This is a genomic window from Streptomyces sp. NBC_01481 (assembly GCF_026339995.1).
Classification (GTDB): Bacteria; Actinomycetota; Actinomycetes; order Streptomycetales; family Streptomycetaceae; genus Streptomyces.
In genome coordinates this window covers 807,743-919,873 of sequence record NZ_JAPEPT010000002.1, presented here as the reverse complement: position 1 = coordinate 919,873, position 112,131 = coordinate 807,743, and the positions used below count along the sequence as shown (strand labels likewise).

Sequence of the window (112,131 nt, the reverse complement as noted above, 5' to 3'; positions counted from 1 at the left end):
TAGAGTCTGGAGCACGCCGAGGGGCGAGGCCGCACGGCCCGACCTCACGCAGCGTGCGGGTGTAGTTCAGTAGTAGAACATCCCCCTTCCAGGGGGAAGGCGCAGTGTGCAATTCCTGTCACCCGCTCTGCATCGCTTTACCGGCCACGGTTGTGGATCAGGTAGAGTGGTGGACGCACCGCCCAGTGAGAGCTGAGCGGCAGCAATGCGGACGTGGCTCAGTTGGTAGAGCATCACCTTGCCAAGGTGAGGGTCGCGAGTTCGAATCTCGTCGTCCGCTCAGAGTGAAGGCCCTGGTCGATATGACCGGGGCCTTCTTCGTGTTCGTGTGTGCCCTTCGGATGCGCCCATGTATGCACCGGCCCCGATGACATTTGTCATGGACAGCGGTGACAGCCCGCACTGCCGGGCGGACCCGGCCGGCCCGAGCCTTGAGTCATGACCAGAGACCAGTACGTCATCGAGGCCGAGGAGCTGCGGCGGACCTACGCCGGCGGCTTCGAGGCAGTGACCGGCATCTCCTTCTCCGTGGCGCGCGGCGAGGTCTTCGCCCTGCTCGGGACCAATGGCGCGGGCAAGACCTCCACGGTCGAGCTGCTGGAGGGCCTCGCCGCGCCCGACGGCGGACGGGTGCGGGTCCTCGGTCACGATCCGTACCGCGAGCGAGCCGCCGTCCGGCCCAGGATCGGCGTGATGCTGCAGGAGGGCGGCTTCCCCTCCGACCTGACGGTGGCCGAGACGGCCCGGATGTGGGCGGGGTGCACGAGTGGGGCCCGGCCGACCACTGAGGCGCTGGAGCTCGTGAAGCTCGGCGAGCGGTCCGGCGTACGGGTCAAGCAGCTGTCGGGCGGCGAGCGGCGGCGGCTGGATCTGGCGCTGGCACTGCTCGGGCGGCCCGAGGTGCTCTTTCTCGACGAGCCGACGACCGGCCTGGACGCGGAAGGGCGCTGCGACACCTGGGAGTTGGTGCGGGCGCTGCGCGAGGGTGGCACGACCGTGCTGCTGACGACGCACTATCTGGAGGAGGCCGAGTCCCTGGCCGACCGGCTGGCGATCATGCACCGGGGGCGGATCGTGAGCACGGGCACCCCCGCCGAGGTGACGGCGGCCCGGCCGGCGCGCATCCGGTTCGTCCTGCCCGAGGGGGTGGCGGCGGGACGGCTGCCGCTCTCGCTGCGGGCGGCGGCGGACGGCCGGCGCATCGAGATCCGTACGCACCGGCTGCAGCAGGCGCTCGGTGAACTGCTGCAGTGGGCACGGGAGTCGGACGTACGGCTGGAAGCGCTCGACGCCCGGTCGGCCACGCTCGAAGAGGCCTTCCTCGACATCGCCCAGCAGCAGGAAGGGCTGGTGGACGCCCGATGAGGACCAAAGAGGTGGGTGCCTCCGGACGGCTGAAGGCGCTCGGACGGGCCGAGTTGACCCTGCTCGTACGCAATCACTCGGCGCTGTTCGTGGCGTTGTTCGTGCCCGTGGCGATGATCGGGGCGATCAAGGTCTCGCTCGACCCGTGGGATCCCGAGGAGACCGGGATGAGTGTGGCCGAGGCCGCTATGACCGGCGGCATCGGGATGACGCTGATCTTGGTCGTCTACTCCAACCTCGTCTCGGCGTACACGGCCCGGCGCGAGGCGCTCGTGCTCAAGCGGCTGCGTACCGGCGAGGCTACGGATCCGGAGATCCTCACCGGGATCGCGCTGCCCGCGGCCGTCCTGGCGCTCGCGCAGTGCGCGCTGATGGTCGCCGCCGGGGCCGCGCTGCTCGGGGTGAAGGCGCCCGAGCGGCCCGAACTCCTCCTGGCGGGCGCGCTGTCGGGGACGGTGCTGATGACCGCGCTGGCCGCGGCGACGTCCGCGTACACCAGGACCGTGGAGAGCGCGCAGATCACCACCCTGCCGGTGTTCCTGGTCTCGATGATCGGCTCGGGCCCGTTCATACCGCTGGAGGCGCTGCCGCAGAAGGTGGCCTCCGTGTGCGAACTGCTGCCGCTGACGGGGGTGATGCAGCTGGTACGGGCCGGCTGGCTGGGTGGGGCGCAGACGTCCGACCTCCTCGGTGCCACGCTGAACGCACTGGCCTGGACGGGGCTTGCGGTGTTTGCTGTGCAGCGGTGGTTCCGCTGGGAGCCGAGACGCTAGGGAGTGTCTTCAAAGTAGCGTCGTCCGCCCGCAGGGCGGGCCTGGCGGCGTCTGGTGCGTGCGATCGCAAGGCGGAGGAACGAGTCCACGCGGAGCGTCGGCGACTGACGCAACGCAGCATGGGGGCACCTCCCGTGCCCGTAGGGCTACGGGGGAGTGCGTGCCAGACGCCGCCAGGCAGACGGGACTTTGAAGACACGACCATGGGGGGTGCGGGTGAAGGGGTGGAGCGCTCGCAGCGGGCTGGCCAAAGTCGACCTGTACACACGCGGCACGGTGTATCTGATCGTGTGGGTCGGGGTTCTCGGGCTGGGGTTGCTGCTGATGGCCCGGCCGGTGAGCACGGGCGGGCAACTGCTGGTCGCGGCCGCCATGCTGCTCGCGGTGGCCGAGGGGGTGTTCTGCGGACGCATGGCCCGGCACGCGATGGACGCCTATCTGGGCCAGGGGCAGGTGCCCCGGAGGCTGGTCCTGTGGGCCGCGGCGGTGACGGCCGCGACGACGGCCGCCGTGGTGGTGCTTGCGTCGACGGCCGATCTGACGGGACTGCTGCCGACGATGCTGGCGGCGGCGCTCGCGCCGTTCCTCACCGTCCACTGTCTGCTCGTACGCAATCGGACCACGGGCCTGATCCAGCTGGCGGTGCTGGCCGTGATCTGCGGTCTCGTCCCGCTGACGGGCCGCACGGCCGACGAGGTGCTGCTCACCGTGGTGAGTGTCGGCTTCACGAACGGATGGCTGGCCTTCACGGCCCGCGTGTCCATGTGGGTGCTGGCGGTGATGTGGGAACTGCGGGAGGCCCGTGATGTCCAGGCGCGGCTGGCCGTCGCGGAGGAGCGGCTGCGGTTCGGACGGGACATGCACGACGTCCTCGGCCGGAATCTCGCCGTGATCGCGCTCAAGAGCGAGCTCGCGGTGCAGCTGTCCCGGCGCGGCAGGCCCGAGGCGGCGGACCAGATGGTCGAGGTGCAGCGGATGGCCCGTGAGGCGCAGCAGGAGATACGGGAGCTGGTGCACGGCTATCGCGAGGTCGATCTCGGCGTCGAACTCCAGGGCGCGCAGGGGGTGTTGGAGGCGGCTGGGATCGACTGCCGGATCGAGGGCGGCATGGGCGGGGAGCTGCCGGTCCGGATCCAGTCGGCGCTCGGCTGGGTCGTGCGGGAGGCGACGACCAACGTGCTGCGGCACGGGGACGCGGCGCGCTGTGTGATCCGGCTGGAGGAAGCCGGGGATCACGCGGTGCTGGTCGTGGAGAACGACGGGGCGCCCGAGCCCCGCAGCGGCGCGGGCGGCTCCGGACTCGCCGGGCTGCGGGAGCGGCTCACCGCACTGGACGGCTCGCTCGACGCGGGCCCGGCGGGCGAGGGCCGCTTCCAGCTCACGGCCAAGGTGCCGCTTCCCCGGGAGGAACGATGACGACGACACCCGTACGGGTCCTGCTCGCCGACGACGAACATCTCATCCGGGGCGCGCTCGCCGCGCTGCTCGCCCTCGAAGACGATCTCGTGGTCGTCGCCGAGGCCGCTTCCGGGACCGAGGCCCTGGCCATGGCGCGGGCGCACCGGCCCGATGTCGCGGTCCTCGATCTCCAGATGCCCTCCCCGGACGGTGTGAGCGTGGCCACATCGCTGCGGGCCGAACTGCCCGGGTGCCGGACGATGATCGTGACGAGCCACGGGCGGCCCGGACATCTCAAAAGAGCGCTGGCAGCGGGCGTGCGGGGCTTCGTGCCGAAGACGCTCAGCGCCCGGCGGCTGGCGGAGATCATCCGCAGCGTGCACGCCGGAAACCGCTATGTGGACCCCGAGTTGGCGGCCGACGCGATCTCCGCGGGGGACTCTCCGCTGACCGTCCGGGAGGCCGAGGTGCTGGAGCTGGCGGCGGACGGGGCGCCGATCGCGGAGATCGCGGAGCGGGCCTCGCTGTCGCAGGGCACCGTGCGGAACTACCTCTCGTCGGCCGCCTCCAAGCTGGGGGCCGAGAACCGGCATACCGCGGTGCGTCTCGCTCGCGAGCGAGGTTGGGTATAGTGGTCCCCGCGCGACAGCGCATGCGGACGTAGCTCAGTTGGTAGAGCGCAACCTTGCCAAGGTTGAGGTCGCCAGTTCGAACCTGGTCGTCCGCTCAGAGTGGAGAAGGCCCCGGTCATCGCGACCGGGGCCTTCTTCGTGTCTACGACCAGCTCGTGCCCGTCAGCAGCTCGTACGCCTCGAGGTACTTGGCGCGGGTCGCCTCGACGATCTCCTGGGGGAGGGCCGGCGGCGGCTGCTCGCTCTTGCGGTCCCAGCCGGAGGCGGGCGAGGTCAGCCAGTCGCGGACGTACTGCTTGTCGTACGAGGGCTGGGCGCGGCCCGGCTCCCAGGAGGCCGCCGGCCAGAAGCGGGAGGAGTCGGGGGTCAGCACCTCGTCGGCGATGACGAGCTCGTCGCCCTCGAAGCCGAACTCGAACTTGGTGTCCGCCAGGATGATGCCCCGGTCGCGGGCGATGTCACGGGCCCGGCCGTAGACGGCGAGGGTCGACTGGCGCAGCAGGGCGGCGGTCTCCGCGCCGACCTGGCGGGCCACTTCCTCGTAGCTGACGTTCTCGTCGTGATCGCCCACGGCTGCCTTGGTGGCGGGCGTGAAGATCGGGGCCGGGAGCTCGGAGCCGTCGCTCAGGCCCTCGGGAAGCGCGAGGCCGCAGACCGTGCGGGACTCCTTGTACTCGGCGAGGCCGGAGCCGGTGAGATAGCCGCGGGCCACGCACTCGACCGGGACCATGCGCAGCGACTTGCAGATGAGGGTGCGGCCCGCCCAGTCGGCGGGAGCACCGTCGGGAAGGCCGGTGCTCAGGACGTGGTTGGGGACCAGGTCCTCCAGGCGCTCGAACCACCACAGCGAGAGCTGGGTGAGCACCCGCCCCTTGTCGGGGATCTCGGTGGGCAGCACCCAGTCGTAGGCGGAGATGCGGTCGCTGGCGACCATCACGAGGTCGCCCGCCTCGTTCTGGTACAGGTCGCGCACCTTGCCGGTGTGCAGATGTACCAGGCCCGGCACCTGAAGCGGCTCGGGCTTTTCGACGAATCCGGACACGGTTCCTCCCCGTGGTGACGTCTGACCTGTCCGATTGTCCCGTACGCGGGGTGGACCGGCTCGTACGGGGTCAGTCGCGCTTACCGATGGGGTCAGTCGCGCTTGCAGATGCGGTCGAGGAGGTTCGCCGTCGCCCGCTGGACACGGGTGTCGACATGGCCGGGGCGGTCCAGCGCCGGGGACCAGGCGAAGGTGCCTGCGGCGAAGACGAGCGCGCCCGAGGGTGCGCGGTACAGGGAAGTCTCCTGGTGGCGGGTGGCGCCGTCGCCGTCCCGGTAGGGGGAGTGGGAGAGCAGGATCCGGCCCTGGTGCTCGGGCAGCGCCGTGCGCGGGAAGTACCGGTCGGCCTCGCCCGCGACCAGGCCGGGGAGCTTGTCGCCCTCGTCGGCGCCGGTCGCCTCCCAGAGCCAGTGATCCGCGTTCCGTACGACCAGGGGGTGGGGCTCGGGGACCCGTCCCGCGTACTGGATGCCCAGCAGCTGCTGCTCGGCCCGGTCGATCTCGCGCCACAGGGCCGGTTTTCCGGGGCAGCGGCGCTTGCGGCAGGTCAGCAGGCGGTCGGGGACGCCGGAGGGCGACGGGCCGAGCTCGACCTGCCAGTACATGGTGTTGGCGGAGAGGAAGACGAGCGAGGTGCCGCGGTCGCGGGCGCGCTCGACGGCGCGGCGCATCGGGGCCGACCAGTACTCGTCGTGGCCGGGGAAGACCAGTCCCCGGTAGCGGCCGGGGTCGACGCGGCCGGCGTGGAGGTCGCGGGTATCCGCGTAGGCGAGGTCGTAGCCGTACCGCTCGGCCCAGCGGATGAAGTCATAGGCGTGGCCGACATGGAGGGGAAGGCCCGCGCCCGCGTACGGACGGTCGAAGGAGACCGTGGTGGCGGCGTCCTCCTCGCCGAGGAGGCGGCCCGTCTCGTCCCAGGCGTGGTAGAGGCTGGCGCCCGTGCGGCCGTCCTCCGGATAGAGGTTGTATGCCTGCCAGGTGATGTCCGGGAGGAGAAGCAGGAGGTCGGCGGGCTGGTCGTCGCGAACGGTGAAGGGGATGTGGGAGCGGTAGCCGTCGGCGGTGGTGAGCACGGCGACATACGCGCCGATCGCCCAGTAGGACGGGATCTGCAGCCGCCAGGAGAGCCACCAGTGGTGGCAGGAGACGGTCCGGTCGGCGGCGAGCGGCGGCGGCTGGACGATGCCGGAGAGGCGCGGACTGGTGGTGATCTTGGCCGCTCCGTCGCCCGCGTAGTGCCCGATGCGGTAGACGTCGACCGAAAACTGCTGGGGCGGGTCCACAGTGATGTGGAAATCGATCGCCTCGCCGGGGGCGGCCGCGCCCGTGGACGCGAAGCCCTTGATCTGCCGACGTACGTCGTCGGCGGTGCGGGGTCCGCGGGCGCTCCTGCCGCGGTCGGGATCGGCGTACCAGGGGACGACCTGGCCGGTGTCGTCGAAGTAGTGCTCGCTGCCCCGGAGCCAGGGCAGGGGGCCCTGGCCGAAGGGGTCCGTGACGGCGTGGGCGAGGGCGCCCGATTCCCATCGCCGGATCTGCTCCGCCCCCATGCTGCGCCCTCCCTCGAGGCCCCGGATCATCTGTGATGCGCCACCAGTGTTCAGTGCCGGTCTCCAGCACATCACATAACGCACGCACTCCGTCACCGTTCGTCGCGAATCGACGCGAACGGAAGAGGACTTTTCGGGCGAGATGGGTGTATCGCCCGCGCGGGAGGGCGCGGGGGCCCGTCGTCGTCCGTCGTCTGCCGCGTCGTCTGACGCCGTCAGACCAGGCGGACCGGCTTTTCCGGGCGGACGCCGAGGGTGGAGAGCCAGCTGCGCAGCGGGGCCGCGTCGCCGTCCTCGGTCAGGCTCAGCACGCGGGTGGCCAGATCCGTGCGGCGTTCACCATGGATCATCAGCGCCGGGCCGTCGAGCCAGTCGAGGCCGGGGGCCGCGCCCGCCGTGTCGACGGCGGCGCAGCAGACCATCGCGGTCACATGGTCGGCGAGCAGCTCACGGCCCGTACGGGGCGGCTGCAGCGGGAAGAGCGGAAGCGGGTCGGCTCCCCAGCCGTTCAGCGCGTCACCGGGGCTCTTGGGGGGCGGGGGGACCGCGGCCTCCTCGCGGGCGACCTCCGCGCTGATCCCGGCGGCCAGCAGCTCGCCGACCTCGGCGCCCCGGCCGGACAGATGGTCCATGACCCGGGTCAGCGTCGGCCCGTGCGGGCCCGTCGACGGCGGTACGCCCAGATCGTCGAGCACCCTGTGGAGGCGAGCCGCTTCCGTACGCCACTTACGGTCGACCACCTCTTCCGGATACTGCTGCCAGTCCACCGGCGACCAGTCGGGACCCGCCTCGGCCGGACCGCCGTGGAAAAGGCGGGCGGCCAGCAGCGACGCGGCCTCGTCTATCGCGCCGGGCTCTTCGAGCAGGTCGCAGGCGGGGCGCTCGCCGAGCCGGGAGGCGAAGCCCTCGGCAAGACGGTCGCGCCGGGAGAGCTCGGTCAGGGCCGAGACGACGCCCGCGTCGAGGCGCGAGGGCCAGCGGCCCATGCGCCATGCGGGCAGCGCGACCCGGGTCAGCAGCCGGTCCCAGCCCGCATAGGCGAGGCCGACCTGCTCCTGGGCGACGATCCTCAGGCCGTAGTCCACAGCGTGTGCACGCTCGGACGCGGCCGCCGCGACGCCCCGCTCCATCTCGGAGGCCGGCGCCTGACAGCTGCGCAGCAGCAGCCGGGTGCTCCCGCCGACGAAGCTGAGCGCCACCTTGCGTATCGGTCCCAGACCCGGGGCGGACGCGACCGCGACCGCTGCGTCCAGACCCCGTACGAAGCGGCGGGCCGCAGCTATGTCGGGGTGCGCGGAGGGTGCCGTGCCCGCGACGACCGGGGCCAGCACGGCCCGCAGCTCGGCGACCCGCATCCACCACAGGAAGGGCGAGCCGATCACCAGCACCGGCGCTTCGGTGCCGCGGCGCCTGCTTCCGCCAGGTAGCGCATGGGCGGGGTGCGTACGGTCCTCGAGCCAGCTGTCGCAGTCGGGGGTGAGCGCCAGCGCGGACGGCGCGGGGACCTCCAGGCGCTCGGCCAGGTCCCGCACCAGCCGGTACAGATCCGGGGCCGCGCGCTCCGGGAGCTCGACGGTGGGGCTGAGCGCGGGACTGGCCCGGACTATCACGGCCGCGACCGCCGCGGCGAGCAGCAGCACGATCACCGCGAAGACCGACACGGCCCAGCGCGCCAGGTCCCAACTTCCGCCGCTCATATGCCCCGCGGCATCGCCCGCGAAGAGCACCACGGCCACGGCCGCGGGCAGCAGCGCCACGGCCAGCGCCCTGCTGCGCACCCGCAGCACGGCGAGGGCTCGCGAGCGCGCGGCGTGCGCACCCAGCGACTCACCGAAACCGGTACCGGACACGGTCCGACCTCACCCCCTCTGCCCTGCGACGGTGTTGCTCACTCCCCCACTGTGGCACCCACAACTGACATCGCAATGCCGGTGGGCCAAGTGCCGGAACGCTTGCGCCGCACCCTAGTTGGGGCTTCGGCGGGCGTCATCCGGATGGCTCAGCCGTCACTCGATGGAATGGCGTTGGGCAAAGGTGATGACGGTCCTCAGGGCCTAGAGGTTCACTCCCCGGCGGCCTCGCGTGCGATGTCCGTACGGTGCTGCGAGCCGTCAAGACGGATTCGGGCCACCGCCCGGTACGCGCGCTCACGCGCCTGCGCCAGGTCCTGCCCGGTCGCCGTGACTGAAAGCACCCGGCCGCCGGCGCTCACGATCGCGCCGCCGTCCCGCTTCGTCCCGGCGTGCAGAACGTACGCGTGGGGCGCGTCCTGGGCCGCGACCTCGTCCAAGCCCTCGATCGGGTCGCCGGTGCGCGGGGTGTCCGGGTAGTTGTGCGAGGCGACGACCACGGTCACGGCGGCGTCGTTTCGCCACCGCAGCGGCGGCTCCAGGTCGAGGGTGCCCTGCGCGGCGTGGAGCAGCAGGCCCGCAAGCGGTGTCTGCAGGCGGGCCAGGACCACCTGTGTCTCCGGGTCGCCGAAACGGGCGTTGAACTCGATGACGCGTACGCCGCGCGAGGTGATCGCCAGACCCGCGTACAGCAGCCCGGCGAAGGGCGTGCCGCGGCGGTGCAGTTCGTCGACGGTGGGCTGGAGGACGGTCGCCATGACGTCGTCGACCAGCTTCGGGTCGGCCCACGGGAGCGGAGAGTACGCGCCCATGCCGCCCGTATTGGGGCCCTCGTCGCCGTCGAGGGCGCGCTTGAAGTCCTGGGCAGGGGTGAGCGGGACGACCGTCTCGCCGTCGGTGATCGCGAAGAGGGACACCTCGGGGCCGTCGAGGAACTCCTCGATGACCACGCGGCCGCCGCAGGCCAGGGCGTGCTCGCGGGCCTTGTCGAGGTCGCTCGTCACGACGACGCCCTTGCCGGCCGCGAGGCCGTCGTCCTTGACGACGTACGGAGCGCCGAAGGCGTCGAGGGCCTCGTCGATCTCCTCGGGCGTCGTACAGACATAGCTGCGGCCCGTGGGCACACCGGCGGCCGCCATCACGTCCTTGGCGAAGGCTTTGGAGCCCTCCAGCTCGGCAGCCTCGCGGGAGGGGCCGAAGCAGGGGATGCCCGCGGCTCGTACGGCGTCGGCGACCCCGGCGACGAGCGGTGCCTCCGGGCCGACGACGACAAGCCCGGCCTCCAGCTCGGTGGCGAGCCGCGCCACGGCCTCACCGTCCAGCGCGTCGACCGGGCAGAGCTCGGCGACCTCACCGATGCCTGCGTTTCCGGGCGCGCAGTACAGAGCGGTGACGTCGGGGTCGAGGGAGAGAGAGCGGCACAGGGCGTGTTCGCGGGCGCCGCCGCCGATGACGAGGACCTTCACGGCAGCCAGCCTAGCCGCCGGGGCAGGCTGCTCCTGTACGGGCCTCCGAGACCTTCTCCCCTATTCGTTTGTGTATTCCTCCACGACGGTGGCACCGAGCTCGCGGACGATCACGTCGATGCCGGAGAGCGCGGAGTCCACGAGGTCGGGGTCGTCCTCCTCCGGCACGTCGTCCTCGGGGGCGACCGGGGGCGGGCTGTGCACGGGGGCGGGGCGCGGGGGCTCGGCCGCGGAGGCCTGCGGGCCCGCCGAGTGTGGAGCTGCCTGGGCGGGCCGGGACGCCGGAGCCGTGGGGGCCGGGGCGGGAGCGGAGTTCTGAGGGGCCGTGGCTTGCGCGGCGGGGGCGGACGGGCCGCGGCCGCCGCCGTATCCGCCGCCGCCACCACCGAAGCCGCCACCGCCGGAGCCGCCTGTCCCTGGGCCGCCTGTGCCGAAGCCGCCTCCGCCACCGGACGGGGGCTGGGCGCCTCCGCCCGGGCCGGCCGTGCCGCCCGACGGGTCGATGATCGCCTCGACCTTCCACTGCACATTGAACTGCTCGGAAAGCGCCTGCTTCAGCACTTCCTCGCTGCCGCTGCTGGCGAAGTTGTCCCGGGCACCTGCGTTGATGAAGCCGAGCTGGAGGGTGGTGCCGTCGAAGCCCGCCACCTGGGCGTTCTGGCTGAGCAGGATCCAGGTGAAACGGCGGCGGTTCTTCACCGCCTCCAGGATGTCCGGCCACATGTTCCGTACCTGACCGGCGCCTTGGACCATGCCGGGAGCGGGGGCAGGTGCGGCGGGCGTGGGCGCGGCGGGAGCGGGGGCCGCGGGCACTGGCTGCTGGCCGCCCTGTCCAGGGGCCGACGCGGTGGGCCATCCGCCGGGACGCCGCCCGGCCTCGGGCGCGGTCGCGGCGGGCCAGGCACCGGGGCGCTGCCCGGCGGGCTGCTGCTGCTCGGCGGGGGAAGCGGAAGGAACCGGAGCGGGCGCTTCGGGAGCAGGGGCGGGGGCTTCGGCAGGCGTGGGCGCGGGGGGTGCGGGTGGCACCGGCGCGTGTGCCTGTGCCGCGGGCCCCGGGACGTACCCCATCGCGGGCCCGGGACCGCCGGTCGAGAACGTCACCCCGCGCTCCAGCTTGTCCAGCCTGGCCTGCGTCGAACGCTCGTCGTCGAAGGCGGCGGGCAGCAGCACCCGCGCGCAGATCAGCTCCAGCTGCAGCCGTGGCGAGGTGGCGCCACGCATTTCCGTAAGCCCCGTGTTGACGAGATCCGCGGCCCGGCTCAGCTCGGCCGCGCCGAAGACGGAGGCCTGCGCCTGCATCCGTTCGACCACATCGGCGGGGGCGTCGATGAGCCCGGTCGTCCCCGCGTCGGGCACGGCGGCCAGGATCACCAGGTCCCGCAGCCGCTCGAGGAGATCGGCGACGAAGCGCCGCGGGTCGTTGCCGCCTTCGATGACCGTGTTGACGACCTGGAAGGCCGCGGCCCCGTCACCCGACGCGAAGGCGTCCACGATCGAGTCGAGCAACGACCCGTCCGTGTACCCGAGGAGGGAGGTGGCCATGGCATACGTCACACCCTCCTCGGCGGCGCCCGCGAGCAACTGGTCCATGACGGACATGGAGTCACGCACGGACCCCCCGCCCGCCCGTACGACGAGCGGCAGCACGCCGTCGGCGACCGGGATGTTCTCCTTGCCGCACACCTCGCCCAGGTAGTCGCGCAGAGTCCCGGGGGGCACCAGCCGGAAGGGGTAGTGGTGCGTACGCGACCGGATGGTGCCGATGACCTTCTCGGGCTCGGTGGTCGCGAAGATGAACTTGAGATGCTCCGGCGGCTCCTCGACCACCTTCAGCAGAGCGTTGAAGCCCTGCGGGGTGACCATGTGCGCCTCATCGATGATGTAGATCTTGTACCGGCTGCTCGCCGGGCCGAAGAAGGCCTTCTCCCGAAGATCACGCGCATCGTCCACACCACCGTGGGACGCGGCGTCGATCTCGATGACATCGATCGACCCCGGCCCGTTCCTCGCGAGGTCGCGGCAGGACTGGCACTCACCGCAGGGCGTGGGTGTGGGCCCCTGCTCGCAGTTCAGACAGCGGGCGAGGATGCGCGCACTGGTCGTCTTGCCGCATCCACGCGGCCCGCTGAACAAGTACGCGTGATTGACCCGGTTGTTCCGCAGGGCCTGCTGCAACGGGTCGGTGACATGCTCCTGCCCGATGACCTCGGCGAAGGACTCGGGGCGATAGCGGCGGTACAGCGCAAGGGACGACACGCCTACGAGGTTATCGGGGCCCACCGACAAGCGGCGCCGCCGTCCAGCCCGTCCGCCGTGCGGCCCGTCGGTCCGTACGCCGCGTCCGCCCCGTTCGTCCGCCCCGCCCGTCCGCAAACGCAAGCGCCCCCCACGCACCCGCCAGAGCCGACCTACCCTTGCTGCCTTCCGGCCCTGGGGGAGTTCAGTCAGATAGCGCCACGTGAGGGGCTCCGCACAGGGTACCTGATGGCAGGGGGTGGGAACGAGTTCGCTAGCACTCCTCAACGTCTTGTATTGTTTGCGGCGGAGGATTCGCCTAGTGGCCTAGGGCGCACGCTTGGAAAGCGTGTTGGGGGCAACCCCTCACGAGTTCGAATCTCGTATCCTCCGCCAGTGCCTCACCGGGCACGATGTCGAAGGGCCCCACCGTTCGCGGTGGGGCCCTTCGTCGTTGTCCGTCTCAGTCTCCGTCTCCGCGGCCTCGCCCCTGGCTAGTCGCGACCAGGTGCCGGTGGCCCAGCGCCGCCTCCGTCCCGGCGATGAGCTCGTCGAGGTAGTCGCGGGCGCCGCGCGGCCGGGTGAGCGCTGCCGCCTGTCCGGACCAGAGGTTGACGTACTCGGCCAGACCGCGCTCCCCGGCCGCTGTGCGCAGCGGCCGGGTGAGCGTGTACTGGAGCGGATACGGCGCCAGTTCGTTCTCGTACGCCAGCGCCTCACGCGTGAAGCGGTTGGGGATCGCCCGCGCAAGCCGTCCCGAGAAGGCCCGGGTCAGTACGGTCGTATGCGCGTCGGGGCCGTGCAGCGCGGCCCTGTGGATTGCGCTCGCGCCGGACTCCTCGGTCGCCAGGAAGCCGGTGCCGATCTGCACTCCGTCCGCCCCCAGCGTCAGCGCGGCGGCGATTCCCCGGCCGTCGGCGATGCCGCCGGCGGCCACGACGGGGATCGACACGGCCTGCGCGACCTGCGGGACGAGGGAGAAGGTCCCCACGAGGGATTCGTTCACGGGGCGCAGGAACGAGCCGCGGTGCCCTCCCGCGTCACTGCCCGAGGCGACGACGGCGTCCATGCCTGCCGCCTCGATCGCGAGGGCCTCCTCGACGGTGGTCGCCGTACCGACGGTCCGGATGCCCCTTCGCCGGGCTTCGTCGAGCACGCGGGCCTCGGGAATGCCCATCACGAAGCTGATCACCGGCGGCTCCGCCGCGAGCAGCGCGTCGATCTGCTCCGCAAATTCCGGGGCGGGCGGTGGCTCCTCCAACTGGCCGGACGGCAGCCCGAGTTCCTCGAACCACGGGCGCAGCAGCCCGGCGTACCGGGCCATCCGGTCACGGTCGGGCGGTGCCACGGCTTCCTCGGGATGCGGGACCCAGAGGTTGACTGCGAAGGGCCGGGCGGTGGCCTTTCGCAGCTCGCCCACGAGCTCGCCGATCCCGTCCGGGGTGAGGATGTGTCCTCCGTACGAGCCGAGCCCGCCGCCCTTGGAGACGGCGGAGGCGAGCGCCACGGACGACAGCCCGCCGCCGAACGGACCCTGCACGATGGGGACTTCGAGGCCCAGCAGCTCGGCGAGGCGGCGGCGGGCCCAGGAGCGCTTCCCTTTGGTCATGACGGTCTTCCTTTCAGGACATGGAGAGCTCTCGGGGCATTCAGGGGATTGAGGGCGTTCACAGCGCGAGGGCGAGCGCCGTGCGGCCCGACACCTGCTCGAGTGCGGCCTCGGCCACCCGGCGCCCGAGGTGCTCGGCGGTCCCCAGGTCCGCCCCGGACGGGGCGTCGTCCGGACCGAGGTCGGACGGCGACTGGGCCATCGCGCCAAGGAAGCCGCCGAGGCGGTTGAGGTCCTCGGGGGTTCCGCTCGTGGAGTACTCACCGCCGGGCGGCAGGCCCAGCGAGACCCAGTTCATGCCGTGCTGCGCGGCGAAGAGCGCGAGGCTGACCAAGACGTTCAGCTTGTCGCCGTTGACGCCGGCGGAGTTGGTGAAGCCGGCAGCGAGCTTTCCGGCCCAGCCCTGCTCCATCCAGACCGGGGCGCTGGCCTCGGCGAATGCCTGGAAGACGGCGGACTGGCTGCCCATGTAGGTCGGTGTACCGAAGACGATCGCATCGGCGCCGGCCAGCGTCTCCCACAGCCGGTCGTCCACGACGGCCACGTCGCACAGCTCGGCCTGGGCTCCGGGCACCGACCCGGCGCCGGCAGCGACCGCACGAGCCTGACGGGCGGTGTGGCCGTAGCCGCTGTGGAAGGCAACGGCGATCGTGATGTTTTTGGGCATGTCGAAGTCCTCGCAGGTCATGGTGTCGGCGGGGTTTCCCACCATCTGCCGAGGAGACTAGATGACCGGTCAACTAAAAGCCACCCCTGATAGTTGACCACCCGTATACTCACCGGCATGGGACGGACGAGCACGGCACGGGAACGACTGCTGGAAGCGGCGTGCGGCCTGATCCTGAGCCGCGGTTACGGCACGATCGGCGTCGCCGAGATCTGTGCTCGCGCGGACGTGAGGAAAGGCAGCTTCTACCACTTCTTCGAGTCGAAGCAGGCCCTGACGATCGAGGCGATCAACGCCCACTGGGCGGCCCAGCAGGCCGGCTGGGTGGCGACCCTGCGCAGCGACGGGTCGGCGGAGGGCAGGCTGGAACGGCTCTTCCTCGACCAGGCTGCCGCCCAGCGCACGGCGAAGACAGAGGGCGGCGCGGTCAACGGCTGCCTGTTCGGCAATCTGGCGCTGGAGCTGAGCACCCAGGACGCGGTCGTCCAATCCCGGCTGACGGAGATCTTCGACGAGCAGATCGACCTGGTCCACGCCACGCTCGCGGATGGGGCGGAACAGGGCACGATCCCTGCCCAGGCCGCGACCCGCGCCACCGCCCGCGCGGTACTCGCCCAGCTGGAAGGCATGGTCATGTTCGCGAAGCTGGCGAATGACCCGTCTGTGCTGGACGGGCTTTGGGCACAGACCTCCCGGCTACTGCGGAGCTAGTCCGCCTGCGTCCGGCGTCACGACGCGCGAGCCACCGGGGACTGCTACGCGGCGTTACCGTCCGGGGCACCCGAGGCATCATGCGAGATGTACTTTGCACACCAATCGATATCCAAGGAGGTGCCTCGATGAGCCGCACCGTGATCGATCTCGATGACGACCTGCTTGCCAACGTGGCCCAGGCACTCGGTACGAGCACCAAGAAGGAGACGGTCAACACCGCTCTGCGCGAGGTGCTGGAGAACCGTCGGAGGGCACTCGCACTCGCCCGGCTGCGCGGCGCGGCAGACGACGGCGCCTTCGACCTGAACCTCTTCGAGGACAAGAGGAACTACCGACGGTGAACGCAGCGCAGTTCCTGATCGACACCAGCGCTCTCGCACGGTTCATGCGAAGCGATGCCGAGCAGTACGGGTGGGATCAGGCCGCTTCGGCTGGTCTCATCGCAACGTGCCCGATCACAGAGCTGGAGTTCTTCCACAGCGCCCGATCCGTCGAGGACCGCGCACAGGGCATCGAGGACATGCGGCTGCTCTTCGGCTGGGTGCCGGTCGACGACCGCGCCTACACCCGCGCATGGCAGGTGCAGGAACTGCTCACCCGACGAGGACAGCGCCGCAGCGCCGGCGCTGTGGACCTTGTTGTAGCCGCCACCGCCGAACTACAGGGGCTGACCCTCTTGCACCGTGACCGCGACTTCGAGTGCATCGCCACTGTCACCGGCCAGGCCCTCCAGTGGTACGGCCCCGAAGCCGGCAAGTGAACTCGCGCTGGTCTCATTCGCGCGTGTACAAGCACCGTTCGGTGACTCGCGAGGGAAGAACAGAGTCGTACGGTTCCGTCCTCACGACCCCAGGCCGAGGCAGTGGGGCCCTTCGACGTTGTCCGCCCCTCCGTCACAACCGCGCCTCCTCCACAGCTGCCTTCGGGCCCTTCGGCTGGGCACATACGTGCCCGGCGGCTGCGACCGGCTTGCGGAGCAGGAGCAGCGCCGCGTCGTCGTGGAGGCGGCCGCCGACGTGTGCCTGCAGTTCGTCGTGGAGCCCGGCAAGGGTGCGGGAGGGCTCGTCCGACACGTGATGTGCCACCCGCTCGGCGAGCGGGTAGAACTCACGGCCGTGGTTGCGGGCCTCGGTGACACCGTCGGTGTAGAGGAGCAGTTGGTCGCCCTCGGCGAAGGGCAGCACCTGGAGACTCGGCGTCTCGCCGGAGAGGGCGCGCAGCCCGAGCGGGGGAGCCGGATGCGTCGGCTCGACGGGCAGGACGGCGGAATCGCGGACCAGCAGCGGCGGGGCGTGTCCGCAGTTGACCACCTCCATGCGTCCGGACTCGGGGTGTCCGACGACGACCGCGGTGACGAAGTCGTCGGCACCGAGGTTGCGCGCCAGGCTCCGTTCGATTCTGCCGACGACGTCGAGGAGGTCCGGCTCGTCGTAGGCGGCCTCGCGGAAGACACCGAGGACCAGGGCGGCGGTGCTCACCGCGGGCAGGCCCTTGCCGCGCACGTCGCCGACGATCATCCTCACCCCGTACTCGGTGGGCACCAGCGCGTAGAGGTCCCCGCCGATGCGGGCCTCCGCCGCGGCGGCGCTGTAGCGGACGGCCACCTGGAACTCGCCGACCGTCGCCGGTATGGGCTTGAGTAGCGCGTGCTGGGCGGCCTCGGCGACCGAGCGGACGGCCGCCAGTACCCGTTCGCGGCGTACGCGCAACGCACTGGCCAGGGCGCTCGCCAGCGTCACGGCGCACAGCGAGGACAGCACGATCGCCTGCTCGCGGCCCGGCGCACCGCCCCTGGCGCCGAGTGCGGCGCCCAGCGCCACGGCGAGGAGGCCGATCCGCAGGACTCCCCACGGCCTGCTGGTGGCGGCGGCCAGCGCGGGCCCGACGGCGAGCAGGGGCACCCAGCTCAGTCCGGCTCCGCCGATGAGGCCGACCAGAGCGACGGCACAGACGATCAGTACGGGCGCGACGGCGGCGAGGTGCGCGGCTGTACCTGTGTGCCCCGGCGTCGCCGCCCGCGAATCGGCCGGGCGCTTCGTGAGCCGTTGAGTGAGCCGCTGCGTGCGCTGCCAGATCGGCCGGCGGTCACGCTGATGATCCCGGTCGTGGCTCATATCCTCTGCCGCAACTCTCCTGGTTCACGGCGCGCACGCCTGAATGTCCGTTTCCTCCAGGGAACAGGTAGCCGAGGCCTCGCCGCAAGGACGGGATTTTCAGATAGTGAGCGAAAGACCCCTGGTCACGCGGCTCGCGGTCGGGAGCAGTCGGGCTCGGACCTCTTCGAGCCGCGCCCGGGCCTCTTCGACACGGGGGAGCCGGTCGGCCCGGAGGGAGACGCCGAGCGAGCCAAGGGTGTTCCCGCTGTACACGGGCACCGCGACGCAGACCGTACCGAGGGAGTACTCCTCCATGTCCATGGCGCCGGGGGCGATGGGCGATGTGTCGAGTCGCCGGAGCAGTTCGGAGCGGCTGGTGATGGTGCGGGGCGTGAGGTCGGCGAGCGTGTGCCGGGAGAGGTAGTCGTTGCGGGAGGCGTCGTCCAGCTCGCGCAGCACGCACTTGCCCAGCGCGGTGGCATGCCCGGCGTCCTCGAATCCCACCCAGAGATCGACCCGTGGTGTCCGGGGTCCGTCGACGATGTCGGCTACTCGGATCTCGCCCTCCTCGTAGAAGGTCAGGTACGTGGCGGCCGAGAGTTCGTCGCGCAGAGCGGCCAGCGTGGGACGGACACGGGTGAGCAGCCCCTGCCCGCGGCTTCCGGTGTGCAGCGAGTGCAGCCTGTCCCCGATGACGAACGCGCCGTCGTCCAGTTTCCGCAGATAGCCGTCGTGGGTCAGGGTCCGCAGCAGGTGGTACGTGGTGGCCAGGGGCAGCCCTGCCTCACGTGCCAGCTGCTTCGCCGGGGCGCCGCCCTCGTGGGCCCCTGCGGCCTCCATCAAGCGGAAGGCCCGCTGCACGGATCGGATGAGCGTGGGGCCGTCCTGAGCACCCATGCCACAAGCTTGCGCCCGGCGCCCGGCACCAGCAAGGCACCACCACGGCACGAGCAAGGCAGCTCGCGATCAACGAGGCCGGTCGCCGACGGCACCGCCGGTCTCCTCGGCGTGAGCAACCACTGGGCGTGGCGGGTCGAGCGAGCCCGTTCGCTGGCGGCGGCGGCCGGGCTGCCCGGCTTCGAGGTGCTCCAGTACCACCACAGCTATCTGCGACGCCGCACCGACCGGCCGACGCTGCGCTCCCCCGACGGCGAGGTCGGCGTGGTCTCCGGGGACCTGCTCAGCTATCTGCGGGCCGAGCCCGAGCTGGCGCTGGTCGCGTACTCGCCGCTGCTGGCCGGGAGTTACGTACGCGAGGACAAGCCCCTGGACGCAGGCTTCGACCACGCGGGCACGCCCGCACGGCTCGCGGCGCTGCGCGATGTGGCCAAGGAGACGGGGGCGACGGTCAACCAGGTCGTACTGGCCTGGCTGATCGGCGGCGAGATCCCGGTGATCCCGCTGGTCGGGGCGTCGTCGGTGGCGCAGATTGACGAGAGTCCGGCCGCGGTGGACCTGGAGCTGACGGCGGAGCAGCGGGCGAAGCTCGACGCGGCCGGGTAAGTCGCAGCCGTGTGAGGGGAGGGCCGTCGGACCCGGCCGGGTCCGACGGCCTCCATGAGTCAGACGGCGACCGGCTGTTCCGCCTCGTGCAGCAGGCCGACCAGCGAGCTGCGTGCGCGGGCCACCCGGGAGCGGACGGTGCCCACGGGGCAGCCGCTGACCTGGGCGGCCTCGGCGTAGGGCAATCCCAGCAACTGTGTGAGGACAAAGGCCTCCCGGCGCTCGTCGGGCAGCGTGGCCAGGAGTTCGCCGAGGGCTATGCCGTCGTCGAAGCCGGGCAGGTTGCGGGACTGGGCGCGCTCCGCGGCGGACTGCCAGTCGTCCGTGTCCGCGAGCCGGGGGCGGGCCGCGGTGTGCCGGAGGCTGTCGATCACCGCGCGCCGGGCTATGGAGAGCAGCCAGGTACGGGCCGACGAGCGGCCTTCGAAGCGGTGCAGGCTGCCGAGCGCCCGCAGGAAGGTGTCCTGGGTCAGATCGTCGGCAGCCTGCGGGTCGGCGCTGAGGTAGGCCACGTACCGGCGTACGTCGCGGTGCAGGGCGCGTACGAATCGCTCGACGGCCAGGGGATCACCGCCGCGTGCGTCGAGCGCCCATGCGGTGATCGCGTCGTCGGTCGTACATCGCGTCGTACGGGGCACGGTCGAGGTCAGGGCAGATTTCATTGCCTGATGTCCTTCTCGGAATCCGGGAATCCGGAGCCGCGCGAGGGCGGGTCCGGTGAGTCGTACGGCCGCGCGCACAGAGCGCGGCCGATGCCCGAGCGCCTGGGGTGAGCCCCACGGCGGCGTCGGGGAACCGGCTGTCAGCTGACAGCGGTCCCCGTGGGCGGACCCCGAGTGGTGAGGGCGTGAGCGAGCAGCAACTGCCGTGGCGTACGCGCGCGGCGGCTGCGCCGGACGCGGATACGCGGCGGACGGTGCGGCAGTGCGGGGACGCGGACCGGCAGCCGGAGCGGGGCGACGAGCCGGTCGGCGAGTGCGCGCAGGATCCGGAACGCCGCGCGTTCGCCGTACGCGAGCCAGAGGCCGCTCAGCAGCGCGGCCAGCAGGTGGGCTGCGAGCATTCCGGTCGACGACGCCATGCCGCCGCCAGTCATGTCGTGTGCCGTCGATGCAATGGACTCCATCGACTGCCCCGAGCCCATGGGGTGTTGGTGATGCATCGACGGCATGTGCGGAGCAGTCGGCAGGACCGCCGTCTGGGCAAGCGAGAACGCGGTGTGCAGTGCGGTCTGCGCGGCGACGGCGAACAAGACGACCGGGAGCAGGGTGCGTTCCCGCTCGGCCAGACTCCAGGCCGCGGCCCCGGTGATCACCGCTCCGGCGCCCACCGTCCACCAGGGGACGCCCGTCTCCGACATCAGTACGTGGCCGATGACCGCGAGCAGCACACAGACGGCCGCGAACACCGCAGCCCGTACCGCGCGCACACCCCGTCCGACAGTCATGGCGGGGCTCATCCTCGCATCCGGCTCGCGTTCATCAAGGGTGGGTACGGAAGTTCCCGAGCCGCGCTCAAGCTCCGGCGCGTGATTCAAGCCACAGGAAATCGCGGGAACTTGAAGCCCCTTCCGTACGACTCCTGCCACGACCCGGGGGACTTCCCGGGCGGCGAAGGGACGGAGACGCACGGGTGGGGACGGAGCACAAGGACGCGGCCGCGGCCACGGATGCGGCCCGTCCGGCGCGTGCGCCGACCGCGTTGCTGACCTGCGCGATGGCCTTCTCGATGATGCAGCTGTTCCTGCTCGGGGCGCTGGGTCCGCGGCTCGTGGACGAACTGGACGTCTCGCCGACTCTGCTGGGCCTCACGACGACCGTCGGCTTCGGCGCGGCGGCCGTGCTCTCGCCGGTCGGCGGCCGCGTGGTGGACCGCGTGGGGCCGCGCCGCTGTCTGGTCGCGCTGCTTCTCGTCTCCGCCGTGGCCCTTGCCCTCATCGGATCGGCGCCCGGCGCGGGTCTGCTGCTGGCGGCGGTCGCGCTCGGCGGGCTGCCGCAGGCACTGGCCAACCCGGCCACCAACAAGGCGATCCTGGCCACCGTCCCGCCCGAACGGCGCGGCTCGGTGACCGGGATGAAGCAGTCCGGCGTCCAGCTCGGGGCCTTCGCCGCCGGGCTGCCGCTCGCGGCGCTCGCCGGGGTCGCGGGCTGGCGGGGCGCGGTGTGGACGGCGGCGGGTGCCGCGGTGGTGGCGGCCGCCTGGGCGGCGCGGACACTGCCCCGGGACGTGCCCCGGGTTGGCAGCAGTACGCCGGGGGCGCGCTCCTCGCTCGTACCGCGGGGCGCGATCGCCTGGCTCGCGGCGTTCTCGCTGCTGCTCGGCTGCGGGATCGCCTCGGTCAATACGTATCTCTCGCTGTACGGCACACAACGGCTCGGCCTCGGGCCCACGGCGGCCGGTGCGCTCGTCGCCGTGCTGGGGGTCGCGGGCGTCGCGGGCCGGGTCGGCTGGTCGAAGGTGGCGGGGCAGCCCGCGCGTGCCGTATGGCTGCCCGGCGGGCTGGCCGCGGGGGCGGTGGGAGCTGCCCTGTTGCTGGCCGCCGCGTCCTTCGCCCACCCGCTGGCATGGGTCGCGGCGGTCGCCGTCGGTGTCTTCGCGGTCGCCGCCAACGCGGTGTCGATGGTGCTCGTCATGCAGCGCGCGACGCCGGGGCGGGCGGGGCAGGACTCGGCGCTGGTCTCGGCGGGGTTCTTCGCCGGATTCGCCGTCGGGCCACCGCTGTTCGGGCTGCTGGCGGAGTCGGGGCGGTACGGGACGGGGTGGCTGCTGGTCGCCGTCGAGTTCGCGGGGGCGTGTGCCGTGGCGGTGTGGTGGGCGGTACGGGACCGGGGCGGGGTGAAACGGTGAGTGCAGCGCCGGCGCCGGAGTGGGCCGCGCCCGCGCTTGCCAGGATCCTCGACCGGGTCGCCGTCACGCGGGCCGAAGTCGGCGAGCGCTTCCCGCTGTTCGCGGACCCCGACACCGGGCGATGGAGGACCACCGGGCGCGGTTCCTGGACCGGCGGGTTCTGGGCCGGGCTGCTGTGGCTGCGCGCCCGCCACACCGGTGAGGCCTCCGACCGGTGGGCCGCGGCGGCGTGCACGGCGCGCCTCGCCGACTGGGTGGACGCCGACACCGCCACGCGCGGGCTGATCCTCTGGTACGGGACGGCGCTCGCCGATGACGAGGCGTCTGTACGGCTGCGCGGACGGGCCGCCCGCGCCTGCCTGAAGTCCTTCGACCCCGAACTGGGCCTCGTCCCCTGGGGTTCGGCCTTCGGCGGCCCCCGGCTGCTGGCCCGCGCCGACGCGGTGCCGGGGATGGTGCCGCTGCTCGCGGCGGTGGACGCGGGGGCGGCCGAGAGCCACCTGTGGACGCACCTCGAACTGTGCCGGGGAAACGGGGCGTCGCGCTTCGACTCCGCGGCGGGCGGGTGGGTTCCGCACCCCGAACCGACGCCCGGCTGGAGCAGGGGGCGGGCCTGGCTGCTGCTCGCGGCGGCGGACGCGGCGGGGCGGCTGGATGCGGCCGATCTGCGCGACCTCACCGACGAGTTGACCGACACCCGGCTGGTCCCCCCGGCCGACGACGCCTATCCCGACGGCCCCCTCGACACCTCCGCCGCCGCGATCACGGCGGTGGCGCTGCTCAAACTGGGCCGCCGAGAGCAGGCGGTGGCGGTGCTGGAGGAGCTCGTACGGGTGCACCTGGGGGAGGACGGGGGGCTGCGGGAGGGGTGCTACGACCTGGGCGGGGGTGTGGCGGTGCGGCACGAGCTGGTGTGGGGGGACTTCTTTCTGGCGGTGGGGGTGGGGGTGCTGGTGGGGTTGGTGGGGGTGGGGGAGGTCTAGGGGGTGCGGGGCGCGGGGCGGTGCGCGGGGCGGGTGCGGGGGACCTGTTCCCCGACCCGCCCCCCATGGCGGGGCTCCGCCCCGGACCCCGTATGCGACCTTCGGCCGCCTGTCCTCAATCGCCGGACAGGCTGAATGTGCGGCCCTGCCGCACACCCAGCCCCGCCGGCGTTTGAGGCGCGGTCCCGGACGCGAAATTCAGCCCCGCCGACCATTGAGGCGCGGGAGTCCGGGGGCGAAGCCCCCGTCAAGGCGAACGCAGCACCCGCCGTGCCACCGACACCACGTGAAGCTCGTCCGGGCCGTCCAGGATCCGTGCCATCCTTCCCATCCGGAACAGCCCCGGCAGCGCCGTGTCCGGGCCCAGGCCCGCCGCGCCGTGGATCTGGATCGCCGCGTCCGCGACCTGCTGGAGCATCCTCGCCGCCGCGACCTTCGCGAGGCCCACCTCCACGTGGGCGTCGCGCCCCGAGTCGAGGTGCACCACGGCCTCGTACACCAGCGGGCGGGTCGTGCGCAGTGCGAGCAGCGCGTCGAAGAGGTGTTGCTGGACGAGCTGGAGGTCGGCGAGCGGGCCCCGTGACCGGGTTCGGGTGAGGGCTCTTTCGCGCATCAGGTCGAAGGCGCGGCGGGCCTGGCCGAGCCAGCGCAGGCAGCGCAGGGTGCGGCCGAGTTGCAGTCGTTCGCCCGCGATGGCCAGGGCCCTGCCGGGTTCGCCGAGCAGATGGTCCGCGGGCACCGGGATCTCGTCGAGGGCGATCTCCCACTGGCCGCCCGCGCCCAGGACGCGCAGTTCGCGTACGACCCGGAAGCCGGGTGCGTCCGTCGGGACGAGGAGCAGGGACAGCCCGTCGCGGTCCGGCGGCGCGCCGCCGGTGCGGGCGAGGACGGTGACCACATCGGCGTCGCCGGCGCCGCTCGCGAACCACTTGCGGCCGGTCACCGTCCAGCCGCCGTCCGGCGCGGGCTCGGCGCGGGTCTCGGTGAGAAAGGGGTCGGTGCCGGGGACTTCGGGTTCTGTCATCGCGTACGAGCTGCGCAGCTCCCCGGCGACCAGCCGCCGCGGATAGTTCTCGCGGACCCGGGCACTGCCGTGCCGCCGCAGCATCTGCACATCCAGCAGGGAGGCCGAGCCGAGCGCCGCGGGCCCGTGGTCGCTGGCGCCCTCCGCCTCGGCGATGTGCGCGTACGAGCGAAGGGGAAGTCCCTGGCCGCCGAGTTCGGCGGGCAGGGGCAGCGCCCACAGGCCCTGTTCCTTGGCCTCCTGCCGCAGCCCGCGCAGAACGGCGGCCGCATCCTTCCCGCCGGCATCGAGGACTGGCTCCTGCGGCATGACCTGCCGGCATACGAAGTCGGCAACACGATCTCTCAACTCCCTTATGTCCGACGGACATTCGGGAAGGCCCTCCGTCACCGGCACCTCTGGCTGCACCACTTTCCTCCGGCCTTCCGGGAACCCATGGGAACGTCTGTCCGACTGCCTCTCACACGGAACAGGTCGGGCGCGACAGTCCCCTGGTTCCCACCGCTTCGGGAGAGGAGAGGCATGGCATCACCTGCCACCACGCGGACCGTCCGGCCGCTGGACGGCCTGCGCACGCGGGCCTCGGGGCCGCCGGGTCCCGGCGCCGGGCTCGTCACGGAGCATCTGCGGCTGCTGGGCGCCGGGGCGGATGACGCCGAGGGGTCCGAGATCGTCGTCGACGGCGCCGGGTTCGGGGCTCTCACCGCCCGCACCACCTGGGCGGACACTGCGCGCGACGTGACCGACGAGGCGACCGTGCAGGCCGCCACGGGGATCATGGCGGTGCACGGGCGGCGCGACGGCGGCCCGCGCGGGATCGCCGCCGACTACTCCGCCACCGCCTCCGCCGTACTGACCGTCCAGGGAGTGCTCGCGGGTCTGCTGGCCCAGGCACGCGGCGGCCGGATCGCCGAGGTGTCGACGAGCGCGGACCGGGCGGGGCTGCTGGCCGTCTCGCAGTATCTGGCCGCGGCCGGTGCCGACGAGGGCGAGGCGGCCGAACTCACCCCGGGCGGGCCGCCCTTCACCTCGGCCGACGGGATCGTCTTCGAGCTGGAGACCCTGGATCCGGGGGTGTGGGCGGTCTTCTGGCGTGCGCTCGGCGCTCCGGAGGATGCGATACGGGCGGGCTGGCGGCCCTTCCAGTTCCGTTACGCCACGGCCTGCGCGCCGTTCCCCGGCGCACTGCATTCCACGGTCCGTGACAGCGACTGGGAGCGGATCCGGTACGCGGCCGAGGCTTCCGGCGCGGAAGTGTGCCCGCTGCGTTCCCTGGCAGACCGGGGTATCGAGGACGCTCCCCCGTGGACGCTGGCCCCGCACGCAGCCGCGTACACCACGGGCCGCGCTCCGAGCGGGCTGCCGCTCGCCGGGCTGACCGTCCTGGAGGCGGGCCGCCGTATCCAAGCACCGCTCGCCGCCCATCTGTTGGGACTGCTCGGCGCCGACGTCGTCCGTATCGAACCGCCCGGCGGCGACCCACTGCGCGGCATGCCGCCCGCCTGCTCAGGAATCTCCGCGCGCTGGCTCGCGCTCAACCGGGGCAAGCAGGCCGTCGAGATCGACATCAAAGCGGAAGACGACCGGCGGCGGCTGCGCGAGATGGCGGCCGGGGCGGACGTCTTCCTGCACAACTGGGCCCCCGGCAAGGCCGCCGAACTCGGCCTCGACCACGATCAGCTGGCCGCGGCCAACCCCGCGCTCGTCTACGCGTACACCAGCGGCTGGGCCGGTCGGCTGCCCGGCGCACCCATGGGCACCGACTTCATGGTCCAGGCCCGTACCGGCGTCGGCGAGGCCGTCCGGCCGGACGGTGAACCGCCCGCGCCCTCGCTGATGACCCTGCTCGATGTGCTCGGCGGGCTGCTCGGCGCGGAAGCGGTCCTGGCCGGGCTGCTGCTGCGGGAGCGCACCGGTCACGGCGTGCGGGTGGACTCCTCCCTCCTGGGCGCGGCCGATGTCCTGACCGCGCCCGCCCGCCGCCGGGCAGCGCAGGGTCTCGCCCCGCGCCGTCCGGCCGGATTCCGCCGTCCGCTGCCCACCGCTGACGGCTGGATCGCACCCACCGACTCGTGCGCGGCCGCGGCCGCCGCGTACGACCTGGGCGCACTGCCCACCGCAGACGCCCTCGCGCAGCTGCGCACGCACGGTCTGGCCGCGACCGCGGTCACCACCGACCTGGCCGCACTGCATCACGACCCGCGCTTCTCCGGCTCGATCAGCCGGGACGCGCACGGTGCACCTGCCGTTCCCGACCCCTGGAGCTTCCTGTGACCGTCGCCCTGCACGATCTGCTGCCCGCCGAGCTGCGCCGTTCCTGGACCGTCGACGGCACCTGCCCCGACCTCGACGTCTACAGCCTCTACCGGGCCCGCCAGATCGCCGATCTGCATCGCACGGCGGTGATCGATGCCAAGGGGAAGCTCTGTTTCACGGCGCTGGACCGCAAGGTGCGATGTCTGGCCGCCGGCCTCACCGCTCTGGGCATACGTCCCGGCGACGTGGTCGGCGTCCAGCTCCCCGGCACCCGCAACGCCGTCATCGCCGATCTCGCGCTGGCCGCGATCGGCGCGGTCGCGCTGCCGTTCCCGGTCGGCCGGGGCGGCCGCGAGGCGGCCTCGCTGCTGAGCAGATCCGAGGCGGTCGGCGTGATCGCCGCCATCGAACACCGCGGCCGCGCGCACGCCGCCGATCTGCTCGCCCTGGCCGCCGAACTGCCCGCCCTGCGCACCGTGATCGCCGCCGGCCCGGGCGAGGCGCCCGAAGGGTCCGTGGCGCTGTCGCAGATGCTGCGCACCGACGCCGGCGCCTTCGTCCCGGCCCGCCCCGACCCCGATGCGGCCGTACGCATCCTGGTCTCGTCCGGCTCCGAGTCCGAGCCGAAGATGATCGCGTACTCGCACAACGCGCTGGCCGGCGGCCGCGGCAACTTCCTGGCCTCCCTGATGAAGGACGGACAGCCGCCGCGCTGTCTCTTCCTCGTCCCGCTCGCCTCCGCCTTCGGCAGTAACGCCACCGCGGTCGCCCTCGCCCGGCACGGCGGAACCCTGGTCCTGCTCGACCACTTCACGCCCGAGGCCGCCCTGGACGCCATCGCCGAGCACGAGCCGACGCATGTGCTGGGCGTGCCGACGATGATCCGGATGATGCTCGACGAACTCGCCGAGCGGCCGCGCGAACTCCCGGCGCCCACCGCGCTGGTGCTCGGCGGCTCCGTACTCGACGCGGCCACGGCCGATGAGGCGCGCCACGTCTTTCGCTGCCCGGTCGTCAATCTGTACGGGTCGGCGGACGGCGTCAACTGCCATACGGGACTGGGGGACCGGCCCGCGTCCGCGCCGGGTCCCGGCGTGCTCGCCGGGCATCCCGATCCCCGCGTCGCCGACATCCGTATCGCCGTCCCCGGCACGCGCGAGATGCGGGAGGCACCCGCGGGAGCCGTCGGCGAGATCGTCGCCCGCGGTCCGATGACGCCGCTGTGCTACGTGGGCGCGCCCGAGCTCGACGCGCGCTACCGCACGGCCGACGGATGGGTCCGCACCGGAGATCTGGGGCTCCTGGAGGAGGACGGGGCGCTGCGGATCGTGGGCCGCCTCAAGGACGTGGTGATCCGTGGCGGGGCCAACATCAGCCCGGCGGAGGTCGAGATCGAACTGGCCGCGCATCCGGGGATACGGGACGTGGTGTGCGTCGGCGTGCCCGACCCGCTGATGGGCGAGCGGCTCGCGGCGTGCGTGGTCACGAGGGACGGACAGGCCGCGGTGACACTGGACGAGCTGGGCGCCTATCTGGACGCGAGGGGCGTGGAGCGCCGTAAACACCCGGAGCGGCTGCTGGTCCTGGCATCGGTGCCGCTGACCCCCGCGGGAAAGCCGGACCGTGGGGCGCTGCGGGAGCGGTTCGCCGGTGCGGAGTTGGTCGAGGCGGTCTGACCTCGGGTCCGTCCTCAACCCCCGGACGGGCTGGATTTTCCGGCCCGTCCGGCGATTGAAGTGCGGGTCACCCCGCTGCGGTTCGCCCGCGGTACCACCCACGGACAGCAACCACCAACGCCCCCTGGCCCACGCTCACCACGACCCCGGTGACTTCACGACTTGGCCAGCGCCGCCTTCACCGCTGCCGCGGCGTCCCGGTACACCGGCAGCAGATCCAGGTCCTTCCCGGGGAAGTTGACGATCTTCACCTGCTCCGCACCGGAGTCCGGCAGCACTGTCCCCGTCGACATGTGCGCGTTGTCCAGCACGAGCTCCGGCTTCTTCGCCGACAGCTCCGACAGCTGCTTCGCGCTCACCGCCTCGGGCCCGTACGTCCCCACCACCTGCGCGCCCGCCATCTTCGCCGACCACGCGGTGAACACCTGCGTGACCACGGACGGAGCCTTTCCGCCCGGCCAGGCCGCCTTCAACTCCCGCTGCAGACCTGCGTACTGGGTCCCGAAGCCCTTCTGCCACGTCGCCGCGGCGGACTCGGTCCCGAACAGCTTGCCCAGCCGGGCGACCTCGCCCGTCACCTTGCCCGCGTCGTTGTCGAGGTTCACCTCGACCAGCTTCGCGTCGGAGCCCGCGGCCGCCTTGATCTTCTCCGCGTACGGCTCGAAGGGCGCGTAGAGCACGAAGTCGGCGTCGGCCACCGCCGCGAGGTCGGACGGTTTGGGGTCGTAGTCGGGGGCGTGCTGCACCGACTGCGGGACGATCACCTTGACGTCCTTCGCGCCCGCGGCCTTGGCGAAGGCGCCCTCCCAGGTCGTGGTCGCGACAACCACCGGGGCACCGTCGTGCGGATGCCCGTCGTCTTTGGACGAGGCGTCCGAGCTGCCGCCGCAGCCCGCGGTCAGGGCAAGGACGGTGGTCAGTGCGAGGAGGGAAGCGATGCGGACGCGGTTGCGCGCCATGGGCGGATTCTCCGTTCGGGGACGAGATGGACGCCGAGGGCCACGGCCCCGGCGGTCAGGACAAGGACGGGACCGGGCGGCAGGTCCAGCCGGAGGGCGATCAGGAAGCCGGTCGCGTTGACGGCGACGCCGATGCCGACGGCCCAGGCGGTGATGGACCTCAGCGAAGAACCGAGGCGGCGCGCGGCGAGTGCGGGCAGCAGGGTCAGCGCGTCGACGAGGAGCGCGCCGGTCAGCTTGATCGCACCGGCGACGGCCACCGCGACCAGGACGAGCAGGACGAGGGTGAGGCGTTCGACCCGTACGCCGGAGCAGAGGGCGAGTTCACGGTCGTACAGCAGCAGGGCGATGTCGCGCCGCCGCCACCAGAAGAGGCCGGGCACCACGAAGGCGAGCGCGCCCAGCACCCACAGGTCTGCGGTGCCCACCGAGAGGATCGACCCCCACAGCAGAGCGAACGCACCCGCGGCGTTGACTCCCGAGACCGAGAGCACCAGCAGCGCGGCGGCGATGGCCAGACTCATCAGCAGGCCCATCGCGCCGGAGAGCCCGTCGGGTGTACGGGCGAGCGGCGCGACTCCGGCGCCCGCGAGAGCGCAGGCGAGCAGCGCGCACAGCATGGGGTCGAGGCCGGTGAGCAGCCCGACGGCGATCCCCAGCAGGGCCACATGCATCATCGCGAACCGCACCGGCATGATGTCGAGACCGACGATCACGACGCCGACGACCGGAAGCCCGACGGCGGCCAACAACAGGGCGAAGCCCGCGCGTTGTACGGGGACGAGCTGCAACAGCGCGCCGATGTCGGCGGCGGCGAGTGTCATACGACCTCCCGCAGCCGGCCGGCGGCCATCTCCAGGACGCGCTCGCAGCGGTCTGCCAGGGCACGGTCGTGGGTCACCACGACGAGGGTCGCGGGCAGGGACAGCAGGACGTCGGCGGCCTCCTCCTGGCCGGCGAAGTCGAGCGCGGCGGTGGGCTCGTCGGCAAGCAGCACCCCGGCCCCGGCGGCGACGGCACCGGCGGCCCGGGCCAGATACATACGCTGCAACTGGCCGCCGGACAGGGTGTGCAGCGGACGCCCGGTCAGGTGGCCGACGCCCAGTTTCTCCGCTGCTTCCTCGGCCTCGGCCGCCGCGCCGCTGCTGGTCAGCAACTCCCCGGCCAGCAGCGGAAAGCGCCCGGCCGCGGGCTTCTGCGGAATCCACGCACATGCCCGCCGCCGCCAGGCCCACTCGGCCGGGGTGCGGGCCGGACGCCCGCCGACGAGTATCTCGCCGCCAGCGGTCCGGTGCAGGCCGAGCAGGGCCCGTAGCAGTGTGGTCTTGCCGGAGCCGTTGGTGCCGGTCAGCGCCACCCGCTCGCCGGGCGCGATGTCGAGATCCACGGCGCGTACGGCTTCGACACGGCCGTGCCGGCAGCCGACCCGGCGCATCCGCACGTCAAGCCCGCCCATTCCACCTCCCGTTCGGTCACCCAGGTACGGGAGAGGAGTCGGACGGCGGGGCCGATGAGTTCCCGGGCTGGAGCTGCGTCATCGATCAACTCGCGGACCTGACCGCACGGATGAGCGAACCGGGTCACTAAAGTTGCACCGTGACAGTCGCAGATACGGGGCCGGACAGCCGGAGTGCCGGGCGGTATCTATGGTGGCTGATCACCAGCCAGCGGCGCCGCGTCGCCGCGGGCGCTCTGCTCGGCAGTCTGTGGATGGTGTGCCTGACGCTGCCGCCGTATCTCCTGTCACGGGCCATCGACGAAGGACTCCGGCCGGGCGACTTCGGCGCGCTGACCGGCTGGGTCGCCGCACTGTTCGGCGTCGGGGTGCTCAACGCCTGGCTGGCGATCATGCGCCATCGCACCATGACCCGGATCCGGATGGACGCCGTCTTCCGTACCGTCGAGGTCGTCGTCCGGCAGTCGACGCGCCTGGGCGCCGCGCTGCCGCGGCTGCTCACCGCCGGCGAGGTCGTCACGATCGGCATCAGCGACGTAAGGACCATCAGCCAGACGCTCACCATCACCGGGCCCGGCGTCGGGGCGATCTTCGCCTATCTCGCAGTGGCCGTCCTGCTGCTCACCGTCTCGCCGCTGCTCACCGCCGTGGTCCTGCTCGGTGTGCCGGTGCTCGCCGTGCTGGTGGGGCCGCTGCTCGGACGGCTCCAGGGCGCGGAGTCGACCTACCGCGAGCGGCAGGGCACGCTGGCAGGGCGGATCGGGGATCTCGTGGGCGGGCTGCGCGTACTCAACGGCCTTGGCGGCAAAGGGCTGTACGCCGACCACTACCGCCGCGGATCGCAGAGGCTGCGGGCCGAGGGCTACCGGGTCGGCGTCGTGACCAGCTGGATCCAGGCGCTCGGGGTCGGGCTGCCCGCGGTCTTCCTCGCCGCCGTGACCTGGCTGGCGGCGAGGATGGCGGCTCAAGGGACCATCACCGTCGGGGAGTTGGTGGCGGTCTACGGCTATGTCGCGGTCCTCGTCGTGCCGGTGGCGTTCTTCATCGAGGGCGGCTACGACCTGGGGCGCGGCCTGGTCGCGGCCCGCCAGGTGGTGCGCTTGCTGAATCTCGAATCCTCGGACGCGGACGCCGCCGGGCCGGTCGACGCGCCGGCGTCCCCTGCCGTACTGCACGATCCGGCATCCGGTGTGGAGGTGACGCCCGGGCGGCTGACCGCGCTGGTCAGCGCGCGGCCCGCGCAGTGTGCGGAGGCCGTGGACCGGCTCGCCAGGTTCACCGGGTCGGCGGCTACCTGGGGCGGGATACGGCTCGACGCGATGGCGTCGGCACGGATACGGGAACGGATCCTGGTCGCCGACAACGAGGCCGATCTGTTCTCGGGACCTCTGCGGGAGGTCGTCGCCGGGCGCGCGGACCGGGACGAGGACGCCGTCGCGGCGGCGGTGCACGCGGCCGTCGCACAGGACATCGTCGACGGGCTGCCCGACGGCCTCGACTCGGCGGTCGACGCGCAGGGCCGCAATCTCTCCGGCGGCCAGCGCCAGCGCATACGGCTCGTACGAGCCCTGCTCGCCGAACCCGAGGTACTGATGGCGGTCGAGCCCACATCCGCCGTCGACGCCCATACGGAGGCGTCGCTCGCCTCCCGGCTGCGTGCCGCCCGCGCCGGGCGCACCACCGTGGTCACCAGCACCTCGCCGCTGCTCCTTGAACAGGCGGACACCGTGTACTTCCTGGTCGACGGGACCACGGCCGCGACCGGCAGCCACCGAGAACTGCTCGCGGCCGAGCCCAGGTACCGCGCGCTGGTCTCCCGCAGCGCGGGCGAACAGGAGGGTCAGCGGTGAACCGCCACCTCCCGGTCGCCGAGCCGCATCACGTACGCCGCGCCGCCCTGCGGCTCGTCCGGCTCGACTCACGCGCCTTCGCCGCCGTGATCGCGCTCAACGCGCTCGCCGCCGCAGCCGGGCTCGCGGGGCCATGGCTGGTCGGACGCGTCATCGACCGGATCAGGGACGGCGCGGGCGTCGCCACCGTGGACCGGCTGGCCTTCGCCATCCTCTGTTTCGCCGTCGCCCAGTTGCTGCTCACCCGCTTCGCCCGGTACGTGGGACACCGCTTCGGAGAGCGGACGTCCGCCCGGATACGTGAACAGTTCGTCGAGCGGGCGCTCTCCCTGCCCGCATCCGTCGTGGAACGCGCCGGGACCGGTGATCTCACCGCGCGCGGCACCGCCGATGTCGCAACCGTGGGCACCACGCTTCGCGACGCCGGGCCCGAGGTCTCCATCGCGGTGGCCCAGGCCCTGTTCATCATCGGCGCGGTCTTCGCCCTCCACCCGCTGCTCGGTGCCTGCGGGCTGCTCGGCCTGATCGGCATCTGGTTCGCCGCGCGCTGGTACCTGCGCCGCGCGCACACCGACTATCTCGCCGAGGGCGCCGCCAACTCCGCGCTCGCCGAGGTGCTTTCCGCCACCGCGTCCGGCGCCAGGACCGTCGAGGCACTCGGGCTGCAGGAGCGACGTATCGCGGCCTGCCTTGACGCCGTCGAGGAGTGCAGGCGGACCCGGATGCGGACGCTGTTCCTGCGCAGTGTGCTCTTCCCCGCCGTGGATGTCTCGTACGTCCTGCCGGTCGTCGGCGTCCTGCTGCTCGGCGGCGTACTGCAGGCGCATGGCACGGTCACCCTCGGAGCGGTGGTCACATCGGCCCTGTATCTACGGCAGTTGTCCGAGCCGCTCGACACCGTTCTCCTGTGGCTCGACCAACTGCAGAGCAGCTCCGCCGCGTTCGCCCGGGTCGAAGGTCTCGGGCGTGCCCCGGCAGCGCTGCCGGCCGCAGAGGCCGCTCCCGCCGACGACCGGATCGAGGTCGTCGGCGCGCGGTACTCCTACGACGGCGGGCGCGACGTCCTGCACGGCGTCGACCTCACCGTCCGCCCCGGTGAACGGCTCGCCGTCGTCGGCCCTTCCGGCGCGGGCAAGTCCACCCTGGGCAGACTGCTCGCCGGCATCGACGCCCCGCACACGGGCACGGTCACCGTCGGCGGCATACCGCTTGCCGCGCTCGACGCCGCACAATTGCGCCGCCAGGTCGTCCTCGTCACCCAAGAACACCATGTCTTTCTCGGCTCGATCCGCGACAACCTGCTGATCGCGGCTCCCTCGGCCACCCGCACCGAACTGTCCGCGGCTCTCGCCGCCGTCGGCGCCGACTGGGCGTCCGAGCTCCCTGACGGCCTCGACACCGAACTGGGCGCGGGCGCCCACAGGCTCGACGGAGCCCAAGCTCAGCAACTCGCCCTGGCCCGCGTCGTCCTGGCCGATCCGCACACGCTGATACTCGACGAGGCGACGGCCCTCCTGGACGCGACAACGGCACGCCATACGGAACGGGCACTCGCCGCGGTCCTCAAGGGCCGCACGGTCATCGCCATCGCGCACCGTCTGCATACGGCCCACGCCGCGGACCGGGTGGCGGTCCTGGCGGAGGGGCGACTCACGGAACTGGGGACGCATGAGGAGCTGGTGGGGGGTGGGGGTGCGTATGCGGCACTGTGGCGGTCCTGGCACGGGGGATAGCAGCTCGGCGGCACATCTCAGCCGTCCGGCGCGGGGAAAGCCCGCGCGGCGGAACCCCGTCCCCTCAACCCCCCGCCCGCACCACCACCGCCACCGCCCGCACCTCACCCCCGTCCCGGAACCTGAGCACGAAATCGACCCGCTCACCCAGCCGCAGAGCCGGTGGATTCTCGACCATCACGTCGCCCACCGCCGGGGACATCCGCACCTCCCCGCCCGCCGGCACCTTCAGCTCCCGCAGCGCCTCCATGCGGCCCGCCCCGTCCGACTCGACGTCGCGCGCGAGCATCGTCGGGGAGCCGAGCAGCGGCGCCTCGACCGAGACCAGGGACGCGTCGGCGCCTCCCGTGTTGCGCAGGTCGAAGTAGGCCACGGTGTCGCGGCCCGCGAGCGGCTGGACGACCCGGGCGCGGGTGACTGTGATCCGGGCCGGGGGCTCGCCGGCCGCGCCGCTGGAGACGTAGGCCGTGAGCAGGGCGAGCGTCACGGCGCAGGCGGCGACCGGCACGAGGATCGCCGCGGTCACGGCTGCCCGGCGGCCGGCGGGGTCAGCGGAGGCTGAGGTCATCGGAGCCCCTCCGTACGGCGGAACGGCCGGGCACGCGCCGGGCGGCCTGCGGCCGTCGGCGGGGCCGCGGCCCGTCGGCGCGCAGCCGCAGACTGTTCCCGACGACCAGCACCGAGCTCGCGGACATCGCCAGCGCCGCGAACATCGGGTTGAGCCACCCGGTCGCGGCCAGCGGCACGGTGACCACGTTGTAGCCGAAGGCCCAGACGAGATTGGCCCGGATCGTGGCGAGCGTGCGGCGGGTGAGGAGCACCGCGTCGACGACCGCCGCCATGTCCTCCCGTACGAGAGTGATGTCCGCGGCCCCGATCGCCGCGTCCGTTCCGCTGCCCATGGCGATACCGAGGTCGGCGCTCGCCAGGGCGGCCGCGTCGTTGACTCCGTCGCCGATCACCGCGACCTGGCGTCCCTCGGCGCGCAAGGAGGCGACCAGTTCCGACTTGCCCTCGGGGCTGACGCCCGCGTGCACGGTGGTGATGCCCAGCTCCCGGGCGACGGCCTGCGCCGCGGCGGACCCGTCGCCGGTCACCAGGATCGGCTCGATGCCCAGGCGCTTCAGCTTGGTCACCGCCGCGCCGCTGGAGGGCCGCAGGGTGTCGCCGACGGCGAGCAGGGCGACGGGCCGGGAGTCGATCTCGACGACGACCGCCGTGTGCCCGGCCTCCTCGGCACGCAGCAGGCCCTCGTGCAGGGTGTCCGGGAGCGGGCGCGCGGCCCGCGGACTGCGTACGGAGATCTCCCGGCCCTCGACCCGGCCGTGCACGCCTTCGCCCCGTACGGCCCGGAAGCCCGCCGTCTCGGGCAGCGGTTCGCCGCCCGCCTGCCTGCGCGCGGCCGCCACCAGGGCGCGGCCGACGGGATGTTCGGAGCCGTACTCCACCGCGCCCGCGAGACGCAGCACATCAGTGGCGTCCCGCCCTTCGGCCACGACGGTCTCGACGAGGGTCATACGGCCCGTGGTGAGCGTTCCGGTCTTGTCGAAGACGGCGCTGTCGACCTGGCGCAGCCGCTCCAGCGCGCCCGGATCCTTGATCAGTACGCCGAGCCGCGCACCGTGCCCCGTCGCCGCAAGGAACGCGGTGGGGGTCGCAAGCCCCAGCGCGCACGGGCAGGCGACGACCAGGACGGCGACCGCCGCGGTCACCGCCGCCTCCGGGTCGGCACCGGCCCCGAGCCAGAAGCCGAGCACACACGCCGCAACCGTCACGATGGACGGGACGAACACGCCCGCGACGGCATCGGCGAGCCGCTGAATCCTCGCCTTGCCCGCCTGGGCGTCGGTCACCAGCCTGGTGATGCGCGCGAGTTGGGTGTCCGCCCCGACGGCGGTCGCACGGACGACGAGCAGCCCGCCGGAGTTCACGGCACCGCCCACGACGCGGAAGCCGGGCCCCACCTCGACGGGAGTCGACTCACCGGTGACCAGCGACAGATCCAGCGCCGAACTGCCCTCGGTCACCACGCCGTCGGTGGCGGCCTTCTCGCCCGGCCGGACCATGAACTCCTGCCCGGTCCGCAGCGCGGAGACGGAGATGCGCTCACCGCTCCCCTTCAACTCCACGTCCTTCGCACCCAGTTCGGCGAGCGCCCGCAGCGCCGACCCGGTGCCGCGCTTGGCGCGTGCCTCCAAGTACCGCCCGGCCAGGACGAAGAGAGGTACCCCGACCGCTGCCTCCAGATACAGATGCGCGGTGCCGCCCTCGGCACTCGGCAGCCAGCTGAACGGCATCCGCATGCCCGGATCGCCCGCCCCGCCGAAGTACAGGGCGTACACCGACCACAGGTAGGACGCGATCACACCGAGCGAGACCAGGGTGTCCATGGTGGCCGTCGCATGGCGAAGCCCGCTGAGCGCCCGGGCGTGGAAGGGGGAGGAGCTCCAGACGACGACCGGTCCCGCGAGCGTGAAGCAGAGCCACTGCCAGTAGTCGAACTGCAGGGCGGGAACCATCGACAGCAAGAGGACCGGCACCGCGAGCACGGCGGTGATCACCAGCCGTTCCCGCCCGTCGTCCTCCCCGCCCTCGTCCTCGTCCCCGGTTGCGAGCGGAGGCGACGGCAACTGGGCGGTGTAGCCCGCCCGTTCCACCGTGGAGACCAGCAGGTCCACACCCACCTCGGGCGGATGCGAGATCCGGGCAAGACCGGTGGCCAGATTGACGGTGGCACTCACCCCGTCGACCCGGTTCAGCTTCTTCTCGACCCGGGCCACGCACGCCGCGCAGGTCATGCCGCCGATCAGCAGATCCGTCACCGGCCCGCCCCCATGTCATGCATCCCGGGCATCCCGCCGGGCTCCTCGCCGCCGGGGCTCTTCGGCTCATCGACACGGTGCAGCCCGGGCGCCACCGGGCCGACGGCGCGTCCCACGGCGTACGAGAGGGCCGTCAGGGCGAGCACCAGGAGCACGAACCCCACCAGGGCCGTGGGAACGGGCATCCGCGAAGTCCTCATGCATCCATACCGTACGGGGGTATGAGCGCGAGGCGAACCCCCAGGGGCTGTGAGGAAGAACAGCCCTCGGGACGGGAACCCGGAGGTCCCCTCGCGCGACTGGCGGGCGCCCATCGGCTGCGTGATCCTCGGGACATGAGCCCCACGATTCATCTCGCCCAGCAGCCCGAGGCCGACGAACTGCTCGGCCGCAGTCCGCTCGCCGCTCTGGTGGGCATGCTGCTCGACCAGCAGGTCCCCATGGAGTGGGCGTTCTCCGGCCCGTACACCATCGCCCGCCGACTCGGCGGCGAGGATCTGGACGCCGCCGAGATCGCCGCGTACGCCCCGGACGCCTTCGCCGACCTGCTGAAGGAGAAGCCCGCCGTCCACCGCTATCCGGGCAACATGGCCAAGCGGGTGCAGCTGCTGTGCCAGTACCTCGTCGACGAGTACGACGGCGACGCGAGCGCCGTCTGGCGCGATGCGGCGAGCGGCGACGAGCTGCTCGCGCGGCTGAAGGCGCTGCCCGGCTTCGGCGAGCAGAAGGCGAAGATCTTCCTGGCGCTGCTGGGCAAGCAGTTCGACGTACAGCCCACGGGCTGGCGCGAGGCGGCCGGAGCGTACGGCGAGAAGGGCTGCTACCGCTCGGCGGCGGACATCACCGGACCGGACTCGCTGGCGAAGGTGCGGGAGCACAAGCAGGAGATGAAGCGCGCGGCGAAGGCAGCGAAAAAGTCCTGACCGGCGCCGTGCCGTCCGACCCGGGGCTCCGCCCCGGAACCCGCGCCTCCATGTCTTCGGGTCTGCGTCACGGAGCAGACGCCGACCCCTTTCGAGCGAATCGGCCGCACTGTCTGTGTGATCGACTCCGGGACTGTTTCCTGGTTTGCGCATTTTTGCCCGGGATCGCACTCCGCCACCGTGGCTGCGCCCGGAGCCTCTTGACCGGTAGGCTTTCCGTGTGATCTTCAAGCGCATCGGTAACGGGCGGCCGTATCCCGACCACGGCCGGGAAAGCACCCGGCAGTGGGCGGACGTGGCGCCGCGCCCGGTCCGCCTCGATCAGCTCGTGACCACCAAGGGCCAGTTGGATCTCGAAACGCTGCTCGCGGAGGACTCCACGTTCTACGGCGACCTCTTCGCCCATGTCGTGAAGTGGCAGGGCGACCTCTATCTGGAGGACGGTCTGCACCGCGCCGTGCGCGCCGCGCTGCAGCAGCGCCAGGTCCTGCACGCCCGCGTTCTCGAGCTGGGCTGAGCCGCCCGGCCGGGGTTCCCGGCCACCTCCGCGGCCGCCCGGGCTACTGAGCCTTTCGGGCTTTTTACGGACCGTACGGACGCAATCGGTTGATCGTTTAGTAGGCATCGGCACCAGGCGGCACTACGCTGCGCCCATGAGCATGCTCACTCCCCCAGGCATGGGCGGAAAGTACCGCATCACGGGCGACAAGTACCCACGAATGCGACGCCCTCGCAAGCGCGGCAGGATCGTTGTGGTGGCCCTCGCCGCGGTGGTCGCCCTCGGCCTCGCCGGCTGGGGAACACTGCAGCTCATCGACGTCTTCACGGGCGACGACGGCAAGACGGCGTCGGCGGCCCGGACGAAGGACTGCAAGAGCGCACCGAAACCCTCCGCCGCGCCCCCTTTGGCCCTCAAGCCGGGCCAGATCACGGTGAACGTCTACAACGCGACCCCGCGCGGCGGCCTCGCCAAGGCGGCCGCCGACGAGCTGAAGAAACGCGGCTTCGCGATCGGCAAGGTCGGCAATGCCCCGGTGGCGTACGACAAGAAGGTGCCCGGCACGGCGATACTGCTGGGCGCTTCCGAGGCGCAACAGGGCGCGTTCCGGGTGCTGGCGACCCAGCTGAAGAGCAGCCGGCCGCAGACCGACACGCGCCGGACGGCGGACGTCGACCTGATCCTCGGCACGGCCTTCAAGACGCTGGACACGAAGAAGGACGCCGACGCGGCGCTGGCCACCCTGGCCAGGCCCGCACCGGCGCCCTCCGGCGCGTGCTGAGCTGAAATCCGGCGTGAGGGCTACTCCGCCATGCCGTACATCCGGTCACCCGCGTCGCCAAGCCCCGGCACGATGTAGCCGTGCTCGTTGAGCCGCTCGTCGACGGACCCGGTGACGACGGTGACCGGCGTGCCCGCCAGCTCGCGTTCCATCACCTCGACGCCCTCGGGCGCCGCCAGCAGCACGACCGCGGTCACATCGTCCGCGCCGCGCTTGATCAGTTCCCGGATGGCGGCGACGAGGGTGCCGCCGGTGGCCAGCATCGGGTCGAGGACGTACACCTGGCGGCCCGAGAGGTCCTCGGGCATCCGGGTCGCGTACGTCGACGCCTCCAGGGTCTCCTCGTTGCGGATCATCCCGAGGAAGCCCACCTCGGCGGTCGGCAGGAGCCGCACCATGCCGTCGAGCATGCCCAGGCCGGCCCGCAGGATCGGCACGACCAGCGGACGCGGGTGCGAGAGCTTCACGCCCGTCGTCCCGGTGACCGGGGTCTCGATGTCCACCTGCTCGGTGCGCACATCTCTGGTGGCCTCGTACGCGAGGAGGGTGACCAGCTCGTCGGCCAGGCGCCGGAAGGTCGGGGAGTCGGTGCGCTTGTCGCGCAGGGTGGTGAGTTTGTGCGCCACCAACGGGTGGTCGACGACATGGATCCGCATGGGCCCAACAGTAGCCCGGGCTGGCATCAACGGTGGGTACGGAGGGAAGGTGGTGGGAGTCCCCCAGGCAGCGGGGCCCGGAGGGGACACGGACCCAGCCGTGGGGTGGTGTGTGGCCGATGCGGGAGCGCGAACCCGAACAGCAGGAGATAGCGGCGGACGCCGAGCGCAGACGGCGACGCGCCCAGTTCCTCCGCGAACTGGGAGAGGCCAAAGCACTGCGCGACCGCGTCCAGCCCCGGAGGGCCAGAGCGGCCCGGATGCGCCAGCAAATGCGTATGCGGACGTTCCGCTGGTAACAGTCCTGGCAGAACTGATGGCCGACGCAACGACGGAAGACCTCTCGCATCGCGCAGGTTTCTGCCACGATTCCGAGTGGGCGGGGCACGAACAACCGCGCCGCCGGTCGTCACACCTCTGATCAGTGGGAGAGTCACGGTGTACTTCGCCGCACTGCTCGCGCGCACTCAAGACGGGTGGGAAGCGAGCGACACAGAGCTCGACGATGTGGAGACCCTGTCGGATCTGACCGACCTGGCCCGTGAGGCCTCGGTGGACGAGGACACGGTGCTCGTCTTCATCGAGCAGGAGGACGCCTGGTTCGGCGTTCTGCGGGTGGAGGGAGAGGAGGACCCTCGTATCTTCGTCTCGGACGCGGCCGCGGCCGCACGCTCCTCGTACGGGGAAATCCTCACCAACGAACTGCTCGGCGGGGACGATGACGACCCGGCCGACGACCTGGACACGCTGGATCTCGACGGCACCGAGGACGGAGAGCCGGAAGACGACGACGCCGACGACGAGGTCGGCGAGTCGGGTTCGGCCGCCGAGCTGGTGCCCGCGGGACCCGTCGGCGATCGCGACATCCTCATGGACCTGGGGCTGTCGGAGAAGGAGCTGCTGGCACTGGACACGGACGCACTGCTGGAGATCGCGGACGCCTTGGGCGCAGCCGAGGTGCTGGAGACCGTCCGCTAGTGACCGGGGGCGTACCTGATCCCGCATCCGGACCCGCAGGCGATCCGGTACGCGACCCGTGGAAGGCGCCGATGCGTCTCGCCATCGAGGAGGCGGAGCGCGCGGCGCTGTCCGGCGATGTGCCGGTCGGCGCCGTCGTGCTGGCCGCCGACGGCACGCTGCTCGCCGCCGGGCACAACGAACGCGAGGCGACCGGCGATCCGACGGCGCACGCCGAGGTGCTGGCGATCCGCAGGGCCGCGGCCCTGCTCGGGGATTGGCGGCTGAGCACCTGCACGCTCGTGGTGACGCTGGAGCCGTGCACGATGTGCGCGGGCGCGATCGTGCAGTCCCGGGTCGGCCGGGTGGTCTACGGCGCACGCGACGAGAAGGCGGGCGCTGCGGGTTCGCTCTGGGACGTCGTACGGGACCGACGGCTGAACCACCGGCCCGAAGTGATCACCGGCGTGCTCGAGCGGGAGTGCGCGCAGCAGCTGACGGACTTCTTCCGGGAGCGCTGACCGACGGGGTCCGGATACGGATTTCAGAGCACGGCACACCTTGGGCTAAGCTCTCTCCCGGTAGCGTGTCCGAGCGGCCGAAGGAGCTCGCCTCGAAAGCGAGTGTGGGGAAACTCACCGAGGGTTCAAATCCCTCCGCTACCGCTCTTGTCGAAGGACCCCGGTGCACCGCGCCGGGGTCCTTTGCCGTGCTCGGTTAGACTCACGCGACGCGCGGCCAGGGGGCTGCAGGGGCGCCAGGGAATCACAGGGGAGGCAGGGGCTGATGGTGCAAACGAAGAAGATCGCTCTCTACGCTGTCATCGTCTTCGTGCTGTACACGATCATCACCTCGCCGGCCAGGGCAGCCGATCTGGTGCAGATAGGGTTCGAGGGCATATCGAGCGCCGCGCAGAGCGTCGGAGACTTCATGACCGAGCTCGTGAACTAGGAGAGTCCCTTGATCCGCCATCTGGTCCTCTTCAAGCTCAACGAGGGCGTCGAGCGCGACGAGCCGCGTGTCGCCGCCGGGGTGAAAGCCTTCCAGGAACTGGACGGGCAGGTGCCCGAGCTGGAGTTCTGGGAGTGCGCCTGGAACATCACCGACCGGCCCATCGCCTATGACTTCGCGATCAACTCCGCGGTGGCCGACAGTGATGCGCTCAAGCGGTACCTCGAGCATCCGGCCCATCAGGCTGCCGCCGGTCAGTGGCGTGAGTTCGCCACGTGGGTGATCGCGGACTACGCATTCTGAACCCCCGCCTTTCCAGGCCCCTCGCCACCGCGGCGGGGGGCTTTTGAGGTTTAAAAGCCAACTTACCTTCAACACGTAGTTATGCGGTGCTTGCACACAGTGGACATGTCTTGTGATGCTATGACCGCTTTTGACGGATGAGTTGACCTTAGTTGACCGCAAAGGGGTGGCGTGACCGTGCCGGCCAGTACTGCGCCTCAAGTGCCACCCCAGAACGAGCGGCCGGACGATCCCTCTGCCGCCGCGAAACCGCAGAGCAGGGGCGCGGACACCCGCGCGCTCACCCAGGTGCTCTTCGGCGAGCTCAAAGAGCTCGAGCCGGGCACCCCGGAACACTCACGGGTGCGTGGCGCGCTGATCGAGGCGAATCTGCCGCTCGTGCGGTACGCCGCGGCCCGCTTCCGCAGCCGCAACGAACCGATGGAGGACGTCGTCCAGGTCGGCACCATCGGGCTCATCAACGCCATCGACCGCTTCGACCCCGACCGCGGGGTGCAGTTCCCGACCTTCGCGATGCCCACGGTCGTCGGCGAGATCAAGCGGTACTTCCGCGACAACGTACGGACCGTCCATGTCCCCCGCCGACTGCACGAGCTGTGGGTCCAGGTCAACGGCGCCACCGAGGACCTGACGACGGCTCACGGCCGCTCGCCCACGACCGCCGAGATCGCCGAGCGCCTCAAGATCGGCGAGGACGAGGTACTCGCCTGCATCGAGGCCGGGCGCTCGTACCACGCGACCTCACTGGAGGCCGCCCAGGAGGGCGACGGGCTGCCCGGACTGCTCGACCGGCTCGGTTACGAGGACCCGGCGCTGGCGGGCGTCGAACACCGCGATCTGGTCCGCCATCTCCTCGTACAACTGCCCGAGCGCGAACAGCGCATCCTGATGCTGCGCTACTACAGCAACCTGACGCAGTCCCAGATCAGCCAGGAACTCGGCGTTTCACAGATGCATGTGTCAAGGCTGCTTGCCCGAAGCTTTGCCCGACTGCGATCCGCAAACAGGATCGAGGCATAGCTGAAACGGGTAGACCGTTTGCGCGCCGGTTCCAGCGACCCAACAGCCCCGCACCCCCTGCTTCCTGCACAGATTCGCCGGTTACTTGTCGACATGTCACTTCAGCGTGTTGCCGACATGTGACATTCTGCGGGAACCGCGTTTGCCGCAGCCCCGCCTCCGGTATTCAGGTGGAGGCTGCGTTCCTCCGATGGTCGTGGCCGCCGCGACCGTCCGCGACCTCAAGGGGGTGGCATGTCCGTAGAACAGGGCAGCTCCAAGGTGCTCACGCTCACGAAGAGCGCGCCCGCACCTGTCGTACCCGACAGCTCCGAGGCCATCAACACCCGCACTCTGTCCCGCTCCCTGTTCCTGCGGCTGCGCGCGCTGGACACGGAAAACGCCGCGGGCGGAGCCGACACCCCGGAGCGCACCTATGTGCGCGACACCCTCATCGAGCTCAATCTCCCCCTCGTGCGGTACGCGGCGGCACGTTTCCGCAGCCGCAACGAACCGATGGAGGACATCGTCCAGGTCGGCACCATCGGCCTGATCAAGGCGATCGACCGGTTCGACTGCGAACGCGGCGTGGAATTCCCCACGTTCGCGATGCCGACGGTCGTCGGCGAGATCAAGCGCTTCTTCCGCGACACCTCGTGGTCGGTGCGGGTGCCGCGCCGGCTCCAGGAGCTGCGGCTCGCGCTCACCAAGGCCAGCGACGAACTGGCGCAGAAGCTGGACCGCTCCCCGACCGTTCCCGAACTCGCCGCGGTACTGGGGGTGTCGGAGGAGGACGTGGTCGACGGTCTCGCCGTCGGCAACGCCTACACCGCCTCCTCGCTGGACTCGCCCTCGCCCGAGGACGACGGCGGCGAGGGCTCGCTGGCGGACCGCCTGGGGTACGAGGACTCGGCACTGGAGGGTGTGGAGTACCGCGAGTCGCTCAAGCCCCTGCTGGCCAAACTCCCGCCCCGCGAGCGGCAGATCATCATGCTCCGCTTCTTCGCGAACATGACCCAGTCGCAGATCGGCGAGGAGGTCGGCATTTCGCAGATGCATGTCTCGCGGCTGCTGACCCGTACGCTCGCGCAGCTGCGGGAGGGCCTGATCGGCGACTGAGCCCCGGCCGAAGCCCGCTCGGCGGGGTTCCTTATTGACGGTGCGTCAGACACACTGGCGCGATGCGACGACGTCATGGGGCCGCTCTCGCGGCGGTCGCGCTCTGCCTCGGCGGGGCGCTGACCGCGTGCGGGAGCGGCGGCGGCGACGGCTATGTGGCCCTCGGCGCCGCGGGGTCGGAGCCCGACGAGGCACCCACCGCGGCCGTGCCGCCGAAGGGCAAGGTCGTTCTGGTACCGCTGGACGGCACCACACCGTCCGGTGGCGAGGCGGGGAAGCCGCCGGGCGATCGGGCCGCGAACGGGACGGGACTGCCCGCGGTGCCCGGCAGCGGCGGCACATCGAGCGGTACGGGCGGCAGCACCGGCGGTTCGGGGAGCCCGGGCAGCGCGGGAGCCGGCTCAGGCGGTACGGGCGGCGGCTCAGGCAGCACGGGCGGCACAGGCGGCTCGGGGACTTCCGGCGGCAGCGGCGGATCAGGCGGCTCGGGGACTTCCGGCGGCAGCGGCGGATCAGGCGGTACGGGGACTTCCGGCGGCAGCGGCGGATCAGGCGGTACGGGCAGCAGCACCGGCGGCACCACCCCGCCACCCGGCCCGACGCCGACACCGCCCCCGGCGGGCCCCGCCGTTCTCGCACTCGGCGAACCGGTCCGTGCCGCATTGGACAAGCGCTGGTGCGAGCAGGTGACCGTTGAGTTCCGCAACACCGGCGGCTCGCCGGTGACCTCGGGCACCGTCACCTTCGCGACACACATCATCGGCGCACTCGGGATCGACTGGGCGACCGTCGAGTCGGCTCAGCCGCTGCCCGCGCCGATCGCCGCGGGAGCGGTGAGAAAACAGGCGTACACCGTGTGTGTGGACGCCTGGCGGGTGCCGCTGGGCATGCATGTCGAGACCCAGGACGTCACCGCCGAATGGAAGTGACCCGGCCGCGACCCGCCGCTGGAGGGCTCAGCCGAGTGCGAGCCAGGCCACCGCGCCGAGGATCGCGACGGCCGCGATGATGCCGACGATCAGCCCGACACGCGAGGACGACTGGGCGGCGGGCGCCGCCTGGCGGCCCTGCGGCACGCCCTCGTCGACGAAGGCGCGGAACATCTGGGTGCTGCCCGCGGGGTCGTAGTTGCCCTCGGGGCCCTGACCTTGGGGAGCATGGGGGTTGTGTGCCATGGGGCAGGACCCTAGCGAACCCCGGTGCGCCCGCCCAACCCCGGGCGGACAGCAGATACCTCCCCCTGATGGCCATGACCGGCGACTTGCGAAGCCTTTGGTGTTCCTTTACTCCCGGGTGCCCGATTTAGTTTGCCTGCGGCAACCAACGGCTTTTATGGTTGCCCTAAGCAACAAGATGCGGGGAGGGACGGCCATGGCCGCACAGAGTCAGTACGCGGAACTGGCCCGTCAGCTCAGCGCCATCGGCGCCGTGAAACGCGGCCTCGCGCGGATGCTGCCCGCCGAGTGCCCGTCCGGTTCCGCCGCCGTACTCACCCTGCTGGACCGGCACGGAGAGATGCGGATGAGCCGGCTGGCCGAGCTGCTCGCCGTCGACATGTCGGTCACCAGCCGCCATGTCGCCCACGCGGCGGAGCGCGACTGGATCGAACGGCTCCCCGACCCGGGGGACAAGCGCTCCCGGATCCTGCGGCTCACCCCCGCAGGAGTGAACATGCTCGACGAACTCGCCCGGCGGACGACCGAGATGTTCGCCCAGAACCTCAAGGACTGGTCCGGCGATGACGTCGGACAGCTGATCGTCATGCTCGCCCGGCTCCGCGACAGCTTCGGCGACTGCCGGGCCCACCACCCCACCCGTACACCCGCTTGAGGCGTAAGGAAGTTCATGGCTACGACCCGTCCCCTACCTTCGGCGGGGAGACCCCATCCAACCGGTAGTGCGGGCGGCGACGCCGAACGCGGAGGGCAGTCCTCCGAGGGCGCGCCGATGACCCACCGGCAGATCATGGAGGCGCTGTCCGGGCTGCTGCTCGGCATGTTCGTCGCCATCCTGTCGTCCACGATCGTCTCCAACGCCCTGCCGGAGATCATCACCGACCTCGGCGGCGGCCAGAGTGCCTACACCTGGGTGGTCACGGCCTCGCTGCTCGCGATGACCGCGACCACCCCGCTGTGGGGCAAGCTCTCCGACCTCTTCTCCAAGAAACTGCTGGTCCAGATAGCCCTGGTCATCTATGTCCTCGGCTCCGTGGTCGCCGGACTCTCGCAGAACGCCGGGATGCTCATCGCCTGCCGCGTCGTCCAGGGCATCGGCGTCGGCGGTCTCTCCGCGCTCGCGCAGATCGTGATGGCCGCGATGATCGCCCCGCGCGAGCGCGGCCGCTACAGCGGCTACCTCGGCGCGACCTTCGCCGTCGCCACCGTCGGCGGCCCGCTGCTCGGCGGTGTCATCACCGACACCGACTGGCTCGGCTGGCGCTGGTGCTTCTACGTCGGTGTGCCGTTCGCGGTCATCGCGCTGATCGTCCTGCAGAAGACCCTGAAGCTCCCGGTCGTTGGGGTCCCCCATGCCGAAGGCCAGGGGAGCCAGGTCAAGGTGGACTGGTCAGGAGCGTTCTTCATCAGCGCGGCGGTCTCGCTGCTGCTGGTCTGGGTGACCTTCGCGGGTGACAAGTACGACTGGATCTCCTGGCAGACGTACGCGATGGTCGGCGGCTCGGTCGTGCTCGGCGCGATCTTCCTCCTGGTGGAGTCGAGGACGAGCGAGCCGATCATCCCGCTGCGGCTGTTCCGCAACCGCACCATCACGCTGGCGTCGCTGGCCTCGCTCTTCGTCGGCGTCGCGATGTTCGCGGGCACCGTCTTCTTCAGCCAGTACTTCCAGCTGGCGCGCGACAAGTCGCCGACCATGTCCGGCGTGATGACCATCCCGATGATCGGCGGCCTGTTCCTCTCCTCGACGGTCTCGGGCCAGGTCATCACCAAGACGGGCCGCTGGAAAGCCTGGCTGGCCGGCGGCGGCGTGCTGGTGACGGCGGGCCTCGGACTGCTCGGCACCATGCGGTACGACACCGAGTACTGGCACATCGCGATCTTCATGGCCGTCCTGGGTCTCGGCCTCGGCATGATGATGCAGAACCTGGTGCTCTGCACGCAGAACCAGGTCGCCACCGAAGACCTCGGCGCGGCCAGCTCGGTCGTCACCTTCTTCCGTTCGCTGGGCGGTGCGGTCGGCGTCTCCGCGCTCGGCGCGGTCATGGCGAACCGGGTCACCCACTACGTCAAGGACGGACTGGCCGAACTCGGCCCGCGGGGCGCGGCGCTGGGCCACGGCGGCACGGCGGGCGGCGGCATTCCCGATCTGGACAAGCTGCCCGCGCCGATCCGTACGGTGATGGAGAGCGCGTACGGACACGGTGTCGCCGATGTCTTCCTCTACGCGGCGCCGTTCGCGCTGCTGGCCTTCCTGGTGACGCTGTTCATCAAGGAGGTCGCACTCAAGAGCCACGCGAAGGCGGAGGGGGCCGAGGCTGCGGAGGCGGTCGAGTCGCCTGTCGCGGCGGTCGTCGTGGCCGGGACCTCCGTACGGGAATAGGCTGCGGCGCATGGCACCCAACATCGCCACCAACACCGCGGTGGAACTGGACGAGTTGCTGGACTTCGTACGCCCCAGGCACCGGGCCATCCTCCTCACGACCCGCGCGGACGGCACGCCGCAGGGGTCGCCGCTGACGTGCGGGGTCGACGACGCGGGCCGTCTCGTGATCTCCACGTATCCGGAACGCGCCAAGACCCGCAACGCGCGGCGCGACCCGCGGGTCAGCGTGATCGTCCTGTCGGACGACTGGAACGGCCCCTGGGTCCAGATCGATGGCACGGCGGAGGTACTGGACGCACCCGACTCGGTGGAACCGCTGGTGGAGTACTACCGGAACATCGCGGGGGAGCACCCGGACTGGGACGAGTACCGGGAGGCGATGGTGAAGCAGGTCAAGTCGATCATCCGGGTGACGGTGGAGCGGTGGGGGCCGGTGGCGAGGGGTGGGTTTCCGGCGAGGCTCAGTGGGGGTTGACGGTGCGGGGGGCCGGGGGGTGTTTCCCCCACCCCGCCCCTTCCCGTAACCGGGGCTCCGCCCCGGACCCCGTCGGTCAGCGGGGGCTCACGCCCCCACACCCCGGAGCTCCAGCGGCTCCGCCGCGGAGCTATAGACGCGGGGCTCACGCCCCGCACCCCGTTGCGGCAGCTTCGCGCCGCAGCGGCCAATCAGCCAAGTCACCCGGGTCCGTGGGTGCCGTGGGCCAGGGGGCGTTGGTGGTTGCTGCCCGGTGAGTGGCCTCGCGGGCGAACCCCATTGGCGGCCAACACCGGGTGAGAGTTACGAACCCTCATCGCCGCCGACGCCGAGGAGTCGAGCCCGACGGGGCTTGTACCGGGTTCGTGGGTGCCGTGGGCCAGGGGGCGTTGGTGGTTGCTGCCCGGTGCTGGGTCTCGCGGGCGAACCCCCGCGCACCGCAAACCATTCCGGTGGGGAGGGGCCGTGCAGGGTCGTCCCCACAGGCGATTGGCGGCCAACACCGCGTGCCCTTACGAACCCCTCATCGCCGCCGACGCCGAGGAGTCGAGCCCGGAGGGGACCCGGAACCCGCGCCACACGGCACCGGCGCATCCGGACCGCCCAGGCCCGCGCCATGCCGCCGCCCGCGCAACGGACCCCAAACCCGAGCCACGACCCCCCGCACTGAACCCTTACGCGCGAGCAACCATCGCTTCGATGCCCGTCACCAGCAGTTCCAGCGCGAACCCGAAGTCCCGCTCCCTCATTTCCTCCACCGTGTCCCCGCCCCGCGCCTCCATCAGCTCCGACGCGCTCTCCACCATCTCCCTGAACTGCGGCTGTTCGCTCACCGTCCCCATCGCCTGGCGGAAGTACTCGTCCTGGCTCATCCCCGCCGTCGCGCAGCGCTGAATGAAGTGCCCCTCGACCGTGCCGAACCCGTACACGAACTGGAACACCGCCGCGAGCGCTCCCATCTGCCCGTGCGGCGGCAGGCCCGTGTTGCGCATCACCTGCTGGACCGCCAGTGAGAACGCCATCGCGTTCGGGCCGATGTTCAGAAACGTACCGATCAGCGGGGACACCCAGGGGTGGCGGACCAGCAACGCCCGGTAGCCGGTGGCCAGTTCGCGCAGTTGCTCGCGCCAGTCCCCCGTCGCGCTCACTTCCGGAAGTCGCAGTGTGCCGAAGACCGAGTCGAGTGCCAGTTCCAGCAGGTCGTCCTTGGTGTCGACGTACCAGTACACCGACATCGCCGTGACGTTCAGCTCCGCGGCCAGGCGACGCATCGAGAACTTGGACGCGCCCTCGGTGTCGAGGAGCCGGACCGTCGCTTCGATGATCTTGTCGCGGTCGAGACCGGCCGGCTGGTCGCGGGTGCCCGATTTGCGGCCGCGGTCCCGGTCCGTCTTGCCGTCCAGCCACACGCTGGTCCGCGCGGGCCCCTTGGCGCGGTCGGCCGCACTCACCATCGCGCATCCTCCTCGGTTCGCCCCCCGACTCCGATGCTATGCCGCCCGCCTGGGTGAGTCTTCCCGCCCGGCCCGCCGCAGCAGCATCGCGGCGAGCAGCCCGCCGGCGAGTACCGCGACCGCGCCGACCAGCTGACTCGTCTGGAGGCCCGAGGCGAAGGCGTCGGAGATCCGGCCGCGTTCGGCGGGGCCGTCGGCCGCGGCGAGTGCCGCCGGGAGGGAGGCCGCGCCGGCGACGGTCGCTGCGAGCGCGGCGAAGCGGGAGTTCAGCACGGCGCCCAGTACGGCGACCCCGAGGCCGTTGCCGAATTCGGCGAGGGTGCCGTTCACTCCGGCGCCCACCCCCGCCTTCTCGGGCGGAATCGCGCTCATGATGGCGTTGGCCATGGCGGGCATGGAGAGCGCGACGCCCGCGCCCATGACGACGAGCCCCAGCAGCATGCCGCCGTATCCGTCGCCGCCGAGTACCGCGATCGCCGCGAGCCCGGCGGCGACCAGGGTCATCCCGGTGGCGATGGTCCCGGGGGTGCCGAGCTTCGGCAGCAGCCGCGCGCCGACGCCGGTCAGGTTGAGGGCGATGACGGTCAGCGCGAGCGGCGCCGTACGCAGACCCGCGTCCAGCGGCCCGTACCCCAGCACGAACTGGAGGTGCTGGGTGAGCAGGAACAGCGAGCCGCCCATGCCGAAGGCCACGAGGATCGCGCCCGCGACCGCGCCGATGAAGCGCTGGTTGCGGAAGAAGTGCATGTCCAGCATGGGATAGGGGATGCGCAGCTCCCAGAGGACGAACACGGCCAGGACGAGAACTCCGCCCGCCGCGGAGGCGAGGACCTGTGTGGACGTCCAGCCGTGCTCGGGCCCGGAGATGATCGCGTACACGACGGCCGTCATGCCGATGGTGGAGAGCAGCGCACCGAGCAGGTCCGGCCGGTCGCCCTGCGGGTTCTTGGACTCCGGTACGAGTGCGAGGACCGCGACGAGCCCGATCGCCGCCACCGGGATATTGACCAGGAAGATCGCGCCCCACCAGAAGTGGTCGAGCATGACCCCGCCTATGAGCGGACCGGCCGCGAAGCCGAGGGAGTTGACGGTGGACCAGAGGCCGATGGCCTTGACGCGTTCGGTGTCGTCGAAGATCTGGACGACGACCGCGAGGGTGGTGGTCATCAGCAGCGCGCCGCCGACGCCCATGCCCGCGCGCGCGGCGATCAGCCCGGTCGCGGTCTGCGCGAGTCCGGCGGCCAGGGAGCCGAAGCCGAACAGCGCGAGTCCCGCGACCAGCATTTTCTTGCGGCCGTAGCGGTCGGAGGCGTTGCCCGCGGCGAGCAGGAGCCCCGACTGGACGAGCGAGTACGCGTTGATCATCCATTGGATGTCGGCCGTGGAGGCGTCGAGCTCCCGGGTGAGGGAGGGGATGGCGACGCCGAGGACGGTGTTGTCGAGCAGCACGGTGAGCTGGGCGAGGCAGATGACGCCGAGGATCAGCCAGCGCTGCGGATGGCGGCCGGTGGGGGCCAGGCGGGTCTCGGCAGTCGTTGCCGTCATACACGCTCCTTGTACGGTGTACGGGAGTTCGTCGTACACCGTACAAGGATCCTCATACGCTGTATAGCGCTATTTTGCGTCGGTCAGGTCGTAGAGCGTCGTGCCGTCCACGGTGACCTTGGTGAACGTCGCCTCCACCCACGTCGTGATCCCGGAGCTGCCGCTGCCGCCGGGCCCGCCGCCCTGGCCGCCCTGGCCGCCGGAGATGAAGTAGTGGATCTTCCCGTTCGCGACGTACTGCTTGAACTGCGCGAGGCTCGGCGACGGGTCGCTGCCGTTGAAGCCGCCGATCGCCATCACCGGCTTCTCGGTGGCGAGTTGATAGCTGGCGGCGTTCTGGGAGCCGATGGCCGCGGCGATCCAGGTGTAGTCGCCGGCGTTCTGCTTCAGTTTGGCCTCGACTTCGGCGTTGACGTTCGCCCCGTTGAGGAGACCGCCCATACCACCGGCGCCGCGCTCGCCCTGCCCGACGCCGGGGAAACCGCCGGGCATCTGGCCCTGACCTTGAGGGGCTTGGCCCTGGCCCATCTGCCCGCCCGTCGGGGGCTGGCCCATACCGCCGCCCGGCATGCCGCCACCCTGCTGCCCGGCAGCCTGACCCTGCCCCTGCTGGCCGGGCGGCTGCATCCGCGCGCCGTCACCGCCGAACCGCCCGCCGGGACCGCCACCGCCCGGACCGCCGCGGCCACCGGCCACCGCCGGTCCCGCCGTCACGATCGAGCCCGCGTGGCCCTCGCTGACCGTCGTGAGGGAGTACGCGACGGGCCCGGCCAGCGATGCCGCGAGCCCCAAAGACGCCGCGCCGAGCGCCAGTTGGCGGCCGATCCTGCCGGCGAGCAGCAGCCCGGCCGCGGCCACCAGACCGCCGATCAGCACGGCCCACCGCAGCCACGGCAGATAGTCCGCACTCCGGCCGAGCAGGGTGTACGACCAGTACGCCGTCACCGCGACCGTGCCGCCCAGCGCCGCCGATGCCGCGTAGGAACGCCGCTCCTCCCACAGGACCGTCGCGCCCATGCCGACGAGCGCGGCGATGTACGGCGCCAGCGCCACCGTGTAGTACTCGTGGAAGATCCCGGCCATGAAGCTGAAGATCCCGGCGGTCATCAGCAGTGAGCTGCCCCAGACCAGGAACGCGCCCCGGGCAGTGTCGGTGCGCTTGGCGCGCCAGGTGATGACAAGCCCCGCGACGAGCAGCAGCAGCGCGGCGGGCAGCAGCCAGGAGATCTGGCCGCCGATGTTCCCGGCGAACATCCGGTCGATGCCGGTCTCGCCCCAGCCGCCGCCACGGCCCCCGCCACCGCCTCCGACGCTCCCGGTCTCGTTGCCGTTGATCCGGCCGAGGCCGTTGTAGCCGAAGGTCACCTCCAGGAAGCTGTTGTTCTGCGAGCCGCCGATGTACGGACGCGAGGACGCGGGCCACAGCTCGACGATCGCCACCCACCAGCCGGCCGAGACGATCATCGCGAGTCCGGCCAGCGCCAGTTGGCCGAGCCGTCGCCGCAGGGTCGTCGGTGCGCACACTGCGTAGATCAGGGCCAGCGGCGGCAGGATCAAGAAGGCCTGCAGCGTCTTCGTCAGGAAGGCGAAGCCGACCGCCACACCCGCCCAGACCAGCCACTTCGTGCGCGCGCCTTCGAGGGCGCGCAGCACGCAGTACACCGTCACCGTCATCAGCAGCGCGAGCAGCGCGTCCGGGTTGTTGAAGCGGAACATCAGCGCGGCGACGGGTGTCACGGCCATCGCGGCGCCCGCGATCAGGCCCGCGGCGGGGGAGAAGCGCCGGCGTACGGCGCCGTACAGCACGCCGACCGTCGCGACCCCCATCAGCACCTCGGGGACGAGGATCTGCCAGGAGCCGAGCCCGAAGAGCCGTACGGACAGGGCCATCGGCCAGAGCGCGGCCGGGGGCTTGTCGACGGTGATGGAGTTCGCGGCGTCGGACGAGCCGAAGAAGAAGGCCTTCCAGCTCTCGCTGCCCGCCTGGACGGCGGCGGAGTAGAAGGAGTTGGCGTAGCCGGACGTGCTCAGGTTGCAGAGGTAGAGCAGTGCGGTGAGAAGCAGAAGTCCGAGGAAGGCGGGTCGCACCCAGGCGGCATCGTCGGCGCGACCGCGCCAGATACGGGTGCCCGGCACGCTGCGGGCGTGCCCGGGGCGCTCCGCCACCGCGAGCCCGTCGTGGGGAAGAGTCGTCGTCATCGTGAGTTCCTTACGGTGTACGGAAGTTCGGAGGCGGGCCGCTCGTGGTCGGCCGGGAGGCGGCCGTCGGCCGGGACGTGGTCGTCAGCCGAGACGTCGTCGTCGCGCCGGTCCGGGAAGACCCACGCCCGGAAGAGCAGGAAGCGCAGCATCGTGGCCGCGAGGTTCGCCGCGATCAGGACCGCGAGCTCGGTGCCGTGGGACGGGTTTCCGGCGGCCGCGTCCAGCGCGGCCAGCGAGCCGCTGGTCAGCGCGAGCCCGATGCCGAACACGACCAGGCCCTGCGCCTGATGGCGTACGGCCCGCTCCCGGCCCCGGATCCCGAAGGTGAGCCGCCGGTTCGCGGCCGTGTTCGCGACGGCGGAGAGCAACAGCGCGCCCGCATTGGCGACTTGGGGCCCGACTCCCGCCCTGAAGAGCGAATACAGCAGCAGATACAGCAGCGTGGACAGCGCGCCGACCACACAGAAGCCGACCAGCTGCCGGGCGAGACCACCCGGAACCCCGCTCAGCTGCCGGTCGCGCGGATCGTCCCCGAAAGGCCGCGCGAGGCGGTCCAGCGGCAGCGCGCCGACCGCCAGCGCACGCCCCACCCGCCAGACTCCCTTGAGGTCCTCGGTCGCCGTGCTCACGATGTGCACCGTCGAGTCCGGGTCGTCGACCCAGTCCACCGGCACCTCGTGGATCCGCAGCCCGGCCCGCTCGGCCAGCACCAGCAGCTCGGTGTCGAAGAACCAGCCGGTGTCCTCGACCATCGGCAGCAGCCGCTCGGCGACCTCGCGGCGTATCGCCTTGAATCCGCACTGGGCGTCCGAGAACCGCGCCGCGAGCGATCCGCGCAGAATCAGGTTGTAGGCGCGCGAGATGAACTCCCGCTTCGGCCCGCGCACCACGCGCGACGAGCGCGCGAGCCGGGACCCGATCGCGAGGTCCGAGTGCCCGGAGATCAGCGGTGCGACCAGCGGCAGCAGGGCGTTGAGGTCGGTGGACAGATCGACGTCCATATAGGCGAGTACGGGGGCGTCGGAGTGCGACCACACGGTGCGCAGTGCCCGGCCCCGGCCCTTCTCCTCCAGCCGGTAGGCCTCCACCTCGGGGATGGAGTGGGCGAGCCAGGTCGCCACCTGGGGCGTGGCGTCAGTGCTCGCGTTGTCGGCGACGGTGATCCGGAAGCCGTACGGGAAGGTCCGTACGAGGTGGTCGTGCAGTCTGCGCACGCACCGTTCGAGGTCTTTCTCCTCGTTGTGGACCGGGATCACCACGTCGAGTACGGGCCGGCCCGCGGTGTGGGCGAGCAGATGCTCCCGGGCCGGAAGAGTCCCCCTTGGGGTATCGGTTCGCATGGCACGACACTCGGCGGCCGCGCTGTCACTCCTGTGTGATGTGCCTATGCGCCGTCTGTGAGTCGTGCGCCGCGGGCATTGCCACGGCGAAGACCGTGTGCCCCGGTTCGGAACGCACGCTCACCGTGCCGCCGTGCGCGGTGACGACCGCCTGCACGATCGCCAGGCCGAGGCCGGTGGATCCGGCGTGCCGGGACCTGGAGGCGTCGCCGCGCGCGAACCGTTCGAAGATGTGCGGCAGCAGGTCGGGCGGAATGCCGGGACCGTCGTCCTCGACCTCCAGCACGACGGCCTGGCTGCCCTCGCGTCGCACGCGTGCGGTGACCGTCGTACCGGGTGGTGTGTGGGTACGGGCGTTCGCGAGGAGATTGACCAGCACCTGGTGCAGGCGGGCACTGTCGCCCAGGACCGTCGCCGGTTCCACCGGGAGCTCCAGACGCCACTTGTGGTCGTGTCCCGCCGCCTGCGCATCACCCACGGCATCCACGACCAGCGGCGAGAGATCAGTGCTCTCGTACGAGAGCGGGCGTCCGGCGTCGAGACGTGCGAGCAGCAGCAGATCTTCCACCAGGCCCGTCATCCGCGTCGCCTCGGCCTCGATCCGCCCCAGCGCGTGCCGGGTGTCCGCGCCGACGTCCTCGCGTCCGCGCCGGGTCAGCTCGGCGTAGCCGCGGATCGACGCCAGCGGCGTCCGCAGCTCATGGCTGGCATCCGCGACGAACTGCCGCACCCGCGTCTCACTCTCCTGCCGCACCGCGAGCGCCGAACCGACATGCCCCAGCATCCGGTTGAGCGCCGCGCCCACCTGACCGACCTCGGTCTGCGGATCGGCCTCGGCGTCCGGGACGCGCTCGTGCAGGGCCACCTCGCCGCTGTGGAGCGGCAGTTCGGAGACACGGGTCGCGGTCGCGGCGACCCGCCGCAGCGGCTGCAGCGCGACCCCGACCAGGGCGGCGCCCGCGATACCGGCGGCGATCAGCCCGGCGCCGGTGACGGAGACCTCGACCAGCACCAGCGTGCCCAGCGCGTCCTGTACGTCTTTCGTCGGGATCCCGACGAGGTAGGAGCCGCGGACCCCGGTGCGGTACTCGACCCGGTAGTCGCCCCGGCCCGGCAGTTCCAGCGTGTGCGGACGGCCGTCGCGCGGGACCTCCGCCAGAGCCTTGGACTGTGCCGCGGTGAGCGGACTCCGGCTCGGCCCCAGCGCGTCCGTCGCCCGCTCGGTGCTGGCCGCGGCGTCGAGAACCGTGCCGCTGGAGGTGAGCTGTGCGCCGACGGTGCCCACCGGCGTACCGCCGCCGGTGACGAAGTCGAGCGGATCCCTCTCCGGCATTCCGGCGAACGGCCGGTCCTCGACCGGGCCCGGCGGTCCGGCGGCACGCATACCGACGGTGTCCAGCTGGGTGTCCAACTGCCCGTACAGATACGTGCGGTAGGCGATCGTCGTCACCGTACCGATCACCGCCGACACCACCGCGATCAGCGCCACCGCGGAGACCACGAGCCGGGTCCGCAGCGACCATCTGCGCCGCCGTCCACGTACGCCGCGCACTATTCGCCCGGCTTGATCAGATATCCGGCCCCGCGCCGGGTGTGGATCATCGGCGGACGACCCGCGTCGATCTTCTTGCGCAAGTACGAGACGTACAGCTCGACGACATTGGCCTGCCCGCCGAAGTCGTACGACCACACCCGGTCCAGGATCTGCGCCTTGCTGAGCACCCGCCGCGGATTGCGCATCAAGAAGCGCAGCAGCTCGAACTCGGTCGCCGTCAGATGGATCGACGCGCCGCCCCGGCTGACCTCGTGGCTGTCCTCGTCGAGGGTCAGGTCCCCGACCGCCAGCAGCGACTCGCTGCGTACGGTCGCGGCCCCGGACCTGCGGATCAGACCGCGCAGCCTGGCCACCACCTCCTCCAGCGAGAAGGGCTTGGTGACGTAGTCGTCGCCGCCCGCCGTCAGTCCCGCGATCCGGTCCTCGACCGCGTCCCTGGCGGTGAGGAAGAGCACCGGCACCTCGGGCAGTTCGCGCCGCAGCCGCCCCAGGACGGCGAGCCCGTCCATGTCGGGCAGCATCACGTCGAGCACCACCGCGTCGGGCCGGAAATCGCGCGCGGAACGCACCGCGCCCGCGCCGTCCCCGGCGCTGCGCACCTCCCAGCCCTCGTAGCGCAGGGCCATCGACAGCAGCTCGCTCAACGCCGCCTCGTCGTCCACGACGAGCACCCGGACAGGGCTGCCGTCCGGCCTGAGCATTTCGGTACGCCCCTGGGGCGAGGTCGCGGTCATGCTGGTCACCCTGCGACCCCGCCCTGAGAGGGTCCTTGCCCTTTGCTGTGAATTCCCTGAGAAAACGCTGGGTGCGACGGCCGGACAGGACCTAGGTGAGACCGAAAAGAGCCGCGCCGTTGTCGTGGCACACCGCGCGCAGCCAGTCGTCCCCGAGATCCAGCTGTTCCAGCGCCCGCAGTTGATGGACGTACGGATACGGGATGTTGGGGAAGTCGGTCCCGAGCAGCACCCGGTCCGCGAGCGCCGCCAGCCGGGCCCGCTCCCCGGCCGGGAAGGGGCTGAGGCGTTCACTGAAGTCCGTGAACGCCATCGTCGTGTCCAGCCGCACCTCCCGGTAGCGCTCGGCGAGATCGAGGAAGTCGGTGTACTCCGGCATCCCCATGTGGGCGACGACCAGCCGCAGCCGCGGATGCCGCGCGAGCAGGCGGCCCACCGGCTCGGGCCCGGTGTGCTTGCCGGGCACCGGCCCGGAGCCGCAGTGCGCCACCACCGGGATTCCGGCCTCGGCGAGCAGTCCCCAGACGGGGTCGAGCAGCGCGTCGTTGGGGTCGTACGCCCCCACCTGAAGGTGCGCCTTGAAGACCCGCGCCCCGCGCTCGACCGCCTCGCGCACGTACCGCTCGACGCCGTCCTCGGGAAAGAGGGTGGCGGTGTGCAGACAGCCGGGCGTGCGCTCGGCGAAATCGGCGGCCCAGCCGTTCAGCCAGGCGGCCATGCCCGCCTTGTGCGGATAGAGCATCGAGGTGAAGGAGCACACTCCGAACTCCCGCAGCAGCGCGACGCGTTCCTCCTCCTCGTGCCGGTAGGTGATGGGCCATTCCATGCCGGTCAGCGGGCCGACGGCATCGAAGTACGCCCACACCTTCCTGAGGACCTGCTCGGGCATGAAGTGAGTGTGTACGTCCACGAGTCCGGGCAGTCCGAGCCGCTGCCAGAACATCCGGACCTCGTCACTCCCGCTCAAAGCCGTAACTCCGCTCCACCTTGCCGACATGGACGCTGTAGCTGTCGAACCACTGGGCGCGTCCGCGCTTCTGCGCGGCCTGGTGCTCCAGATTCCGCTGCCAGGCGGCGATGGCTTCCTCGTCCCGGAAGTAGCCGACGGTGATCGCGAGCCCGCCGGGCGTCTTGGCCGACTCGTACCCGAGGAACCCGGGCACCTCCCGCACCAGTTCCTTCATCCGCTCGGCGGTCTCGCCGTATCCCTCGGGCTGGTCGGGACGGACGGAGGTGAAGACCACTGTGTAGTAAGGCGGTTCATGCGCCGCGACAGGTCTGATGTTCTGAATGCTCATGACGCCCAGCCTCCGTTCCCGGTCAGGGAGGTGTCCAGCCTCATTGCAGTAAGGGATCCAAAGGGGATCCAAGACTTGACCATACGGTCAGAAGAGCCCGTCCTGAACGGCCCCGCCGGCGACGTCGAGCAGGGGCACCGTCACGCCCTCCCCCGACCCGGCGCCGAGGAGCGACCAGCCGGTCATCAGCCGCGTATCGAGCACGACAAGCCCGTCGTCCGCGGTCCGCAGATGCAGATCGGGCCCGGCCGCCGCCACCACGCGCCCGGCGACGACCCCGCCGTCCACCAGTTCGCGCACAACTCCGGTCGCGGCGGGCAGACCGTCGAGCCCGAACACCTCGGCGTGGTCGACCGCCTCGAAATCCAGCCGCTCCAGCGACTCGGCCCACCCGGTGAGCCCCACGGCGCGGCGGTGCAGTTCCCCGATCTCCGCGGCCCGCTCCTCCGCCCCGGGCAGGGCAGCGCGGACGGCGCGCTTGGCCGCGTACGGAATCCGGTCGGGCACCCCCAGCGCACTACGCAGCAGCTCCTCGGTCCGGCGCGCGGCCATCAGCGGACCGCGCCCCAGCCAGCTGAAGACGACGGCCCCCTGCTCCAGCAGCCGCGCGGGCCCGCGCTCCTCGGCGGTGATGCCGACCTTGACCATCTCAAGACCGAACCAGGCGAGATACACGCGGTACGTCCGGGGGTCGTCCGCGATGGTGTCGGCGGCCACCGAGTGCGCCCGGTCCAGCCGCGCGCACTCCGCACACCGCGCCTGGGTCGCCCGGCCCGCCACGACGGCGCCGAGCGCACAGGGATTGCCCCGCGCCCCGACGCAGCATCGCTCACCCTCGGCACGGAAGCCGAGCTCCTTCCCGGCGGTCAGCGGACTGACCCGGCCGCCGTCCCACGCGAGCACGGGCATCCGGGCCCCCCGCGGCCAGCTGAGCCCTGCGCAGCGCCACGCCATACACACACCTCCGGCCGAAAACGGGGACGTTACCGGAGCCCGCTGACATCGCCCGCGATCGTTTCAGGCCTGCGCGGCCCCGGCCCAGACCTGACCAGCCCGGCTCAGCCCCGACCGGTCCGCGCGGACAGCCCCCGGCGCAGGCACTCGACGAGCCTCGCGGCGATGCTCCCGTCGGGATCGAGACGGGGATTGAAGATCGTGACATCGAAGCCGACGGCCCGCTCGTCCCCGAGCGCCGTGCGCAGCACGCTCTCCAGCTCGGCCCAGCTCAGCCCGCCGGGAAGCCGGTAGTCGACGGCGGGCATGACCGCGTCGTCCAGCACATCCACATCGAGGTGCACCCAGTACTCCCCGAGCCGACCGACGGCCCCCCGCGCCGCCGCCGCGGCCCCGACAGCCCGCACGCCGTCGAGATCGACCGCGCCCAACTTCGGCGGCAGCGCCTGCATCCCGGCCTCCGCTGACTCGCCGGCATCCCGGAACCCGAGCGCGACGACATCCTCGTCCCGCACCAACGGCCCCAGCCCTTCCAGATCGGCCAGCACCCGCGGCCCGCGCCCCGTCGCCAGCGCGAGCTCCATCGACGCGACCTCACCGGCCGGCTCGGCGGACGGCTGATAGAAGTCGGTGTGCCCGTCGAGGAAGAGCAGCCCGTACCGCCCCCGTCGCCGGAGCGCGAGGAGATTGCCGAGCAGGATGCTGCAGTCCCCGCCGAGGACGACAGGAAACAGCCCACGGTCAAGGACGCCACCCACGGTGTCGGCGAGTGCGCTGGAGTACCGCGCGATACCACCCGAATTGAGCACCCCGCTCTCGGGATCGAGCCCCGCCTCGTACGCCGGCGCCTCAACCCGCCCACCCCGCACGGCCCCCAGCCCCTCCACCAGCCCGGCCCCGAGCAGCGCCTGCGGCAGCTCCTCGACCCCGCTCGGCCGCAGCCCGAGAACGGAGGGCGCCTCGATGATCGCGAGTTCCCGCACTCCGCACGCCTCTCTCGACCTCAGCCTCAACCCGGTCAGACTTACGGCTGGTCCACCGCTACGCCGAGATTTCCGCACCACCACCCGGCACGGGCCACCCGATCGGCTCCGCGAGAGCTCACGGTTCACGGCAACGCAAGAGGCCCCTCGGATTTCTCCGAGGGGCCTCTGAGCTGTGTGCACTCGGCAGGATTCGAACCTGCAACCTTCTGATCCGCAGCTCTGTGTGGATCGGTCGCTGGCGGTCATAGCGGTCGCTTCGAGCGCTCTGGGGGACGCTGCTGGACGGTGGCGGCTGCTGGGGTTGCTGTACTTCTCTGCTGTACCGCAGCCTGATGCCTGAACCGAATCTGCGATCACGACTCTGACCTGTTGCTGAGAGTCACAAGAGGTGGCTCCTGCGGCTTCCTTCACCGTCCATCCACCGGAACGCGGGCTTCCGTGCGGCTGGCGAGCGTCGTCGATCGCTCGGGAAGGTACGCCGTTCGCGTGCATCCCGAGCCCCATCCACAGGTCCTGAGCATGGCTCCCTCTCCGACCGTGGTGGAGTCGCCGGTATGACCAAGAGTGACGCCGCGGCTCTGTTCGGCAACCGATTCCTGACCGTGCCCGCTCCCTCGGAGACCTTCCCCGAGGAAGGCATGGCTGCGACGGATGCAATGAGGCTCGTGGATGTGGATCTCGCCATGGAGGGTGACCCGCAGCGCAACCTCGCCACGTTTGTCACCACTTGGATGGAGCCGGAGGCGCAACGGCTGATCGCCGAGAATCTCCACCGCAATTTCATCGACCATGCGGAGTACCCGATTTCCGCCGAGATCGAGCAGCGTTGCGTGCGAATGCTCGCCGACCTCTACAACGCGCCGGGCAGGACAACCGGATGTCGGACCCAGGGCTCGTCCGAGGCGATCATGCTCGGTGCGCTATCCCTGAAATGGAAGTGGCGGGAGCGCCGCCAGGCGGCCAATCTGTCGGTCGACCGCCCCAACTTGGTCTTCGGCGGGGACGTCCACGTCGTGTGGGAGAAGTTCTGCCGCTACTTCGACGTCGAGCCGCGGATCGTGCCGCTTGCCGAGGGCAAGTACACGATCGGCCCGGAGGACGTGGAGCCTCACCTCGACGAGAACACGATCGGCGTCGTCGCCGTCCTCGGCACCACGTTCACCGGCCACAAGGACGACGTCGTCGGGATCGACAAGCTCCTGCGGGACGTCCGCAAGGAGCGGGACCTCGACATCCCGATCCACGTTGACGGAGCCAGCGGCGCATTCGTGTGGCCCTTCCTCTACCCGGACTCGAAATGGGACTTCCGGCTCGAGCAGGTCCGTTCGATCAACGTCTCGGGACACAAGTACGGCCTGGTCTACCCCGGCATCGGCTGGCTGGTCTTCCGCGAGGAGTCCGACCTGCCCAAGGACCTCGTGTTCCAGGAGAACTACTTGGGCAAGACCGACGCGACGTTCACGCTGAACTTCTCTACCGGCGCGTCGATGGTGCTCGCGCAGTACTACAACTTCGTCCGGCTCGGTCGCCAGGGCTACACCTACGTCATGAAGATGATGCAGGAGAACGCCCTCGCGTTGGCGGACAACCTGCGTAGCAGCGGCCGCTTCGAGGTGATCGGGAGCGACCTCGAGCAGCTGCCGCTGGTCGCTTTCCGTCTCGCCGGCAAGCACGCCTACGACGAGTCCGACGTCGCCTGGCAACTCTCGGCCGAGCGCGGCTGGATGGTGCCGGCGTACACGCTCCCGCCCAACGCGGAGCGGGTGAAGATCATGCGTGCCCTGGTCAAGGAGACCCTGAGCCGCGAGCAGGTCGATCGCCTGAGCCAGGACATCGCCGACGCGTGTCGCACTTTGGACGACAAGGGTGCGACCCATGGGACCGAGCGGGCCCAGGTCAAGCGCGGCACCGGCTACTGACGCCCGCAACCGGCATCCCCCGGGGACGGGCTGGCGGCGTCATCCTGCGGCACTCTCAGATCGCCATGACGATGGAGGTCTACGCCGAAGCGAGCGAGGAAGCAGTGCGCGCGGCGATCGGCAAGCTGTCCGAAGCGATGGGCGACACCGGCTGAGTCGCCACAGCCGCCGCGTATCAGTGCAGAAGACCTGGGGAGTGTTCCCCTGGTCTTCGCTGTTACGGCTGGCCTACGCCGACGGGGCCTCTACAGTCAGCGCGTAGTCCACGCCGGTCGAGAAGTCACCCGACTGGCCTCGGATCCTCAGCGTATGCGCCCCGGGCGCCAGCGATTGCAGCCGGACCCACAAGCCGCACCCAACGGCTGTGATGCGGCCTCCCGTTCCGGTAACCGCGTTGCCCCTAACGCTGCGCACGGTGATCGACTCACCTTCGTAGGTCTCCGGCTCAAGCTTTTTGCCATCCAGGAACACCGTCCCGTAGGCGCTGCTCATGAAAGCTGCACAGTCCGCACGATCGCTGAGGAGATTCACGACAGGGAAAGCGACCGGGCGACCAGCGGGAACACTGCACGCACGCTTGACGTGGCCACCGAAGGTGCCTGCCAGGAACCACACGTCTTGCGGTTGGTTTCGATCACATGCGCTCCCGTCATCGTCGGCAACGGGGTTCGTCGCCTCGGGCTCGGACGTTGCCCACGTCCACCAGTGGCCCTGCAGCTCCGCAGACGAGGATTCAGCGCCCACCGTCGTTGGAGAGGCTGGCCGACAGCCCACTAGTGCGGCCACGGCAATGGCCGTGAGCCCGACCAATCCCCGGTTGAACTTCATGTACGCCCGCCCCTCCGGTCGCTCACAGCTGCCAGAACCCCCCGGCATGGAGCGACATCGAGCGGACACCCTACCTACGGGGCCCGGCCCAGAGATCAGCAGCCTTCGGCCGTTGCTGTACTTCACTGCTGTACGGCACGACAAAGCCCCCTCCGGGATGATCCCGAGGGGGCTTTGAGCTGTGTGCACTCGGCAGGATTCGAACCTGCAACCTTCTGATCCGTAGTCAGATGCTCTATCCGTTAAGCTACGAGTGCTTGTGCGTCCTGGGCTTTTCTGCCCGGTCGGCGTTGCGGGAACAACATTACATGACCCGCGCCGTCAGGTGAAATCCGTTAAGCACATCCTGCCTGACCTGCGAAAACGCCGCAGAAACGCCCCTGAATCGCCCCCGCGAAGCAGCCGTGAACGACCGAAGCCCCGGCCATCAGGACGGGGCTTCGGTGATCAACTGGCGGAGGCGGAGGGATTTGAACCCTCGATGGGCTTTAAGACCCAAACCGCATTAGCAGTGCGGCGCCATAGACCGGACTAGGCGACGCCTCCAGCTCACCCGCGCGGGCGCGAGTGGTGCGTGCAGATGATGACACAGCCCGGTGGGGTGTCACCAATCGCTGTCCACGGTACTAGGCGCGCGGGCCACAGAGCAAAGCGCTTCTCCGGTTGCGCAACGCCGCGGCCCACGGAGCGTTAAAGATGCCGGGGCCCCGGGCCCCGGACGGAACCGTGACTCTCGAGCTCCAGGAGTTTCCATGCTGCGCCGCATCGTCCTCATCGCAACCGCCTCCGCCGCCGCGCTGGCCGCCGCCATCCCCGCCGCCGGGGCCTCGTCCCTTCCGCTGCCGTTGCCGCTGCTGTCCGCGCCGGCCGAGGACGAGATGACCGTGACCGTGTCCGACACCGCGCGGACCGACGGGATGTACGTGCTTCGGTGCGGGCCCACCGGCGGGGACCACCCGGCGGCGCAGGACGCCTGCGACCGGCTGGACGAGTTGGCGCTGCAGGGGGAGGACCCGTTCGCGCCGGTGCCGCAGGACCAGATGTGTACGGAGCAGATGGGTGGTGACGAGATCGCGCACATCACCGGCACCTGGCAGGGTCGGCAGGTGGACGCCACCTTCAGCCGGACCAACGGCTGCGAAATCTCGCGATGGCACATGATGGAGCCCGTACTGCCGAACACCAGGTCATAGGCCCAGGGCGTAGGCCGTGTGCACACAACCTTGGTGAGAGCTCCCCCTCATCCGCCGCCTCCCGCACATCCGCTGCCTTTAGACTCCCTCCAGTGACAGGCTGAAGCCCGAGGGGCAGTATGGGACCGGCCGTCCGCACCATGCAGTAGGTCAGGGAGGAACCGTCGTCGTGAGCAGCAGGCCATCCCGAGGCGCTGCTCGTCTCGCAGCCATACTCGACGCGCTCCCGGACGGGCTCGTGCTCGTCAACTGCAATGGCACAGTCGTCAACGCCAACACCATCGCCCTCGAACTCTTCGAGAGCGCGGGCACCGCACTCGTCGGGCGCGGGCTGCTCGATCTGCTGCCCTCCTTCGACTCCCGGCTGATCCCGGGCTCGATGCGACGGCCCGAGGCGGCCGACGAGCGGGGACGCACCAAGCCCGCCCGGATGATCGCGCGGCGCACGGACGGCAGTGAGTTCCCGGTCGAGGTCACCAGCGCGAGCCTCGAGGACGGGCGCGAGGCGTACGACTCGTACGGCGGCGGCTACACCGGTGACGAGCTGCTGATGCTCGTCGTGCGTGATCTGTCGGGGACCGTGGACACCGAGGCGGAGCTGGCGCGTTCGCAGCGCCAGACCGAGATGATCCTGCGGGCCGCGTCCGAGGGTGTCGTCGGTACGGACACGGATGGGCGCGTCGTCCTGGTCAATCCGGCCGCCGCGCAGATCCTCGGGTTCCGGGCTAGCGACCTAGGCGGCCAGGAGCTGCATCCGCTGATCCTGCACTCGCGCGCGGACGGCGAGCCCTTCCCGTACGAGGGGTCGCCGCTCGCGGACACCCTCAAGTCCGGTCGCAAGCACCGGGTGCGCGGGCAGGTGCTGTGGACGAAGAACGGTTCGAAGGTGTCGGTCGATCTGACGACCGCGCCGGTACGGGACGGGGACCAGCTCGTCGGCGCGGTGATGACCTTCACCGACCGGCGCCCCTACGAGGAGCAGGCGGAGCAGCACGCGGCGGAGCTGGCGCAGACGACCGAGCGGCTGACGGCCGAGATCGCGGAGACGACCGAGCGGCTGACGGCGGAACTCGCGGACAAGTCGGAGCGCTACGCCGCCGAGATCGAGGAGCGGACCGACCGGTTCGAGGAGCTGGCCGCCCGGCATGCCCAGCTGACCGCCGTACTGGGTGAGTCGCTGCGCGGGCCGCTGGAGGAACTGCGCGCCGAACTGGGCACGCTGGCCGCCGATCCGGCCGGCCAGCTGTGGCCCGAGGCCAACCAGATCCTGCATCATCTGGCCGCCGGATATGCCCGGATGACGACGCTTGTCGACAATGTCCTGAGCTATCAGCGGCTCGACACGGGCGCGGAGGAGTTGCACAAGGCCAAGGTGCTGCTCGACGAGGTCGTTGCGGCCGGTGTCGAGGGCGCGATCGAGCTGATCGGTCCGGGGCGGGCACAGTTCGCGGTGCACTCGCCGCCGATAGAGGCCGAGGTGGACGCGGGGCGTCTGGCGACGGCGCTCGCGCATCTCGTCGCGGACGTGGCCGGTGTCGACTCGACCGGCAAGGCCCGGGTGGTTCCGGGCGGCGGGTATGTGGACTCGACCGTCGTCGTGGCGGCTGCGCAGCGCGGTGATGTCGTACGGATCGAGGTTCGCGGGCCGTTCGCCGGGGGAGACCCGGTGCACGAGCCGATCGTGCGCGGGATCGTACGGGCCCACGGCGGGGTGCTGCAGACGCACGAGGTGCCGGGGATGAGCGGCAGCGCGTACGTCCTGGAGGTGCCGCTGGGCGAGGGCTCGGGGACGGTGACGGCTCCCCCGGCACCGGATCCCGAGGCCGGTGTGCTCGCGGTACCGGAACAGAAGGCCTCGCCCGCCACGACCGGCGGGGGCGGGCGGCGGCGAGCGCGGCGGGCTTCCACGGATGCCTTCCTGGAGAGCCCCGTGGCCGTGGAGGACCCGGCCACGCAGCCGACGGGCCGCCGCAGGGGTCATGCGGGAGAGCCGCAGCGGGAGCAGACCCCCGCCCAGGAATCGGGCGAGGGGAGTGGTTCGGGGAGCGGCGGGACCGGGCGTCGGCGCGGGCGGCCGAGCCCCGCCGAGCAGGCTGTCGCGGTCGCCGCGGGAGCGGCCCCCCGGCCTTCCGAGGGTTCGGTGGTGACGGCCGCGGAGGGCGCGGCCTCGACCGGACGGGCGGCGCTCGGCCAGACGGTGCCGCCGCAGGGCGTGCCCGTCGACCCGCACGGAACGGGCCCCTCCGGGCGGCGCGCGCTGCGCCCCGATGGCGGGATGCCCCAGCTGCCCGCAGCTCCGACCGCGACCGCGGCCCCCGCTGCTGCCCCTGCTCCGACCGCCGGGCGACGCGCCAGGCGGGCGCTGGCGACCGCGCCGGCCGAGGTGGAGGCAGGGCGCACGGCGTTCGCGCTCCCGCCTGCCGAGGCCGACCGGATTCCGCCGTCGGCGGGTGAGGCCGATGCCTCGCTGCCGGGCCGGCACGACGCCGTAGCGACCGAGCCGGGCACCCAGCACCACACACCGCCGCAGCAGCATCCGGAGCCGACGGGCAGGCGCCGGGCACGCCAGGGGGCTCAGCCTCTGCCGGAAGAGACACCCGAGCCGTCTGCGGTGCAGCCGGTCACACAGCCCGTCGCCCAGCCGGTCACCCAGCCCGTCGCCGAGCCTGCCGTACAGCCGGACTGGGCCGAGAACGGCACCGCAGGCAGGGGCCTCGCGGCCCTCGTCTCCGACGACTCGACCGGGCACCACGCGGCGGTCGTCGACGAGGCCGCGCAGCCGCCCGCTCCCGCACCCGCGCAGAGCCCGGCCCTGAGCCCTGGCCAGACGGTCGCGGCCGCCGGTTCCGTATCGATGCCGCTGCCCGTGCCCGCCGACGGTCCCGCCACCTCGCGCGCCGCGCAGCCACTGCCCGCCGCGCAGCCGCTGCCCGCCGAGGCTCCGGTTCCGGCCGAGGCCCCGGTTCCGGCCGACGCCTCACAGGGACGGGCCTTCAGCGTGCGCACGCTCGGGCAGGGCGTGCCGTTCTCGCAGCAGATCACCGAGAAGCAGAACCAGACACTCGGCTCCGGCCGTCGCCGCAAGCTGGCCACGCCCCCGGACGGCGAGCGTTCCGAATCATCCGCCCGTCAGCATCCGCAGGGCCCGGCACAGACCGGTTCGCTGATGCCGGCCGAGCGGACCGAGGGCCGGGCGTACGCGATCGGTGCCCCCGACGAGGGCGCGGAGGGCCCCGAGCCGCTGGACGGCCCGGGCGGCGCGGTCGAGGTGGCCAACCGGCCGCAGCCGCAGCCCGTCGACGACGAACTGCCCCCGGAGCCGCTGGACAACCCGCGCCGTCTCCTTGTCTGGCCCGCGCCCGACGTCTCCACCCAGCAGGCGCTGAGCGACCGCGGCTACCGCCCGGTGGTCGTGCACTCGCGCGAGGAGGTCGACGCGCAGATCGCGGCCTTCCCGGCGGCGCTCTTCGTCGACCCGCTGACCGGCCCGATCACCCGGACGGCCCTGCAGTCGCTGCGCCAGGCCGCGGTGGCGGCGGAGGTTCCGGTACTGGTGACGGCGGGGCTGGGGCAGGCGACGCGGGAGGCCGCGTACGGCGCGGATCCGGCCGTACTGCTCAAGGCGCTGGCCCCGCGCGACAGCGAACAGCACCCCCCGCGCGTGCTGTTGATCGAGGAGCACGAGGAGATCGCGCTCGCACTGTCGGCGACGCTGGAGCGGCGCGGTATGCAGGTCGCGCGCGCCGGGGCGGACACGGACGCGGTCACGCTCGCCTCCCAGATGCGGCCGAACCTGGTGGTGATGGACCTGATGCAGGTACGCCGCCGCAGGGCCGGGATCATTGACTGGCTGCGGGCGAACGGGCAGCTGAACCGCACCCCGCTGGTCGTCTACACCTCGGCGGGCCTCGACCGCGCGGAGCTGCCGCGGCTCTCGTCGGGAGAGACGGTGCTCTTCCTGGCCGAACGCTCCACGAGCAGCGAGGTACAGGCACGCATCGTCGATCTGTTGGCGAAGATCGGTACGAACTAGCTCGAAAGGGGCGGCGGTTGTGGCCGCCGCCCCTTCGTACGTCAACTACAGCTCCTTCGGCTCCACCCGGCTACAGCTGGGTGACGTCCAGCTCGCCGTCCGCGTACTGCTTGCGGATCACCTTCTTGTCGAACTTGCCGACGCTCGTCTTCGGAACGGCCGGGATCACCGCCCAGCGCTCCGGCACCTGCCACTTCGCGACCTTCTCGGCGAGAAAGGCTTTCAGCGACTCGTAGTCCGCGGTCGAACCTTCCTTGAGTACCACGGTCGCCAGCGGCCGCTCGCCCCACTTGGCGTCCGGGACCGCGACCACAGCCGCCTCGGCGACCTCCGGGTGTGCCATCAGCGCGTTCTCCAGATCGACGCTGGAGATCCACTCGCCGCCGGACTTGATGACATCCTTCGCCCGGTCGGTCAGCGTCAGGAAGCCGTCGGCGCTGATCACACCGACGTCGCCGGTCTTCAGCCAGCCGTCCTCGCTGAACTTGTCCTCGGGCCTGAAGTCCTCGCCGCCCGCGCCGCCGTAGTACGCGCCCGCGATCCAGGGGCCGCGCACCTCCAGCTCACCGGCAGACTCGCCGTCCCAGGCCAGGATCTCGCCGCCGGGACCGACCAGCCGCCCCTCGACACCCGCCGGGAAACGGCCCTGGGTGACGCGGTACGGCCACTCCTCCTCCGCGCTGAGCCCGGCCGGGGGGTGAGCCATAGTGCCCAGCGGGGAGGTCTCCGTCATGCCCCAGGCGTGGCAGAGCCGCACACCCAGCTTGTCGTACGCCTCCATCAGGGACGGCGGGCAGGCCGCGCCGCCGATGGTGACCTGCTTCATGGAGCTGAGGTCCCGCGGGTTGGCGGTGACCTCGGCGAGCAGGCCCTGCCAGATGGTGGGGACGGCGGCGGCGTGCGAGGGCTTCTCGCGCTCGATCATCTCGGCGAGCGGGGCGGGCTGCAGGAAACGGTCGGGCATCAGCATGTTGATGCCGGTCATGAACGTGGCGTGCGGCAGGCCCCAGGCGTTGACGTGGAACTGCGGGACCACGACGAGGGTCGTGTCCCGGTCCGTCAGCCCCATCGACTCGGTCATGTTGACCTGCATGGAGTGCAGGTAGATGGAACGGTGGGAGTAGACGACACCCTTGGGGTCGCCGGTGGTGCCGGAGGTGTAACACATGGCGGCGGCGGTGCGCTCGTCCAGCTGCGGCCAGTCGTACGTGCTCGGGCGGCCGGCGATCAGCTCCTCGTACTCGTGCACCCGCGCCTGCGCGCCGTCGAGCAGCGAACGGTCCCCGGGACCGGAGACGACGATGTGCTCGATCGTCGGCAGGTGCGGCAGAAGCGGCGCGAGGAGCGGCAGCAGGGAGCCGTTGACGAGGACAGCCCGGTCGGCCGCGTGGTTGACGATCCACACCAGCTGCTCCGCGGGCAGGCGGAGGTTCAGGGTGTGCAGTACGGCGCCCATGGAGGGAATCGCGAAGTACGCCTCGACATGCTCCGCGTTGTTCCACATCAGGGTGGCGACGCGCTGGTCGCCGTCGATTCCGAGCTCGTCGCGCAAGGCGTTGGCCAGGCGGCTCGCCCGCTCGCCGACCTCCGCAAAGCTGCGGCGCTGCGGCTCGGCCTCTCCTGTCCAGGTGGTGATCTGTGACTTTCCGTGGATCGTCATCCCATGCTGAAGGATGCGGCTCACAGTCAGCGGTACGTCCTGCATGGTGCTCAGCACGGCGTCCTCCCGGTGGGCGCTAGCGCTACGTGGCAGTAAGGGTGGGAAGATTCTGCTCACATACCGCGTGGTATGTCACTACCCGGAGGCAATCAATCGGCGCCGGAAGATCAGTGCGGAAACAGCAGGGCCTGCGGAAACAGGTGAGACGGGAGGGGTGCGGGAGCGGTCGGGAAGGGCAAGCGCGACGGGTCGGGTCCGGGGGCGGGGCCTGGCCGGGAGCCGGGCCGGGGCCGGTCAGCGTACGGGCGCCAGCTCCGGGTCCTCGCGGAGCTTGCCGAGCGCCCGCGACACCGCGCTCTTGACCGTGCCGACGGAAACCCCGAGCACCTCGGCCGTCTGGGCCTCGCTGAGATCCTCGTAGTACCGCAGCACCACCATCGCCCGCTGCCGGTCGGGCAGTTTCATCACCGCGCGCCACATCGCGTCGTGCAGCACCTGCTGCTCGGCGGGATCGGGCGTGGGCACGGTCTCGGGCTCGGGCAGCTCGTCGCACGCGAACTCGTCGACCTTGCGCTTGCGCCACTGCGAGGTGCGGGTGTTGAGCAGTGCGCGGCGCACATAGCCGTCGAGCGCCCGGTGGTCCTCGATCCGCTCCCACGCGACATATGTCTTCGTGAGCGCGGTCTGCAGCAGGTCCTCGGCGTCACTCGGGTTCGCGGTGAGCGAGCGGGCTGTTCGCAGCAGCACGGGCCCCCGCGCCCGTACGTACGACGAAAACGATGAGTAGGTCGCATAGCGCGCGTTCGGCGTGTACGAGGCCGCCGGTGCGGCGGCCTTCGAAGCGCTTGTGCAGACTGGCGTGGTCATAGGTCCACGCTAGGAGCGGGCACTACGGTCGCGGATCGGCCCCAGGTCCCGAAGCGGTGTCCGCCTCAGGTTGTACGGGTGGTGCTGCCCCCACCTCCTGAAGGTGGAGGACCACCCCGACGGTGGGATACGGGCAGCCGCGGCTTCGCCTCGGTCTGTAAGCCGCCGTAAGCCGCCTCAGCCGCCGCAAGCCGTCCCTCCGCCGTCCGTCAGCCGTCCGTCAGCCGTCCGCCCCCAGGACGAGCCCGGATGTGGGCACGCCGGTGCCCGCGGTGACCAACACCCTGGACGCGCCCGGTATCTGGTTCACCGAGGTGCCGCGCAGTTGTCTGACCGCCTCCGCGATGCCGTTCATGCCGTGCAGATACGCCTCGCCGAGCTGCCCGCCATGGGTGTTGAGCGGCAGCGCGTCCGCGGCCACGAACTCCGCGGCCTCGCCCGGCTTGCAGAACCCGAACTCCTCCAGCTGCATCAGAACAAACGGGGTGAAATGGTCATAGATGATGCCGACATCGATATCGCCGGGGGCGAGCCCGGAGGTCGCCCAGAGCTGCCGGGCCACCACACCCATCTCGGGCAGCCCGGTGAGATCGTCGCGAGAGAAGCTGGTCATCTGCTCCTGAGCCCGGCCCGCACCCTGCGCGGCCGCGACGACCACCGCCGGCGCCTGCCGCAGATCACGGGCCCGTTCGGCGCTGGTGACGACGATCGCCTGGCCGCCGTCGGTCTCCTGACAGCAGTCCAGGAGACGCAGCGGCTCGACGATCCAGCGCGAAGCGGCATGATCGGCGAGGGTGATCGGCTTCCCGTAGAAGTACGCGGCGGGGTTGTTCGCCGCGTGACGGCGGTCGGTGACGGCGACATGGCCGAACGCGTCGGGCGTCAGCCCGTACGTATGCAGATAGCGCTGCGCGGCCATGGCGACCCAGGAGGCGGGGGTGAGCAGCCCGAAGGGAAGGTTCCAGCCGAGCGCCGCGCCTTCGGCGGACGGCTCGCGGTGCTGCACCCCGGAGCCGAAACGCCGGCCGGACCGTTCGTTGAACGCCCGGTAGCAGACGACGACTTCGGCGATCCCGGAGGCGACGGCGAGGGCCGCCTGCTGCACGGTGGCGCAGGCCGCGCCGCCTCCGTAGTGGATACGGGAGAAGAAGGACAGCTCGCCGATGCCCACCGCCTGGGCGACGGTGATCTCCGGGCTGGTGTCCATGGTGAAGGTCACCAGGCCGTCGACGTCGGCGGGGGAGAGGCCGGCGTCGTCGAGTGCGGCACGCACTGCCTCGACGGCCAGCTTCAGTTCGCTGCGGCCGGAGTCCTTGGAGAACTCGGTCGCCCCTACGCCCACGACGGCTGCCTTGCCCCCGAGCGTGTCCCGGCTGCGGATGCTCATAGGGCGCCCTCCGGGCTCGGCGCGAGGCTCACGGTGACCGTGCCGGTGACGTGGTTGCCGATGCCGTTGGCGCCGACGACCCGCACTTCGGCGGTGCCGTCCTCGACGGAGGTGACCGTGCCGCTCAACACCATCGTGTCTCCCGGGTAGTTGGGCGCGCCGAGCCGGATGGCGACCTTGCGGAGCACGGCACGCTCCCCGAGGCAGTCGGTGATGTACCGCCCGACCAGGCCGTTGGTCGTCAGGATGTTCATGAAGATGTCCGGGGATCCCCTCTCCTTCGCGAGCTCCGTGTCGTGATGCACGTCCTGGTAGTCGCGCGAGGCCACGGCTCCGGCGACGATCAGGGTGCGGGTGATGGGGATGGTGAGCGGCGGGAGTTCGTCACCGACTTTCACGTACGGGCTCCTTTGTGAGTACGGGCTCCTGTGCGGTTGCGGGCTCCTGTGCGAGCAACTGGCCCAGCTCGGCGAGGAGTTCCGGACCGCAGCCGAGGTAGGCGTCCAGCTGGCGGCCCCACAGGAAGTGCCGGTGGACCGGATGGTCCAGATCGGCACCGGTCCCGCCGTGCAGATGCTGCCCGGCGTGGACGACGCGCCGGCCGGCCTCGGAGGCCCACCAGGCGGCGGTCAGCACTTCGGCCGCCGCGTCGAGCCCCTCGTCCAGCCTCCAGGCGGCCTCGTAGGCCGTGACCCGTATCGCCTCGGTGTCCATGTACGCGTCGGCGGCGCGCAGCAGCACTCCCTGGTTGGTGGACAGCGGACGCCCGAACTGCTCACGGGCCGAGGTGTGTTCGACGGCCCGGGCGAGCGAGCCCGCGCACACCCCGGCCTGCAGTCCCGCGAACGCGGTACGGCCCAGGGCGAGCACGGACTCGTAGGCACCGGGCCCGCCCAGCCGCTCGCCCGGAGTGCCGGACAGCACGAGCCGTCCCGCCGACCAGGGCGCCGTGGTCTCCACGTCGGTCACCTCCGCATCCGCGGTCCGTACGAGCCACAGTGCCCGGTCGGCGTCCGGCACCAGCACATGCGTGGCGTCCCGCAGCCAGGGCACGAGCGGCACCGAGCCGCTCAGCCGGTCCGGCGCCAAGACGCGTATGCCGCCGCGTGCCGGAAACGCCCCGGTCGCCACCGCCGTGCCCTCGCCCAGCGCGGGCAGCAGCCGGGCCCGCTGCTCGTGCGTGCCGTGCCCGGCCACCGCCAGCACCCCGTAGACGCAGGTGGCGGCGAAGGGCACCTGAGCGGTGGTCCGTCCCTGCTCCTCCAGCAGCAGCACCAGACCGAGCAGACCTATGTCCTCGGCGGCCCCCGGAAGGCCCGCCGCGCACAGCGCCTTCCACAACTCCGCGTCCGTACCGGTCCCGGCGGCGACCAGCCGCTCATGCGTGGAGAGATCACCGAATATCCGCGCCGCCAACTCCCGGGCGGCCGTCTGCTCCTGCGTGGGTGTGAAGTCCATCAGGCACCCCCTTGAGCGCCACTGAAGACCGGCAGCTCCAACTCCTCGTCCACCCGCAGGAATTCGAGCCGTACGGGCATCCCGATCCGCACCTTGTCGTACGGCACGCCGACCACATTGCTGACCATGCGGACGCCCTCGGCCAGCTCGATCAGCCCCACCGCGTACGGCGGGTCGAAGGCCGGGAAGGGCGGGTGGTGCATCACCACGTACGAGTAGACCGTCCCCGCGCCGCACGCCTCGACGGTGTCCCATTGCGCCGAGCCGCACGCCCCGCATCCCGGCAGCCAGGGCAGACGCAGCGTCCCGCACCCGCCGCACCGCTGGATGAGCAGTTTGTGTGCGGCCACCCCTTCCCAGAATCCGGCGTTGTCCCGGTTGATCACCGGCCGTGGCCGTCTGGCCGTGGCGGCCTTCGGTTTCGGCCGGGCCGGGGCGTACTTGAGGATCCGGAAGCGATGCGTCCCGGCCGGTTCGCCGTCGGCCCTCACGTCCATCCGTGTCGTGACGAAGTGGCCCGCTCCCAGCTTTGTCGTCTTGAGCTCCGACACCGACTCGATCACCGCGTCGAAGGTGATCCGGTCCCCCGGCCTCAGCGGCCGCAGATACTCCTGCTCGCAGTCGGTCGCGACGACCGAGGTGTAGCCCGCCTCGTCGAGCAGTCCGAACAGCTCGTCGTGCACCGCCGACCGGTCCGTGTGCCCCGAGAGACCGCCCATCGTCCAGGCTTGCAGCATCGTCGGCGGCGCTATGGCGTCGGGCCCGCTGTAGGCGGGGTTGGTGTCCCCCATCGCCTCGCACCAGTGCCTGATCATCGGCTCGTTGACCAGGTCCTTGCCGACGCCCGAGGTGGTGGCCGCCCGCCCCTCGTACGCCTTCAACCGCTCATACAGGTCCGTCACCGCTTCCCCCTCCTCATGCCGAGTCGCATCGTCGCGACGATCTCCCGCTGCACCTCGCTCACCCCGCCCCCGAAGGTGTTGATCTGCGCCGCCCTGTTCATCCGCTCCAGCTCCCCGTCCCCCAGCGGACGCTCCCCGGCACAGATGTCGAGCGAGCCGGGCGATCCGGCCCGGATCAGTCCTGCTTCCCCCGTGATTTCCTGGCACATGCGATACGCCTCGACCGTGGATTCAGTTCCCGCGAACTTCACGCCACTCGCGTCGCCGGGGGCCAGCCGGCCCGCCCCCACATCCCCCACCAAACGCCAGTTGAGCAGGCGCGTTGCCGCGAGCCTGGCATGTACTTCGGCCGCTCGGAATTGGACCCACGGCACGTCAATCCGGCGCTCGCCGGTCACTGGATCGGGTGTACGGGCTCGCTTCAGCACCGCCGCGTAGAAATCCTCGGCCTGCATTCCGATCGCCGCGAGCGCCACCCGCTCGTGGTTGAGCTGGTTGGTGATCAGTCCCCAGCCGCCGTTCTCCTCGCCGACGAGGTTCGCGGCGGGTACCCGTATCCCGTCGTAGTACGTCGACGTCGTGGCCAGGCCGCCCACCGTCTCGATCGGGGTCCACGAGAAGCCCGGCACGTTGGTCGGGACCAGGATGATCGAGATGCCCTTGTGTTTGGGCGCCTGCGGGTCCGTACGGCAGGCGAGCCAGATCCAGTCGGCGTTCTGGGCGTTGCTGGTGAAGACCTTCTGTCCGTCGACGACCCAGGAGTCGCCGTCCCGGACGGCACGCGTACGCAGCGAGGCAAGGTCCGTCCCGGCCTCCGGCTCGCTGTAGCCGATCGCGAAGACGAGGTCGCCGCTGAGGATGCGCGGCAGGAAGAAGGACTTCTGCTGTTCGGTGCCGTACTTCATCAGGGTCGGACCGACGGTGTTCAGGGTCACCATGGAGACGGGCACACCGGCGCGGTACGCCTCGTCGAAGAAGACGAACTGCTCGTCGGGGCCGCGCCCCTGGCCTCCGTACTCCACGGGCCAGCCGAGACCGAGCATCCCGTCCGCCCCGATGCGTCGCAGCAGCCGCCTTCGGCCCGGTTCGTCGGCGGCGGGCGGCGGTCCGTCCGGCATCAGTTCTCGGAAGTACGAGCGAAGTTCGGCGCGCAGCTGCTGCTGCCGCTCCGTCGGGGCGAGGTGCACGGCGGCCGCCTCCCGGGCCTACGGATCAGGGTTTCTGACTGTCCGTCAGATGCGTGTCCCCTGTCAAGGTCAGCAGCGGCCCCGGCCGCTCGGGCGGATGCCTCCGTACGCACAACGGCCTGCGCGACGGCACCGAAGTACCGCCGCGCAGGCCGTCGTTCACCCCTTGGTCGAACCCCCCATCGGGCCGGTCACCACCACAATTCCGTGAAGTTCACCACCGCATGGGACTGATCGATCGCCGTGAAGCCGGAGCCGCTCACGCTTGCGGTGTGGTTCTGGTTGGACGCTCCGGCTCCGTTCGCCACCTGTTGGGTGGTGGTCGAATTTCCCCAGTTGTCGCCGGCGACTCCGCTGCCGATGACCGAGGCCACCGCCGCGTTCGATCCGTCGTCCGCGAAGGCGCCGTTGTCGGCCTGGGCGACACCCGAGAAGAGTGCGGCAGCGAGGGGCAGGGCAGCGACGGCGGCGAAAGCGCGGGCGGTACGGATGCATGCCATGTCATTTCCTCCATGAACGAGAACTGCAGAACTATGGCTTGACTACGGCTTGTTCCGGGGCAGTTGGCCGACCGCCCGGGATCGTGATCACGACGTCGCGAGATGAGAGTTGCCCACGGAATCCCCGGCGAACCACCCCGGACACCCCAATTCCCCCTCAAGCGTGAGGACATGTCGATAAACCCCCTTCACGCCCACAGAACCCCAGCTCAGGCCGTGTGCACCACGAAACCCGGGCAGGGCAAGGAAGGAAGCGTTTACGGCATATATTCGGCCAATCCCCCCTTCGCGCCGAGACGGCCCCCTCTTCCCTTCTTCGAACACCTGTACGAACATAGAGGCATGGCCACCACCGACCGGCAGAACGCCACCCTGGCCCTCGCCCACGCTCTCTCCGCCGCGGAGCGCGGGCTCCCCGTCATTCCCCTGTCCCCCAGCAAACTCCCCGCCCTGCGCTCCCCCCACAGGGGCGACGCAGAGCCGGTCCTGTGCCGCGGCGAATGCGGCCTCCCCGGCCACGGCGTCCACGACGCCACCACCGACCCCGCAGGCGTCCGCGCCCTCTTCGCCGCCGCCCCCTGGGCCACCGGCTACGGCATCGCCTGCGGACGGCCACCGCACCATCTGATCGGCATCGACCTCGACACCAAGTCCTCGACCGACTCCGTCGCCGCGCTCCAGGACCTGGCCCTGCGCCATCTCTTCACCATCCCCGAGACGGTCACCGTCCTGACCCCGAGCGGCGGCCGCCACCTCTGGCTGACCGGCCCGCCCGACATCGTCGTCCCGAACTCCGCGAGCAGGCTCGCCCCCGGCATCGACGTACGCGGCGCCGGCGGCTATCTCGTCGGTCCCGGTTCGGTCAGCGCGCACGGCGCCTACCGCCTCGCCCCGGGTACGGCCGAGCTGTCCCCCGCGCCCTGCCCCCGCGCACTCCTTCGCCTCGTGACACCCCCCGCACGCCCCCACCACCCCACACAGGCGGGCCCGGCCCGCCCGGTGCAGGGCAACGGCCTGGTCCAGTTCGTCCTCGCCGCGCACGAGGGCCAGCGCAACACCCGGCTGTTCTGGGCGGCCTGCCGCGCCTACGAGAACGGCTTCGGCGACGAGCTCGCGGACGCCCTCACCGAGGCGGCGGTCCAGGCGGGCCTCACCGAACGGGAGGCCCGCGCGACGATCGCCTCGGCGGAACGGCTCACCTCGGGGCGCCGCTACTGAACAGGTCCCGTGAACGGGTCCCGCCACCACCCCACCGGGCTCCCGCGTGCGCCGGCGTACGCACGAGCACACCCTGGACACATGGGCACCGCGCGTCCGGAGTCCTGCCCGCAGTCCTGTCCGCAGTCCTGACCGCCCGCGAGCAGGTCGCGGGCCTGATCGCGGCCGCGGTTCTCTGGACGGCCGCGAACCCGCACCGTCCCCGGCTGACTCACCCGGACTCACCATGAACACTCACAAGGCCGGAAGCGACAGCACCGTACTCAGCGACTGCCTCGAAGTGCCCGGGATCGGCTTCATCCCCGTCAACGCCTTCGTCCTGCACTCCAGCCAGCCCGTGGTCATAGACACCGGCCTCTCGCTCCCCGACCGGGACTTCCTCAACACCCTCGGCTCCGTCATCGACCCCGCCGACGTCCGCTGGATCTGGCTCACCCACCCCGACCGCGACCACACCGGCGGCCTGTTCGACCTGCTCGCCGCGGCGCCCAAAGCACGCGTCTTGACCACCTTCATCGGCGCCGGCATCATGTCCACCGAGCGGCCTCTGCCCCTCGACCGCGTCTGCCTGGTCAACCCGGGCCAGACCCTGGACGTCGGCGACCGCACCCTCAGGGCGTTCCGGCCGCCACTGTTCGACAACCCCGCCACCGTCGGCTTCTACGACGACCGCTCGGCGACCTGCTTCAGCTCCGACTGCTTCGGCGCACCCATGCCGAGCGCGGAACTGGCCGTCGCCGACGACGTCGGCGCCGTACCCGCCGGGGATCTGCGCGATGCCCAACTGCTGTGGGCCACGGTCGACAGCCCCTGGGTCCACGTGGTCGACAAGGACAACTACCTCGCCACGGTCCAGCCCCTGCGCACCATGGCCCCCGAACTGGTCCTCTGCACCCACCTGCCGCCTGCGTCCGGACTGGCGGGGCCGATGCTCGACACCATCGAGGCCGTCCCGGGCGCGGACCCCTTCGTGGGCCCGGACCAGCAGGCGCTCGAGCAGATGCTCGCCGGCTTCGAACCGGACCAGCCGTGAATCGCGGCAGGACGGGACATGCGAACGGCCCGGACCGGCTTCGTTGACCGGTCCGGGCCGATTCGTCACACAACCTGCGGTGGGTGCTCCAGACTTCGGGCGACGACTTGTGCGTTCAGCCCTGGGCCTCGGCGTCGGCGACGGCGATCGCGATGCCGAGCGCTTGGGCGATGTTGCCCGCTGCCGTCATGACACGGGCTGTACCCACGATGGGGGCGATGGCGACCAGTACGTCCTGCAGCTGGTCGGCGGTCATACCCGCCTGGAGAGCGGGGTCGATGTTGGCGAGGTAGGAAATCGGCGGAGCGTCCGAGGCGGCGAGGGCCGCGATGCGGGTGAGCATGAACGTGTCCGGGGCCAGCCCGCACCGCTCAACCGAGTCGACCGTCATCGCGGCGAGGGTGTCCAGTACCGGGGTTTCAGATGCTGTGGCCATGGCAGGGTCGTCTCCTGTTGGTGTCGAACGAGGATCAACGGGCGGAAGATGGTGCTCCGCATCCCGGTGCAGCGTCTACTGCTCGACCGTAAGTCCGTTCCGCGCGGATTGCCTGTCGAGGGTGGCTCTGTGAGAAGGGCAGCACTTCGACAGCGGCGCGGGAGGCAGTTGAGCACCGAGGCGAGCCGGGGGCCGAGGCCTTCCCGCATCACACGGCCGGGTCTTCCCCGGCGCGGCGCTTCGATTCGAGGGCCGCGGCGCCGGCGCATCCGGCGGCGGCCAGCACGGAGCCCAGTACGGCCGGGTTGACGTAGCCGGGAACGGACTCGGCGGCGTAGCTTCCGCCGCCCTTCGTCTCGCAGACGAACCGGAGGGGCACGTAGTCCACGGTGTAGTCGACGACGCGTAGCGCTCGCTCCCACTGGCCCGGTGTACGGCAGGGTCGAAGCGGTGACGAATCGGCGCCGCCGTCCTCCGCGTCGAGGACCGCACCGGCGACATGGAGCAGGCCCCACGTATACAGGGCGGCCGCGACGGCACCGAGAATCGCGGCAAGGCTCCGGAGCCACACCTCGCGGCCGGCCTGCCGGTGGCCGGCCCGAGCCAGGGTGCCGAAGCCGTAGCCGACGAAGGCGAAGGCGGCGACGAGCCCGACCGGGATGAACAGCAGGAGCAGCAACGCCATCCGTCGAGTGCACCAGGACAAGATCACGAAGGCTGTGACGGAGCCCACAGTTCCGGCAACGGGAGCGTCACAGCATGCGGTGGTGCGGGGCGCTGATGCCGGGAGGCAGCGCGCACCTGCTCGCTGCGGCGAGCGGCCCAGACACACGAAGGCGGCCGGGGATCACGTCGGGGCGTCCAGAGGAGGACACTGATCCCATGGCCCTACCCAGAACGCATCATTGCCCGGCCTGCTCGGACGATGCCTCGCCGCAGACAGTCCTTCACGAAGACCTCGTTGTCGGCGCACCGCTGTCCATGGAGGATCTCACCGACGAGCAGCGCCTCGACCGGTTCGCCCGCAAGTACGCCCACGACGGCTGCGAGGTCAGAGAAGTCCGGCGGGTCCCACACGACGGCTTGAGCGGCTACGCCTGGTCCGTCCGCTTCGTCGAGAGTTCCTGAGCCTCGTCGGAACCAACGACCCAGCGCCGACCGGAGCGTCACGCCACAGCGGATGCGCAGCCGCCGCACCTCCCAGAGCGACAGCGCGGACACCGACAGCGGGCCGCCGAGCGAGAAGGCATGGATCACGACCGGAGGAGCGGCGACATCCGCGTCGTCGAAGAGCCCAAGACAGGCCGAGGCTGTGACTCTGGGACTGGGCACGGCTGACCAGAGCGCTCAGGTGATGACGGGTGGTCAACTGCGCTCTCCGACAGGTGTTCACGTGCGCCGGAGCCGAGCTTCGGCACCGAAGGCCCGTCACCCTAGCTGATCATGCTCGCGCCACTGGGCCTGTCCGTCGCCCCCTGCGGCAGTCCCGGCACCCAGCACATACGCGCCGACACTGCAGCCAAGCGTGTCAATCACTTGACACACTTTAGCCTGCCAGGCGATTGTGTCAGATAGTTAATACACCTTGGGAGAGGGAAGTGAGTCGGCATGTCTTCTGCCGCAGCAACGGAGGGCACGTGGCGGGCGGGGCTCGCTACCCCCGTGCGCTGGGCCGGTGCGGCGACCGGTCTGGCTGTCAACGCGCTGGTCTCCTACAGCCCCGAGCCTGACGTGGACCTGCTGTACGGATTCCCCGTCTTCGGCCTGTGCGCCATGGCCGGCGCGTTCACCGCAGATGTGATCGCGCGCCCGAGTCCTGGCCGACTACGAGTGGCCGAGGTGACTCCGCGCCGGATCCGGGACCAACTGCCCCGAATCCTGACTGCCGCACTGGCCGCCCAGGCTGTTGTCTTGCTGGTCCTCCTGATCGTTGCCGCCACAACGGCCTCGGCGGACGCTGACGGCCGTTCAGGGCACGCTCTGTCCGTCACGTGCCCCGCGGGCACCCATCTGCTCTCGCCCTGGCCCGGCCCCTACTACGCCTGGCCGGCCCTCGGCGGTCTCGCCCTCGGTACCGTTGCCTGTGCACTGTTCCTGCGCCGTGTTACCGCGCGCTCCGGGAGCGACGATCAACGCCGCACGAGCGTCCGGGCGGCAGTCGGCGCATGGGGAGTGCTGGTGAGCGCCCCTCTTTTCGCTGTCTCGTCGACGATGGGCGTCGTGGCGCTGAGCTCGCCCTGCGCGGGAGGGATGATGCAGGTGGCCTCGTGGGGGCTGATCGCCACGGCCGTCACCTCTGCACTGACGGCGGGTCACTGCCTCTGCGTCCTGTTGCTGCCGCGGGCATACGACAAGGAACGGCCATGACAACCAATGGCATCAGCATCAGGGTCAACCACGCTTCCCCTGTCCCCCCGTACGAGCAACTCCGCGCACAACTAGCCGATTTGATCTCCGTCGGCCGACTGCGTCAGGGGGAAAGACTGCCGTCCGTGCGCCAGTTCGCCTCCGACCTCGGGCTGGCCAACAACACCGTTGTGCGGGCATACCGCGAACTGGAGACCGCAGGCCTCGTCAAGAGCCGCCGAGGCTCTGGCACCCAGGTCGTCGCCCCGGCGGCCACCACCGACATCAAAGCGAAGCTCGCGGAACACGCAAGCAGTTACGCGGCTGCCGCCAAGCAGCTCAACGCCACGAACGAGGAAGTTCTTGCGGCAATCCGGCACGCTCTCGCGAGTCTCGATACACCGTGACCGGGCTCCTGAGGTGTCCGGCGGATCATGCCCGACGTGCCGAAATCCCATGTCGGCTCCGGCGCCCGCGGACGTAGCCTCGGGGCGTGCTCCAACTCGTCCTTGCCGCATCCGTGTTCACTGTGGCCGCCGCCGTGTACGGGGCCATCGGCCTCGGGTGGCGGCGCCGGGCCCGGATCCGGCGCGAGATCCTCGGGCTGGTCGCCACCCTGGACCTCGAGCCGTACCACGCGGCCGCGATGGAGTCCCGGGCGACCGAGGCGGCAGCCGCCGAGCTGCTGCTCGGCGGGTACCTCGACATCGACGGGGAAGGGGCGGCGCTCCTGACCGAGGCGGGCCGCGCCCCCGGCCGGCCGCCCGCCCATCCGCTGCCCGCCGCCCTGCTGGAGGCCGTGCGCCGGCACGATCCCGAGCCGGTGTCGATCGGCTGGATCGACGGGTGCGACGAGGAGTACGTGGCGCGGCGCCACGCGTACCGGAGCGAGCGGGACGCCCTGCTGCCCGAGATTCCGCGCATGCCGGACGGCGAGGGGCGGCAGCTGCTGGCCTGCTGCGCCTGCATGGGCGTCACCCTGCTGCTGAGTTTCTGGTGCCTGGCGGGCGTGCTGCTGGTGATGGCGCGCCCGCACGGCGTCCTGGAATGGGCGGCCGCAGGCCCGGCGGCGCTCTGGTTCGCCAACGATGCCCACCAGGCGGTCCGCGCACGCACGGCATGCGAGGACCCGCTGGGGGACAGGATCCGCGCAGAGTTGCATCCGTCCCTCGCGGCGCTGGACGAGCAGCAGCGGTTCCACGTCCTCAGGAGCATCGGCGCCGAGAGCCGGTAGCGGCAGCAGTAGGAGGCGTTTCACAGACAGGAGCCGCCGCGCAGGGCACGGGCCGTACCGGCCCGGGGTCCTGCCGGGTCCTCGCGCGGGCGGGTGGCGTGCCACGCGGGGTGGAACCAGTCGGCGGTCCATTCCCAGACGTTGCCGGTCATGTTGTGCAGGCCGCGGCCGTTGGGGGCGAAGGTGTCGACCGGGCAGGTGCCCAGGTAGCCGTCGTCGAGGGTGTTGTGGTCGAGGAAGGAGCCGTTCCAAACGTTCATCGCGTGCCGTCCGCCGGGTCGGAGTTCGGCGCCGCCCCAGGGGAAGTCCGGGATCGAGTCCCGGATGTCGAGGTTGACGACGCCCCTGAATGGCCTGGGTCTCTCCACTCTCGGAAGCCGCCCGGCTGGGCACATCACCCGGTCCGCGTGGCCACGTCCGGCCGCGGAGCCCGCTCCGCCCGGGCGGAGCACCCCCAGGCTGGCGCCCGCCTTGCGGTGGCCCGATGCTCGCCGCCAGGTGGCGCATGCGATCACCCGCTTCGGGGGCTTACGTGAATCCCCCCTCACCGCAATCCTGAGATGTAGGTGCTGCCTCCGTCTGCCATCGTGGATGTGAAGGCGAAGCCCGCCGAAGGAGGCGAACCACATGCCCCGTATCCGTCATCGCAGGACGATGTCTGCGCGGACCACTCAGGCGGAGTTCGGGAGCGGCGCCTGGATCCTGATCGGTGTCGTAACCATTGCGGTGGGGGCTGCGTTTCATGCGGTCGCCGGTCTCCTGGGCATCGTCAGGGACATGATGCGAGCGGAGCCGCGCGACGGGCCCGAGGAGAACGAGTCGCCATCCGTAGTCGCCGAAAGGGTGCCGCACGAGGCGGCAGGCTGGGTCCTCATCGCCGGAGCCACCGTTGCGGTTGCGGGGCTCTCCCATGCCGTTGCGAATCTTGCCCAGATCGTCAGAGGCGTCCTGCGAGGACGGCCGGTTCGGTCGTATTGAGCCCCACGTCGTACCGTCTCCGCTACACGAACATCGTCTACCAGCACCCCAAGGTCGTCGCCGCGATCCAGGAGCAGGCCAGCAGGCTCACCGCCTTCGCGCCCGCGTTCGCCGTCGGGGCCCGTTCCGAGGCCGCACGCCTCATCGCCGTGCCCCTCGCGTGCCCGTTCGAGCGGGGATTCAGGGGGAACACCGGTCGATCACGGGGCATCGAAACGGGAACGGCCCCTGACCAAGGTGCCTGGTCAGGGGCCGTTCACCTGCGGTGGGTGTGGGATTTGAACCCACGGTGACATCGCTGCCACGACGGTTTTCAAGACCGTTCCCTTAGGCCGCTCGGGCAACCCACCCACGCCCCGGCCACCTGCGGCGGAGCGGGCTACAGACTACCGGCCCCGCGTCGTGCGTCGCAGCAGTGTTCTCCCGTAGCGAGCTCTCCCGTACCGCGCTCTTCCGATACGGAGTTCTCCCGTACCGAAGGAGCGCCGTCGGTCAGCTGTCGCCCGTGCGCTTGCCCAGGACGACCTCCGCCGTGTGTTCCTTGCCGTCGCGCTCGTAGGTGAGCGTCACCTTGTCGCCCGGCTTGTGGTTCCAGATTTCGCTGATCAGCGTCGGGCCGCTCTCCACCGGCTTGCCGTTGAACTGGGTGATGACGTCGCCCGCCTTGAGGCCCGCCTTCGCAGCCGGGCCGTTCGGGGACACCGCCGGGGTGCCGCCCGTGCCCTGGGTGGCGATCTTGGCGCCGGAGTTCTTGCCCGACATGTCGACCGTGGCACCGATCACCGGGTAGACCGGCTTGCCCGTCTTGATCAGCTGTACTGCGACGTTCTTCGCCTGGTTGATCGGGATGGCGAAGCCGAGGCCGATCGAGCCCGCCTGCGTCTGGCCGAGGCCGCTGCCCGCCGACTGGATCGCGGAGTTGATGCCGATGACCGCGCCGCGTGCATCGAGCAGCGGGCCGCCGGAGTTGCCCGGGTTGATCGAGGCGTCGGTCTGCAGGGCGCTCATGTACGAGTTCTTGCCGCTGGAGCCGTCGCCGGAGGCGACCGGGCGGTTCTTCGCGCTGATGATGCCGGTGGTGACGGTGTTCGACAGGCCGAAGGGCGCGCCGATCGCGATGGTGGAGTCGCCGACGGCGACCTGCTCGGAGTTGCCGAGGGCCAGCGGGTTCAGCCCCGAGGGCGCGTTCTTCAGCTTCAGTACGGCGACGTCGTAACCCTGCGCCCGGCCGATCACTTCGGCGTCGTACTTCTTGCCGTTGGAGAAGGTCGCGGACAGTGTGCCGCCGTCGGCCGCGGAGGCCACCACGTGGTTGTTGGTGAGGATGTGGCCTTCCTTGTCGTAGACGAAGCCGGTGCCCGTGCCGCCCTCGGTCTCACCGCTCTCGCCGACGTCGGCGCCGCTCGCCTTCGCCTCGATGGTGACCACGCTCGGCAGCGCCTTGGCCGCGACTGCGGCGACCGTGCCCGGCTCGCGCTTGAAGTCCTTGGGGGTGTCGGCCGCGGAGACCGTGGTCGAGTCGATGCCGTCGTCGTTGTGCTCGGCGGCCCAGTAGCCGATGCCGCCGCCGACGCCGCCCGCGACGAGCGCGGCCACGAGCACCGCGGCGACCAGGCCGCCGGAACGCTTGCGCGGGGGCTCCGAGACCTGGGCGGGTGCTCCCCAGACCGGGCCGCCGCCACTGTCGCCGCTCCCGTGGGAGCCGCCCCCGTAGGAACCGCTCCCGTACGAGGGGAGTGCGGGCGGGGGCGGGGGCGGGGGCCAGTCGGCTCCCTGCGGCCAGCCGCCGGTCGGCGCGGCGGCAGGTACGGGACCGGGCAGCGGCGCGGTGGTGGGCTCGGGCTGGGGGGAGTGCCCGGGCTCCTGGACCGCGGCCGCTGCCGGCTCGATGGTTTGGGTGGCCCCGTTCGTGTGAGGTGCCCGGTCCGCCCCGGCTCCCTCGGTGGACGCGGGCATGCCAGCGGGAGCAGCGGCCGGCACAGGAGGTACGGACGGGGCGGCCGGTACCGCAGTGCCCTCGTTGCCCTCGTTCTCGGTGCTCACAGCTGTTTCTCCTCAGGTTCCACGTCGGCGCTATGCAAGTGTCTGCGGACAGCTTTTCCCACAGCCCGTCAGGCCACTGTAAGCGGGACCTGTGCGTATCTACGTAATCCTTTACGTCCGGCAAAACGGACGCATCTCCAGGGCCGCCGGACAGATGCCGCACGCCCTTCGGACGGACCTGCGAGTGACACATGACGGCCCCCGGCACCCGCCTACCCCGTTGCGGTGACACCATGACGCGGTGACTCAAGCACGACAGCACAACATCCAGGTCGTCGCCCACCGGGGCGCCTCCGAGGACGCGCCCGAGCACACCCTCGCCGCGTACAAGAAGGCGATCGAGGACGGCGCGGACGCCCTCGAGTGCGATGTACGGCTCACCGCGGACGGCCATCTCGTCTGTGTCCACGACCGGCGAATCAACCGCACGTCCAACGGCCGGGGCGCCGTCTCCGCCCTGGAACTCGCGGATCTCGCCGCCCTCGATTTCGGGTCCTGGAAGGACAGCGAGGAGAGCCCCGACTGGGGAGACCCGTCCTTCACGTCCGTACTGACCCTGGAGCGGCTGCTGGAGCTGGTGGCCGACTCCGGGCGGCGCATCGAGCTGGCAATCGAGACCAAGCACCCCACCCGCTGGGCGGGCCAGGTGGAGGAGCGGCTGATCCAGCTGCTCGGCCGCTTCGGACTGGCCGATCCGGCCACGGCCGACGACTCCCCCGTACGGATCATGAGCTTCTCGGCCCGCTCGCTGCACCGGGTCTCCGCGGCCTCGCCGAACCTCCCCACCGTTTATCTGATGCAGTTCGTGACCCCGCGGCTGCGCGACGGACGGCTGCCGGCCGGCGCACGGATCGCGGGACCGGGGATGCGGATCGTACGCAACCACCCCGGCTACATCGACCGGCTGCACCGCGCGGGCCATCGTGTCCATGTCTGGACGGTCAATGAGCCGGAGGACGTGGAACTCTGTGCCCGGCTGGGCGTCGAGGCAATCATCACCAATCGCCCCAAACAGGTGCTGTCCCAGTTGGGTCGTCGCTCACTCTGATAACAGGGAGTGCACCGGCGCGTTCGGTCCGTATTCGATCGTTACGAGTGCGTCACTGGCCTGCCGTTGGCCGGTTTCCGGTCCAGTCCATTGGGGCATTCACACCGTGGCGTGGGGCAAAGGAGGTCTCGGGGGTGGCGTTGGTGGTGGCACAGGAGGTGCCCACGTCGTCGAGCATGGCCGTACCCCATGGCCCTGCGGGCGTGGGTAAGGCGAGACAACGTATGCGGGAGCAATTGCGACGCAGCGGTATGTCCGAAACGGTCGTCGACGATGCAGTTCTTATCCTTTCCGAGCTTCTCAGCAACGCATGCCGTCATGGCAGGCCGCTGGGCCACGCCGAGGTGGGCGACGGCGACATCCGCGCAGCATGGCGGGTCGACGCGGTAGGCCGGCTCACCGTGGAAGTGACGGACGGAGGCGGTCCGACCCGACCGGTTCCGGCCACGCCTTCGGTCACGGCGCGTGGTGGCCGGGGGCTCAACATCATCAGCGCGCTCGCCCAGGACTGGGGTGTCCGGGACAGCGCGGCCGGTGAGGTCACCGTGTGGGTGATCGTCACCGAAGGGCACCGCCGCGAGGATTTCGCTACGCGCGTCGCCGGCCCCGGCCCCGGCTTCAACTTCGCGGACTCGTACGACGACCTCGACTGAAGCCGCGACCGAAGCCCGACCGAAGCGGAGAGCGGGGCCGAGGAGCGGAACGGGGAGCGGGATACGGGGAGCGGAACCGGCACCACCGGTTCGGCGCACCAGGCCGCGCTTGTGAGCCGCTGCTCCCCCGTCACGGCGACAGAGGACTAGGCTCGCGCCCGACACAGCACCACCGCAGTCGGGAGAGAGCCACACCATGGCCAAGAAGCGCCCCCAGACGAAGGCCGCCAAGCCCCAGATCGAAAGCGGGGAGGTTCCGGTCGTCGGGGCCCGCGAGCCCTGCCCGTGCGGATCGGGCCGCCGCTACAAGGCCTGTCACGGCCGGGCCGCCGCGCACGCCGTGACCGAGCTGGTCCAGCGTCCCTTCGAGGGCCTGCCCGGCGAGTGCGACTGGGTAGCTCTGCGCGAGCTGGTGCCCGCCGCGACCGTAGAGCTGACCCTGAAGGGCGGACTGCCGGAGGGCGTGCCCTCGGTGACCCTCGCGACCGTACTGCCGATGGCCTGGCCCGCGCTGCGCCGCGACGACGGCTCCGTGCTGCTCGGCCTGCAGAACGACACGTCGTCGGGCGATCTGAGCCGCGATCTGGCCGATACGCTCGGGCGTGCGCTGAGCGCCGAGCCCGGCACTCCGGTCGCCGCCGAGCGGGTGCCCGCCGACGGCCCCCGCCTTCAGGACCTCCTCGACGAGAGCGCCGAATTCGAGCCGGTCGTGCACTCCGGCTTCGAGTTCTGGGTCCCGGACTCCGCGGAGAACGCCACCCCCGAGGTCGCCGCATCGCTGGAGCGTGCGAACGCCGCGGCGATCCCGACCGTGAAGCTCTCCGGCGTCGACGCCGCCTACTGGTGCGAGACCCCGGAGAAGAACCATCTGCGCTGGGTCATGCCGCACCCCGAGGAGCAGCTCCTCGACGCGCTCGCCCGGCTGCACGCCGCAGGCACCTCCTCCCTCGGCGAGGACACGCGGCTGGTCGGCTCCTTCCGCGCGCACGGCCTGATGGTCCCCGTCTGGGACCTGCCGAGCGGGATGGGCGCCGAGGAGTGCGAGAAGCCCGCGGCCGAGCTCGCCGAGCGGCTGGCAAAGGCTCTTCAGACGGACGCTCCGCTGACCGCCGAGGAGCGCCGGGCGCGCGGCGGGCTCACCAACCGCCAAGTCACCCTGAGCTGAGAGTGACGGTTTCGTCGAACCGATTGGGGGTCCCCCCGCCGAAGGCAGGGGGCGTGACTCCAGTCACAACTCGCCCTACGGGCAAGTAAATCCCTGTCCGAATACCCGAGATCGAATTTGCGAACCGCCGATCTCTTGTTACCGTTCTAGAAGCCCGGTCGCTGGTGCATCCCCCGTCGCCAGCGACCGGGCGCTTCCATTTCCGCGGAATGGCTCATTCCTCAACGGCCAGCCGGAGCAGCCGAGTTGCTCCCGGATCGCAGCAGCAGCGGCCCTTCGCCCGCCTCGTCCGCAGTCGCGAACTCCGCCACCGCCGAATACCGCGCAACAGGCCCGCGCGAGAGCTCACGGGGCGTCTCACAGACATCCGGTTCGTCGCCCGCCTCGACCACACAGTTGGTCTGCAAAGTGCGCCCGCCGGGCCCCATCAGAGTGAGTACGGAACTCAATTCCTCGCCCGTCGCATTGCGGTAGTAGGTACGCGCCCAGGTGTCGCGCCCCTCTCTCAGTACGCAGGTCTGTGCCTCGACGCCGTCGGGAGAGGTGAGTTCCGGCCCACATCGGGCCGATGTCTGCGGGGCAGTGGCCCCGGTCACACCTGAGGGCTCGGCGGAGCCGGAGGCGCCTGCCCCGTCGCCGCGCCCTTCGGCGGAGCCGAGCCCGGGCAGCAGGCCGGGCCGTGCATCGGTTTTCGGCTTCGCCTCGTCCAGGGGTGCAGCGCCGGATCCCGGCCAGATTCCGTCGCTCGGCCCGGCGAACGCGGCCAGCGGCAGCAGCGCGGTGAACACCACGACAGCGCAGAGCCCGATCATGCGGAGATTCATGGGTCCACCTGCCGACTGAGCGGGAATTTGTTGACGGTGGGCCGAAGATAGCGACGGAATGCGGGCGCCCTGGGCGCCGCGCGCCCAATTCCCGTACAACTCGGGCCGGCTCCTACCCGTACGAGTGACGGAGCCGGCCCGGATCAGTGCACTTGTCAGTGCACTTGTCAGTGCACGTTGTCATTACGCGCTGGCAGTACGCGCGGTCAGTACGCGCGGTCAGTACGCGCGGTCAGTACGCGAGGCGGCTGCCGCCGTCCGGTGCGCTGGTGCTCGCCTCGACCAGCGCGTCCACCACCGCCTCCACATCCGGCAGCCAGGGAGCCGCGGAGCCGGGCAGCGGCGCGCGTTCCCAGCGCACCTGTCCCGTCCCGGCCTCCGAAGGCGGCAGCACGAGATAGCCGCCCTCCCCGTGGAAGCGCAGTGAACTGGGCACGCAGTCCTTGACGAAGAGAAGTTCACCGAGCCGTTCGAGGGTGTACGGAGCCACAAGCAGCGACCAGCGGGTGGGCGTCGCCACAACCGGGCCGAGCCGCATGCCCATCCGGTCCAGCGCCGACAGGGCTCGCGCCCCGGCGACCGCCGGCAGGCTGACGGCGCAGGGCGCACGCCCTCCGGTGGCCAGCATGATCGGAGCGGTGGGCCGGTTGGTCCACCACCAGCGCACCATCTGCTCGTCCGTCGTCGCCGCGAGGATTCCGGGTTCGAAGGGGTGCGCGCCGGGTACGACGCACTCGGGGTCGGGGCAGGCGCAGCCGCGCCCGCGGTCACCGCGACTTCCGGCCTCTTTCAGTCCCACACCGGGGAGTACGGGCCATTGCCACCCGGCGGCGCAGGTGAGCGCCGCGTCGAGCTGGACAGGCCCCCTCTTGCGCCGGAACCGGAGCCTGCGTCGCCTTCCGAGGATCTCGCGCATGAGCGCTCGTTCCTTTCCGTTGAACGCCGAGGTCCACCACATCACACCTTGTGTGCAGCTCTTCACTGTGCGTACAAGTCGGCGCATCGCCGCCCCTTGCCGGTGGCATGGGCGGCCCGCCGCTTCGCCTGCGGCAGGATCGCCGCCCGGGGGCCGAACGTGGGCTGTAGTCCATTAAACGCGTGGCGAGGGGTGGCGCGCGCCTGGCGCTTGCAGTCCCGCTGAACTTTTCCCCGCCGCTCGGGGATGAGGCGCGGCCTCCGGCTGTTATGACGCCCGGGCCCGTCGCCAGGTTCCGGGGCGGTCTCAACTGCCCCTGGCCATCACCGTTTAGGTACCCATCCCGCTTGGAATGACTCCCCCTCGGGCTTCGCCCTGGGAGGATCCCCCCTGCCGAACAGCCCTCAGTCGACCTCAATTGACCGCCAGGGGGTGCATTTTTCGGCCAAGTTCAAGGTCACCTAGACACCACCGATCCCACTGGTCCAATGCTGGACATCCCCTTACTTGTGCGTGTACATGTGGATGCATTGATAGCGGCGCAGAATGACATGGGGGTTTGCGATGCTATTGAGCGAAACGCACCAGTCGGAAAGCCGGCTGCCATGAGCCCCTCTCACCTGCCGAAAGTGGCTGGAATCGATTCAACGGTTCCCAACCCCGCGCACACTGCCGCCGCCCTGCCCGCCATCCCCGCCGCACCGGCCCCTCCCGGAGCGGTGATTCAGGACCGGCTCGCAGGCTGGGTCTCCGACCTGACCACCCTCCACGAACTCACCGAGCGCCTGGTCCGGACCGCTTCGCTCGACGACGCCCTCCATGAACTGCTGCGCGCCGGTGCCGCCCTCGTCGGCGCCCGGCGTGGCCTGGTTGTCCTCGAACCCGCCTCAGCCGCCTCACGGGCCGACTGTTTCGAGCCGGACCGCGGTCCCGCCCTCACTAAGGGCCTCGGGTTCACCCATGCCGAACTTGGCCACATCGAGACGGTGCCGCGCACCGCGACCGCCTACGGGCGGATCCTCGACGGCCGCCTCCCGGACGGACGGCCCGGCCCGGACGGACCTCCCGAGGCTGTCGCCCAGCCCGATCTGCTCGGCGACAAGACGCTCGACTCCCGCCACCGCGAGGTGGTCGTCCGCCTCGGCTACGCCGCCAGCTACACCGTGCCGCTCGCCTCCGAGGCGGCCGGAACGCTCGGCGCCGCCGTGTGGATGTACGACGAGCCCGCCACCCCGGTGGAGCGCCAGTGCCATCTGGTCGGGCTCTACATGCGCTACGCCACCGAGCATCTGGCCCGGCTCGTCGAGCTGGAGCAGGCGCGCGCCACGGTGGCGACCGTCGCCGAGGAACTGCTGCCCAGCCGGCTGCCCCGGGTGCCCGGCGTCCAGCTCGCCGTCAGACACCGCACCACCCCCAACGGCGGCGGCGACTGGTACGACGCGCTCCCACTGCCCGAGGGAGCGCTGGGGCTCGCGGTCGGATCAGTCAGCGGCTCCGGTCCCAGCGCGATGGCCGCGATGGGACGGCTGCGGGCCTCCCTGCGGGCGTACGCCGTGATGGAGGGCGAGGACCCCGTCGCCGTACTGTCCGATCTGGAGCTGCTGCTGCGGCTCACGGAACCGGCCCGTACCGCGACCGCGCTCTTCGCGTACGCGGAGCCTGCCGCCAGGAAGATCGTGCTGGCCGGCGCCGGGCACACACCGCCGCTGGTGGTCGGGGAGCGGCGTACCGAGTTCGTCGAGACGTCCCTGTCCGCGCCGCTGGGGATGCTCGCGTGCTGGGAGGCGCCGAGCGTGGAGCTGTCGCCCGAGCCCGGAGAAACGGTGCTGCTCTACACGGACGGGCTGCTGCGGCGCACCGGTGACCCCATGGACCGGGCTTTCGCCCGGCTGCACGCGGCGGCCGCGAGCGTGCCGAAGTCGCTGCGCGACGACCCGGGAGCGATCGCCGAGCATGTGCTGCGCACAGTGCTGCCCGAAGGTCTCGACGAGGCCGACAACGGTGAGGACGTGGTGTTGCTCGCTGCCCGTTTTGACTGATTCGTCGCACGTTTTCCACAGGACACCTGGCCGTCTTCCGCTCACACATACGATGGTGAGGTCGCCCCCGGCTGAAGCCAGGGGAGGTCCCAGTGTCGTATCAGGAAAGGCCGACAGGCCCAGGAGGCAGACGTGGCCGAGGAGCTCCCCCCGGAGACCCCGGAAGAAGAAGAGCAGCCGATCAAGCAGCGTAAGAACGGCCTGTACCCGGGCGTGTCCGACGAGCTCGCCGAGAACATGACGACGGGCTGGGCCGACACCGAGCTGCGCGACCTGGAGCCCATCGCGCAGGCCCCGCAGACCGCCGCCCGCCGTGCCGCGCTGTCGGCGCGTTTTCCCGGCGAGCGCCTGGTGATCCCGGCGGGCAATCTGAAGACCCGCTCCAATGACACCGAGTACGCCTTCCGCGCCTCCACCGAGTACGCCTACCTCACCGGCGACCTGACCGAGGACGGCGTCCTCGTTCTGGAGCCCAAGAACGGCGCGCACAAGGCCACCGTCTACCTGCTGCCGCGCTCCAACCGTGAGAACGGCGAGTTCTGGCTGTCGGGCCAGGGCGAACTGTGGGTCGGCCGCCGTCACTCCCTGGCCGAGGCCGAGCAGCTGCTGGGCATCCCGGCCAAGGACGTGCGCGAGCTGCCGGAGAAGCTGCGCGAGGCGAGCGGGCCGGTCCGCGCCGTGCGCGGCCACGACGCCGGTATCGAGGCGGCGCTGACCGACAAGGTCACCGCGGAGCGCGACGAGGAACTGCGCGTCTACCTCTCCGAGGCGCGTGCCGTGAAGGACGAGTTCGAGATCGGCGAGCTCCAGAAGGCGTGCGACTCCACCGCGCGCGGCTTCGAGGATGTCGTCAGGGTCCTGGACAAGGCCGAGGCGACCAGCGAGCGCTACATCGAGGGCACCTTCTTCCTGCGCGCCCGCGTCGAGGGCAACGACATCGGCTACGGCTCCATCTGCGCCGCGGGACCGCACGCGACCACCCTGCACTGGGTGCGCAACGACGGACCGGTCCGCTCCGGCGAGCTGCTGCTGCTGGACGCCGGCGTGGAGACCCACACCCTCTACACCGCGGACATCACGCGCACGCTGCCGGTCAACGGCCGCTTCAACGAGCTGCAGCGCAAGATCTACGACGCGGTGTACGAGTCCCAGGAGGCGGGCATCGCGGCCGTGAAGCCGGGTGCCAAGTTCCGCGACTTCCACGACGCCTCGCAGCGGGTGCTCGCCGAGAAGCTCGTCGAGTGGGGTCTGATCGAGGGTCCGGTGGAGCGGGTGCTGGAGCTGGGTCTGCAGCGCCGCTGGACGCTGCACGGCACCGGCCACATGCTCGGCATGGACGTCCACGACTGCGCCGCCGCGCGCACCGAGGCCTATGTCGACGGGACCCTGGAGCCGGGCATGTGTCTGACGGTGGAGCCCGGGCTCTACTTCCAGGCGGACGACCTGACCGTGCCGCAGGAGTACCGCGGCATCGGCGTCCGGATCGAGGACGACATCCTGGTGACCGAGGACGGCAACCGCAATCTGTCGGCGGCGCTGCCGCGGCAGGCCGACGAGGTCGAGGCCTGGATGGCCTCGCTCAAGGGCTGACCCGGAGGCCGCACACAACCTCCAGGAGGGCGCGCTGCTCAGGAGACCTTGAGCAGCGCGCCCTCCCGCCATTTGAGGATCTTGTCGAAGCTGACCACCGCACCCCGGCCGGGCCGGTTGCGGACATGAACATGGTCGGCGAGCTGCTCGATGAGACACAGACCGCGGCCGCTCTCGGCGGTCGGGGACGGTGGTTGCGTGGCAGTCGCGCACTGCCCGCCGCGCCGGACGGGAAAGCCGGGCCCCGAATCGGCCACTTCGATGCGGCACGTCTCGCCGTCCAGATACGCGGTCACGCGGTATGCAGCCGAGGCTTCCCCGGCCCCCTGGCCGCCGCCGTGTTCCACGGCGTTCGCGCAGGCTTCGCTGAGGGCGACCGACAGATCGTAGGAGATGTCGGGATCGACTCCCGCGGTCTCCATCGTGCCGAGCAACAGGCGGCGGGCGAGCGGGACGCTCGCGGCATCTCGCCGCAAGTGGAGTGACCACCAGATGCTCATGCTCCGGCCTCCTGGCTGCGGCTCGACATACCGATACGTATTGCCGTAAGACACCGTGCGTAAGCACACAGTTGATGTGATTGCGCTCATTCGGCGGATGCGCACGGTTCGGGTGGCGGTGTATGCGCCGGCGCTTGGGTCCTCGTACGCGGCAGTGCGCTTCAGAAAAGGGATCTTCCGGACCTGCCGTATGGGCGCTCCGGGCACAGTGCGATGATGACCCGGCCATGTCGTCCCTTCCCGTTGCGCGCGCCGGAGCCGGTCCCCGGCTGCTGAGGGCCGCGGTGTTCACCGCGGTCTGCGTTGTGCTGTCCGCGACGGGACATGTGCTGGCGGCCTGCGCCGCGATTCCCTGGTGGACGCTTGCGGCAGGCTTCATCGGAATGTTCGCGCTGGTCGCGCCGTTCGCGGGGCGGGTGCGCTCGCTGCCGTCCATCGCCGTCGCGCTCACCGCCGGACAGCTTTCCCTGCACGCTCTGTTCGGGCTCGGACAGCATCAGCTGCGCCTCGCCCCGACGGCGGACGACGCGTTGATCAGGATGGCCGCGAAGCTGATGTGCGGGGCGGGCGCCGCCTCGATCAGCCCCGCGGACGCCCGGCGGATCGTCACCACCTCCGGTATCACCCCGCCCGGACAGGGCGGACCCGGCGGCCACCTCGGCCATGAGCACATGGCGCAGACGGCCGTCGCTTCGCCGGAGCTGCTGCCCTCCCTCCCCATGCTGCTGGGGCATCTGCTGGCCGCGCTCGCGACCGGCTGGCTGCTGCGGCGCGGGGATCTGGCGCTGGTGCGGCTGATCCGCTTGTCGGCGGACTCGGCCCATGAGGTGGCCGAGGCGGGCCGGCTGCGTTCGCTGCGCGCCGCTCTCTGTCTCGTACGGGCGCTGCGTTCCGGTCTGGCGGTGGCGCCCGCGGTGGATCCGCGCACTGCCCGGATCTCGTGGGCCCCTCCCGTGCTCCTCACCGGTGAGGCACTCCAGCACACGGTGATCAGGCGCGGGCCTCCCGCCCGCCTCGCTCTGGCAGCCTGACGCGGCCCACGGGAGTGGTGCCGTGGTGCCCGCGCACGTATATGCGCGGCACACACTCACCTCTTCTGAACTGTGGAGTGTCCTCACCCATGAACGTTTCCCGTATCGCTGTCGCGACCGGAATCGCCGCTTCCTCCGTGCTGCTCCTCTCGGGCACCGCCTTCGCGCACGTCAGCGTGCAGCCGCAGGGCGAGGCCGCCAAGGGCGGTTACGCGACGGTCAACTTCAAGGTCCCCAACGAGCGCGACAAGGCCTCGACCGTAAAGCTCGAAGTCAGCCTCCCGGCCGACCACCCGATGGCCTCCGCCATGCCGCAGCCCGTCCCCGGCTGGGAGGCCGTGGTCACCAAGGCCAAGCTGGCCAAGCCTCTTGAGGTGCACGGCAAGCAGATCACCGAGGCTCCTTCCAAGATCACGTGGACATCAGTCGGCGGAAAGATCAAGCCGGGCGAGTTCCAGCAGTTCCCCGTCTCCCTCGGCCGACTGCCCGAGGACACCGACCAGTTGGTGTTCAAGGCACTGCAGACGTACGACAACAAGGAGGTCGTGCGCTGGATCGAGGAGGCGAAGGAGGGCGCCCCGGAGCCCGAGTCCCCCGCGCCCGTCCTGAAGCTGTCGGCCGCGACGGAGGACCACCACGGCGGCAGCGCGAAGGACGCGTCCGCGAAGGACGGGAAGAACGCCGGGCACGACGAGGACACGAAGTCCGAGACCGCGTCCGCCGACAGCAGCGACACGACGGCCCGCATCCTGGCGGTCGTCGGCATCCTGGTCGGCATCGCGGGTGTGGCCTTCGGTGTCCTGGCCGGCCGCCGTCGCTCCTCCTGACGCTCCGTACACGACACTTGGGACATTTCTCCATGCGCAAGAAGACCGTGCTCGCGGCCACGCTCGTCGTGGCCGCGGCGCTCAGCCTCTCCGCCTGCTCGGGCGACGACTCCGCCAAGAGCCCCGTCGCCGATGTCTCGGCCGGGGCGAACCGGCCCGCGACCGTGCTCGACCAGCCGTTCACCAAGCCGAACCTCGTCCTCACGGACACGCACGGCAAGAAGTACGACCTGCGTGAGCAGACCAAGGGCAAGCCGACACTGATCTACTTCGGTTACACGCACTGCCCCGACGTCTGCCCGCTGACGATGAGCAATATCGCCATCGCCAGGAAGCAGCTCCCCAAGGCCGACCAGGACAAGCTCCAGGTCGTGTTCGTCACCACCGATCCGGAGCGGGACACACCGGCCGAGCTGGCCAAGTGGCTGCCGGCCGCCGGAGACCCGTCCTTCACCGGGCTCACCGGCGACTTCCCGACCATCCAGGCCGGCGCACGCCAGATCGGCATCGGCATCGACCCGCCGAAGAAGGAGAAGGACGGCACGGTCGTCTCCATGCACGGCGCTCAGGTCATCGCCTTCTCCCCGAAGACCGACAAGGGCTATGTGCTCTACGGCGAGGACACCACGGCGGACGACTACGCCAAGGACCTCCCGAAGATCATCCGCGGGGAGAGCCCGTGAACCGGCGTACGTCCCTCGCTGCCGTCATAGCCCTGACCGCGGGACTGGCGCTGGCGGGCTGCTCGTCCGACGGCAAACCGGAGTTGAAGGTCAGCGGCGGGTTCATGCCACAGCCCGTCGGCGACATGGCAGCCGGTTTTCTGACGGTGCACAACAGCGGTGGCGGGGCGGACAAGCTCACCACCGTCACCAGCGACGTCTCCGACGACATCACGATCCACGAGTCGAAGAACCAGACGATGCAGGAGGTGAAGGCCTTCGACGTCCCGGCGGACGGCGAGCTCGATCTCGAACGCGGTGGAAACCACATCATGTTCATGAAGCTCAAGCAGCAGCCGAAGCAGGGCGAGAAGGTCACCGTGGAGCTCTGCTTCGAGGAGTCCGGCCCGATCACGGTCGAACTTCCCGTCAAGGAGCCCACGTACAACCCGAAGAAGCACTGAGCACCGAGGGACTGATCAATCCATGACAGCCACCGCCCCGCGCTTCGGCCCGTCCCCCCTCCGGCTGCTGCTCGCCGCGATCGTGCTCCTCGGCACGCTCTTCGGTGCGCTCCTGGCCGGTGCGAGCCCCGCGTCGGCGCATGCCGCGCTGACCGGGAGCAACCCGAAGGACGGGGCGGTGGTCGCCACCGCCCCCAAGGACGTCACGCTCACCTTCTCCGAGCAGGTGGCCATGGGGAACGACTCGATCCGGGTCCTCGAACCCAGCGGCAAACGCGCCGACAAGGCCGCCGTCCGCGACCTCGGCACCGGCGGCAAAGTCATCTACGGCGTCGATCTGCTGCCCGGACTGCCCGACGGCACCTACACCGTGGCCTGGCAGGCCGTCTCGGCCGACAGCCATCCCGTCTCCGGTGCCTTCACCTTCTCCATCGGGGCGCCCTCCAAGACCACCGCCGTTGTTCCCGACCAGAAGGCCGGCGGCGGAGTGGTCGGCGTCCTCTACGACATCGCGCGCTACGCCTCGTACGCGGGCTTCGTGCTGCTGACGGGCGGCGCGGCCTTCGTGCTCGCCTGCTGGCAGCGGGGTGCTTCCGTACGGCCGCTGCAACGCCTGGTCGTACGCGGGTGGGTGACGCTCACCGCGGCCACTCTCGCGACGCTGCTGCTGCGCACCCCGTACACAGGCTCCGGGAAACTGGCGGACGCCTTCGACCTCGGCGGGCTGCAGGACGTCCTGCAGACCAAGACCGGCGCCGCGCTCAGCTCCCGGCTGATGCTGCTGGGGGCGGCCGCGCTGTTCATCGCCGTGCTCTTCGGGGCGTACGCGAAGCGGGAGGACGAGGGCGAGAAGAAGGACCTGACCTTCGGTCTCGCCGTCGGCGGCGCGGTCGTCGCGGCGGGGATCGCTGCGACATGGGCGCTCTCGGAGCATGCGTCGACGGGCATTCAGCCGGGACTCGCGATGCCCGTGGACGTCACTCATCTGCTGGCCGTCGCGACCTGGCTCGGCGGGCTCGCGGCGCTGCTGACCGCGCTCTACCGTGCGCCGTCGATCGAGCGGGCCGCGGTACGGCGGTTCTCCACGGTGGCGTTCGGCAGCGTGGTCGTGCTCGCGGCGACCGGGATCTACCAGTCCTGGCGGCAGGTCGGCTCCTGGTCGGCGCTGACCGGGACCTGGTACGGGCAGCTGCTGCTGATCAAGGTGGGGCTGGTCCTCGTCCTGGTGAGCGTCGCGTGGATCTCGCGTCGGTGGACGGCGCAGCTCGCGGAGACGGCGGAGGTGACGGAGGCAGGCGAGGAGGCGGACCCGGTTGCCGAGGAGGCTGCCGACGAGGCGGACCCAGGTGGCGAGGAGGCGGACCCGGGTGCCGAGGACGCCGCGGACCCCGAGCGCGCCGCCCAACTCGCCCGGCAGAAGGCCGCGGTGGCAACGGCCCAGAAGAAGAAGGCCCGGGACAAGGCCAGAGACGCCGACCCGGTACGTTCCGGACTGCGCCGTTCCGTACTGGCCGAGGCGGGCATCGCGGTGGTCCTGCTGGCCGTGACCACCATCCTGACGTCCACCGAACCGGGCCGTACGGAAGAAGAGGCCGCCAACGCCTCGGGCTCGCAGGCCGCCGCGACCGTGCCGAACGGCCCCACCGAGATCAAGCTGCCCTTCGACACCGGCGGCAAGAACGGCAAGGGCACCGTCCGGCTCAGCCTCGACCCGGCCACCTCCGGCGCCAACGTGATGCACGTCTGGATCTACAGCCCGGACCTGAAGCCGATGGACGTGCCCGAGGTGAAGGTCTCCTTCACCCTCAAGGCCAAGCAGATCGGCCCGCTGCCGATCACGCCCGACCGCGTCGCCACGGGACACTGGAGCGCGGACGCGGTCCAGATCCCGATGCCCGGCGACTGGCAGGTCCAGGTGACCGTGCGGACCTCCGACATCGACCAGACCACCACCGACGAGAACATCAAGATCGGCTGACCCACCCGTGAGTGACCCTGTGCGCGACAACGACATCTCCAGGCGGCGGCTGCTCGGCACCGTGGGTGCGGCCGGCGCCACCGGCCTTGTACTGGGGGCCGCGGGCGGCGCCGCCGCACATGCCGCGGCCTCCGGCGACGTCCCGACCGCGCTGGCGACGCTCGGTTCGACCGGCATCCCCTTCCACGGCACCCACCAAGCCGGCATCACCACACCGCTCCAGGCCCGCGGCCATCTGATCGCCTTCGACCTGGTGCCCGGCGCGGGCCGCAAGGAAGCCGCCGCACTGCTGCGCCGCTGGTCCTCACTCTCGAGCGGGCTGATGGCGGGCCGGTCGGCGGGCGAGGGCGACACGGGCGTCGCGCTGGACGCCGGGCCGTCCTCGCTGACGGTCACCTTCGGCTTCGGTCGCAGCTTCTTCGACCGTACGGGGCTGGTGGCGCAGCGCCCGCCGCAGCTGGACCCGCTGCCCGCGTTCTCCTCCGACCAGCTGGACAAGAAGCGGTCGGACGGCGATCTGTGGGTGCAGATCGGCGCGGACGACGCGCTGGTCGCCTTCCATGCGCTGCGCGCGATCCAGAAGGCGGCGGGGGAGGCGGCCCGAGTGCGCTGGCAGATGAACGGCTTCAACCGTTCGCCGGGGGCCACCGGGAAGCCGATGACCGCGCGCAATCTGATGGGCCAGATCGACGGCACCCGCAATCCGAAGCCGTCCGAGCCCGACTTCGACAAGCGGATCTTCGTGCTGTCAGAGACGTCAGAGACGACGGGGGCCTCGGGGACGTCGGAGGCGAAGTACGCGTGGATGGCGGGCGGCTCGTACGCCGTCGTCCGCCGGATCCGGATGCTGCTCGACGACTGGGAGCAGCTTCCGCTCACGAAGCAGGAGCAGGTCATCGGCCGTCGCAAGTCCGACGGCTCTCCGCTGAGCGGCGGCAGTGAGACGACCGAGCTGGCGCTCGACAAGACCGGCCCGGACGGAAGGCTGGTCATCCCGGACAACGCCCATGCCCGGATCTCCGCGCCAGAGCAGAACGGCGGCGCGGCAATGCTGCGGCGGCCGTTCTCCTTCCACGACGGGATCGGCGCCGACGGGACGCCGGACGCCGGGCTGCTCTTCATCTGCTGGCAGGCCGATCCGCTGCGCGGCTTCGTTCCGGTGCAGCGCAAGCTCGACCGGGGCGATGCGCTGTCGGCGTTCATCCGCCACGAGGCGAGCGGGCTGTTCGCGGCGCCGGGCGGGCCGGAGGAGGGCGAGTACGTGGGACAGCGGCTCCTGGAGTCCTGAGGACTCCGGGCCCATTAGGGTGACGGTATGTCGGCCACGCGCGCTGCATACGTCGGGGGACAACCCCCGAACCCCCGGTCGGGGGCGTGCGCGGTCACCGACGCCGCCGCTGCCGCTCCATCGAGGATGACGTATGTCAGCCACTCGTTATACCTATCTCGGCCCCGAGGGCACCTTCACCGAGGCCGCCCTGCGCACGCTCCCGGAAGCCGCCACGCGGGAGCTCGTCCCGATGGTGTCCGTGCCCGCCGCGCTCGATGCCGTACGCAACGGGGACGCCGCGGCCGCCCTCGTACCGATCGAGAACTCCGTCGAGGGCGGCGTCACCGCGACCCTCGACGAGCTCGCCTCCGGCGAACCGCTGATGATCTACCGCGAGGTGCTGCTGCCCATCGCCTTCGCGCTGCTGGTACGCCCGGGCACCAAGCTGTCCGAGGTGAAGACGGTGACCGGCCATCCGGTCGCCCAGCCGCAGGTGCGCAACTGGCTGCGGGCCCATCTTCCCGATGCCCTGTGGGAGTCGGCCGCGTCGAACGCGGACGGCGCGCGGCTGGTGCAGGAGGGCCGCTACGACGCGGCCTTCGCGGGCGAGTTCGCGGCGGTGACATACGGCCTTGAGCCGCTGGTCACCGAGATCCATGACGCCGAGAACGCGGAGACCCGCTTCGTACTCGTCGGCCGTCCGGCCAGGCCCTCGGCGCCGACCGGTGCGGACAAGACGTCGGTGGTCATCTGGCTGGGCGACGACCACCCGGGTGCGCTGCTCGAACTGCTCCAGGAGTTCGCGGTGCGCGGGGTCAACCTGATGCTGATCCAGTCCCGGCCGACTGGTGCGGGGATCGGGAACTACTGCTTCGCCGTGGACGCCGAGGGCCATATTTCGGACCGCCGGGTGGGCGAGGCGCTGATGGGGCTGAAGCGGATCTGTCCGAATGTGCGGTTCCTCGGTTCGTATCCGCGGGCGGGTGTGGCGGTCGGGGACGTACGGGCGCTGCGTGCGGGGACGTCGGACGCGGAGTTCACAGCGGCGTCGGACTGGCTGGCGCGCTGCCAGGACGGCCGGGCCTGAGCCCACTCCGGGTCCGGAGTGCGGGGCCAGCGTCCGGGTCCGGGGTCTGAACCGGTCCTACCTGCAGATTTTCGTTATCCACAGAAGTTATCCACAGGTGTGCTTCTCGACCTGGGGACAAGTCGACAACACAACACGACATGGTCGACAAATCGGTCCAGTCACCCACTTCCGTCCACAGGTACGCACGGTGCCTTGTGTCACCTCAATTCCATTGATCAACTCTTTGGAGCGAGGAATTCCCACCCGAATGAGCGTGTGAGGTGGGTTTGGAAGGGGAATCCTCCGGCCCACGCCCGACATTGGAAATGATCATTTCCGTGGTCCACAGATCTCGCACACAGCCTGTGGATAACCCTGCGACAGCCCGTATCCCTGTGGACAAGGGGAGTCCGAGTCCCGCCCCCGCAAGAGAAGCGGGTCAATTCAGACAACGGCCGGATGCCCCATTTCGGCGAGTGGTCCAGCATTTATTGACGCTTGCCTGGTGAATAGGCGGCAGCTTTCTAAATTCCGGCAATTCGGACATAGTGACACGCAAGGCAATATCGAGTGAGGTTGAGCGAGTCGGCACCGGTAGCCTGGTGGGGTGATTGACCTTCGCCTGCTCCGTGAGGACCCCGACCGTGTTCGCGCCTCCCAGCGCGCCCGTGGAGAGGACGTCGAACTCGTCGACGCCCTGCTCCAGGCCGATGAGCGGCGCAGGTCGTCCGGCCTCCGCTTCGACGAGCTGCGTTCCGAGCAGAAGCAGCTCGGCAAGCTCATCCCCAGGGCCACTCCCGAAGAGCGCGCCGAACTGCTGAAGAGGGCCGAGCAGCTGAAGGCCGACGTCAAGGCCGCCGACGCGGCTCAGGACGAGGCCGACGAAGAGGCCAGGCGGCTGTTGCTCCTGCTCGGGAACATCGTCCACGAGGACGTCCCGGTCGGCGGCGAGGAGGACTTCGTCATCCTCGAGACGCACGGCACGATCCGCGACTTCGGCGCCGAGGGCTTCGAACCCAAGGACCACCTGGAGCTCGGCGAGGCGCTCGGCGCCATCGACGTCGAGCGCGGCGCCAAGGTGTCGGGATCGCGCTTCTACTACCTGACGGGCGTCGGCGCGCTGCTCGAACTCGCGCTCGTCAACGCCGCGATCGCGCAGGCGACGGAGGCCGGGTTCATCCCGATGCTGACGCCCGCGCTGGTCCGGCCGCGCGCCATGGAGGGCACGGGCTTCCTCGGCCAGGCCGCCGAGAACGTCTACCACCTGGAGAAGGACGACTACTACCTGGTCGGCACCTCCGAGGTCCCGCTCGCGGCGTACCACATGGACGAGATCATCGACGCGGACAAGCTGCCGCTGCGCTACGCCGGCTTCTCGCCGTGCTTCCGCCGCGAGGCGGGGACGTACGGCAAGGACACCCGCGGCATCTTCCGGGTGCACCAGTTCGACAAGGTCGAGATGTTCTCGTACGTCGCTCCCGAGGACGCGGAGGCCGAGCACAAGCGGCTCCTCGACTGGGAGAAGCAGTGGCTGACCGGCCTGGAGCTGCCGTTCCAGGTGATCGATGTGGCCACTGGCGACCTGGGCGCCTCCGCCTCGCGCAAGTACGACTGCGAGGCGTGGATCCCGACACAGGGCAAGTACCGCGAGCTGACCTCCGCCTCGAACTGCGACGGCTTCCAGGCGCGCCGCCTGTCGGTCCGGATGCGCGACGGCAAGAAGGTGCAGCCGCTGGCGACGCTGAACGGCACGCTGTGCGCCGTACCGCGCACGATCGTGGCGATCCTGGAGAACCACCAGCTGGCGGACGGTTCGGTGCGGGTGCCCGAGGTGCTCCGGCCCTATCTCGGCGGTCGTGAAGTGCTTGAACCGGTCTCCAAGTGAGCTTGCAGTACCGCCTGATCGCGACCGATCTCGACGGCACGCTGCTGCGTGACGACGACACGGTCTCGCAGCGCACGCGCGACGCGCTCGCCGCGGCGACCGCGGCGGGCGCCGCGCACATCATCGTCACCGGACGTGCCGTGCCCTGGACCCGGCACATCCTGGACGACCTGGGCTACGAGGGCCTCGCCGTCTGCGGCCAGGGCGCGCAGGTCTACCACGCGGGCGAGCACCGGCTGCTGACGTCCCTGACGCTGGACCGGCAGCTGGCCCGGCTCGCGCTCTCCAAGATCGAGGCGGAGGTCGGCCCGCTGGCGCTGGCCGCGAGCCGTGACGGGCTCGACGGCGAAGTGCTGGTCGGCCCCGGGTACCGGGTGCAGGAAGGCCCGCTGCCGGTGGTGGCGTACGAGGACCCGGCCGAGCTGTGGTCGGCCCCGCTGAACAAGGTGTACATCCAGCATCCGGAGCTGGACGACGACGCGCTGACGAGCGTGGCCAGGGCGACCGTCGGCAGCCTGGTGAACGTGGTGATGGCGGGCGCGGGCATCGTGGAGATGCTGCCGCTGGGGCTGAACAAGGCGACGGGGCTGTCGCTGGCGGCGAGGCGCCTTGGGCTGCGGGCCGCGGACACGATCGCGTTCGGCGACATGCCGAACGACATCCCGATGTTCGGGTGGGCGGCGCACGGTGTGGCGATGGCCAATGCGCATGAAGAGCTGAAGGCCGTGGCGCACGAGATCACGGCGTCGAACGAACACGACGGCATCGCGGTGGTACTGGAGAGGTTGCTGGGCTGACGGCCCTGTTGGGGGCGTACGTTCACAACCTGTGGTGCTGAAGTCTTCTCGGCTGACGGCCCGTTGTGGACAGTCGTTCCGCTGGGGCTGGAGCCACCGGCCAATCCGCCGGGAGGGGGGCGGCCCGCGCAGATGCGCGCTCGAAGCGGCCGCCCCCCGGGCAGCTTCCTGCGGGCGGCCTCGCGGAGTCGTCGGTGGCTACTCCGCTGCCTGCCCGGCGCTGCCCTGTAGGGAGCTCGACGGACTCCCACTCGTACTCTCGGTCATCGCCGCGCTCCTCTCCCGGTCGGTGGCGTCGGTCGCACTGGCGTGCGCCCGGCTCAACTACTGTGCCCCGGTGGACGGTTCGCTGCCACTGATTTTCCGGCGCGGCGACCGGCGCCCTGCCGGTACGCGTCGGCCCCCGCCCTGAGGACGGGGGCCGAGGACGAACTGCCCGACTGTCGGAGGGCCTTCCGGATCACTCCTCGCCGGCGAGCTTCAGCACCCTCAGCTTCTGACCGGCGTACCAGGTCGCCACCACCGTGACTCCCGCCAGCAGCGTCACGGCGAGCGGCAGCCCCACGTCCGAGCCGATCAGCCCCTCCCCGCCGATCTTCTCGGCGAGTGACAGCGACCACTGCTGCACGCTCAGCGTGCGCGCCCCCGGCACGAGGCTGCCGAACAGCGTCTCCCACACCAGGGCGTAGACGAGTCCGATGACGACCGCATGGCGGCTGACCGTGCCGAGGAGAAGGAACAGCGCGCTGTACGCGATCGAGGCGACCAGCGCCGCGACCGTGTAGGCGATGGCGACCTGCTGGCCGTTGCCGTTGAGGATGAATCCGGCGATCAGCGTGGGAATCGCGGAGAAGGCCATGGTGATCGCGATGGCCACGATCAGCTTCGTGACGATGATCGTCGGGCGCTTCACCGGCTTGGCGAGCAGATAGACGATCGACCCGTCGTCGATCTCGGGCCCGATCGCGCCGGTGCCCGCGATCACTCCGATCAGCGGCACCATCGTGGCGATGGCGAATCCGCCGAGGAGGTCGGCTGCGACCTGGTCGTCCAGGCCGTTGAAGCTCCGGACCGCCACCGCGATGAGCAGCAGCAGACCGGGCAGTACGAACAGGATCGCCGCGCGGCGCCTGCCGAGCACGGCCCGATAGGTGAGCCGGGCGACTGTGGGGTTGTACATGGACGTCACAGCTCCTTTCAGGCCGCTACGAGGTAGGAGAAGACCGATTCGAGGGACTCGTCCGAGGGCGAGACCGTCAGCAGCCGGATCGAGTGCTCGCGGGCGACCCGCGGCAGCAGCTCGGTGAACCGGCCGAAGTCGACGGCCTGGATGCGCAGCGCGCCCTCGGCCAGGTCGACCTCGATGCCCGCCGTCGACGGGTCGGCGATCAGGGCCGCGGCAAGCGCCCGGTCGTCGCTGGACCGTACGAGATAGCGGTGCGGCCGGTCCGTCATCAGCCGGCGGATCTTGCGGAAGTCGCCGGACGCGGCATGCCGTCCTGCAACGATCACCTCGATGTGCGAGGCGAGTTGCTCGACCTCCTCCAGGATGTGCGAGGAGAACAGCACGGTGCGGCCTTCCGCGCCCATCCGCCGCAACAGGTCCATCAGCTGCATGCGCTGGCGCGGGTCCATTCCGTTGAACGGCTCGTCGAGCAGCAGCACGGACGGCTCGTGCACCAGAGCGGACGCCATCTTCACGCGCTGCCGCATGCCCTTGCTGTACGTCGCGATCTTGCGGTCCTGCGCGTACTCCATCTCGACCGTGGCGAGCGCCTTCTGGGCGGCCTTCTTGCCCAGATTGTGCAACTCGGCGTTGGCGACGACGAATTCGCGGCCCGTGAGGAAGTCGTACATGGCTTCCCGCTCCGGTACGACGCCGATCTGCCGGTAGACCGACTCGTTGCGCCAGATCGCCTGACCGTCGAGCGTGACGCTTCCCGTCGAGGGGGCCAGGAAACCACCCATCATGTTGATGATGGTGGACTTTCCGGCGCCGTTGGGACCCAGCAGTCCGGTGACGCCCGGGCCGACGGTCATGGTCACGTCGTTGACGGCCACGACATTTCCGAACCACCGCGAGGTGTGCTCGATGTTGATGGTGGTCACAGCCCGACCTTTCGGTAGCGGCGCATCAGTACGGCGTACGAGCCGGCGACGAGCGCGAGGACGACGAGCAGATAGACCGTGCCCGGGCCCGCACCGGGACCCGCCTCGCCCGGGAAGGCCGAGGTTGCGCCGAGGAAGGCGGTCTGTACGCCGTCGATGAGGGTGACCGGCGAGAAGAGGCCGAGCCACTTGATCACTTCGGGCGATCCGGTCTCCCAGGCGATCGCCTGGACGGTGGAGACCGCGCCGTAGGTGATGGTCATCGTCGCGATGACGGCGGCGACGCCGAAGCCCCGGCGCGGGGTGAGCGCGGCCATCACCAGGCCGATGCCGCCGAAGAGCACGGACAGGAGCGCGACGGAGACCATGCCCTGCGCGAAGCCCTTCGTCTGGTCCGCGAAGTCCATCTTGGCGAGCAGCGAACCGACGTAGAGGACGACCAGGGGCGCCGCGGTGAGCACGAACAGCGCCGAAGCCATGGCGCCGTACTTGGCGAGTACGTAGTCGATGCGCTCGATGGGACGCGAGAAGTACAGCGGAACCGTCTTGAAGCGCAGATCGCGCGAGACGGACTGCGGGGCCTGCGCGGCGAGGAACAGCCCGATGACCGCCTGGGTGACGATCGCATAGCGGGTGTAGTCCAGCGGCAGGTCCTTGAGCTTCGTGGCGACGGCGACCGCGACGATGATCGCCGCAGGCAGGCACATCACCGCGAAGAGAATCATCGGCAGGACCTTGGACTTGGCCGAGCGGCCCAGTCCGTACGCGCCGCGCAGCGACTGCGAGTAGAGCGAGCGGCGGGCGTACGCCCGGCCGAGCCGCGGGCCTTCGTAGTTGCGGTATCCGATGTTGTGGATCCGGGTGGTCTCGTTCTGGACCCCGCTGCCCGGGACTCCGGTGAGCTCTGTGCTCATCGCGCCTGCACCTCCATGGGCTGGGCCGCTGTCTGGGGACCTTCGGGGCGGAAGACCTCGGCGATGTGGTGGCGGCGCTGTTCCATCCGTACGAGACCGAGGCCGAGCCCGGCGACGGTGTCGCGCACGACGTCGTACGTCTCCTCGCCCGTCGCCTCGACGAGGAGGATGTGGCCCGCTCCGGGCAGACCTTCCTCCACGCGCGCGTGGAGCGTGATTCCGGCGGCGGCGAGCGCCTCACGGAGCACCGCGGTGCCGTCGGGATGGGTGTCCGTGTCGGTGACCTCGACGGCGAGGGTCGTGGTGATCTGGGTGAAGTCGCTGGTCGAACTGGAGCGCAGCAGCGATCCGCCGTCGATGACGACGACATGGTCACAGGTGCGTTCGAGTTCGCCGAGGAGGTGCGAGGTGACCAGGACCGAGATGCCGAAGTCGGTGTGGATGCGGCGGATCAGGTTCAGCATCTCGTCGCGGCCGACCGGGTCGAGCCCGTTGGTCGGCTCGTCCAGGAGGACCAGCTTCGGGTCGTGGACGAGGGCCTGCGCGAGCTTGACGCGCTGTTTCATGCCGGTCGAATAGCCGCCGATGGGGCGGTACCGCTCTTCGTACAGCCCGACATGGCGCAGCGTGTCGGCGGTGCGCTCGCGGGCGGCCGTCGGCAGCAGCCCGGACATGCGCGCCATGTGGACGACGAACTCGGTGGCCGACACATCGGGCGGCAGGCAGTCGTGCTCGGGCATGTACCCCACCTGTTCCCGGATGGCGGCGCCGCTCGTGGCGACGTCGAGGCCGAGCACGGCGGCCCGGCCCTCCGTGGCAGGGGACAGACCCAGCAGGATCTTGATCAACGTGGACTTGCCGGCTCCGTTGGCGCCCACCAGGCCGGTCACACCGGGTCCGATGTCCAAGGAGAGCCGGTCAAGCGCGGTCACCCGGGGGAACCGCTTGCTCAGGCTTTCGGTCGCGATCACAGTCACAATTCGAAGGTAGTGGCGCACCACACATCGGGCGTCAACCTGCGCGGCTGGATCCGTGTCCGACTCCAGAGGTATGGACCCGTAGGGGGCTGCTACCTGAGTGCAGGGCTCCCCGCTCCTCGCTGTGGACAACTCCGTGACCCTTGGCCTCCGAGTTGTCCACAGGCTGACGCACGGGCCTTGACGTAGCCGTCGGGCATTGTCACATTCATCAGTGGCAAGTTACGAGGCGGGTACCGCACGGGGAGGGCAGGTGGCATGACCTCAGCAGTGGCAAGCGAACTGACCGCGGAACTGCGGGGGTTCAGGGAGGTGCAGCGTCTCGCGTACGCATGCGCGGAGGCGGTGGCGGCCCAGCTCAAGCCCGGCGTGACCGAGCGCGGGGCGGCGCGGATGCAGCGCGAGTGGCTTCGGGAGCGGGGTGTGCGCGACTGGTTCCACCTCCCCTTCGCCTGGTTCGGGGACCGCACGGCCTTCGTCAACTTCCGTATACCGCTGCAGTTCTTCCCGACCAACCGCGTCCTCGAAGCGGGCATGCCCTTCATCCTCGACATGGCCCCCGTCTACAAGGGCTTCACCGCGGACATCGGCTATTCGGGCTGCCTCGGGCCGAGCCCTCTCCACAACAAGCTGCTGGCCGACCTTCAGGCACACCGCGAGCTGATCCTGCGCGAGGTGCGCGAGCGGCGCTCGATGCGCGAGATCTATGAGGACGTGGACCGGCTCATGGTCCGGCAGGGCTATGCCAACCGGCACCGTGCCTATCCCTTCGGCGTCATCGCCCACAAGATCGACCGGGTGAAGGAGCGGCGCTGGGTGCCGCAGCTCTTCGGCTTCGGCACCCAGTCGCTGAAGGGACTGGCGAGCGACGCCCTGCACGGTCACCGGGACGGCTGGTCGCCGCTGTGGAGCCCGTACAGGTTCTCCGACCATCCGCCCCGGCCGGGGCTGTGGGCGGTCGAGCCGCACCTCGGATTCAGGGGTACGGGCGCGAAGTTCGAGGAGATCCTGGTGGTCACCGACTCCAAGGACCCCGAACAGAGCGCGTTCTGGCTGGACGATGATCTGCCGCATGTGCGGCGCTGGGCGGAGGACGCGTGAGCGAGGGAGCCGGCATGGGTCTCGAAGGTGCCCGGGAGCGCTGGGTCCGTACCGGCGGAATCGAGCTGTGCGTCGCCGAGCTGGGCGACGCGACGCAGCCGACCGTGCTGCTCGTGCACGGCTATCCGGACAGCAAGGAGGTCTGGTCGGCGGTCGCGCGGCGGCTGGCGGACCGCTTCCATGTGGTGCTCTACGACGTCCGGGGGCACGGCCGCTCGACCGCGCCGGTCCCGCTGCGAGGCGGCTTCACGCTGGAGAAGCTGACGGACGACTTTCTGGCGGTCGCGGACGCAGTGAGCCCGGACAAGCCGGTGCATCTGGTGGGCCACGACTGGGGTTCGGTGCAGTCGTGGGAGTTCGTGACGGTCAAGCGCACCGAGGGCCGCATCGCCTCCTTCACCTCGATGTCCGGTCCCTCGCTCGACCACTTCGGGCACTGGATCAAGAAGCGGATGAGCCGGCCCACACCCCGCAGGGTCGGCCAGCTGCTCGGCCAGGGTGCCAAGTCCTGGTACGTGTACATGCTGCACACGCCCGTGCTTCCGGAGCTCGCCTGGCGCGGGCCTCTCGGCAAGCAGTGGCCGAAGATCCTTCAGCGGCTGGAGAGGATGCCGTCGGCCGGCTACCCCACCCCCTCGCTGCCGCAGGACGCGGCACGCGGCGCCTGGCTCTACCGTGACAACGTCCGGGCCAGGCTGCGCCGCCCGCGCACCGACGCGTACGCGCATGCGCCCGTCCAGCTGATCACGCCCACCGGTGACATATTCCTGTCCGAGCGGCTCTACGACGAACTCGGCGAGTGGGCACCACAGTTGACGCGCCGCTCGCTGCCGGCCAAGCACTGGGCGCCGCGCAGCCGACCGGACCGGCTGTCGGCCTGGATCAGCGAGTTCGTCACTGCCAACGAGGACAGCGCCGCCGGGGTGGCAGGGCGGGAGAGCACGGCCCGTGGACGGTATGCCGAGCGGTTCGGGGGCCAGCTCGTCCTGGTGACGGGCGCTGCCAGCGGCATCGGGCGGGCCACGGCCTTCGCCTTTGCCGAGGCAGGGGCGCGGATCGTCGCCGTGGACCGGGACGCGGAGGGGGCGGCCAGGACCGCGGAGATGTCACGGCTGATCGGCGCACCCGAGGCCTGGGGCGAGACGGTCGACGTGAGCGACGAGCAGGCGATGGAGAAGCTGGCCGAGAAGGTCGCCGGCGAGTACGGCGTGGTGGACGTCCTGGTCAACAACGCCGGGATAGGCCTTTCCGGCTCCTTCCTCCAGACCAGCCCCGAGGACTGGAAGAAGGTCCTCGACGTCAATCTGTGGGGTGTCATCCACGGCTGCCGGCTCTTCGGCAGGCAGATGGCCGAGCGCGGACAGGGCGGCCACATCGTCAACACCGCGTCGGCCGCGGCCTATCAGCCCTCGAAGGCGCTGCCCGCCTACAGCACGTCCAAGGCGGCGGTGCTGATGCTCAGCGAGTGCCTGCGGGCCGAGCTGGCAGGACAAGGCATCGGGGTTTCGGCGATCTGCCCGGGCTTCGTCAACACCAACATCACGTCCACGGCGCGCTTCGCAGGGGTCGACGAGGCCGAGGAGAAGCGCCGCCAGAAGAAGTCCGCCCGGCTGTACGGCCTGCGCAACTACCCGCCGGAGAAGGTCGCCGACGCGATTTTGCGGGCGGTCGTGAAGAACCAGGCGGTGGTGCCGGTGACGCCCGAGGCACGTGGCGCCCACTTCATGTCCCGCTTCACGCCCAGAACACTGCGGGCGATCGCCCGATTGGAGCCGCCCCTGTGAGCGCCGAGGAGCAGGTCGGCCACTACCCCATCAAGCCGCGCCGGGTCTCGTTCGACTGGGACGAGACCCCGCTGCACTGGATACCGGACGAGCCCACGGCCACGCACGTCATCAATGTGCTGCATCTGCTGCTGCCGGCCGGGGAGCGGTGGTTCGTCAAGGTCTTCAAGGAGGCCCTGCCACTGGTCCGTGATCCGGTGCTGAGGAAGGACGTCAAGGGCTTCATGGGCCAGGAGGCCACACACAGCGTCCAGCACGCGTATGTACTGGACCACCTCGCCGCCCAGCGGCTCGGCACCGAAGGTTTCACCAAGCACGTCGACTTCCTCTTCGAGAAACTCCTCGGCGAGAAGCCGCCGTTCGGGGCGCCGATACCGCCCCAGGAGTGGCTGCGCTTCCGGCTGGCGATCATCGCCGCGATCGAGCAGTTCACGGCGGTCCTCGGCGACTGGGTGCTGCACGCCGAGGGGCTGGACCGGGCGGACGCCGACACGATCATGCTGGATCTGCTGCGCTGGCACGGCGCGGAGGAGGTCGAGCACCGGGCCGTCGCCTTCGACATGTACCAGCACTGCGGGGGCGAGGGGCTGCCGCGCTATGCCCGCCGTATCGAGGGCATGGCCGTCACCGCGCCCATGCTGCTCTGGCTGTGGGCATGGGGCACGGCCTATCTGATCCGGCACGATCCCCAGCTCGCCGGGCGGATGCGCTACTCCCTGCGCGAGCACAACCGCGCGGTGGACAAGGGGCTGCTGCCCACCTGGCGGGAGTTGGGCGCGGCCATACCCCGCTACTTCCGGCGGTCGTACCATCCCTCGCAGGAGGGCTCACTGCGCAAGGCCGTCGAATATCTCGCGACCTCGCCCGCGGCCCGCGCGGCGGCGGGGGCGGTGGGGCGGGCCGCCATGTCATAGACGGCGCGCTTCGACCGCTCATCAGCCGCTCATCGGCTCTCCTCGACCTGTCATCCGATCTGTCATTTCGATCTGTCCTCAAGGGGGCGGGCTTGTCCGAGCAGCCAGTGGCCCAGTCAGTGGCCGAGTACCGGATCGAGGATCTGTCGCACCACAGCGGCGCCACCGTCCGTACGATCCGCGCCTACCAGGACCGCGGACTGCTGCCGAAGCCGGAGCGCCGCGGCCGTGCCAATGTGTACGGCTCGTCGCACCTCGCTCGGCTGCGGCAGATCGCCGATCTGCTCGACCGCGGCTACACGCTGGCTTCGATCAAGGAACTGCTCGAGGCCTGGGACGCCGGGCGGGGGCTCGGAGGGGTGCTGGGTCTGGTCGCTGAGGTGCAGGGTCCGTGGACCGACGAGGAGGCGGCCAGGATCACCCGTACCGAGCTGGACGAGAAATTCGGCGGAAGGCCGGACGAGGAGGCCGTCGCGGAAGCGGTGGAGCTCGGGGTGCTGGAGCGGATCCCGGGACGGGACGACGAATTCCTCGTACCAAGCCCCCAAGAGCTGGCGGTGGCAGCGGAGTTGCACGCGGCTGGCGTACCACTGCCCG

The 112,131-nt window shown here is 70.8% G+C and carries 104 protein-coding genes, 8 tRNA genes, 1 other RNA gene and 2 pseudogenes (1 of these 115 running past the window's edge); 60 read left to right on the top strand and 55 right to left on the bottom strand.

Annotated features, from left to right (window positions below; genetic code table 11):
* Nucleotides 1-55: 55 nt before the first annotated feature.
* The 7 genes from OOK40_RS14875 (at nt 56) to OOK40_RS14845 (ending at nt 4,263) form a co-directional block, all read left to right on the top strand.
* Nucleotides 56-127, top strand: a tRNA-Gly gene (locus OOK40_RS14875).
* A gap of 80 nt (nt 128-207) precedes the next feature.
* Nucleotides 208-280: transfer RNA gene (locus tag OOK40_RS14870), tRNA-Gly, on the top strand.
* Between the two features lie 158 nt (nt 281-438).
* On the top strand, nt 439-1,365 hold the full coding sequence (locus OOK40_RS14865) for an ABC transporter ATP-binding protein (protein ID WP_266480878.1): 927 nt from the start codon (nt 439-441) through the stop codon (nt 1,363-1,365).
* Nucleotides 1,362-2,138, top strand: a complete 777-nt coding sequence (locus tag OOK40_RS14860; protein ID WP_266480876.1) for an ABC transporter permease — start codon at nt 1,362-1,364, stop codon at nt 2,136-2,138. The genes OOK40_RS14865 and OOK40_RS14860 overlap by 4 nt, the downstream gene beginning before the upstream one ends.
* A 216-nt stretch (nt 2,139-2,354) precedes the next feature.
* Nucleotides 2,355-3,554, top strand: coding sequence for a sensor histidine kinase (locus OOK40_RS14855; protein ID WP_266480875.1), 1,200 nt, complete (start codon nt 2,355-2,357; stop codon nt 3,552-3,554).
* Nucleotides 3,551-4,168 (top strand): response regulator transcription factor, encoded by a 618-nt coding sequence (locus tag OOK40_RS14850; protein ID WP_266480873.1) that lies wholly within the window; start codon nt 3,551-3,553, stop codon nt 4,166-4,168. Before OOK40_RS14855 ends, OOK40_RS14850 begins: the two co-directional genes overlap by 4 nt.
* A gap of 22 nt (nt 4,169-4,190) precedes the next feature.
* Nucleotides 4,191-4,263 (top strand) — tRNA-Gly (locus OOK40_RS14845).
* 47 nt (nt 4,264-4,310) lie between these two features.
* On the opposite strand, the gene OOK40_RS14840 is transcribed toward OOK40_RS14845, so the two are convergent.
* The 6 genes from OOK40_RS14840 to ffs form a co-directional block, all read right to left on the bottom strand.
* Entirely contained in the window at nt 4,311-5,210 is a 900-nt protein-coding gene (locus tag OOK40_RS14840) for a phosphoribosylaminoimidazolesuccinocarboxamide synthase (protein ID WP_266480872.1), read from the bottom strand.
* Between the two features lie 92 nt (nt 5,211-5,302).
* The gene (locus tag OOK40_RS14835) at nt 5,303-6,760 is read right to left on the bottom strand and encodes a N,N-dimethylformamidase beta subunit family domain-containing protein (RefSeq protein WP_266480869.1); all 1,458 of its coding nucleotides are present in this window, start codon (nt 6,758-6,760) and stop codon (nt 5,303-5,305) included.
* 215 nt (nt 6,761-6,975) lie between these two features.
* Nucleotides 6,976-8,610: a hypothetical protein gene (locus tag OOK40_RS14830; RefSeq protein ID WP_266480867.1), complete on the bottom strand. Its 1,635-nt coding sequence runs from the start codon at nt 8,608-8,610 to the stop codon at nt 6,976-6,978.
* A gap of 212 nt (nt 8,611-8,822) precedes the next feature.
* Complete coding sequence (gene purD / locus OOK40_RS14825; RefSeq protein WP_266480864.1) at nt 8,823-10,076, bottom strand: phosphoribosylamine--glycine ligase; 1,254 nt, start codon at nt 10,074-10,076, stop codon at nt 8,823-8,825.
* 60 nt (nt 10,077-10,136) lie between these two features.
* Nucleotides 10,137-12,332: a DNA polymerase III subunit gamma and tau gene (locus OOK40_RS14820; protein ID WP_266480863.1), complete on the bottom strand. Its 2,196-nt coding sequence runs from the start codon at nt 12,330-12,332 to the stop codon at nt 10,137-10,139.
* A 116-nt stretch (nt 12,333-12,448) separates the two neighbouring features.
* Nucleotides 12,449-12,547: signal recognition particle sRNA small type (ffs, locus tag OOK40_RS14815), an RNA gene on the bottom strand.
* Nucleotides 12,548-12,619: 72 nt separating this feature from the next.
* Here ffs and OOK40_RS14810 point away from each other — a divergent pair.
* A tRNA-Ser gene (locus OOK40_RS14810) sits at nt 12,620-12,707 on the top strand.
* A 67-nt stretch (nt 12,708-12,774) separates the two neighbouring features.
* Here OOK40_RS14810 and OOK40_RS14805 read toward each other — a convergent pair.
* Together OOK40_RS14805 and OOK40_RS14800 are read right to left on the bottom strand one after the other, a co-directional pair.
* Nucleotides 12,775-13,920, bottom strand: a complete 1,146-nt coding sequence (locus OOK40_RS14805; protein WP_266480861.1) for a nitronate monooxygenase family protein — start codon at nt 13,918-13,920, stop codon at nt 12,775-12,777.
* A 58-nt stretch (nt 13,921-13,978) separates the two neighbouring features.
* A complete protein-coding gene (locus tag OOK40_RS14800; RefSeq protein WP_266481744.1) occupies nt 13,979-14,587 on the bottom strand; it encodes a flavodoxin family protein in 609 nt (202 codons plus the stop codon).
* A 117-nt stretch (nt 14,588-14,704) separates the two neighbouring features.
* Here OOK40_RS14800 and OOK40_RS14795 point away from each other — a divergent pair, with 117 nt between their 5' ends.
* The 3 genes from OOK40_RS14795 (at nt 14,705) to OOK40_RS14785 (ending at nt 16,061) form a co-directional block, all read left to right on the top strand.
* Nucleotides 14,705-15,298, top strand: a complete 594-nt coding sequence (locus OOK40_RS14795) for a TetR/AcrR family transcriptional regulator (protein ID WP_266480860.1) — start codon at nt 14,705-14,707, stop codon at nt 15,296-15,298.
* Nucleotides 15,299-15,426: 128 nt separating this feature from the next.
* On the top strand, nt 15,427-15,642 hold the full coding sequence (locus OOK40_RS14790; RefSeq protein WP_266480859.1) for a type II toxin-antitoxin system VapB family antitoxin: 216 nt from the start codon (nt 15,427-15,429) through the stop codon (nt 15,640-15,642).
* Entirely contained in the window at nt 15,639-16,061 is a 423-nt protein-coding gene (locus tag OOK40_RS14785; protein ID WP_266480857.1) for a PIN domain nuclease, read from the top strand. Before OOK40_RS14790 ends, OOK40_RS14785 begins: the two co-directional genes overlap by 4 nt.
* A gap of 133 nt (nt 16,062-16,194) precedes the next feature.
* Here OOK40_RS14785 and OOK40_RS14780 read toward each other — a convergent pair whose 3' ends face one another.
* Nucleotides 16,195-17,415, bottom strand: a complete 1,221-nt coding sequence (locus tag OOK40_RS14780; protein WP_266480856.1) for a PP2C family protein-serine/threonine phosphatase — start codon at nt 17,413-17,415, stop codon at nt 16,195-16,197.
* Between the two features lie 99 nt (nt 17,416-17,514).
* Nucleotides 17,515-18,294, bottom strand: a complete 780-nt coding sequence (locus OOK40_RS14775; protein WP_266480854.1) for an IclR family transcriptional regulator — start codon at nt 18,292-18,294, stop codon at nt 17,515-17,517.
* An 81-nt stretch (nt 18,295-18,375) separates the two neighbouring features.
* Between OOK40_RS14775 and OOK40_RS14770 the strand changes: the two are divergent.
* Nucleotides 18,376-18,900 (top strand): annotated as a pseudogene (locus OOK40_RS14770) (aldo/keto reductase); the annotation flags it as partial.
* A 59-nt stretch (nt 18,901-18,959) separates the two neighbouring features.
* Here OOK40_RS14770 and OOK40_RS14765 read toward each other — a convergent pair.
* Complete coding sequence (locus OOK40_RS14765; RefSeq protein ID WP_266480853.1) at nt 18,960-19,562, bottom strand: sigma-70 family RNA polymerase sigma factor; 603 nt, start codon at nt 19,560-19,562, stop codon at nt 18,960-18,962.
* A gap of 140 nt (nt 19,563-19,702) precedes the next feature.
* Nucleotides 19,703-20,347 carry a hypothetical protein gene (locus OOK40_RS14760; RefSeq protein ID WP_266480851.1) on the bottom strand — a complete coding sequence of 215 codons (645 nt, stop codon included), beginning with the start codon at nt 20,345-20,347 and terminating at the stop codon, nt 19,703-19,705.
* A 269-nt stretch (nt 20,348-20,616) separates the two neighbouring features.
* On the opposite strand from OOK40_RS14760, the gene OOK40_RS14755 reads away from it, so the two are divergent.
* Nucleotides 20,617-21,747, top strand: a complete 1,131-nt coding sequence (locus OOK40_RS14755; protein ID WP_266481742.1) for an MFS transporter — start codon at nt 20,617-20,619, stop codon at nt 21,745-21,747.
* Nucleotides 21,744-22,730: a sugar ABC transporter permease gene (locus tag OOK40_RS14750; RefSeq protein WP_266480850.1), complete on the top strand. Its 987-nt coding sequence runs from the start codon at nt 21,744-21,746 to the stop codon at nt 22,728-22,730. The genes OOK40_RS14755 and OOK40_RS14750 overlap by 4 nt, the downstream gene beginning before the upstream one ends.
* Nucleotides 22,731-22,977: 247 nt before the next feature.
* On the opposite strand, the gene OOK40_RS14745 is transcribed toward OOK40_RS14750, so the two are convergent.
* Nucleotides 22,978-24,111, bottom strand: coding sequence for an acyl-CoA dehydrogenase family protein (locus OOK40_RS14745; RefSeq protein ID WP_266481739.1), 1,134 nt, complete (start codon nt 24,109-24,111; stop codon nt 22,978-22,980).
* A gap of 165 nt (nt 24,112-24,276) precedes the next feature.
* Here OOK40_RS14745 and OOK40_RS14740 point away from each other — a divergent pair, with 165 nt between their 5' ends.
* Both OOK40_RS14740 and OOK40_RS14735 read left to right on the top strand, forming a co-directional pair.
* On the top strand, nt 24,277-26,028 hold the full coding sequence (locus OOK40_RS14740) for a CoA transferase (RefSeq protein WP_266480848.1): 1,752 nt from the start codon (nt 24,277-24,279) through the stop codon (nt 26,026-26,028).
* The gene (locus OOK40_RS14735) at nt 26,025-27,686 is read left to right on the top strand and encodes a class I adenylate-forming enzyme family protein (RefSeq protein ID WP_266480846.1); all 1,662 of its coding nucleotides are present in this window, start codon (nt 26,025-26,027) and stop codon (nt 27,684-27,686) included. Before OOK40_RS14740 ends, OOK40_RS14735 begins: the two co-directional genes overlap by 4 nt.
* A gap of 155 nt (nt 27,687-27,841) precedes the next feature.
* Here the strand turns inward: OOK40_RS14735 and OOK40_RS14730 are convergent, their stop codons facing one another.
* The 3 genes from OOK40_RS14730 to OOK40_RS14720 are packed head-to-tail and all read right to left on the bottom strand — an operon-like array spanning nt 27,842 to nt 30,101.
* Nucleotides 27,842-28,645, bottom strand: a complete 804-nt coding sequence (locus OOK40_RS14730; RefSeq protein ID WP_266480844.1) for a metal ABC transporter solute-binding protein, Zn/Mn family — start codon at nt 28,643-28,645, stop codon at nt 27,842-27,844.
* Nucleotides 28,603-29,469 carry a metal ABC transporter permease gene (locus tag OOK40_RS14725; RefSeq protein ID WP_266480842.1) on the bottom strand — a complete coding sequence of 289 codons (867 nt, stop codon included), beginning with the start codon at nt 29,467-29,469 and terminating at the stop codon, nt 28,603-28,605. The genes OOK40_RS14730 and OOK40_RS14725 overlap by 43 nt, the downstream gene beginning before the upstream one ends.
* Entirely contained in the window at nt 29,466-30,101 is a 636-nt protein-coding gene (locus OOK40_RS14720; protein WP_266480840.1) for an ABC transporter ATP-binding protein, read from the bottom strand. The genes OOK40_RS14725 and OOK40_RS14720 overlap by 4 nt, the downstream gene beginning before the upstream one ends.
* 254 nt (nt 30,102-30,355) lie before the next feature.
* Here OOK40_RS14720 and OOK40_RS14715 point away from each other — a divergent pair, with 254 nt between their 5' ends.
* Complete coding sequence (locus OOK40_RS14715) at nt 30,356-31,951, top strand: ABC transporter ATP-binding protein (protein WP_266481736.1); 1,596 nt, start codon at nt 30,356-30,358, stop codon at nt 31,949-31,951.
* Nucleotides 31,948-33,684 carry an ABC transporter ATP-binding protein gene (locus tag OOK40_RS14710; protein WP_266480838.1) on the top strand — a complete coding sequence of 579 codons (1,737 nt, stop codon included), beginning with the start codon at nt 31,948-31,950 and terminating at the stop codon, nt 33,682-33,684. Before OOK40_RS14715 ends, OOK40_RS14710 begins: the two co-directional genes overlap by 4 nt.
* A 64-nt stretch (nt 33,685-33,748) precedes the next feature.
* On the opposite strand, the gene OOK40_RS14705 is transcribed toward OOK40_RS14710, so the two are convergent.
* The 3 genes from OOK40_RS14705 to OOK40_RS14695 are packed head-to-tail and all read right to left on the bottom strand — an operon-like array spanning nt 33,749 to nt 36,691.
* Nucleotides 33,749-34,252 carry a copper chaperone PCu(A)C gene (locus OOK40_RS14705; RefSeq protein ID WP_266480835.1) on the bottom strand — a complete coding sequence of 168 codons (504 nt, stop codon included), beginning with the start codon at nt 34,250-34,252 and terminating at the stop codon, nt 33,749-33,751.
* On the bottom strand, nt 34,233-36,482 hold the full coding sequence (locus OOK40_RS14700; RefSeq protein ID WP_266481734.1) for a cation-translocating P-type ATPase: 2,250 nt from the start codon (nt 36,480-36,482) through the stop codon (nt 34,233-34,235). The genes OOK40_RS14705 and OOK40_RS14700 overlap by 20 nt, the downstream gene beginning before the upstream one ends.
* A gap of 20 nt (nt 36,483-36,502) precedes the next feature.
* Nucleotides 36,503-36,691 (bottom strand): hypothetical protein, encoded by a 189-nt coding sequence (locus tag OOK40_RS14695; protein ID WP_266480833.1) that lies wholly within the window; start codon nt 36,689-36,691, stop codon nt 36,503-36,505.
* A gap of 150 nt (nt 36,692-36,841) precedes the next feature.
* Between OOK40_RS14695 and OOK40_RS14690 the strand changes: the two genes are divergently transcribed.
* The 3 genes from OOK40_RS14690 to OOK40_RS14680 all read left to right on the top strand — a co-directional run bounded on the left by OOK40_RS14690 (nt 36,842) and on the right by OOK40_RS14680 (nt 38,709).
* A complete protein-coding gene (locus OOK40_RS14690; protein WP_266480831.1) occupies nt 36,842-37,429 on the top strand; it encodes an HhH-GPD-type base excision DNA repair protein in 588 nt (195 codons plus the stop codon).
* Nucleotides 37,430-37,649: 220 nt separating this feature from the next.
* The gene (locus OOK40_RS14685) at nt 37,650-37,946 is read left to right on the top strand and encodes a type II toxin-antitoxin system VapB family antitoxin (protein WP_003955420.1); all 297 of its coding nucleotides are present in this window, start codon (nt 37,650-37,652) and stop codon (nt 37,944-37,946) included.
* A gap of 136 nt (nt 37,947-38,082) precedes the next feature.
* Nucleotides 38,083-38,709, top strand: coding sequence for a LytR C-terminal domain-containing protein (locus OOK40_RS14680; RefSeq protein WP_266480829.1), 627 nt, complete (start codon nt 38,083-38,085; stop codon nt 38,707-38,709).
* A gap of 20 nt (nt 38,710-38,729) precedes the next feature.
* On the opposite strand, the gene upp is transcribed toward OOK40_RS14680, so the two are convergent.
* Nucleotides 38,730-39,365 carry a uracil phosphoribosyltransferase gene (gene upp, locus OOK40_RS14675; protein WP_266480827.1) on the bottom strand — a complete coding sequence of 212 codons (636 nt, stop codon included), beginning with the start codon at nt 39,363-39,365 and terminating at the stop codon, nt 38,730-38,732.
* A 119-nt stretch (nt 39,366-39,484) separates the two neighbouring features.
* Here upp and OOK40_RS14670 point away from each other — a divergent pair, with 119 nt between their 5' ends.
* The 9 genes from OOK40_RS14670 (at nt 39,485) to OOK40_RS14630 (ending at nt 44,623) form a co-directional block, all read left to right on the top strand.
* Nucleotides 39,485-39,664: a hypothetical protein gene (locus OOK40_RS14670; RefSeq protein ID WP_266480825.1), complete on the top strand. Its 180-nt coding sequence runs from the start codon at nt 39,485-39,487 to the stop codon at nt 39,662-39,664.
* 139 nt (nt 39,665-39,803) lie between these two features.
* The gene (locus tag OOK40_RS14665; protein WP_266480823.1) at nt 39,804-40,343 is read left to right on the top strand and encodes a hypothetical protein; all 540 of its coding nucleotides are present in this window, start codon (nt 39,804-39,806) and stop codon (nt 40,341-40,343) included.
* Nucleotides 40,344-40,414: 71 nt separating this feature from the next.
* Nucleotides 40,415-40,843, top strand: coding sequence for a tRNA adenosine(34) deaminase TadA (tadA, locus tag OOK40_RS14660; protein WP_266480820.1), 429 nt, complete (start codon nt 40,415-40,417; stop codon nt 40,841-40,843).
* Nucleotides 40,844-40,902: 59 nt separating this feature from the next.
* Nucleotides 40,903-40,987, top strand: a tRNA-Ser gene (locus OOK40_RS14655).
* A 121-nt stretch (nt 40,988-41,108) separates the two neighbouring features.
* The gene (locus OOK40_RS14650; protein ID WP_266480818.1) at nt 41,109-41,273 is read left to right on the top strand and encodes a hypothetical protein; all 165 of its coding nucleotides are present in this window, start codon (nt 41,109-41,111) and stop codon (nt 41,271-41,273) included.
* A gap of 9 nt (nt 41,274-41,282) precedes the next feature.
* Nucleotides 41,283-41,576, top strand: coding sequence for a Dabb family protein (locus tag OOK40_RS14645; protein ID WP_266480816.1), 294 nt, complete (start codon nt 41,283-41,285; stop codon nt 41,574-41,576).
* Nucleotides 41,577-41,753: 177 nt separating this feature from the next.
* Nucleotides 41,754-42,596 carry an RNA polymerase sigma factor SigF gene (locus OOK40_RS14640; RefSeq protein WP_266480814.1) on the top strand — a complete coding sequence of 281 codons (843 nt, stop codon included), beginning with the start codon at nt 41,754-41,756 and terminating at the stop codon, nt 42,594-42,596.
* Between the two features lie 234 nt (nt 42,597-42,830).
* The gene (locus OOK40_RS14635; protein WP_266480812.1) at nt 42,831-43,694 is read left to right on the top strand and encodes an RNA polymerase sigma factor SigF; all 864 of its coding nucleotides are present in this window, start codon (nt 42,831-42,833) and stop codon (nt 43,692-43,694) included.
* A 62-nt stretch (nt 43,695-43,756) separates the two neighbouring features.
* Nucleotides 43,757-44,623 (top strand): hypothetical protein, encoded by an 867-nt coding sequence (locus OOK40_RS14630; protein ID WP_266480810.1) that lies wholly within the window; start codon nt 43,757-43,759, stop codon nt 44,621-44,623.
* A gap of 27 nt (nt 44,624-44,650) precedes the next feature.
* On the opposite strand, the gene OOK40_RS14625 is transcribed toward OOK40_RS14630, so the two are convergent.
* On the bottom strand, nt 44,651-44,869 hold the full coding sequence (locus tag OOK40_RS14625) for a hypothetical protein (protein ID WP_266480807.1): 219 nt from the start codon (nt 44,867-44,869) through the stop codon (nt 44,651-44,653).
* Between the two features lie 196 nt (nt 44,870-45,065).
* Between OOK40_RS14625 and OOK40_RS14620 the strand changes: the two genes are divergently transcribed.
* From OOK40_RS14620 to OOK40_RS14610, 3 genes and pseudogenes are all read left to right on the top strand, one after another.
* Nucleotides 45,066-45,524 (top strand): MarR family winged helix-turn-helix transcriptional regulator, encoded by a 459-nt coding sequence (locus OOK40_RS14620; protein ID WP_266480805.1) that lies wholly within the window; start codon nt 45,066-45,068, stop codon nt 45,522-45,524.
* A gap of 117 nt (nt 45,525-45,641) precedes the next feature.
* A pseudogene (locus OOK40_RS14615) lies at nt 45,642-47,159 on the top strand (MDR family MFS transporter); the annotation flags it as partial.
* Nucleotides 47,160-47,259: 100 nt separating this feature from the next.
* Nucleotides 47,260-47,727 carry a PPOX class F420-dependent oxidoreductase gene (locus OOK40_RS14610; RefSeq protein WP_266480803.1) on the top strand — a complete coding sequence of 156 codons (468 nt, stop codon included), beginning with the start codon at nt 47,260-47,262 and terminating at the stop codon, nt 47,725-47,727.
* 674 nt (nt 47,728-48,401) lie between these two features.
* Here the strand turns inward: OOK40_RS14610 and OOK40_RS14605 are convergent.
* The 10 genes from OOK40_RS14605 to OOK40_RS14560 all read right to left on the bottom strand — a co-directional run bounded on the left by OOK40_RS14605 (nt 48,402) and on the right by OOK40_RS14560 (nt 59,792).
* Complete coding sequence (locus OOK40_RS14605; RefSeq protein WP_266480801.1) at nt 48,402-49,181, bottom strand: TetR/AcrR family transcriptional regulator; 780 nt, start codon at nt 49,179-49,181, stop codon at nt 48,402-48,404.
* Between the two features lie 36 nt (nt 49,182-49,217).
* Nucleotides 49,218-50,726, bottom strand: a complete 1,509-nt coding sequence (locus tag OOK40_RS14600; protein WP_266480799.1) for an MFS transporter — start codon at nt 50,724-50,726, stop codon at nt 49,218-49,220.
* Nucleotides 50,727-50,795: 69 nt separating this feature from the next.
* Complete coding sequence (locus OOK40_RS14595; RefSeq protein ID WP_266480797.1) at nt 50,796-52,925, bottom strand: glycosyltransferase family 39 protein; 2,130 nt, start codon at nt 52,923-52,925, stop codon at nt 50,796-50,798.
* Nucleotides 52,922-54,268, bottom strand: coding sequence for a bifunctional glycosyltransferase family 2/GtrA family protein (locus OOK40_RS14590; RefSeq protein WP_266480794.1), 1,347 nt, complete (start codon nt 54,266-54,268; stop codon nt 52,922-52,924). Before OOK40_RS14590 ends, OOK40_RS14595 begins: the two co-directional genes overlap by 4 nt.
* 25 nt (nt 54,269-54,293) lie before the next feature.
* Nucleotides 54,294-55,820: a HAMP domain-containing sensor histidine kinase gene (locus tag OOK40_RS14585; RefSeq protein WP_266480790.1), complete on the bottom strand. Its 1,527-nt coding sequence runs from the start codon at nt 55,818-55,820 to the stop codon at nt 54,294-54,296.
* Nucleotides 55,820-56,557 (bottom strand): response regulator transcription factor, encoded by a 738-nt coding sequence (locus OOK40_RS14580; RefSeq protein ID WP_323136063.1) that lies wholly within the window; start codon nt 56,555-56,557, stop codon nt 55,820-55,822. The genes OOK40_RS14585 and OOK40_RS14580 overlap by 1 nt, the downstream gene beginning before the upstream one ends.
* Nucleotides 56,558-56,648: 91 nt before the next feature.
* The gene (locus tag OOK40_RS14575; RefSeq protein ID WP_323136068.1) at nt 56,649-57,500 is read right to left on the bottom strand and encodes an amidohydrolase family protein; all 852 of its coding nucleotides are present in this window, start codon (nt 57,498-57,500) and stop codon (nt 56,649-56,651) included.
* A 10-nt stretch (nt 57,501-57,510) separates the two neighbouring features.
* The gene (locus OOK40_RS14570) at nt 57,511-57,855 is read right to left on the bottom strand and encodes an antibiotic biosynthesis monooxygenase (protein ID WP_266480784.1); all 345 of its coding nucleotides are present in this window, start codon (nt 57,853-57,855) and stop codon (nt 57,511-57,513) included.
* Nucleotides 57,856-57,942: 87 nt separating this feature from the next.
* The gene (locus OOK40_RS14565) at nt 57,943-58,809 is read right to left on the bottom strand and encodes a DUF2797 domain-containing protein (RefSeq protein ID WP_266480782.1); all 867 of its coding nucleotides are present in this window, start codon (nt 58,807-58,809) and stop codon (nt 57,943-57,945) included.
* Between the two features lie 104 nt (nt 58,810-58,913).
* The gene (locus tag OOK40_RS14560) at nt 58,914-59,792 is read right to left on the bottom strand and encodes an arginase family protein (protein ID WP_266480780.1); all 879 of its coding nucleotides are present in this window, start codon (nt 59,790-59,792) and stop codon (nt 58,914-58,916) included.
* A 557-nt stretch (nt 59,793-60,349) separates the two neighbouring features.
* Here OOK40_RS14560 and OOK40_RS14555 point away from each other — a divergent pair.
* A complete protein-coding gene (locus OOK40_RS14555; protein WP_266480778.1) occupies nt 60,350-61,714 on the top strand; it encodes a glutamate decarboxylase in 1,365 nt (454 codons plus the stop codon).
* Between the two features lie 228 nt (nt 61,715-61,942).
* Here the strand turns inward: OOK40_RS14555 and OOK40_RS14550 are convergent, their stop codons facing one another.
* The 3 genes from OOK40_RS14550 to OOK40_RS14540 all read right to left on the bottom strand — a co-directional run bounded on the left by OOK40_RS14550 (nt 61,943) and on the right by OOK40_RS14540 (nt 63,088).
* Nucleotides 61,943-62,206: a hypothetical protein gene (locus OOK40_RS14550; protein ID WP_266480776.1), complete on the bottom strand. Its 264-nt coding sequence runs from the start codon at nt 62,204-62,206 to the stop codon at nt 61,943-61,945.
* 520 nt (nt 62,207-62,726) lie between these two features.
* A tRNA-Arg gene (locus tag OOK40_RS14545) sits at nt 62,727-62,799 on the bottom strand.
* 195 nt (nt 62,800-62,994) lie between these two features.
* Nucleotides 62,995-63,088 (bottom strand) — tRNA-Ser (locus OOK40_RS14540).
* 206 nt (nt 63,089-63,294) lie between these two features.
* Here OOK40_RS14540 and OOK40_RS14535 point away from each other — a divergent pair.
* The gene (locus tag OOK40_RS14535) at nt 63,295-63,735 is read left to right on the top strand and encodes an SSI family serine proteinase inhibitor (protein ID WP_266480774.1); all 441 of its coding nucleotides are present in this window, start codon (nt 63,295-63,297) and stop codon (nt 63,733-63,735) included.
* Between the two features lie 169 nt (nt 63,736-63,904).
* The gene (locus OOK40_RS14530; protein ID WP_266480772.1) at nt 63,905-67,768 is read left to right on the top strand and encodes a PAS domain-containing protein; all 3,864 of its coding nucleotides are present in this window, start codon (nt 63,905-63,907) and stop codon (nt 67,766-67,768) included.
* Between the two features lie 70 nt (nt 67,769-67,838).
* Here the strand turns inward: OOK40_RS14530 and OOK40_RS14525 are convergent, their stop codons facing one another.
* The 8 genes from OOK40_RS14525 to OOK40_RS14490 all read right to left on the bottom strand — a co-directional run bounded on the left by OOK40_RS14525 (nt 67,839) and on the right by OOK40_RS14490 (nt 75,729).
* Nucleotides 67,839-69,485, bottom strand: a complete 1,647-nt coding sequence (locus tag OOK40_RS14525; protein ID WP_266480770.1) for a long-chain fatty acid--CoA ligase — start codon at nt 69,483-69,485, stop codon at nt 67,839-67,841.
* A gap of 237 nt (nt 69,486-69,722) precedes the next feature.
* Nucleotides 69,723-70,295: a SigE family RNA polymerase sigma factor gene (locus tag OOK40_RS14520; RefSeq protein WP_266480768.1), complete on the bottom strand. Its 573-nt coding sequence runs from the start codon at nt 70,293-70,295 to the stop codon at nt 69,723-69,725.
* Nucleotides 70,296-70,515: 220 nt separating this feature from the next.
* Nucleotides 70,516-71,682, bottom strand: a complete 1,167-nt coding sequence (locus OOK40_RS14515; protein WP_266480767.1) for a lipid-transfer protein — start codon at nt 71,680-71,682, stop codon at nt 70,516-70,518.
* Nucleotides 71,679-72,080 (bottom strand): MaoC family dehydratase, encoded by a 402-nt coding sequence (locus OOK40_RS14510; RefSeq protein ID WP_266480766.1) that lies wholly within the window; start codon nt 72,078-72,080, stop codon nt 71,679-71,681. Before OOK40_RS14510 ends, OOK40_RS14515 begins: the two co-directional genes overlap by 4 nt.
* On the bottom strand, nt 72,067-73,140 hold the full coding sequence (locus OOK40_RS14505) for an acyl-CoA dehydrogenase family protein (protein WP_266480765.1): 1,074 nt from the start codon (nt 73,138-73,140) through the stop codon (nt 72,067-72,069). The genes OOK40_RS14510 and OOK40_RS14505 overlap by 14 nt, the downstream gene beginning before the upstream one ends.
* Entirely contained in the window at nt 73,140-74,042 is a 903-nt protein-coding gene (locus OOK40_RS14500) for a bifunctional MaoC family dehydratase N-terminal/OB-fold nucleic acid binding domain-containing protein (protein WP_266480763.1), read from the bottom strand. The genes OOK40_RS14505 and OOK40_RS14500 overlap by 1 nt, the downstream gene beginning before the upstream one ends.
* Nucleotides 74,039-75,229: an acyl-CoA dehydrogenase family protein gene (locus OOK40_RS14495; RefSeq protein ID WP_266480761.1), complete on the bottom strand. Its 1,191-nt coding sequence runs from the start codon at nt 75,227-75,229 to the stop codon at nt 74,039-74,041. The genes OOK40_RS14500 and OOK40_RS14495 overlap by 4 nt, the downstream gene beginning before the upstream one ends.
* Nucleotides 75,230-75,420: 191 nt before the next feature.
* Entirely contained in the window at nt 75,421-75,729 is a 309-nt protein-coding gene (locus OOK40_RS14490; protein WP_266480759.1) for a hypothetical protein, read from the bottom strand.
* Nucleotides 75,730-76,071: 342 nt separating this feature from the next.
* Between OOK40_RS14490 and OOK40_RS14485 the strand changes: the two genes are divergently transcribed.
* On the top strand, nt 76,072-76,947 hold the full coding sequence (locus OOK40_RS14485; RefSeq protein WP_266480756.1) for a bifunctional DNA primase/polymerase: 876 nt from the start codon (nt 76,072-76,074) through the stop codon (nt 76,945-76,947).
* A 226-nt stretch (nt 76,948-77,173) separates the two neighbouring features.
* Nucleotides 77,174-77,980 carry an MBL fold metallo-hydrolase gene (locus tag OOK40_RS14480; protein WP_266480755.1) on the top strand — a complete coding sequence of 269 codons (807 nt, stop codon included), beginning with the start codon at nt 77,174-77,176 and terminating at the stop codon, nt 77,978-77,980.
* 115 nt (nt 77,981-78,095) lie between these two features.
* On the opposite strand, the gene OOK40_RS14475 is transcribed toward OOK40_RS14480, so the two are convergent.
* The 3 genes from OOK40_RS14475 to OOK40_RS14465 form a co-directional block, all read right to left on the bottom strand.
* Nucleotides 78,096-78,416: a carboxymuconolactone decarboxylase family protein gene (locus tag OOK40_RS14475; RefSeq protein WP_266480753.1), complete on the bottom strand. Its 321-nt coding sequence runs from the start codon at nt 78,414-78,416 to the stop codon at nt 78,096-78,098.
* 208 nt (nt 78,417-78,624) lie between these two features.
* Nucleotides 78,625-79,101 carry a hypothetical protein gene (locus OOK40_RS14470; RefSeq protein ID WP_266480751.1) on the bottom strand — a complete coding sequence of 159 codons (477 nt, stop codon included), beginning with the start codon at nt 79,099-79,101 and terminating at the stop codon, nt 78,625-78,627.
* Nucleotides 79,102-79,304: 203 nt separating this feature from the next.
* Nucleotides 79,305-79,748, bottom strand: coding sequence for a hypothetical protein (locus OOK40_RS14465; RefSeq protein ID WP_266481802.1), 444 nt, complete (start codon nt 79,746-79,748; stop codon nt 79,305-79,307).
* A 276-nt stretch (nt 79,749-80,024) separates the two neighbouring features.
* Here OOK40_RS14465 and OOK40_RS14460 point away from each other — a divergent pair, with 276 nt between their 5' ends.
* The 3 genes from OOK40_RS14460 (at nt 80,025) to OOK40_RS14450 (ending at nt 81,996) form a co-directional block, all read left to right on the top strand.
* Nucleotides 80,025-80,783 (top strand): hypothetical protein, encoded by a 759-nt coding sequence (locus OOK40_RS14460; RefSeq protein ID WP_266480750.1) that lies wholly within the window; start codon nt 80,025-80,027, stop codon nt 80,781-80,783.
* Complete coding sequence (locus OOK40_RS14455) at nt 80,780-81,169, top strand: GntR family transcriptional regulator (protein ID WP_266480748.1); 390 nt, start codon at nt 80,780-80,782, stop codon at nt 81,167-81,169. Before OOK40_RS14460 ends, OOK40_RS14455 begins: the two co-directional genes overlap by 4 nt.
* Nucleotides 81,170-81,255: 86 nt before the next feature.
* Nucleotides 81,256-81,996, top strand: coding sequence for a hypothetical protein (locus OOK40_RS14450; protein ID WP_266480747.1), 741 nt, complete (start codon nt 81,256-81,258; stop codon nt 81,994-81,996).
* A gap of 20 nt (nt 81,997-82,016) precedes the next feature.
* Here the strand turns inward: OOK40_RS14450 and OOK40_RS14445 are convergent, their stop codons facing one another.
* On the bottom strand, nt 82,017-82,364 hold the full coding sequence (locus tag OOK40_RS14445) for an SUMF1/EgtB/PvdO family nonheme iron enzyme (protein ID WP_266480746.1): 348 nt from the start codon (nt 82,362-82,364) through the stop codon (nt 82,017-82,019).
* 259 nt (nt 82,365-82,623) lie between these two features.
* Between OOK40_RS14445 and OOK40_RS14440 the strand changes: the two genes are divergently transcribed.
* On the top strand, nt 82,624-82,974 hold the full coding sequence (locus tag OOK40_RS14440) for a hypothetical protein (RefSeq protein ID WP_266480744.1): 351 nt from the start codon (nt 82,624-82,626) through the stop codon (nt 82,972-82,974).
* Nucleotides 82,975-83,237: 263 nt separating this feature from the next.
* On the opposite strand, the gene OOK40_RS14435 is transcribed toward OOK40_RS14440, so the two are convergent.
* Nucleotides 83,238-83,324: transfer RNA gene (locus tag OOK40_RS14435), tRNA-Ser, on the bottom strand.
* Between the two features lie 142 nt (nt 83,325-83,466).
* Nucleotides 83,467-85,017, bottom strand: a complete 1,551-nt coding sequence (locus tag OOK40_RS14430) for a S1C family serine protease (RefSeq protein ID WP_266480743.1) — start codon at nt 85,015-85,017, stop codon at nt 83,467-83,469.
* Between the two features lie 241 nt (nt 85,018-85,258).
* On the opposite strand from OOK40_RS14430, the gene OOK40_RS14425 reads away from it, so the two are divergent.
* The 3 genes from OOK40_RS14425 to OOK40_RS14415 all read left to right on the top strand — a co-directional run bounded on the left by OOK40_RS14425 (nt 85,259) and on the right by OOK40_RS14415 (nt 87,883).
* Nucleotides 85,259-86,065, top strand: a complete 807-nt coding sequence (locus OOK40_RS14425) for a glycerophosphodiester phosphodiesterase (protein ID WP_266480742.1) — start codon at nt 85,259-85,261, stop codon at nt 86,063-86,065.
* Between the two features lie 47 nt (nt 86,066-86,112).
* Nucleotides 86,113-86,718, top strand: coding sequence for an ATP-binding protein (locus OOK40_RS14420; protein WP_266480740.1), 606 nt, complete (start codon nt 86,113-86,115; stop codon nt 86,716-86,718).
* Between the two features lie 196 nt (nt 86,719-86,914).
* Nucleotides 86,915-87,883, top strand: a complete 969-nt coding sequence (locus OOK40_RS14415; RefSeq protein ID WP_266480739.1) for a DUF5926 family protein — start codon at nt 86,915-86,917, stop codon at nt 87,881-87,883.
* A gap of 221 nt (nt 87,884-88,104) precedes the next feature.
* Here OOK40_RS14415 and OOK40_RS14410 read toward each other — a convergent pair whose 3' ends face one another.
* Nucleotides 88,105-88,707, bottom strand: a complete 603-nt coding sequence (locus OOK40_RS14410) for a hypothetical protein (RefSeq protein WP_266480738.1) — start codon at nt 88,705-88,707, stop codon at nt 88,105-88,107.
* A 232-nt stretch (nt 88,708-88,939) separates the two neighbouring features.
* A complete protein-coding gene (locus OOK40_RS14405; protein ID WP_266480737.1) occupies nt 88,940-89,623 on the bottom strand; it encodes a bifunctional DNA primase/polymerase in 684 nt (227 codons plus the stop codon).
* A gap of 488 nt (nt 89,624-90,111) precedes the next feature.
* Between OOK40_RS14405 and OOK40_RS14400 the strand changes: the two genes are divergently transcribed.
* Both OOK40_RS14400 and OOK40_RS14395 read left to right on the top strand, forming a co-directional pair.
* Entirely contained in the window at nt 90,112-91,662 is a 1,551-nt protein-coding gene (locus OOK40_RS14400) for a PP2C family protein-serine/threonine phosphatase (RefSeq protein ID WP_266480735.1), read from the top strand.
* A gap of 132 nt (nt 91,663-91,794) precedes the next feature.
* The gene (locus OOK40_RS14395) at nt 91,795-93,252 is read left to right on the top strand and encodes an aminopeptidase P family protein (protein WP_266480734.1); all 1,458 of its coding nucleotides are present in this window, start codon (nt 91,795-91,797) and stop codon (nt 93,250-93,252) included.
* A 38-nt stretch (nt 93,253-93,290) separates the two neighbouring features.
* Here the strand turns inward: OOK40_RS14395 and OOK40_RS14390 are convergent, their stop codons facing one another.
* Nucleotides 93,291-93,752 (bottom strand): ATP-binding protein, encoded by a 462-nt coding sequence (locus tag OOK40_RS14390; RefSeq protein WP_266480733.1) that lies wholly within the window; start codon nt 93,750-93,752, stop codon nt 93,291-93,293.
* Between the two features lie 227 nt (nt 93,753-93,979).
* Between OOK40_RS14390 and OOK40_RS14385 the strand changes: the two genes are divergently transcribed.
* The 9 genes from OOK40_RS14385 (at nt 93,980) to OOK40_RS14345 (ending at nt 103,735) form a co-directional block, all read left to right on the top strand.
* Entirely contained in the window at nt 93,980-94,783 is an 804-nt protein-coding gene (locus OOK40_RS14385) for a hypothetical protein (protein WP_266480731.1), read from the top strand.
* Between the two features lie 89 nt (nt 94,784-94,872).
* Nucleotides 94,873-95,610 carry a YcnI family protein gene (locus OOK40_RS14380; RefSeq protein ID WP_266480730.1) on the top strand — a complete coding sequence of 246 codons (738 nt, stop codon included), beginning with the start codon at nt 94,873-94,875 and terminating at the stop codon, nt 95,608-95,610.
* Between the two features lie 32 nt (nt 95,611-95,642).
* Nucleotides 95,643-96,293, top strand: coding sequence for an SCO family protein (locus tag OOK40_RS14375; RefSeq protein WP_266480727.1), 651 nt, complete (start codon nt 95,643-95,645; stop codon nt 96,291-96,293).
* Nucleotides 96,290-96,736, top strand: a complete 447-nt coding sequence (locus OOK40_RS14370) for a copper chaperone PCu(A)C (RefSeq protein WP_266480726.1) — start codon at nt 96,290-96,292, stop codon at nt 96,734-96,736. The genes OOK40_RS14375 and OOK40_RS14370 overlap by 4 nt, the downstream gene beginning before the upstream one ends.
* Nucleotides 96,737-96,758: 22 nt before the next feature.
* Complete coding sequence (locus OOK40_RS14365) at nt 96,759-98,714, top strand: copper resistance protein CopC (RefSeq protein ID WP_266480724.1); 1,956 nt, start codon at nt 96,759-96,761, stop codon at nt 98,712-98,714.
* Nucleotides 98,715-98,733: 19 nt separating this feature from the next.
* Entirely contained in the window at nt 98,734-100,002 is a 1,269-nt protein-coding gene (efeB, locus tag OOK40_RS14360) for an iron uptake transporter deferrochelatase/peroxidase subunit (RefSeq protein WP_266481728.1), read from the top strand.
* Between the two features lie 133 nt (nt 100,003-100,135).
* Nucleotides 100,136-101,071 carry a prephenate dehydratase gene (gene pheA / locus OOK40_RS14355; protein ID WP_266480722.1) on the top strand — a complete coding sequence of 312 codons (936 nt, stop codon included), beginning with the start codon at nt 100,136-100,138 and terminating at the stop codon, nt 101,069-101,071.
* Nucleotides 101,072-101,660: 589 nt separating this feature from the next.
* Nucleotides 101,661-102,938 (top strand): serine--tRNA ligase, encoded by a 1,278-nt coding sequence (serS, locus tag OOK40_RS14350; RefSeq protein WP_266480721.1) that lies wholly within the window; start codon nt 101,661-101,663, stop codon nt 102,936-102,938.
* Nucleotides 102,935-103,735, top strand: coding sequence for an HAD family hydrolase (locus tag OOK40_RS14345; RefSeq protein ID WP_266480720.1), 801 nt, complete (start codon nt 102,935-102,937; stop codon nt 103,733-103,735). Before serS ends, OOK40_RS14345 begins: the two co-directional genes overlap by 4 nt.
* A gap of 460 nt (nt 103,736-104,195) precedes the next feature.
* Here OOK40_RS14345 and OOK40_RS14340 read toward each other — a convergent pair whose 3' ends face one another.
* From OOK40_RS14340 to OOK40_RS14325, 4 genes are read right to left on the bottom strand one after another with little or no spacing between them, the layout of a single operon-like run.
* Nucleotides 104,196-104,915, bottom strand: coding sequence for an ABC transporter permease subunit (locus OOK40_RS14340; RefSeq protein WP_266480718.1), 720 nt, complete (start codon nt 104,913-104,915; stop codon nt 104,196-104,198).
* Between the two features lie 17 nt (nt 104,916-104,932).
* Nucleotides 104,933-105,844: an ABC transporter ATP-binding protein gene (locus OOK40_RS14335; protein ID WP_266480717.1), complete on the bottom strand. Its 912-nt coding sequence runs from the start codon at nt 105,842-105,844 to the stop codon at nt 104,933-104,935.
* Nucleotides 105,841-106,758: an ABC transporter permease gene (locus OOK40_RS14330; RefSeq protein WP_266480716.1), complete on the bottom strand. Its 918-nt coding sequence runs from the start codon at nt 106,756-106,758 to the stop codon at nt 105,841-105,843. Before OOK40_RS14330 ends, OOK40_RS14335 begins: the two co-directional genes overlap by 4 nt.
* Nucleotides 106,755-107,729: an ABC transporter ATP-binding protein gene (locus OOK40_RS14325; RefSeq protein ID WP_266481725.1), complete on the bottom strand. Its 975-nt coding sequence runs from the start codon at nt 107,727-107,729 to the stop codon at nt 106,755-106,757. Before OOK40_RS14325 ends, OOK40_RS14330 begins: the two co-directional genes overlap by 4 nt.
* A gap of 264 nt (nt 107,730-107,993) precedes the next feature.
* On the opposite strand from OOK40_RS14325, the gene OOK40_RS14320 reads away from it, so the two are divergent.
* The 4 genes from OOK40_RS14320 to OOK40_RS14305 all read left to right on the top strand — a co-directional run.
* Entirely contained in the window at nt 107,994-108,836 is an 843-nt protein-coding gene (locus OOK40_RS14320; protein WP_266480714.1) for a M24 family metallopeptidase, read from the top strand.
* A 14-nt stretch (nt 108,837-108,850) separates the two neighbouring features.
* On the top strand, nt 108,851-110,620 hold the full coding sequence (locus tag OOK40_RS14315) for an SDR family oxidoreductase (RefSeq protein ID WP_266481723.1): 1,770 nt from the start codon (nt 108,851-108,853) through the stop codon (nt 110,618-110,620).
* Nucleotides 110,617-111,534, top strand: coding sequence for a metal-dependent hydrolase (locus OOK40_RS14310; protein WP_266480712.1), 918 nt, complete (start codon nt 110,617-110,619; stop codon nt 111,532-111,534). Before OOK40_RS14315 ends, OOK40_RS14310 begins: the two co-directional genes overlap by 4 nt.
* A 92-nt stretch (nt 111,535-111,626) precedes the next feature.
* Nucleotides 111,627-112,131 carry the 5' portion of a MerR family transcriptional regulator gene (locus OOK40_RS14305; protein WP_266480710.1) on the top strand. 449 nt of this gene lie beyond the right edge of the window, so only the first 505 of its 954 coding nucleotides appear in the window; its start codon is at nt 111,627-111,629; the stop codon falls past the right edge of the window.

Excerpts from the sequence above, each read along its gene's own strand:
- OOK40_RS14865 (WP_266480878.1), top strand. The coding sequence starts at position 439 with ATGACCAGAGACCAGTACGTCATCGAGGCCGAGGAGCTGCGGCGGACC.
- OOK40_RS14860 (WP_266480876.1), top strand. The coding sequence starts at position 1,362 with ATGAGGACCAAAGAGGTGGGTGCCTCCGGACGGCTGAAGGCGCTCGGA.
- OOK40_RS14850 (WP_266480873.1), top strand. The coding sequence starts at position 3,551 with ATGACGACGACACCCGTACGGGTCCTGCTCGCCGACGACGAACATCTC.
- OOK40_RS14835 (WP_266480869.1), bottom strand. The coding sequence starts at position 6,760 with ATGGGGGCGGAGCAGATCCGGCGATGGGAATCGGGCGCCCTCGCCCAC.
- OOK40_RS14805 (WP_266480861.1), bottom strand. The coding sequence starts at position 13,920 with ATGACCAAAGGGAAGCGCTCCTGGGCCCGCCGCCGCCTCGCCGAGCTG.
- OOK40_RS14800 (WP_266481744.1), bottom strand. The coding sequence starts at position 14,587 with ATGCCCAAAAACATCACGATCGCCGTTGCCTTCCACAGCGGCTACGGC.
- OOK40_RS14795 (WP_266480860.1), top strand. The coding sequence starts at position 14,705 with ATGGGACGGACGAGCACGGCACGGGAACGACTGCTGGAAGCGGCGTGC.
- OOK40_RS14790 (WP_266480859.1), top strand. The coding sequence starts at position 15,427 with ATGAGCCGCACCGTGATCGATCTCGATGACGACCTGCTTGCCAACGTG.
- OOK40_RS14780 (WP_266480856.1), bottom strand. The coding sequence starts at position 17,415 with ATGAGCCACGACCGGGATCATCAGCGTGACCGCCGGCCGATCTGGCAG.
- OOK40_RS14775 (WP_266480854.1), bottom strand. The coding sequence starts at position 18,294 with ATGGGTGCTCAGGACGGCCCCACGCTCATCCGATCCGTGCAGCGGGCC.
- OOK40_RS14765 (WP_266480853.1), bottom strand. The coding sequence starts at position 19,562 with ATGAAATCTGCCCTGACCTCGACCGTGCCCCGTACGACGCGATGTACG.
- OOK40_RS14760 (WP_266480851.1), bottom strand. The coding sequence starts at position 20,347 with ATGACTGTCGGACGGGGTGTGCGCGCGGTACGGGCTGCGGTGTTCGCG.
- OOK40_RS14755 (WP_266481742.1), top strand. The coding sequence starts at position 20,617 with ATGGCCTTCTCGATGATGCAGCTGTTCCTGCTCGGGGCGCTGGGTCCG.
- OOK40_RS14740 (WP_266480848.1), top strand. The coding sequence starts at position 24,277 with ATGGCATCACCTGCCACCACGCGGACCGTCCGGCCGCTGGACGGCCTG.
- OOK40_RS14730 (WP_266480844.1), bottom strand. The coding sequence starts at position 28,645 with ATGGCGCGCAACCGCGTCCGCATCGCTTCCCTCCTCGCACTGACCACC.
- OOK40_RS14725 (WP_266480842.1), bottom strand. The coding sequence starts at position 29,469 with ATGACACTCGCCGCCGCCGACATCGGCGCGCTGTTGCAGCTCGTCCCC.
- OOK40_RS14720 (WP_266480840.1), bottom strand. The coding sequence starts at position 30,101 with ATGGGCGGGCTTGACGTGCGGATGCGCCGGGTCGGCTGCCGGCACGGC.
- OOK40_RS14715 (WP_266481736.1), top strand. The coding sequence starts at position 30,356 with ATGGTGTGCCTGACGCTGCCGCCGTATCTCCTGTCACGGGCCATCGAC.
- OOK40_RS14705 (WP_266480835.1), bottom strand. The coding sequence starts at position 34,252 with ATGACCTCAGCCTCCGCTGACCCCGCCGGCCGCCGGGCAGCCGTGACC.
- OOK40_RS14700 (WP_266481734.1), bottom strand. The coding sequence starts at position 36,482 with ATGACCTGCGCGGCGTGCGTGGCCCGGGTCGAGAAGAAGCTGAACCGG.
- OOK40_RS14695 (WP_266480833.1), bottom strand. The coding sequence starts at position 36,691 with ATGCCCGTTCCCACGGCCCTGGTGGGGTTCGTGCTCCTGGTGCTCGCC.
- OOK40_RS14690 (WP_266480831.1), top strand. The coding sequence starts at position 36,842 with ATGAGCCCCACGATTCATCTCGCCCAGCAGCCCGAGGCCGACGAACTG.
- OOK40_RS14680 (WP_266480829.1), top strand. The coding sequence starts at position 38,083 with ATGAGCATGCTCACTCCCCCAGGCATGGGCGGAAAGTACCGCATCACG.
- upp (WP_266480827.1), bottom strand. The coding sequence starts at position 39,365 with ATGCGGATCCATGTCGTCGACCACCCGTTGGTGGCGCACAAACTCACC.
- OOK40_RS14670 (WP_266480825.1), top strand. The coding sequence starts at position 39,485 with ATGCGGGAGCGCGAACCCGAACAGCAGGAGATAGCGGCGGACGCCGAG.
- tadA (WP_266480820.1), top strand. The coding sequence starts at position 40,415 with ATGCGTCTCGCCATCGAGGAGGCGGAGCGCGCGGCGCTGTCCGGCGAT.
- OOK40_RS14650 (WP_266480818.1), top strand. The coding sequence starts at position 41,109 with ATGGTGCAAACGAAGAAGATCGCTCTCTACGCTGTCATCGTCTTCGTG.
- OOK40_RS14635 (WP_266480812.1), top strand. The coding sequence starts at position 42,831 with ATGTCCGTAGAACAGGGCAGCTCCAAGGTGCTCACGCTCACGAAGAGC.
- OOK40_RS14630 (WP_266480810.1), top strand. The coding sequence starts at position 43,757 with ATGCGACGACGTCATGGGGCCGCTCTCGCGGCGGTCGCGCTCTGCCTC.
- OOK40_RS14625 (WP_266480807.1), bottom strand. The coding sequence starts at position 44,869 with ATGGCACACAACCCCCATGCTCCCCAAGGTCAGGGCCCCGAGGGCAAC.
- OOK40_RS14620 (WP_266480805.1), top strand. The coding sequence starts at position 45,066 with ATGGCCGCACAGAGTCAGTACGCGGAACTGGCCCGTCAGCTCAGCGCC.
- OOK40_RS14610 (WP_266480803.1), top strand. The coding sequence starts at position 47,260 with ATGGCACCCAACATCGCCACCAACACCGCGGTGGAACTGGACGAGTTG.
- OOK40_RS14605 (WP_266480801.1), bottom strand. The coding sequence starts at position 49,181 with ATGGTGAGTGCGGCCGACCGCGCCAAGGGGCCCGCGCGGACCAGCGTG.
- OOK40_RS14600 (WP_266480799.1), bottom strand. The coding sequence starts at position 50,726 with ATGACGGCAACGACTGCCGAGACCCGCCTGGCCCCCACCGGCCGCCAT.
- OOK40_RS14595 (WP_266480797.1), bottom strand. The coding sequence starts at position 52,925 with ATGACGACGACTCTTCCCCACGACGGGCTCGCGGTGGCGGAGCGCCCC.
- OOK40_RS14590 (WP_266480794.1), bottom strand. The coding sequence starts at position 54,268 with ATGCGAACCGATACCCCAAGGGGGACTCTTCCGGCCCGGGAGCATCTG.
- OOK40_RS14580 (WP_323136063.1), bottom strand. The coding sequence starts at position 56,557 with ATGACCGCGACCTCGCCCCAGGGGCGTACCGAAATGCTCAGGCCGGAC.
- OOK40_RS14575 (WP_323136068.1), bottom strand. The coding sequence starts at position 57,500 with ATGTTCTGGCAGCGGCTCGGACTGCCCGGACTCGTGGACGTACACACT.
- OOK40_RS14570 (WP_266480784.1), bottom strand. The coding sequence starts at position 57,855 with ATGAGCATTCAGAACATCAGACCTGTCGCGGCGCATGAACCGCCTTAC.
- OOK40_RS14565 (WP_266480782.1), bottom strand. The coding sequence starts at position 58,809 with ATGGCGTGGCGCTGCGCAGGGCTCAGCTGGCCGCGGGGGGCCCGGATG.
- OOK40_RS14555 (WP_266480778.1), top strand. The coding sequence starts at position 60,350 with ATGACCAAGAGTGACGCCGCGGCTCTGTTCGGCAACCGATTCCTGACC.
- OOK40_RS14550 (WP_266480776.1), bottom strand. The coding sequence starts at position 62,206 with ATGAGCAGCGCCTACGGGACGGTGTTCCTGGATGGCAAAAAGCTTGAG.
- OOK40_RS14535 (WP_266480774.1), top strand. The coding sequence starts at position 63,295 with ATGCTGCGCCGCATCGTCCTCATCGCAACCGCCTCCGCCGCCGCGCTG.
- OOK40_RS14520 (WP_266480768.1), bottom strand. The coding sequence starts at position 70,295 with ATGACCACGCCAGTCTGCACAAGCGCTTCGAAGGCCGCCGCACCGGCG.
- OOK40_RS14515 (WP_266480767.1), bottom strand. The coding sequence starts at position 71,682 with ATGAGCATCCGCAGCCGGGACACGCTCGGGGGCAAGGCAGCCGTCGTG.
- OOK40_RS14505 (WP_266480765.1), bottom strand. The coding sequence starts at position 73,140 with ATGGACTTCACACCCACGCAGGAGCAGACGGCCGCCCGGGAGTTGGCG.
- OOK40_RS14490 (WP_266480759.1), bottom strand. The coding sequence starts at position 75,729 with ATGGCATGCATCCGTACCGCCCGCGCTTTCGCCGCCGTCGCTGCCCTG.
- OOK40_RS14485 (WP_266480756.1), top strand. The coding sequence starts at position 76,072 with ATGGCCACCACCGACCGGCAGAACGCCACCCTGGCCCTCGCCCACGCT.
- OOK40_RS14480 (WP_266480755.1), top strand. The coding sequence starts at position 77,174 with ATGAACACTCACAAGGCCGGAAGCGACAGCACCGTACTCAGCGACTGC.
- OOK40_RS14475 (WP_266480753.1), bottom strand. The coding sequence starts at position 78,416 with ATGGCCACAGCATCTGAAACCCCGGTACTGGACACCCTCGCCGCGATG.
- OOK40_RS14470 (WP_266480751.1), bottom strand. The coding sequence starts at position 79,101 with ATGGCGTTGCTGCTCCTGCTGTTCATCCCGGTCGGGCTCGTCGCCGCC.
- OOK40_RS14460 (WP_266480750.1), top strand. The coding sequence starts at position 80,025 with ATGTCTTCTGCCGCAGCAACGGAGGGCACGTGGCGGGCGGGGCTCGCT.
- OOK40_RS14455 (WP_266480748.1), top strand. The coding sequence starts at position 80,780 with ATGACAACCAATGGCATCAGCATCAGGGTCAACCACGCTTCCCCTGTC.
- OOK40_RS14440 (WP_266480744.1), top strand. The coding sequence starts at position 82,624 with ATGCCCCGTATCCGTCATCGCAGGACGATGTCTGCGCGGACCACTCAG.
- OOK40_RS14415 (WP_266480739.1), top strand. The coding sequence starts at position 86,915 with ATGGCCAAGAAGCGCCCCCAGACGAAGGCCGCCAAGCCCCAGATCGAA.
- OOK40_RS14410 (WP_266480738.1), bottom strand. The coding sequence starts at position 88,707 with ATGAATCTCCGCATGATCGGGCTCTGCGCTGTCGTGGTGTTCACCGCG.
- OOK40_RS14405 (WP_266480737.1), bottom strand. The coding sequence starts at position 89,623 with ATGCGCGAGATCCTCGGAAGGCGACGCAGGCTCCGGTTCCGGCGCAAG.
- OOK40_RS14400 (WP_266480735.1), top strand. The coding sequence starts at position 90,112 with ATGCTGGACATCCCCTTACTTGTGCGTGTACATGTGGATGCATTGATA.
- OOK40_RS14390 (WP_266480733.1), bottom strand. The coding sequence starts at position 93,752 with ATGAGCATCTGGTGGTCACTCCACTTGCGGCGAGATGCCGCGAGCGTC.
- OOK40_RS14385 (WP_266480731.1), top strand. The coding sequence starts at position 93,980 with ATGTCGTCCCTTCCCGTTGCGCGCGCCGGAGCCGGTCCCCGGCTGCTG.
- OOK40_RS14380 (WP_266480730.1), top strand. The coding sequence starts at position 94,873 with ATGAACGTTTCCCGTATCGCTGTCGCGACCGGAATCGCCGCTTCCTCC.
- OOK40_RS14375 (WP_266480727.1), top strand. The coding sequence starts at position 95,643 with ATGCGCAAGAAGACCGTGCTCGCGGCCACGCTCGTCGTGGCCGCGGCG.
- OOK40_RS14365 (WP_266480724.1), top strand. The coding sequence starts at position 96,759 with ATGACAGCCACCGCCCCGCGCTTCGGCCCGTCCCCCCTCCGGCTGCTG.
- pheA (WP_266480722.1), top strand. The coding sequence starts at position 100,136 with ATGTCAGCCACTCGTTATACCTATCTCGGCCCCGAGGGCACCTTCACC.
- OOK40_RS14340 (WP_266480718.1), bottom strand. The coding sequence starts at position 104,915 with ATGTACAACCCCACAGTCGCCCGGCTCACCTATCGGGCCGTGCTCGGC.
- OOK40_RS14330 (WP_266480716.1), bottom strand. The coding sequence starts at position 106,758 with ATGAGCACAGAGCTCACCGGAGTCCCGGGCAGCGGGGTCCAGAACGAG.
- OOK40_RS14320 (WP_266480714.1), top strand. The coding sequence starts at position 107,994 with ATGACCTCAGCAGTGGCAAGCGAACTGACCGCGGAACTGCGGGGGTTC.
- OOK40_RS14315 (WP_266481723.1), top strand. The coding sequence starts at position 108,851 with ATGGGTCTCGAAGGTGCCCGGGAGCGCTGGGTCCGTACCGGCGGAATC.